This window comes from Shewanella oncorhynchi (assembly GCF_030848765.1).
GTDB classification, from domain to species: Bacteria; Pseudomonadota; Gammaproteobacteria; order Enterobacterales; family Shewanellaceae; genus Shewanella; species Shewanella oncorhynchi.
The window spans coordinates 461,371-576,713 of sequence record NZ_CP132914.1 but is presented as its reverse complement, the minus strand read 5'-3'; the positions used below and the strand labels follow the sequence as shown (position 1 = coordinate 576,713).

Below are 115,343 nucleotides of genomic sequence, written 5' to 3'. Positions count from 1 at the left end.
CGCAGACGTAACTGCCTCGCTATCGCTTGGGTCGCTTCGAGGTTGGTATTAAAAATGGTTTCTTCAAGATTCCTGTGCCCCACAAAGGCACCGGTATTGATATCCACAGTCGTCATGGCTTCGGTTTGATCTATGATCAAATAGCCACCAGACTTGAGCTCGACTTTACGGCCGAGTGCACGTTGAATTTCGTTCTCCACATCGTAGAGATCAAAAATAGGCGCAGGTCCTGAATAGTGCTCAATCTTATCGGCAATCTCTGGCATAAACTCCTGCGCAAAAGACTGCAACTCGGCAAAAGTGCGGCGAGAATCCACTTGAATACGGTCCAGCTCAGTACCGACAAAATCACGCACAATACGCACAGGTAAAGCTAAATCTTGATACAGGAGCGACACACCACTGCGTTTACGTCGCTCACTCACCTTTGACCAAACTCGGCGTAAAAATGCCGCATCTTGGGATAACTCATCTTCCCCTACGCCTTCGGCGGCGGTGCGGATAATAAAACCACCGTCATCATCAACATAGGGCAAAGTAATTTGTTTGAGACGACTGCGTTCTTCTTCAAGTTCAATACGCTGGGAAACACCAACATGGCTAGAACCTGGCATAAAGACTAAATAACGGGAAGGCAGCGTGATATCGGTCGTTAGGCGTGCGCCCTTAGTGCCCAGCGGATCTTTAACCACTTGCACCATAATGTCTTGCCCTTGACGGACTAACTCGGCGATATCACGAACAACGAAATGACCTTTCTCAACATCGGCAACACACTCAGTGTGCGGTACTATGTCGGACGCATGTAAAAAAGCCGCTTTATCTAAGCCAATATCGACAAAGGCGGCTTGCATACCGGGTAACACACGGCTGATTTTACCTTTGTAAATATTACCCACTAAACCCCGTTTCATACGGCGTTCAATATGGACTTCTTGCAGCACACCATGCTCAACTAAAGCAACGCGCGCCTCAGATGGAGTTACGTTGATCAGTAATTCTGAACCCATCTTGCGCTGTATTTTATTTGGATTTAAGCGACTGGTATTCACGACTCACCCCATTCGGGAAACTAGATTAATTAATCGAAGTTACAAACTCTCTAAGCATGAAAACCGAATAAAGGAACAAGGTCAACGTCATTGGAGTACTCGATTCAGAGCCCTAAACGCCAATAAGGTTCATTCTAACCTCAAGCCAAAATCGCAATATAAGCAACCAGCAGCAGTTAAATAAAGCCAACTTCGGCTAACAACTCACGCGTTTCAACCAGAGGTAAACCTACAACGCCAGAATAACTGCCTTCAATTGCAGCCACAAAGCAACCGCCGAGCCCTTGAATGCCATAACTGCCCGCCTTATCCATGGGCTCTTTTGAAGCCACATAAGCCTCAATGTCAGCTGTCGATAAAGCGCAAAAACGCACTTGTGTTTCGACTAAGCGCACTGAAGTTTTTAAGGTTGAGTCAGACTCGCCTGCTTTGTAGGTCAGTGCCACAGCCGTCATCACAGTATGCGTTCGGCCAGACAGTTCACTGAGCGTTTGCTTAGCATCGGCCACATCCTGCGGTTTGCCTAATATTTGATTTTCAAGCACCACGATAGTATCAGAACCTAATACAGCAGGCTGTGACATATCTGCGCATAATGCCAGTCCAGCTTGGGCTTTTTCAGCTGCTAAACGTCGAACATAATCCCTTGGCTCTTCGCCCTGTTGCACAGTTTCATCAATATCCGGTGCCACTTGCGTGAAACTAAACTCAGGACGACCGAATCCAATCTGTGCCAATAATTCTTTGCGACGTGGCGAAGTTGAAGCTAAAACTAAATCCACAGTTAACGAACCTTATAATGACGTCGAACCCGACGTAAAATCCAAAATATCCAAGGCCAGATCACTAATCCTGAAATCGCAGGTAAAAATAGATCTGTTTTGAAAACAGCCTCTTGCATCACAAATTCCACCCAGTAAATCACTAAGTGATAAATACAAATCAGTAGCATGATCACTAACGACTGCTGCCATTGAGGGAAGTTTCGCAAACGCTGGCAATGCAAGATAGCAATATAAATAACCAAAGACATGGCTAAAGAGCGCACACCTAAGGTGGCTCCCAATAAAATATCTAATACTAGGCCTAAAACCCATGCGGTTAAGATGTTGTATCTGTGGGGTAATGCGATAGACCAATAGAGAACAATCATTAATAGCCAGTCTGGACGCCAAGCATCAACAGCACTTGGTAAAGGCATGATCTGGCTGATCACGCCGATAAATAATGTCACCCAAACAATAAAGCGCCCATTGGCGGCCTGAAAACTCATTAATGCACCTCAGCCACAGGAGGAGTGGTTTCCGTTGACGGTTTGGTCGCAGGCGCGGTCACAGGTTTAGAAGCCTCTGCTGGCGTGACACTTCCGCCAGCAGGAACAGCGCTATCTGCTTTTGATACATTATCGCTCGATGAATGATCCGCAGCAGGCACGGTAGGCTGACTCGGTAAAGTCACACCAGAATCGGGAGATGGCCAAATCAACAATAAATAACGAATACGATCTAAAGCCGCTAAAGGCTGGGCGGTGACTCGAGCGTAACTTTGACCATCTTCAGTCAACACTTCCATTACCCGCGCGACCGGATAACCTTCCGGGAAACGATTCCCTAAACCTGAGGTGACCAGCAAATCGCCGACACGAATGTCAGTACTCTTGGCCACATGGCGCAGTTCTATTTCATCTAGCTCACCCGTACCATTGGCAACAAGGCGCACATCATTACGGGTGATACGCACAGGTAATCCGTGTGATACATCGGAGAGCAATAGCACCCTACTGGTCATTTCACTGACTTGTACCACTTGGCCAACAACCCCTTGGGCGTCGACCACAGGCTGCCCAACAAATACACCACTGCGTGAACCATGGTTTAGTACCGCATAGTGATGGAAAGGATCGCTAGCAACCTCCAATACTTCAGCCACCATTTTGCGCGAATCAAGGTAGGCTGGTGAGCCCAACAGTGCGCGTAAACGTTCATTTTCTTGGCGTAAGTGTTCGAAACGCTGTAAGCGTTCACTCATCAGCAGTTGCTGCCTGAGCAGCTCTTTATTCTGCAACGCTAACATATTGCGGGTGGCAAAACTTTCAGACGACCAGTCAAGTGCAACACCGGGCACGCTCGCTAAATACTGCAATGGACTAAAAAAAGAGGATAACGATTGCCGTACAGGATCGAGGCGATGATTAGCAACGAGCAAAGCCACCGACAAAATAATTGCCAGTGTCAGACGGAATTGGTTTGAAATACCACGAACAAAAATTGGCTTCATAGGAAAGCTAAGGCGGTGATTAACCGCCCCATACCGAAGTTAAATTAGGTTTCTTCGGAGAACAGATCGCCGCCGTGCATATCAATCATTTCGAGGGCTTTACCACCGCCACGTGCTACGCAGGTCAATGGATCGTCCGCCACCATTACAGGAATTCCGGTTTCTTGCATTAATAAACGGTCTAAATCACGCAATAAAGCGCCGCCGCCAGTTAACACCATACCGCGCTCAGAAATATCTGAAGCTAATTCTGGTGGAGATTGTTCTAACGCCACCATCACAGCACTTACGATGCCAGATAATGGCTCTTGTAAGGCTTCTAAAATTTCATTGCTGTTCAGTGTAAAGCTACGAGGTACACCTTCTGCCAAATTTCGGCCGCGGACTTCGATCTCGAGCACTTCATCGCCAGGATAAGCAGTGCCGATAGTGTGCTTGATACGCTCAGCCGTAGCTTCACCAATCAAGCTCCCGTAATTACGGCGGACATAGTTGATGATCGCATCATCAAACTTATCACCGCCGATACGTACAGAAGACGAATACACTACACCATTAAGTGAAATAATCGCGACTTCAGTGGTACCACCACCGATATCCACCACCATAGAGCCGGTCGCTTCAGATACGGGTAAACCCGCACCAATCGCAGCTGCCATTGGCTCTTCAATTAAATACACTTCGCGAGCACCAGCGCCCATGGCTGATTCACGAATAGCACGGCGTTCTACTTGAGTAGCACCAACGGGCACACACACAAGCACGCGTGGACTTGGACGAAAAAAGCTATTGTTATGCACTTGTTTAATAAAGTGCTGCAACATTTTCTCCGTCACATAAAAATCTGCAATGACACCGTCCTTCATTGGGCGGATAGCTTGGATATTGCCTGGCGTTCTGCCTAGCATTTGTTTAGCTTCTGTGCCGACCGCGGCAACAGATTTCTGACCGGAGCCACTACGCTCACCACGTATAGCAACAACAGAAGGCTCATTGAGGACTATGCCTTCGCCACGAACATAAATTAATGTGTTAGCTGTACCCAAATCGATCGATAGATCATTAGAAAAAATGCCGCGTAGCTTCTTAAACATGTAACTAGCCTGTATTCTGTGGAGTCAGAAGAAAAGAAAAATCAGCTAACTTTATCAATGCCACCCTGATTCCACAAGACCGAGGAGGTTAACAATCGCTAATGAAGTGATTTTTTTTCAAATCGCCACGTAAAAAACAGTATTTAAGCGGAAAATACTGTTTATTGACGAAAATATCAGCAACAAAAAACGAGTAAACATACAATTCAGCAACAAATATCAAACTAAGGCATTGCATTTAGAATCTGTTACAAGCGTTTTCGTCGACTTCTAATAAGTAAAATGGCAGCCCATTTCAAGGGAAAGCCTGAGTTCAATTTAATGAGAGAAATAACTCAGATTAGTTTACCTCACGCCAATAGATTATTTTGTCATGCCCTCGATAACGACCAAAATACGCACTTGCCCGCGGTTCAGTGACCGCTGTTGGCGATACGCCATTCCAATTCCAGTACCATTCTAGCCATGTCGGCACATCCAAGGGCGCCGTCACTTGGCCGCGGTATGGCAACCCACTTGTTGTAACGGCTTGCCAGAGCAACTCAAATTGGCCAGCTTGGAATGTTGCAGTCCCGCCAGAACGCACAACACTTTGTCCCGCCACTAAGTCGGGATCAAAATTGTAACCCAGAGCGGAATTATCAACCTGCGAACCCAAAGCATACACTGCCGTTGTGCAGTTATCGGCAGTATTTAAGGCCCAGCTGCTGCCATTCCAATATTCGGATCGAGTCGGCATACGCAGTATTTCTGTCTCAGGACCATAGGTGTTATCCATCACCACACGGCCATGACGAAGGGTTTGAGTGCTGATTTTCTTAGCATTACAGTTAGTGCAAGTGCCTGTAGATGCCGCATCCATGTCTGGTGAGGCCACATAGCTGTAAAGCCCATTCGGCCGAGGATCGTTATCCATCAATTGCACGCCAATATCGAGCAGCTCGAAGGGACCATCCTGATACAGATTCGTCGCCACATTTGGGGTCACCCGACTAAAGTTAGCTTGGTAAGAAGCATCGACTGTCGCCACACCTTGATTCCAACTATCAGCCTTTATAGGTAAGGCACTTAAGCGACTCTGTAAATCGACACCATTATTGTTGTTTTCTCCCACTAATTTGGCAGTGGCGAGTGAAAATGGCGGGAAATAGTTTTTCGTTATATCCCCCGCGATATTTAAAGCGCTGAGCTCCATCGACATAGGAAACAGCTGATCCATATAGCTAAAGCCGCCACAGGCAGGTATGACCGATACGTTACTGACTAAAAATCTATCGGGCACAAAACGGCCAATATTAGCTGAATATCCAATTGGAATATTTAAGCTGCTTGCCGTCCCTAAATAATTTGGGCTCGCCTGCGCTGCAATTTGGAATACTCCAACTTCGCTGATGGTCTGATTACTGATGGTATTGAGATTATTGGCCTGCGCCGAGTGGCTATAGGATGCCACGCCTAACGTCCCATCAAGTCCGCCGTTGGCAATGCTTGGCGCAACGACTTTGCTGGCAAGCTTCATCTGCGCATCACTAAAGTTAGGCGTGGATAAGTTGACCGAACAAAAGTCCAGATCGCCATCTTTTTCCCATGCCATAGCTTGCACCGTCATGCCAAAGGTTTGACCCGCTTTACGATAAACATTACACGTCATATTCGCACTTTGGCAACTGGCACTGACGTCCACAGGCTTAACACACAATCCCGCGGGTATGCTGACAAATTGGTCTGAACCGGCCATGACTAAGCCCTGTTCATCACCAGTACCTGTATATTTTGCATCTAATTGTAATTTACCTGCATCAGGGTAATTGACTGAAATGCTTGCTTGTCCGTTGGTATCAAACAGCAGGTTCACCGCCGTAGGCAAGGCACTCGAGGTGCCAATTGCCGTATTGTTGATGGTGACGGCTTTAGGCGAGATAGGCGCGCTTGGCGTTTGGTAACTGCTCCAGAAATTCAGCGTTTTGGTCTGGCTTTGGAAGCTTGGGACACACTGCTTCGTCACATCGGATTTTTTCACCGCTTTGACTAACACTTGCTCGGGGCGATTCGCACGCTTATCGGGTACATCGAATACAAAACCACTGTCGGCAAAGGTGAGTGAACAATTGTTCTCACTCAAGCCACCATTACCAATACGGCAAAGGGTTTTGCTTAAGGGTTTAGTGGTGGGATTAGAGCCCTTCACCCCTAAAGTCACTACACCGGGAGTATTTCGCCTCAGTTGCAGTTGCGCTGTGCCACCGCTAAAACTCACTTGATTACCGCCAACCCATACGCCATCTGCCGCAGAATCAGGTAATAAGGTTGCGCTAAGAGGTGCAGTAAAGGGTTGACTACAACTCGCATTTGCACAGGCTCTAATCGTTACCGTCTCAGCATTACAGGTCAGACCTTGACCCGTATGATCAAACTCAAAATGATCGATCTGAGCACCAATAGGATTCGATTTTAACGCACAAATTTGCACGTTATCGATTTCGTGGTTGTTATTTGAGCCCCCCGTTGAGCCCGTTAAAGACAATAAAAAATCACTTGGAATGGCAGCCTGACCAATTTGTGCAGCGACGTTAAATGCGGGAACTAAAGTCACAAAACCCGAACCGGTATTACGCTCAATTTTCACAATAGATTGATTCGCGGCTTGCGAATCAATTGTAATTTTATACCTGTGCGCAGGCGACACATTATTGCCGTCTACCGCAGGCGATAAGCAACTACCGTTCGTATTAGTAGTGCCATTACTACAAGCGCCGCGTAAATAATTATACCCTGACGTGCCGACACCCGAACCGCGAACCGCAACGGACTGGCGTCGTTGGCCGACATTAGAACTACCGCCTTCACCAGAGAAGTTACCGAACTCATCAATACCAAACCCAAGCCAACCACCCGCGAACCCATTAATACCAGGTTTATAACCGTAACCCAATGGACCGCCAAAGGCGCCAGGCTGCGGCGTTATAGAAGCATCAGATAACACTACCGCAATGCCGTCGGCACCATTGCCACCATAGGCATAGTGATCAAACTGGATCTCCACTAAGTTAGCTTTTCCAGGAAAGAGTCTTTGATAGGTAGATGCCGTAGATTGGTCAGATTTAGCTTCGGTTAAGCGTAATCGACCTCCTTGGATAGAAGGAGTAAATCCTCCACTACTTTTAGAAACAACCCAGTCATTACTCAAAGTGCTTTGGGAAAAATTATCATTGAAACATTGCAATACTGGAACAGGGCTACAATCTGGCACTACATTTATATTGGAAGCATTACTATCAAACCTAACACTACTGCCACCATTTAAACTGATGTTTTTAGCTGTGATAGCGCCATCTAAATAAGAACTCCCCTCAAGAACTACATCTTTTTCTGAAACCACATAAGACTTTAATGATGCTCCACCATTAAGAGTAAAACTAGAGTAACTATAAATAAGGAAATTTTCAGCTTGACCTACGGTATTTAAATCATAATGCCTGTAATCATTCTTAATAAAAAATGAAACGGTTCCAGTAGATGGGAAAACTAATGTTACTCCATTATTTATAGCTAAAGTTTCAATCCAATACTGTCCAGCCGAAAGCACGATCTGTCCTGAGGTTGCATTAAGTGACTTAATTTTATATACGCCACCAGAACTAGTAAATCGAATCGTTTTATCCGAGCCTCCTTCTAACAAAATGTTATTGTACTCTCCAGCTTCAATGTCTATTTGTTTATTGTTGTATGTTGGTGGCCCTACATTAACGGTGCTCGATGATTCACATTGAGCAAAATCTAAACGACCAGATGGTAAATCAGCAATATAATTCCCTGTACGGCACATCCGAGTCGAACCATTAGAGCGAACACATAACTTATCTGCACCATTACCAAGTTGGTTATAACTATACGTTGGTAAAGAGCCGCTATTCGGAGCGTTATACAGGTACGAAGTATTAAATGTAATAGTGCCATTAGCACTGTAATTATTAACACCTTGAGGAAAAGTATCACTCCAATCCGCTTTTACTGTATGAGTTAACATAGAAAAAACGATAAATAAAATGGGGGCTAGCCACTTAACTAAGATTTTATTATAACTCATCATCAAATGCTTAGTCTCCACGGGCTTCTACCTCAACTTGTCGGCTAACACGGGTCTCGCCGCTTTCGCATACCGCTGTACTTTTGATTAGATATTGAGTGACGGCGCCTACCTTATAGACGTTGCAAGACACAGTCACCGCGCAAGCATGAAAGCCGACGACATCGGGCGGCGTCCAAGAGCTTGAAACACTTGTGCATGTCGCCGTAGCGTTCGCAGCTGCATTTAGCGGGAATAATTGTGCCAATGCGGCGTCGGCGCCACTGTTAGCGGCGGCAAAGGCACGAGTCCCCCACACCTCCTGGGTTAATCCAGTATCCCCATCCTGCACAATATTGATCAGGACTGACGCCAGTAGAAACATCACGGTAATCACAAACACGCCAATAATCAATGCACTGCCGCGTTGACGCGCAGGTAAAGCAGTTCGTTGCAACCTTGCTAGTGATGTTCTGGGTAAGATTCGCATTACCGAGTGATGACCTGTCGATTGACGATATAAATTAAGGGACATTGATCACCTGCACTTGATGTCGATATTGGAACGTCTCACCATTAACATTAAACCGCGGTTGTAAATGCACCATGGCATTATTCACTAGGCTAGATGGCGTTAAAATCAGCGGTAAATCAGCACCATTATTTAAAACATTTGCCACACTTTGCGCCATTAGCACGCCCGTGCCCATAGTGGCAGGCATAGCGGCAGGATTTGGCTGAATGGCATTAAAGCTATAACCAGCATAACGCAATAATTGTAATTCATTGCCGCTTGGCCCCTTTTCAAAGCAATAGCTCACTGGACTCGAACCAAAATAGATCCTTTGTCGTGGTGATGCTTCTGCAAAACGTGTTGGCGCAGTAAAAGTCAGCGTCACTTGATGATCCAAAGGGGAAGGCGCAGTAGCAATCGTTTTAACCTGTGCCCGCTTTTGTCTCGCGCTGCTATACACATCGGCATCAATCAAGGGATAGATCCAAGCGAATTGATTCACACGAATCGCACTCACCGTATTATCTAGAATAACTATCCCAGTGCTCGCGGCAGCAGCAGGCACAATTGGCATGGTTAGATAAGTCGTGCTGGCTTCGATAGGCACAAATTCAATACATTGATAGGTTAGCGAATCAGTATTAACTCGCAGGCTATTAGGCAAGGCACTACGCAACTCACGGGTCATTCGCTCAACAGCAAAACGGCTCTGACTGAGCACTTGATCGACTGAACTCGACTCAACAAAAATCCGCGTACCAAAAATAATAAAACTACTCACCCCGACCACGAGAATCCCCAGAATCAAGATAACAGTGACCATCTCGACCAAGGTAAAACCTAGTGTGGATTTTTTATTAACCGCAGATAAAGGTGAGGCCATCAGTAATTACTCCTCACCATATTGTAAGTAATCACTTCGTTGTCGGGCGTAGTCACATTAATCGTCACTAGCTTAGTATTGGACACTGCGCCATAAGCAACGGTGACGCTTAAGCGATAGTTAGGATAAGCATTTGCATAGGTTTGGGTCGAATTGAGCATAGTCGCGGTTTCATTTAAGCCGTTGTAATCATCCACATCGTTAAAGTTGTTACGACTCTCACCGAACTCAGGGCCTAATAACGTTGAACAATTACTCCCTAGCGGACTACCACAGGCCGGCGTTCCACCATTGGCATTAGTGTTTTGATCATAACGCTTGCCCCAGATTTCATTCATCACCGAATGGGCAAGCTCAGCACTGCGTACTCTATGTAAGGTACTGGCCGCACGATCAGCTTGTGGGAATAACATGCTGGTTAGCATCACTATTGCAATGGCTATCACCAGCATGCCAATCACTAATTCGATAAGGGTAAAACCCAACAGGCGGGCTTGAATATGGCCTTTAGAGAGAGCATTACTTCGCATAAATATAGCCCTCGGAGGATATATTAATCATCACAGTGTCATTTGCGGTCACGCGAATACAATCACCATTACAGCTTGGAAAAAGTCGGCCATTGATATCGAAATCAAGGGTAAAGTTGCTGCTGTTAGAGCTCACTAGCACTAATTGAGCACCACCTTGAAAAACTTGGGTATAAAGCGGGTTTGGCGATAATGCAGTACCAGAACAAACCGCCCCATTTCGGGCAGAGAATTGACTCACTTGATAGCCAGTGCCAGAAACAGTTACACGAAAACATCTGTCGGTATTATTGAGCGCTTTTTGCTGTACTTGACGCAGCTCGCTAATGAACTCGTTACGTAAACTATAGGCACTGTAGGAAGACTGAGTAAACAGGCGTGGCAGTACAACCACAGCAAGAATTGAAATCAAGATGATGGTCGTTACTAATTCTACTAAAGTAAATCCGGCCTGTTTTGACATAGAGAATTTAAGCATCACTCGCGTTAATTGCTGATTTCATGTACTAGGTTCAGTTTCTGCCAACGATATGATTAACGCAAATAAATGTCGGAAAACTCTTGGCGGACTCATTTATTTAAAATCATGTAAGAACCGTATTTTATCTAAAAAAAAGGCCTGCTAGGCAGGCCTTTAAGCATTTATAGACTTAACAGCCTGTTACTACTGAAGTCACTGTAATTGGACCGTATGCAGTCAAACCATTTACGTATTGAACATAACACTGTCCTGCAGGCGTAGCTTTAGGGCTGACTTGTCCTTGAGGATAGAAATAAATGCTCTTACTTGCACTATCTTCCAGATAGATCCACTCACTTGATGTTCCGCTAGCAGCTGTTGCGGCCTTAATATCCAAAGCATTTTCCAAGGAATCTGTCCATACAGGTGTTGCATGTCCATAGTTAATCAAAACTGTTTTACCTGTAGATACACTAACAGATGGCGGGGTTGTGGCTGTTGAAGCAACTGTATTATTACCCGCAATTAATGACTTTGAGTTGATAAGCGTATCCGCACCTTTAATTGCTGCTTCTAGACCTTTAACAGTTGAAGCTCGAGCATCTGATTGTAGATTGATAAATTTAGGCGCCGCAGTCACAGCTAAAATGCCTAAAATAATAATAACAACCACTAATTCAATTAATGTAAAACCACTTTGCTTTTTCATTGACAATCCTTACTTAACAACCAGATGACTCAACATGATATTTAGGAAGATTACTAGAATCAGCCTGTTTATATTCAACCCAACATTTAACCGTATCTGAAGGCGTCAACTTTTTAGGATGAATTATTGCTGGAGTTGTAAGCGTCGTTGTGACCGCTGGCGCATCATCAATAGTCCACTCATTTGTGGTATCTAGATCAAGTACAACAGCCATATCTACTGCAGTTTGTTTAAGATATCCATAAACACCGTTAACTTTAACATCGTTAGTTGCATCAGAATCACCTTTATCATCGATGATAATAATAGATGTCGCCTTGCTCTCCACTCCCTGAATAGCCGCCTTAGAATAAACGAGCGAATTAGCACCTTGTAAAGAGGCTTTAACACCATTCAAAGTGGATGCGTATGCATCAGATTGAAGATTGATAAACTTAGGTGCCGCTGTGACAGCAAGAATACCTAAGATGATGATCACTACTACTAATTCTATTAAGGTAAAACCTTGTTGTCTTTTCATTCGAAACTACCTATTCAATAAAAATTATTAACCTAAGCTAACTTGAAACCTTAGTATCTAAGGGTATGGTGATTGTGGGGTAAAGCTTAACACTCTGCCCGTGCCTGGGTTATACACTATTCCCTTAGCACCTACCGTTGTTAAATCAGGGGCAGGAGTGGGTACACCATTCGTTTGATTTAGCACCAGTGAAGCCACTTGGTGATAAACACATAAATCTAAACCTGCGACGACTGCGCCAGTAATTGAGTTAGCACTGCCGCCTGCGGCGTTAATAACACGAGCGGTATAACGTTGATTACGTGCATCTTGGTTAAATAATACGTTACGTGGAGCACTCTGCAACACAGTGTTAAACACTTCTTGGCAACTGGCATTTGTCATAGCTGTCGCACTGGTTACTGAAGTTCCCGTTGGATAGCCAAAACGTGTATCGACATTTACTGTGTTACCATCGAGGATAACGCTGCTATTTTGACGCCCATCAACTTCCCACTGAGAACGCACAAAGCTAACTGCAGTCGATAAACCACCCGCAACACCGTCAACACTGGCATCTTCAGCATCATCGGTGACATTTAAGAATCGTGGGATCGCAGTTGCGGCGAGTAAACCCAAAATCACAATCACAATCACAAGTTCGATTAATGAGAACCCTGTTTGCTTAGTTTTCATATATATGTCCCCAGACCTCAGAAATTTTATTCTAACAGTTAAATCAATTTTAAAAAGCCATTGAGTTAACAATATTTTACGGAGCAGTCAAAAAAATGACCCTGCCAGAGTTCAGTTGATAGCCTAAACTATCGCCATTTTTAGACCGATAGTGGCAGCTATTATCCTTAGCCAAATAATCCGCCTCTAGACCTAAATTATCAGTTTCAGCGCCCATTAACTGTTGCCACAAATCTTGGCAGCCTTGAGCATTTAAGTGCTTAGGTTGTGGCCATCCTAAATCATTGATATCGACAACACTCGACTCAGTTTCTGGGGAGGGATTATCAAATACCTCCCAGTTCAACTGCAATTGCGCCGGCTTACCCAAAGACAACCACTGGGAACGCACCATCACCAGCACATTTAAAAAACGGGCGTGTTCCACTTCCAATCCACGAGCCGCTATTTGCGGTAGCGTAAAAAAGTACTTAGCTCCGATCACCGCCATGATAACCAATACAATTCCAATGGCGATCATACGTCCATAGATACGTAATAGATCGCTTTCAGCCTTTTGCTGAGTCTGCATTTAACCTCAGTCCCACGTATAAGATAGGAAATAAATATTATCCATATCGCTTACTTACCGCCTTTGACCACATTGAGCATATCCCACATTGGCAGATATATCCCCAAGGCCAACACTAAGACAATCACGGCCACAAAACCGATCAAAATTGGCTCCAATTTCGCGGTGAGGTTCTTTAAATCATAGTCTACTTCGCCCTCATAGAAATCTGCCGCATCATTGAGTAATTGATCGATTTGCCCCGTTTCTTCGCCCACAGCCACCATTTGCAGCACTAGTGGCGTAAATAACTTGCTCTGATTCGATACCCTCAGCATAGAGTCGCCAGACTCTATGCCACGGCGCATACCGACTATCTTGTCGTGCATATAGGCATTATCTACCGCGTCGGCCACTAAACTTAAGGCCTGCGTCATCGGTACGCCCGCACTGAGCATCATAGAGAAACTGCGACAATAACGGGCTAACGTCGAACGCTCAATAATCGACCCTACGGCGGGAATATGTAACTTCCACTTATCCCACTGCTTCTCACCTTTTTCCGTATGGTGCCAGTAACGAATGCCAATAATAGTGCCAATCAGCGCCACCAACATCAGCGCCCAATAATTCACGAATAGATTTGATGTACCAATCAACACTTTTGTCGCCCACGGCAAGTCGGCGCCAAAGCGAGAAAACATCTCGGCAAACTTAGGGATCACCATGATATTGAGGATCACCATAGCGAGCGCAATCGCAATCAATACAAACATGGGATAACGCATGGCCGATTTAATTCGTCGCCGCGTCTCTTGCTCACGCTCGATATAACCTGAAAGTTGAATGAAGGCATCTTCTAACTTACCCGTGTTCTCCCCCACGTGCACCATAGAAACAAACAAAGAATCAAACACATCGGGATGTTGATTCATGGATGATGACAAGGGTCGCCCTGCGGTGAGCTGCTCAGAAATATCATTAAGCGCATCTTTCATTCGCTGGGAATGCGCCGTTTCAGATAAGCCTGCAATCGCCCGCAAAATAGGAATGCCAGAACGGGTCAAGGAGTACATTTGTCGAGTAAAAATCTGTAATTCTTCTAACGCGACTTTGCCACCAAATAACTTAGTCAGTGAGAACGACTTAGCCACTTTGGCGACTTTGACTTCAAGGGGGATAATGCCACGCGCCAATAGCATGTCAGCAGCGGCACTTTCCGACGCGGCATCCAATTGTCCCGTAACGGATTGACCTTGACCACTGCGTCCACGGTATTGATAAATTGGCATAATTACGCCTCAACGCCTTGTTGGCTGATAATATCCTTCGACAAAGGTATCTGAGATTCACTCACGTCTTCCACCAACTTAGCGACCTCTTCAATCGTCGTCATGCCTTCGCTCAGATATTGCAAAGCAGACTCAGCGAGCGGGGTGAAGTTAGGACTCTGCAACGCGGCTCTGGCAAAATCCTGCGGATTACCAGTACGCATAGCATCGATCATCTTTTCGTCTAGCTCGAGGATTTCAAAAATACCAATACGGCCACGATAACCACTGCCATTACAACTCTGGCAACCCGTGCCAATTCTAAAATTCGCATGGGTAAAATCTTTGCGGCTCACACTACTCAGCCAGGCTTTTTCCTGCGGTGTCGGTTGATACTCTACCCCACAGTTATGGCAGACACGGCGCACTAAACGCTGGGCAATAATCACCCTTAAGGCACTAGCAACTAAATAACTCGCAGCGCCCATATCGAGTAAACGCAGCGCACTGGTGACCGCATCGTTGGTATGCAAGGTCGATAGCACAAAGTGACCCGTTAATGCGCCCCTAAGACCAATCTCCACGGTTTCTTGGTCACGCATTTCCCCCACCATGATGATATCGGGGTCTTGACGTAAGGTGGTGCGTAATACATTTGAAAAGTTTAAGCCAATCTTATGGTTAACTTGTACTTGGTTGATCCGCGGCAATTGATATTCAACTGGATCTTCGACCGTGATGATCTTACGGTCGGCGGTATTGAGCTCGCTCAAAATACCGTACAAGGTGGTCGTTTTGCCGCTACCCGTTGGACCTGTGACCAGTAGCATGCCGTGGGGACGTTTAATCTGTTTACGAATACGCGCCAAAATAGCAGGCGGCATACCGGTTTCGTTTAAGGTCAATAAACCCGCTGATTGATCGAGTAAACGCATCACCACAGATTCGCCGTGGTAAATCGGCATAGTCGACATACGTACATCGATATGATGACCTTTGATTTCCATATGGAAACGACCATCCTGCGGCAAACGTTTCTCGGAAATATCGAGACCCGCCATCAACTTAAGTCGCAATACTAAAGCCGCGGCAATATTAACTTCATTCAGAATCGTTTCATGTAGCTGACCATCGATACGCTGGCGAATACGTAAGGCTTTATCACCGGGTTCGATATGGATATCCGAGGCGCGCATTTGCACCGCATCTTCAAAAATCGACTGCAGCAACTTAACCACTGTGGTTTCATTGTCACTGTCGCCCGACGTGAGGCTGGCTAAATCGAACATCTCGTCGGCAGCGTATTCTTCTTCGAGTTTACCGGCAATCTGAGCAATTTGGTCTGTACGGCGATATAAGTTATCAAACGCTTGCAGCAGTTGCTGCTCGGGCGCTACCGCTAACTTCAAACGCTTAGGTGCGATAAGCATTTCGAGGTGATCGAGCGCCTGCAAATCCGCGGGGTCGCTCATTGCAACCAATACGCTATCGCCCCGGTCTTCAACCGCTAAAGCGCGGAAACGTCGTGCTTGCACCTCAGGAATAAGATGCACCACTTCCGCAGGGATAGGCATTTTACTGATATCCAGCAAAGGCACATTCAATTGTTGCGACAAGAACTGCAATAACTGATGTTCGGTAATCGATTGCAGATCAATGAGGGTTCGGCCCAGTTTTTTGCCCGTATTGCGCTGCTCTGCCAACGCCTGTTGCAACTGCGCTTCAGTAATAATGGTTTCCTGAACTAACAGATCGCCCAAACGCATTTTTAATCTGGGTTTCATTGGCTATCTCCTAGCTGAGTCAAACGTTGTTCGATAAAGGCACTCGCCTGCGCCGATAAGCCTCTATGGCCTAAAGCCGTCCGATAGGCTTGGCGTGCTTGGGGAAATTGTTGCTGCGAATCGAGCGCATAGGCCAGCCCCATCCACCATTTAGCCTGTTGAGGTTCTTGTTGTAATAATTGTCTATAGGCTTGTTCTGACAACGAAAACTGTCCTAACTTTTGCGCTAAATCCGATTGTGCCATCCACTTTTGTCTCGCCAGCGGATGCGTGTCAGGTATGTTGGCTAACGTCACTAATGCGAGATCAGCCTGACCAGAGGCTTGCTGAACCCGAGCAAGCAATAAGGCAAAGTCTAACTGCTGTGGGAATAACAGCATGCCTTGCTGTAACACTTCACTGGCTTTGGCTAATTGACCTTGCCCATAATGCAGCGCAGCTAACTGCTTGCGCGCTTCATGCATACTGGGATCAAAGCCTAATGTTTGCTCATAATAACTAATGGCATCTTTGAGTTTGCCATCCCTTTCCGCCTCGCTCGCTAAGGTAAACCGCTTCTGTGCCAGCTGCTTTGGGGTCAACTTCACCTCAGTAATCGCCATTTGCCCTTGCTGTTGGGGCGTGAGTCGATTAGTGCCAGCATCTGCTTTAACTTCTTGTACTTTAAGCTCATTGCTCGCGTTAAGTTCATTATCGGCGGCAACACTGGCACGTTCTGACATCATTAATGCAGAGGGTGTGGCAGCAGTGACCTCGGCGCTTCGCACACTCGATGTCACACGATTTGACTGTGAATGGCTTGGCTCGCTTGACGTATCGACTAGGTCATCTGCGAGTGCTGAGCTCTCATCTTGTTGCCGTTGTGACTCTTGTTCAACATCATGTTCTGATTCAAATTCTTGCGGCTGATTAAGTACAACGTCGTCGACACTGGGTTCAAGCTCTTCACTCTTAGTCGTAAACTCCTGCGTCGTCGCAACTTTAAGCGGTTCTTCGACGACAACGACGCTTGCTGGAGGCTGCCTCGAAGTAATCTTGTCTACCTGCACAGGCTCGATTTGAGTCTGAGTAGATTCATTTTGCCCATTTGTTTGAGCCGAAATAGTCGCTTCAGCAGGCTTTGCCATGAAAAGTTGCCAGCCATAAACCAGAGCGCCACCGAATAGCAATGACACACCACAGAGCAGCAGCCCGTTAAACGGAGCCCGCCTGCGAGCTAAATATTGCACCTGTGGCTGAGCCACGTTGCTGAGCTCATGCCCCTGCTGACGCTTATCGAGATCCTGCAGCATCTTGTTGATCACGCTCATGCAACACCCCTGAAAAAGTGTTGTAATCCCAAACCGAAAGCCACTGTCATCAAAGTGAAAAAAGGCAACCATTTCCACGATAATAATCGGCGAACACTTGCATCTTCGGTGTCCTGAATTGCGGCTTTAACGTGGGAGGTTTGCACACGAGTAGCACCTTCGCCGAAACTCAATAACAAGGCTTTATGAGCAAGAATATTGATCAATCTGGGGATCCCTCGGGACGCATAGGCTATCTGACGTGTTTCCCGTGATGTAAAGAGTGGTTCGCCCGCACGCCCTGCTATGGCTAATCGGTGGCGAAGATAAGCGTCGGTTTCATCCCATGTCAGTGGGCGAAGGTTGTAGCTAAAAGTAATACGCTGTCTTAATTGCCTAAATTCTTGGCGTTTAAGCCTGTCATCGAGCTCGGGTTGCCCAAATAACACTACCTGTAATAATTTGCGTGTCTCAGTTTCCAGATTAGTGAATAACCGCAGCGCCTCAAGACTGTCGTCCGGCAATGCCTGCGCTTCATCGAGTACCAATACGATGGCGTGCCCGTGGGCGCTCAAGGCTAAAAGCTGCTGTTGAATAAGTCCAGTGAGTTGCTGCTGGTCGATATTGCTGGTGTATTTAAGGCCCAGCTCACTCGCTACCGCCCAGCGTAATTCAGTAGGAGTGAGATAAGGATTAGGCAAATATGCGCAATGAAACTGACTCGGCAATTCGTTGATAAGCTTGCGGCAAATCAACGTTTTGCCAGTCCCCACTTCCCCTGTCACCTTGATAAAGCCTTCGCCCGTTTGTAGCGCAGTTTGCAACACTTGCAAGGCTTCCACGTGTGGCGACAGGCCGAAAAAAAATCCGGTATTGGGTGTCAGTGAAAATGGAGGTTGGCTTAGGCCAAAATGCTTCTGATACATAGAAGCTTACTTTGTCTCCGGATACCAACGATCTAATAAGGTCTTAGAACGTTGCAGCTCCGTTTTCCAAGTATCGACACCGACTATCGTAGGTTTTAACAGAATAATAAGCTCGGTTTTCTTCTTCTGCTTACTACGGTTTTTAAACAATTCACCTAGGAAGGGAATATCACCCAACAAAGGCACTTGTGATACCACTTCGATGTTTTCACTCTTCATCAAACCACCAATCACCACCACATCACCGGAAGCCGCGCGGATGACAGTATCAGACTCACGAATTTCACTCTGAGCTAAGGGTAATTCCAGCAATTCATTACTCACTTTGATATTTTTTCTCTGCTCCTTTACATCGATAACAGATGGATGCACATGCAGTAACACATTGCCGTCACTATCAATTTGCGGCGTAACGTCTAAGGCTATGCCCGAGAAAAACGGCGTAAGCTCGACTTGCGGAGTCGTCACAGGTGTTGTACCCGCAACTGTGGTCGAAGAAACGTCGGTGACAAAGTACTCATCGGAACCCACTTTAATTACGGCTTTTTGGTTATTCGATGCAGTGACCCTTGGGCTAGACAGTACATCTACATCACCTTGGGTATCTAATAGGTTGATCATAGTCGTAAAGTCAGAACCTTTAATGCTCAACGAGGTGACACCACCCATAGCCGAGGTGATTTTATCACTTAAACCTGGGCCCGCTGATGTACCAAAATTCACATTAGTATTGCCAACATGTCCCAGCACATTATCCCACTGGATACCTTGCTGATAACCATCGGATAATGTGACTTCGAGGATCTTCGCTTCTAAAATCACTTGGCGTTGCAAATGACTTTCTGCGGAATTTAAGAAAGTACGCACTTGGCGTAATTCACTAGGAAAAGCACGAATGGTCACTAAACCCGCCTGCGGCGTAACAACAACCTGACGACCGCCACCCGTTTCGCCGATTATCGAGGATAATGTCTCTTTCAACTCTCCCCAAAAATCTGTCTTAGTACGCGAACGGATAAAAGTACCGTTGCTACTATCGCTACCGCCATTACTACTCGAGTTATTGCCATTACTGCTGTTCGAGTTATTGTTATTATTCGAGCCGCTATTGTTTGAATTGTTATTGTTCGAATTACTATTGGAATTATTGCTATCCGAAATCCGTCCTGAACTCACTGACGTCACAGATAAGCCATCGCGTTCCATATAGAGATAGTTCAGCGGAAACGTCTCGGTACGCATCCCAGCAGGAAACACTCTTAGGATGCGCCCTTCGCGACTCACTTCGTAGCCGTAGATATCTTCAACCACTTGAATTGCTTCAGTTAACGTCACACCTTTAAGGGATAATGAAATCGTACCTTGCACGTCAGGATGTACGGCGACACTCAGTGGTGTACCTTGGACTAAGCTTGGAAAAAATACTTTAGCATCAACATCGTGGGCTGATACATCGAAACGACGCTCAGTTTCCAACGTGGGGGTCAAACCTGATAGCAATGCGCCTGAATTCAATTCCCGCTGAACCGCATCCGGCATAGTCGCAGGCGGTGGCGTCGTTGATGCCGTTGCCGTCGCCATTGAGGCCGCTAATTCCGCCTTACTCGCCTCCGGCTGTGGCCTATTTGTGGTCTGACACGCCACAAGGCAAAGTGAGAGCAGAGGTGTAAAGTATTTAATCGCTTTCATCTGAGGTGTATTCCCTATCTCTCTGTTATTGCTTGAAACAATGTCAATTTCCGTCCATCGGACAGCGATACATAAGTGGGGGTAATTTTAACGATACTCAGCCCCTGAACGCTGTCGCCAACAGACAATATCTTGTTATTTATCACAGCATAAGCCGTGTTTCCTGAGCTTACTATGCTGTTAAGTACAAGCGCCTGATCCTGCGTTTGACTCGCATGACCCTGCACAGCAAAGCCTTTACCGGGCAAAGTCGGGTCGCGCAGCGATTCAGCAGATACCATAGGGCTACTAACCAATAACAACACACTGATAATATAAGACTTATTTAGAAACACTGATAAAGTCCTTATTAATACTCAAGGTATAAAGTTCAATCTCAACGGTCGCTTTTGGATATTCCGCGACTTTATAGTCGAGACGCTTCCAATAAAGTTTATCTGGCATGGCCTCAACGGCTTCAACAAAGCGCAACACAGAAAAATAATCGCCCTCAAGACTCAAGCGAATACCATGGCTATAAAGATTGAGTTTTTTCTCTTCACCCACGGGTAATAAAGGGATGGGCGCTATCGACATAAACTTAATTAATTTAATCCCTTGCACTTGTCCTAGTAAATTACCCAGCAACTGCGGCATATAGTCAGCCGGCACCATATCCATCATCTGCTCATCGAGCTGGGCATCTAGGGCTTGATTCTGTTGTTGCAACAGCACTAAACGCTGTTGGTAATCTTGATTGGGATCTAACGCTAAACGTTGCTGATACAAGTCAATCTGCTGAGCCGAAATCGCGTTTTCCTGCTCTAAAGCTTTTAGCTGTTGTGAAACAGCCACATGGGTTTTCCACAGGGACTCTAAGGGTAAATAACTCAGCATGCCGACTACGGCCAGAATGGCGACTGAGATCAACACTCGCTCACGGCGACTTAGCGCATCAAACTGTTGTCCTAATTGGGCTAACTTTTGCTTCATTGCGCGGCTTCCTCCTTGTTATCGCTTTTCAAGGTAAAGGCCAAAGGTTTATCTTCACCGCGATCCATGCTCATCGACGAGAAAGCTTGCCCCTTTAAAGTCTGCGTAGTTTTAAGTTTGCTAATCCACTGCGGAATGCTTTGAGGATGGTCGGCAAAACCTTCGAACATAAAATCTTGCTCATTAATGACGATATGACTAAGCCAAACACTCGCATCCGACACGACGGCTAAATCTTTAAGAACTGGCGCAAAACCACGGCTGGTTAAGGAAGTCCTAAGACTCAATTCTCCCATGAGTAATTGCTTAAGCTCTAACTGTTGTTCCGCTAAATCGACTCGCGCAACAAGATCGGCATCGGGTTTACGCGCAGCAATTTGTGCTTCTAATGCCTGTTTTTGGGTATCGAATTGCTGCTTTTGTTGGGCAGCCAACTGCTGGGCCTGTTGTAACTCACTGACTTGCCAGTAGCTATAACCACCTAAAACCGCAAATAAGATCGCAAAAACCAAGGCGTAAGCACTTAAACGCGCAAAGGTTAATCTTTGCTTCGGGGGCAATAATGAAGGAGTGTAAAGATTAACTCGGTATTTAATCACTCAGTACCTCGATAAAATTCAGCAAAGGCTAATCCCGCCATTCGCGCGCCAACACAGCTTTTATCAATGACATTCACAGCTTGATTGAAGTTTGCCGAGACTAACTTAGCTAAAGTATCCACGGCACCATCGGCGAGGAGTTCGATAGAAGATACCGGAGCCTGTCTCAATTGACTTTCAAAATAATCCATAGAGCGCTGAATTTCTAAGCTTAAATTGTCTGCCATGCCATAACTTAACTCATCCGCTTGAGTCTTATCCAATTGAGTAAATCCGCGTACGCGACGCTGCATATACAGCTGACCTTGCTTAACCACAGTCAGTAGCAATTCTTGACCGGGATTATGGCTTACCACCAGACGCGCTTGGTTGTCATCATTAAATAGGTTAGTCACGGCTAACTCTTCGATACTAATACCGAAAAGTTGTAAATCTTGTTCATGAATGGCCTGCACCATACTCACTAGCTTAGCTTTATCCACCACCACAACATTGATTTTATTACTCGGAATGGGTGACTCAAAGTAATCCAAATGGATTTGCGGTACAGGTAGCGTGACCATGTCTTTAATTGACCACAGCAAAGCTTGGGATAACTCGACAGTATCGACATTCGGTTTATCGGTCAGCAGTAATTGATAAAGGCCTGAAGCCAAAATCAGCTGTAACTGTGCATTAGGAAAGGATTTAGCCACAGCAGCAAACGCCAATGACCAGTGCTCATCTTTCAGCTCAAAGGGTAACCACTGCTCAGCATTCTCTTTTTGGGCAGGTGCGTACACCCATAATTTATCGGCGCAGACATAGACACCAAGGCTAGTCGGTTCTGTTCTCTTCTGCCAAAAGGCTAATCGACCTATAAGACTTTTTTCCATAAAGATGCCTATAACCAACTGAATTTAAAAGCTTGAGTAGTCTCTTTCGCACAAACTTCCTGTCACTCCACTCTCCAGTGCTCCTTGACCTATGACCTGCTCGATACAGAATAAAAACCGCAAACGTCATATTTTTGGCACTGGCTAGTTTAGCCGCAAATGCTCGTATTTTATAGATAAATACGTGAATAATAGGATCTATTTGTCTCTAAGACGATATTAATCACCCAAACACTGAACTTCCCTTACTTAGCCTCTATGGGTTCACTGAAATACATTCCCTGCGCTGCGCCAACACCGAGGATTTGCAGTGTCTGCCACTCTTCAAAGACTTCTACCCCTTCGGCGCAGACTTGTACTTCCGTTCGATATAAACCGCCAATCAAACTGCGAATAAATAATTGGTTTTCTGGTCGTAAATGAATATGACGCACGATGGATCTGTGTAACTTAATTAAATCAAAATGGCATTCGCGAATGTAATAAGTACCGACAACCTGCTGACCCACATGATCGACACATAATCTCGCGCCCATTTTACGGATCATATCTAATTTAGGCTGCAACTTTTCTTGATGTTGAATAACGATATCTTCAGACACTTCGAAAATCAGTCGCGTGGTTAGATGGCGATATTCTAATAGCGTCGTTTTTAGCCATTGAGTGAAGGCTCGGCTCATTAGCGAATCCAAACTCAGATTAATACTGTATATCTGCGGCGCTGATTTCTTAATTGTTTGAGCATTCGATACGCCGTCTGCTAATTCATTCGACAATAATAACAATACCCGCTCAATAATTTGCCGTTCAACCTGTGGCATTAAGCCACATTTATTAGCCATTGGAATAAACAGTGTGGCACGGATTAACGCCCCCTGATTATCCCGAGCCCGCGTAAATATCTCTTTATGGTGTTCATTACCATCTGAATCAATTATCGGCTGGCTAAAGGGGAAAAATCGCCTTTGCACTAATGCGTTTTCTAAAAAGCTTCGCCAACGCACTGAGCCTTTGGCAAATTCTTCATCAATCGCGCCTTTGTCATACATAAACCAATTACTATTCCCCTGTAATTGTGCCGCCCTCAAAGCCATATCGGCTTCTTCAATTAACTGAGCCGCATTATCGCCTGCGGTAAAATAAGCGCATCCGAGGTGGAAAAAGTTATCGCTATTCTCAACATCAGGCAAAGGCTGGCTTAGACATATCTTGAGTAATTTGCTGGCAAATTGATCCGCTTCAATTAAGGAGATTTGCGGCACGACTATGGCAAATTGATTATGGGAGCGACGGGCAAAAATACTATTAGCTTGAGTTTGCAGTAATTGACTTATCGCATTAACAGTCGAGTTTAATAGCTCTTTCGTCACAGCTTCACCTTGGGATTGCTGCAATAAATCCAGATCATCCATTTCTAATAAATAGATCACCCCGTGGGCAAGCATAGCCTGATTATGACTAAGGGCGTCGAGACGATTATTCAAAAAGAGTCGGTTACCAATGCGCGTTTCCGCATCAAGAAAGGTATTAGAACGGATGAATTTGTCGAAACGCCCCCGCTCCTTTTGTGCGTCCTGTAACTCTTCTAACAACTTAGTCAAAGCACGGTTAATCAGCCTTGGTTTACCATTTCCGGGGGTAGCGAGTGCTTGCTCATGCTTACCTTGCAAAATCAATCGACTGCGTAAGGCTAATTCTTCAATGCCATCGAGCTGCTGTGAAAACCATAAATAACCAAAACGCACTAAGGCAGCCACGGCTAAGATACCGACCAACAAAATCAGAATTTCATACCAACTGAAAGTGTAATGCTCGAAGGGCTGAGTCAAGGTTAACTGCATACGCAAGCCTGATGTCGGCTCTAGCATATGGTCATACACCATCGCATTTTGCGTAGAAAGGTTGCCTTCATAGGCAAATAATACTTCATCTTTCAAGGTCAACCGAAAATTAACGGCATTGTAAGCAAGCAGCATGGGCGGTAGCCAAGCCTCTAGCTCCCAATCAGGTTGGTGTTGAAACTGATCGACTAACATAGTTTCGAGTTCAGCGACTTTTTGCTGCTGAAATTTATAGGTCAGCTGCACGAAACTCATCATAGCGCTCAGCAAAAATACGAAGGCGATAGCGGCTAATGACATTAACCAAAAGCTGGTTAATTTTGTAGTTAACATTCGGGTGAATTTCATCTATCCGCTATCCTGCAGGATTATTATAATTATTTGTGCGATTTTAACAGAAGTTCAACAAAAGTTGTCCGTTGATTATTCAGTAGCATAACCTAAAAGGCAACTAAGACGCTGTGACTTTAATGTCCACTTAAAAACAAAAAAGAGGCTAATTAGCCTCTTTTTAATGTTTTTACCACTTTTAGCCTAGTCGGCGTATTTAGGTAAAGTGGTGATCGCAGCCACACCAGAGTCGATAGCCGCTTGTGCAACCGCACGGGCAACATTAGGCAATAAACGTGGGTCCATAGGTTTTGGCAGCACATATTCAGGGCCAAAACTCAGCGACGTCACATTAGGGTAAGCCTTCAATACACTCGCAGGCACTAACTCTTTTGCCAGTGATGCAATTGCATGAACTGCCGCAATTTTCATCTCATCATTAATGCAAGACGCACGCACATCCAATGCACCACGGAAAATAAATGGGAAACACAATACATTATTGACTTGGTTTGGATAGTCGCTACGACCCGTACCCATGATCAAATCACTACGCGTTGCATGAGCAAGTGCAGGTTTGATTTCAGGATCTGGGTTAGAACACGCAAAAATCACTGGCTTATCGGCCATCAGCGCGACTTCTTCTGCACCAATGACGTCAGGACCTGATAGACCTAAAAATACGTCTGCGCCTTTAATAACATCAAGAAGCGTGCGTTTCTCGGTATCATTCGCAAATAGTGCTTTATATTCATTAAGATCTGTACGGCCAGAATGAATAACACCTTTAGTATCTAGCATGTAAATGTTGGCGCGATTCGCACCGCATTTTACCAGCATAGTCATACAAGCGATGGCAGCTGCACCCGCGCCCATACACACAAAAGTCGCGTCGCTGATCAACTTGCCTTGAATTTCCAGCGCATTGATCATACCCGCCGCAGTCACGATTGCGGTGCCGTGTTGATCATCATGGAATACAGGTACTTTACAACGAGCAATCAATTCACGTTCGATAACAAAGCATTCGGGCGCTTTAATATCTTCAAGATTGATACCACCAAAGGTGTCAGCAATCGCAGCAACAGTATTAATAAATTCCTCAGGCGTATTATGCGTAATCTCAATATCTGTCGAATCGATATTCGCAAAATGCTTGAACAATAATGCTTTACCTTCCATTACAGGTTTAGAAGCCAAAGGGCCCAAATTCCCTAAACCTAAGATAGCCGTACCATTGGTAATCACGGCAACCGTATTACCTTTATTGGTATAACGATACGCATTGTCAGGATCTGCAGCGATTTCGCGTACTGGCTCAGCCACACCGGGGCTATAAGCTAGGGCGAGATCGTGACTCGTTTCGGCGGGTTTGGTAAGGCAAACTGCGGTTTTGCCTGGTATGGGAAATTCATGATAATCGAGTGCTTGTTGACGAATATCTGACATTTTAAAATCCTGAAATGCGACATTTATAATTTATGAGAGTAAGACCTACCAACACACATCTAGTCTCACCAAAGGGTGATGTTAATAGTCTGGCTGGTCGGGGTAAGATACGCCAATAAGGGGAATTTATAAATAAGAGATTCATAAATTTCACTTTAGCCGCCAAATAGACACTCTAAGCTTAGTTTTATAAACTTATCTCCTATAATAAAGCTGCATTTCTTAATATGTTTTGTAGGAAACAAACATATATTTTGTAGTTACTGCGCTAGTTGTAGCGACCTAATCTCAAAAATGTTGGTTAAATTACAATATATGGCGACTAGCATATTTATCTTATAGTTAATTGCTATAAATAAGTCGAATTATACACTTGAACTCTCAATACTGAATAAGTTGACTATTTATTGAGTGAAGTCGTACCAGCTAGATATGTAGAATAAGCGGAATAAAGAAAATCGACGAATAACAAAAAGCAAAAAGGCGCCATAGGCGCCTTTTCTAGAAACAATGCAATTGCAATTATTTCTTTGCAAGCACTGCAAAGCGCTTGTTGAATTTGTCGATACGACCGCCGGTATCAACAACTTTTTGTGTACCAGTGTAGAATGGGTGACAAGCACCACATACGTCTAAATGCAGATCTTTACCAGCAGTAGAGTTTACTTTGATAACGTTACCACAAGTACAGTTTGCAGTGATGATAGCGTATGTTGGGTGGATACCTGGTTTCATTGGGGTTACCTCAAAAGTGTAAGGCCATGTCGCTCTTCCAACCCGTAGTCGGACACCACATGCATGTTAATAACAATATGTTTAGGGCGCAGAATGGTACAGCATACCTACAAGGGATACAAGTAGATTATCTGAGCGTTTGCCGGTTAATCTGTGTCTATTTTGACTTTAGTTAAGCGGCTTATTTTCCCGCTTCTTTAGCCTCAAATACCGCCCGCGCCTCTTTAGCATCAGAATGCTGATCCAAAATCATTTTCGAAGGACAAGATAGCACCGCATTGCTCTTGAGTGCATTGATTCTATTCTTCGAGAAAGCCACAGGATTTGCCTCGTAAATCGCCAACATAGCGCCATATACACTCACATCCCAATCCTTGGCATATCGATTGGCGATACGCCACAACGTCTCGCCAGCAAGATACGTTAACTGGCAATGTTCGGGCGTCTGTGAGGCCGTTTCAGCAATATTCTGTTTTTGCTCATTATTTGCCGTTTTCACTATTTCTGGAACCACAGTTTCAGTTGCAGCGTTTTCAACAGCCCCTTTTTCAACAGCAATCGTCTCAGAGGTTTTAGCAGAGAAGTTTATCTCAGTAGCCGACGTATTTTGTTTATTCGCGGCTTCAGGAAATCTAAAGCCAGTCACCACTTCTACCGTTGGCACTTTGGATTGGGTATTTGCAGCAGTAGCAACAGTCACTGCGGGCGTTACCTCTACAAGTGGCTTTGATTCTGCCACCACTTTTACAGGCTTAATGCCCACTTTATCCGCACTTTTGGGGGCGCCCGCTGTGGTGGTATTTTTAGTGTCCGAAACCGCTTTTGTCGTTAACGCGGCAGAGGCCGGTTTAGCCGCACCGAATAAATTGATACTTTTGACGTCATACCATCGGTCAAGGCGATACTCTCTCACTAAGAGTTTAGCGCTGCTATCCTTCACATCTTCAACGCCAGTGAGTAAAACTAAAAAGCGATTAATCTCCTCAACCATTAACCTTTCTTCGCCGCTAGCTTGCTGCACAACAAACTCTAAGCGCGACATATCTTGATTGTCTGCGATCACATTCACCCTGAGTTTAGGGTAAGCGCCTAATTCAAACATCCGGCTATTAATACTCACATGGGAGACTTGTGCCATGCTAGGTGCGCTGCACACCAAAGCAAGTAGACCTAATGATTTCACTATATTAGCCATTTATTTACTCTCAACTATCCTTGGTAAACCATCATTAGGGCTAGCCCTAGCCAGCCGCGCTGAGTACACTAAACCACATTCTTGTCTAAGACTTGCCTGCATATGTCATTGTTTGTCGAAGTTGCGTTACCAGTGCCTATGCGGCAAACCTTTAGCTACCGCGTACCCGAATCCTATCCTAGTACACCGCAAATAGGTGTGCGCGTTAAAGTTCCCTTCGGTCGTCAACAATTGATCGGGTTAGTCACTGGTATCACTGAGTCTTGCAGCTTAGCCCCAAAGCAAATTAAGTCTGTGCTCGAGTTTATCGACGATAAACCTTTACTGCCTGAATCACTTTATAAATTAACTCTTTGGGCTGCGAGATACTATTTTTGCAGCCAAGGGCAGATGCTAACCCAAGCCTTACCTGTGGCCCTGCGTAAAGGGCTAGATGCCGCGCCACAAAAGATCCAATTCTGGCAATTAACTGAAATAGGCCAAAATATTGCGCCCGAAGCGGTTAAACGCGCACCCGCACAGAAAAAACTACTCGAGTTACTCAAAACCGCCAGCTTAACCCAAGAAGAGGTTATCAGCTTAGACATCAGTAAAGCGGCGCTTAAAGCCCTAGAAGATAAAGGCTGGGTGGCACGCCATGAAAAAATTGCCGAGCTTAACCTCGACTGGCGCACCACACTCGAAATGGACGAAACGCCACATAAACTCAATAAAGAACAAGCCGTCGCTGTTGCCACTTTAAATCTGCAACAAGGATATCACTGTACTTTATTAGAAGGCATTACCGGTTCGGGTAAAACGGAAGTCTATCTTGCTGTACTCGAAGAAATCCTCAAGCAAGGCAAACAAGCGTTAATTTTAGTGCCTGAAATCGGCTTAACACCCCAGACAATCAATCGCTTTAAGCGCCGCTTCAAAGTCAATGTTGCCATTTTACATTCAGGGTTAACCGACAATCAGAGACTCGAAGCATGGCGCCAAGCCCGCTGTGGTCAGGCTGCAATCATTATCGGCACCCGCTCAGCCTTGTTCACACCTATGGCGTATCCCGGCATCATCATACTCGATGAAGAACACGACAGTAGCTTCAAACAACAGGAAGGCGTTGGTTATCATGCCCGCGACTTGGCAGTCATGCGTGGCCATTTAGAAGCGATTCCGGTGATTTTGGGCACAGCGACGCCCTCACTCGAAAGTCTACAAAATGCCTTAAGCGGCCGTTACCATCATTTACAATTGGGTGAGCGCGCAGGTGCGGCTAAAAAAGTGCGCCAAGGCATTATCGACATTAAAAATATGCCGCTGAAAGCCGGTATGTCAGTGCCGCTACTGAACGAAATCCGCCTGCATTTAGACGCTGGCAACCAAGTCTTGTTGTTTCTCAATCGCCGCGGCTTCGCACCAGCCCTGCTTTGCCACGAGTGTGGGCACTTACACGAATGCGACCGCTGCGACGCGTTTTTCACTGTACATCAATCCCTTGGCGAAATTTGCTGTCACCATTGTGGCAATCAATACGCCATCCCCAAGCAGTGTCACAAATGTGGCAGCACTATGTTGATGGGTCAAGGCATAGGCACAGAACAGCTCGCCGAAGCGCTGCAACAAGAGTTTCCTAAACATCCAGTAGTGCGCATCGACCGTGATACGACCCGCCTTAAAGGTTCATTAGAAACCCACTTAAATGCGATTCATAAGGGGGAATATAAAATCCTCGTCGGCACGCAAATGCTAGCTAAGGGCCATCACTTCCCTGATGTGACGCTTGTTGGGTTACTCGATGTCGATGGCGCCTTATTTAGCGCCGACTTCCGCGCGCCCGAACGTTTTGGACAACTCTATACCCAAGTTGCAGGTCGTGCAGGGCGCGCCAGTAAACCCGGCACGGTATTATTGCAAACTCACCAGAGCGACAATCCTATTTTGCGGGATTTGCTGCACCGCGGTTATGGCGAGTTTGCTCGCAGCCAGCTCAAAGAACGTCAACAAGCACTGCTGCCGCCAGCATGGCACATGGTGTTGGTGCGCGCCGAAGCGCATTTAGCCAGTGATGCCGATAACTTTCTCAACGCCTTTGCCGCGCTTTTGCCGCAAGATAAAGAATTTGAGGTGATTGGTCCTATGCCAGCGCCCTTAGATAAAAAAGCCGGCAAGTTCCGCCGCCAACTCTTATTCCAAGCTAAAAACCGCAATCGCTTGCAACAAGAGTTTGAACGTATTCATCCGCTTGTAGAACAACTTATCGAAGCTAAACGCTGCCGATGGAGCTTAGACAGAGATCCGCAGGATCTCCTCTGAGTCGAGTATTTGATAAGTATTTAAGCGCCATTTGATAAAAAATCATCGGGAAGATAGCAATTGTTAACCACAAACGGCTAAAATATGCGGTTATTCCCTGTATTCACTCTTAAAGTTAGTGCCGATTAGAACCCATGAAATCACATATCCAATCATTACTTGAACAAACTCTAGAATCCTTTAAACAACAAGGTATTGTGCCTGCTGACTTTGAAGCACGCATTCAGGTAGATCGAACCAAGGATAAGAGTCATGGCGACTTGGCAACCAACTTAGCCATGATGCTGACCAAGGTCGCAGGCAAGAATCCACGCGAATTAGCCCAACTGATCATAGATACCTTACCGGCTTCGGCTTTTGTGGCTAAGGTTGAAATCGCAGGACCAGGCTTTATCAACTTTTTCATCAACGACAGCGCCTTAGCAGATCAACTGCAAAATGCCGTCAACGATGAGCATTTAGGCATTAAATTACCGACCCCACAAACCGTTGTTGTCGATTACTCTTCACCCAACCTCGCCAAAGAAATGCATGTAGGCCATCTGCGTTCAACCATCATTGGTGACAGTGTTGTGCGTGCATTGGAGTTTTTAGGCCACAAGGTTATCCGTCAAAACCATGTGGGCGACTGGGGCACACAATTTGGTATGTTGCTGGCCTATATGGAAGAGCTGCGCGCCAAAAATGGTGAAGAAGCTCAACTTGAACTGTCTGATTTAGAAAACTTTTATCGTGCCGCTAAACTGCGTTTCGACGAATCAGCAGAATTCGCAACCCGCGCTCGTCAGTTAGTGGTTGAACTGCAATCTGGCGACGAGTATTGCAACAAACTGTGGCGCGAATTTAACGACATTTCGTTAAGCCACTGCCATGAAGTCTACGCCCGTTTAGGTGTGAGCCTGACCCGCGCCGATGTACACGGCGAAAGTGCTTATAACGCCGATCTCGAGCAAGTGGTTAAAGATTTAGATGCCCAAGGTTTATTAACCGAAAGTAACGGCGCTAAAGTCGTATTCCAAGAAGCCTTCCGCAACAAAGAAGGTGAGCCACTGCCTGTTATCATCCAAAAGGCCGATGGAGGCTATTTGTATGCCACCTCAGATCTTGCGGCAATGCGCTACCGCTCGAACGTGTTAAAGGCCGATCGCGTCCTGTATTTTGTTGACCTACGTCAGGCACTGCATTTCCAACAAGTCTTTAGCCTAGCGAAACTGGCTAAGTTTGTCCGTGAAGATATGTCATTAGAACACTTAGGTTTTGGCACTATGAACGGCGAAGATGGCCGTCCATTCAAAACCCGTAGCGGCGGTGTCGTTAAGTTAGTTGACCTGTTAGAAGAAGCCAATGTGCGCGCGCTAGAACTCGTTCGTAGCAAAAATCCTGATATGGATGAGGCCACGCTGACTGAAATCGCCCGTGTCGTTGGGATCAGCGCCGTTAAATATGCTGACTTGTCGAAAAACCGTACCAGTGATTACATTTTCAGCTTTGAACAAATGCTCAGCTTCGAAGGCAATACCGCACCTTACCTGCTGTACGCTTACACCCGTGTTGCGGGCATATTCAAGCGAGTAACCGATCTGGATCTCAGCCAAGCTAAAATCGTGCTTGAGCATGAAAAAGAGAAAGATCTCGGTAATAAGTTGGCGCAGTTCGGTGAGATCCTCAATCGTGTTGTCGATAAAGGTCAGCCGCATGTACTGTGTGCTTATTTATATGAATTAGCAGGTGCTTTCTCTAGCTTCTACGAAGCTTGTCCAGTGCTTGCCGCCGATAATGACGCGCAAAAGAACAGCCGTTTATTACTTGCGCAACTGACGGCTCGTACGTTACAAAAAGGCCTAAATCTACTCGGTATTGAAACCTTAGAGCGGATGTAAGCCATGAGTAATCGCGATTATGCCAATAGAAGGCCGCAGTCGGGCGCTAAACCGCGCCCAATCCGCGCGACTCGCCCAACTCGAGCAAAGCCTTCACAATCTAAATCGGCGCCGCGTAAGAAGCTGCCGCTGACCTTGATAGGCTTTGTCATACTCGCAGTGGGTTGTTTCGTCTATTTCCTGTCAAGCATTAAAGATAATGCTAAGCAAGAAGTGAAGCCGATACCCGCTCCAACCAAGAAAACGGAAGTACAAGTTAAGCCTCAAGAGACAGCAGTGCTCACGCCTAAGGTCAAAGAACCTGAACGCCAAGCGGTCGTTATCCCAGTAGAGACAACTGAAACTGCTGAGCTTATTGTTCCGCCAAAGAAGGATCCTAATGCTCTGCCACCACAACCAAAGGAAGAATGGACCTATCTCAACGAGCTTGAAAATAAGCATGTTGAGGTCGATATTCCCGATATTGTTGCGAGCAGAACACCGATGCAATATCAGTTGCAGTGTGCTTCTTTCCGCCAAGAATCACAGGCGAACGAGATGAAAGCCGTCATCGCTTTCCAAGGTTTAGAGGCGCAAGTGAGACAAGTCGAAGGTACGACTGGCGTATGGTACAAGGTTGCTTTAGGCCCCTTCGAGCGTAAACGTGATGCAGAGCGTAAACGTCATACACTGCAAAAAGCGGGAATTAATGGTTGCCAGATTCTGGCGATTCCTAAATAAGGCTTTAGCCTACTTCTGATAGACTATTAAGAATAAATAGCGGCCAGCGTTTTATCGCTCGTCGCTATTTTTTTGTCCGTATAACATGACTCACGCATTGACTCTGCCCGCCCATAAAAACTCAGTTTTAAACAACAACTCATTTCAAATTTGCTGATCTACTAAATTTATAACCCATTATTTGTAAACAACAAAATCCTTTATTAAGAAAGATTAATATGCAGTTTAATTGACCTAGATCAAACTTAGGCGTATCTCTTAATTAACAGCAAGACCGCTGTATCTGTGTCAAATCCAACCTCAGGGTGAAGTATTATGAATGCATTAATCGAGATAGAAGCCACCGAATTCAGCCAACTGTTCAAGAGTGGCGACATGCTGGGAATTAGGATGTTTATGGAACATGTGCGCATGCCGCTGGATGTTCAAGACAAGATTTATGACGAAATTTCTGCGCTTCAGCAATTAGAACAAAACCAAATTGCCAAGCTCATTGAAACCCACGCCCATTCCCAAATTCATGAACGCCTAGCTTATTAGCCTTCCATTCAATGAAAAATTTATCTATGCCCAACTGCAGCTTCTGGCGGTTCATTCAACAGAAGCTGTCTAACCCCCACCCACTCTCCATCACACAGAATCAAATTTCAGCCAAAAAATAAGGCCAAATACCTGGGTATTTGACCTTAATAATCTAGCTAGTTTCAAATTTTAACCATAGCCTTAGCTCGGTTTTTCTTCCGTTAAGCCTATGCTATTCATCCAATAATCAAAATCCACCATATTACCCGGTAACACCACTCGACTATTCTTCTGGCTTAAGCCATCAAGCTGTTTAAAGTATTGCTCACCGAGTTGCATCCGCAGGGCATTGTGACCACCCGGCGCGGCAATAACAGAGGCGAGACGTTCAATCGATTCTGCCGTTGCGCGGGAAATGGTTAAAATTTCCTCAGCCTTACCTTCGGCTTCGTTAATCCGGCGCTGCATCTCACCTTCAGAACGGTTTACCGTTTCAGCTTTAACCCCTTCAGAACGGTTAATTTTACTCTGTTTGTCGCCTTCACTCTTAGCCAATAATGCACGGCGCTCCCGCTCGGCATTTACTTGCATTTCCATGGCATTTTTAACGGTTTCAGGTGGTGTGATATTTTTTATTTCATAACGATGCACACGTATTCCCCACATGGCACCCGCTTGATCTAAGACTTGCACTACCTTGGCTGAGATCACATCACGCTCTTCAAACGTACGATCAAGATCAAGTGTCCCTATGACAGAGCGCGTCGTCGTTTGCGCCAACTGAATTGCTGCATAACGATAATCAGTAATACCATAGCTGGCCTTCACTGGGTCAGTCACAGAGATATAAATCACCCCATCCACTTCAACGTTTACTTCGTCGCTCGAGAAACATTCCTGCGGTGGTACGTCAATGGTTTCTTCTTTCAAATCATGAATAAAAGCCACTTTATCCACAAAGGGGATCAAGGTATGGAACCCTGCATCTAACGTACTGTGATACTTACCTAAACGCTCAACAATAAAAGCCGATTTAGTGGGTACTAGGCGGATCGATTGAAATAGTTTAATCACAAAAATGGCAAATATCAGGCCCCAAATCGCCATCACAATCAAATCTGTATCTACTGGAATATTCATTATCGCGCTCCTTTGCCAAGATTATTCTGGCCACTCATAGTCTGAGTGACTTGCTCCATGCCTTCGAAGAAACCTTCAAGTTTTGCCATTTCAGCGGGAACAACAGAGACTTGTGCATCATTGAGGATCTTGCCAACTTGAGCAATAAACTGTTCTTTTAATAGCATATTCATCGCATCTGTACCGCCATTGACGGCTAATGCTTGCGAGATCATTGCCATACCTTCGGATTTTGCTTTGGCTATGATAGCGATCTCCTGACCTGTACCTTTAGCTTCATTAATCCGTTTCTGTTTTTGACCTTCTGACAGGTTAATGGCCTCTTGGCGCTCACCTTCAGACATATTGATCATCGCGGCTTTTTCGGCATTCGCTAAGGTAATTTCGGCACGTTTACGACGCTCAGCTTCCATCTGCTTCTCAAGAGTGTGGATCACATGGCGTGAAGGCGTGATATTACGAATTTCATAGCGCAATACCTTGATTCCCCATGGCTCGGAAGCCTTATCTATTTCCCGCACGATTGATTCATTTAAGCTATCACGCTCAGAGAAAGTCTCACTCAAACTCAGCTTACCGATTTCAGATCGCATAGTGGTCTGGGCTAAATTCACCGCTGCTTTACGGTAGTTTTCAATACCATAACTCGCCAATTTGCCATCCATCACTTTTAGGTAGACCAAGCCGTCCACTTCAAGTTGAGTGTTATCTTTGGAGATACAACTCTGTGGCGGCACATCTAATACTTGCTCACGGGTATCGTGACGGTAGGAGACGCGATCGAAAAAAGGGATCAAAAAATGAAATCCAGGGCTTAATACTGCGCGGAATTTGCCAAGACGCTCAATGACATGCACTTCACGCATCGGCACAATTAACATCAACTTATAAAGAATAAAAAAGATAAATAAAATGACTAAGGTAAATACAAACATAGATTCCATCCTTTAGTTTTTGGAAGCTTCTATTGAAATAGGCTCAACGACTAGAGCGATATTTTCACGACAAATAATTCTGACTTCGGTACCCGCCTCGATAATGCTGCCATCGCCAAGCGCTGGCCATTCACTACCTTGAAACTCCACCCGCCCAGGTGTTTGCCCAGGACCTATGGTCTGCTTTACGCGAACAATTTGATTGTATAGTTCGATTGCTTCATCCGTGTTATCCACATGGGAATCACCACCAACGAGCCTCTGAGTGACTTGTCTGAAAGCCAATAACAACACAATGGCAGAGATAAACCACAGGGTCATGCTCTGCACGACACCTTCGACCAGTCCTATGCCTAACGCACCTGCCACGACTAAACAAGCCGCACCCAGCAACACTATTATGCCACCTGGAACCACTATTTCGGCGAGCATTAACACTAAACCAATCACTGCCCACACTAAAATCGGATTTGAAAACTCCATATTTCCCCCTGAAATGAGAGTGTCCTTTACTGCACTATAACAGCAGAGTTTCGGATAATCGACATAATATGTCAAAATTTACCCTATCAAAACGCACACTCAATCACCTATGACTTAATCCTCATTCTCCCATATCCGCCCACGAAAGCCGTTAGGTTGTTTTAAAATTAAGCATAATCAATTCAAAAAGATAGCAAGCCCCAAATCCACAAGCGGCGCAATAACAATAAAAAACATTAAAAATCAATTATCTAAAAATAAAATCCTTCACTAATGATTATGTGATTTTGACAACAACATTCGATAAAAACTTTGAATAAATGTAAATTTTTGCATATATTGCCCCCACTTTTGAGCAAGTCCTTTGACGTACACTCGCGCTAGGTTTGAACTTACCCATCAAACCATGCCATAGGTCAGAGAGCGGATTGAGTAAGACACGAATTAACTTCGACCTATACAACAGGAAATAACAATGAAAAAAACATGCCTATGCCTAGCACTAATGCTTTCTCCTCAAGCATTTGCGGGTGACTTAGTACAGTGGTGGGATTTCAGTGCAACAGCCCTCTATGGCGAAGACTACGATTTAGCGCCATCAGATAAACAAGCCACTATTACCTTAGAAACGGCTGGCGGCTGGAAATACGGTGATTGGTTTGCCTTCCAAGATTTTATCTATTTCAAAGGTAACGATACAGGCATGGAAAGCACTACCTATGGTGAAATTTCGCCACGTTTTAGTGCCAGTAAAATTCTTGGCGAAAAAATAGCCTTTGGCCCAGTAACAGACTTGTCTCTAGCGTTAACCTATGAAGAAGGTGAAGGCCCAGTCCACAGCCTACTTTACGGTTTAGGGGTTGACGTAGCAGTACCATACTTCACTTATCTTAACTTTAATACCTATCGCCGCGATGGTATGAGCACTGGTAACAATAGTGACGGCTGGCAGTTCACTCCTGTATTTCGTATCGATATCCCTGTTGGATCTGCCAACATAGTACTCGATGGCTTTATCGACTGGGTATTTGCCACCGACGATAACGGCTACGAGGAAAACTTCCATTTCAACCCACAGCTAAAATACGATCTCGGTAAGAGCCTGTTCGGTGATCATCAAGCCAATAAATTATTGGTGGGTATCGAATACGATCTGTGGACCAATAAATACGGTGTAAAAGGCGTCGATCAAGACACTTACTCTGTGATTGCTCAATACCATTTCTAATCGGTATCGGCATAGTTTTAAAGCAACAAAAAAGGTGCCATTGGCACCTTTTCTATTCTGAGCACTCACTTTGCAGGGGAGTGTTGCTTAGCTTACTAAAAATTAAGCTAACAATTTTTTCGCTGCTGCAACCACGATAGAAACCGCACTCACTTCAGTTTTCTTCATTGTGGCTTCATTAGGAATTTCTTGTTGGGTGCGGTTTACAATCACACCAGCAACGCAGGCTGCACGCCAACCTTGAGTGGCACACATAGTGAACAAAGTGGAAGACTCCATCTCATAGTTCAGTACGCCCATATCTTGCCATTCTTTCATTGAACCCGCGAAACGACGCGTTACACGGCCTGTGACAGTGTCATAACGCTCTTGGCCTGGGTAGAAAGTATCAGAAGAAGCTGTTACGCCAATATGTGGCTCAACGCCAGCATCACGACACGCCGCAACCATAGCAGTGGTACATTCAAAGTTTGCAACCGCTGGATATTCCATAGGTGCAAAATGTAAGCTTGCGCCATCTAAACGCACAGAAGCTTGAGTCACAATCACATCACCCACATTAACATGAGGTTGGATTGCGCCTGTAGTCCCTACACGCAGGAAGGTATTCACACCTAATTGTGCAAGTTCTTCTACTGCGATAGAAGTCGATGGACCACCGATACCGGTTGAACACACTACTACTGGCTTGCCATCGGCATACGCTAAATAACTTGTATACTCGCGGTGGCTAGCAAGAAACGTCGCATTGTCCATTAGTTCGGCAATACGTTTTACACGCTCTGGATCACCAGGAACGATTGCTAAGGTTGCACCATCGAGCATCGCTTTGGTCAAACCTAAATGAAATACATCAGCCATTGTGAAAACCCCTTTCATTTTTGATAATTAAATTCTTATAAAATCGACTTTAACCTAGTATCGAAGCGGTGAAGGTTAACTTGATCACAGAATTATCGGCAAGAAGTAATTGTTTAGTCGTAATGAAATTACCAACTACACCAGCATCTGCTCACAAGATAGCAAATTTGCCCATATTTCGAATGTCAGTCTGATTTATACCAAACAAAGTGTGAACCAGATCCAGAACTCATGCCAGAGGCTGTGGCAACAAATACCTAAGATACTGATTTAAAATAGATTAAAATAAATCATCCATTAGTATTAATCTAAGTGACCGCTAAAAGTGATCTAAGTCACGTTTAACGACTTGGTATAAGGTTAGGGTTAAGGCGTAACCTGAAGTGTAGTAAATGACGACAAGGAGAATGCCGATGTTTCCAGAGTACAGAGAATTAATTTCCACCCTGAAAACCCAAGATGCTCATTTTCAACGTAAGTTTAATGAGCATAATCAGTTAGACGAGGAAATCAAACAACTGGAAAAACGTGTCGCCAGTGATTTCAACCCCACTGTGAAAGAACTCAAAAGCAGAAAGTTACACTTAAAAGAGGAAATTTATCAGATCCTCAAATCCCACGAGTAATCCCGCTATTACTCTAAAGACAAATAAGGGCGCCTAAGCGCCCTTATTAATGTCACCACAATCGCTTACAGATAGTAATCCTTCAGCGGTGGGAAACCGTTAAAGCATACTGCTGAATACGTCGTCGTATAAGCCCCTGCGGTTAACCAATACATACGGTCGCCAATGGCTAAGTCATTTGGTAAGCCATAGCTATAGTGCTCATACATGATATCTGCACTGTCACAGGTTGGGCCGGCAATCACGCATTTATCCAGCTCGCCTTGACGCTCAGTATAAATCGGGAACTTAATCGCCTCGTCCATCGTTTCAATCAAGCCAGAGAATTTACCCACATCGGTAAACACCCAACGCTCTAACGCTGTGTAAGATTTTTTGCTGATCAGTACCACTTCAGACACTAAAATCCCCGCGTTAGAGATCAACGAACGACCTGGTTCCAAAATAATTTGTGGTAAATCATCACCAAAATCTTCCTTCAAGAAGTGGGTGATTTGCTCGGCATACACACCCAATTGATTGGTTTTATCAATATAGTTAGCAGGGAAACCGCCACCCATGTTGATCATCTTCAAGGTGATATTGTGCTCATCACGCAAACGGTCAAAAATACTTTTCACTTTACCAATAGCGGAATCCCAAGCACCTATGTCACGTTGCTGAGAACCCACATGGAAAGAAATACCAAAAGGCTCTAAGCCTAATTCCTGTGCCAATACTAATAGCTCATAGGCCATTTCGTTTTGGCAGCCGAATTTACGGGATAACGGCCAATCAGCGGTATCTGTACCTTCGGTCAGAATGCGCACATAAATACGTGAACCCGGTGCTTCTTCAGCGATCATTCGCAAATCAGCTTCTGAGTCAGATGCATACATACGCACGCCACGCTCATAAAATGCACGCACATCTTGGCGCTTTTTAATGGTATTACCATAGCTGACTCGATCGGTTGTCACACCGACATTCATGACCATATCTAGCTCATAAATCGAGGCAATATCAAAGTTTGACCCTTTATCTTTTAGTAAAGATAAGATCTCGGCCGCGGGGTTTGCCTTAACTGCATAATAAACGTTGGCGTAAGGAAAACTATTAACCATGTCATCGTATTGTTTCGCTATGATACTGGTATCGATCACGACGAACGGGGTTGCTTTGTCTTTGGCAAACGCTTCAATACGCTTGAATGTGTCCATATCATAATAGTCAGCAACATCAATAGATTGAAATTGGCTCATTGGGCCAGAGTCTCCTTTGGGTCAGATAGATAACAGTAAGTGTGATGTATTAAAAACGTGCGCAGTAAACGATATTTTTTCGCTTTACGCAACGAATTTTTATGCTGAATTAATAACTTTTTATTCCACAACTCTTTAAGGAACTGAACCATCAAAAAAAGGCGCTATAAAACAAATAATTATGCACACAAACCCTAAGGTAAATTTGTGCTCATTATCAGAATAAAAAGTGAATTTTTTACGACGTTATCGGAAGGGAGATGGATAGACTGGCTGGGGCCAAAATATCCATCTAAAAACAGTTATCTTGAAGTAACAATCACACAGCGAAAAGAAGACTAATGGATGCCTTAAAATACGTCCGTTAAATCGAGTCGTTACTGCGGCTGATTGAGTTTTGCGAGAGCTTGGTTCAAGGCTTCACTGGAATCAAAATAGGCAATGTCCAAAATGTTACGCTGCTTGAGCAATATCATAGTGGCCATATCTTTGTTATCAGGTAATAAACGACTGATCTCACCATCCCTATCTAACCCAATCGCAAAAGGTAAATCTTGCATCTGTGGCACAGCCACAAATTTAGCGATCAAAGAAGGCATACCACTGATATCGGCAACATAAACTAAACCCGTTGGCATTTGAGTCGCGCTCAAGGGCGTAAGTGCATCCTTAATCACATCACCGCCTTTCATGCTGCGACTAAAGAGCAGCACTTGAGTCTCATCAGTCACATTAATGGTTTTATCATTTTGGTCGAGAAGTGAAATGGGATTAATCGCATCTCCGGCAACATAACTCGCAGCATACGCCCAGATTGGGGTTAACAGACAAGACAAACATAACAACAGCGTTTTCATAAACACTCGACTCCATTATTGGATAGGCGAACAGCATACCTGACTCCCCCTATCGACTCATTAAACCAACCACGATTACATGATACGCTTCACACATGAAGGGCGAAAAGTATTTGGTGAAATTTCTACGCTATAATCGCACAGTTAATTTTATTACAAGGATATCATAATGATAACACCTGGACTCGATCAAGAATTGCAACAACTACAAGGCGTTTATCAACTCATCACCGAATTTTTAGTCACCTACAGCTTTCAACTCGTAGGTGCTTTGCTGATCTTTTTGTTAGGTTTATGGGTAGCCAGTAAAGTATCACGCTTAGTCGCTAAGCAATTCGACAAACACAATATCGATATCACCCTAAGCAATTTTGTCAGCAATCTTATCCGCATTCTGATCATAGTCATGGTCGGGATTATCGCCCTCGGCAAAATCGGCATCAGTATTACCCCTATGGTTGCGGCAATTGGTGCCGCCTCACTCGGTGCAGGTTTAGCCTTACAAGGTATGCTAGCGAACTATGCCGCAGGCGTGACTATTATCGTCACCCGCCCTTTTGTGGTAGGCAATACTATTGAAATTAAAGGGGAAAGCGGCGTTGTTAAACGTATCCACTTAGGCATGACCATACTGACCAATGAGGAAGGTGAGCAAATCAGCATTCCTAATAAGCATATCGTCGGCGAAATTCTGCACAACTCCTTCAGCAATAAGCTAGTCGAAACCCAGTTCAATCTCAGTTACAACACAGATCCCGAACGAGCCATTAGTGTGATTACTGAGTTATTGAGCAATAATCCCTATATTTATCAAGAGACCACACCTAATATCGGCATCAATGGTTTTAATGCTAATGGAATTGAAATAGGGGTTCGTTACTGGGTGCCCACACAAAGCTATTTTCAGCATAAATATAAGGTGAACCTCGCTCTTTATAACGCCCTTAAGCAGGCAGGAATCGAGATTGCCTGCCCCATTAGAGAGATCCATCTGCAAGATAAATAACGCTAATGCCCATGGGATTGATCGGCTTAGTCGATCAGCCTAGCCCAAATTGTAAACTTGCATTCTTGTAAAAATTTACGTTTACTATACTCCCAAATATCGATAGTGATGGACTACTATGTTGTTGATACTCATAATTATTGCTTTTATTGTACTGTTTATTTTTTTCGCTAAATATCAAAAAAAACAAGTGCAAGCTAAAGCACTTGCCGCAGGTGATCCTACTGCGCTACTCAATCATGGTTTAACACTGATTAATCAAGGTGAAGTCAACTCTGGCCTAGATTATATTCAGCAGGCAGTCGATAAAGGCTTAGCCGTTGCCGCCATTGCTATGGCCGAACTTTATTCCGGTCGATTCCCACAAGTTCCCGCCGATCCCAAGGCATCTAACGATTGGTATAAAAAAGCTGCCGAAATAGAGCCTCAATATTTACCCATGCTCACCCTACCTAATTTGCTCTCTTCTGAGTCGCAAACACTCGATGAGTTAATCGCACAGGTAGAACAGCTCAAACCTAATGCCGAAGCGGGGCAAGCCGAGTTTCAATATGAGCTTGCTTACTTGTATCTAAGCCAGCCCTTTCTCGATCCCGATGCTAGCCAAGCAATTTACTGGTTCGAAAAAGCCGCCGCACAAGAAAACCAAAGAGCCTATTACCATTTAGCCACACTCTACTGGCATGATGAGCGCGTCACTTCGGACTATATCAAAGCACGTGAATACTTTGAGAAATCCGCAGCCGCTGATTATGAATTAGCAAAAGATGATCTAGGGCATATGCTTGCTGCAGGCCAAGGTGGACCTAAAGATTTAGCGCGTGCAGAGGCATTACTTAGCGAGCGCGCCGCAGACGATGATTTCCGCCAGTATTATCTTGGTAAACGTTTCCTCTACGGTGAAGATTTTGCTGTCGACTATGACAAGGCGCGCCATTGGTTAAGCCAATCTGTCGCTAGAGGTAATGACTTCGCTAAGATTGAATTTGCTCATCTTTTACTGAAAGCGCCACAAAATGAAAGTGATTACCAACAGGCTAAAATTGACTTTGAAGAATTCGCACTTAAGTGGAATGAAGACGCACTGCTAGGCTTAGGCAAGATTTATGAGCAAGGTTTAGGCGTGAGTCGCCAACCGATTAAAGCGTTAATGTATTACCAGCTCGCGGCCATGAGCAATAGAACCGATCATCTAAAAGAATTAGCCAGATTCAGTCAGCAACTAGGTACCTTAGAGATAAGAGAGGCTGAGCGTCTACGTGACAGTTTCTTGCATCAGCATCCAATCCCCGCTGAGCAACAACAATATTTTTATATCTATAAGGCTGCATCATTTTTAAGTGGTGAAAAAACCACTCAAGAGGCTCTACAAGCGGCAGAAGCTTGGTACGTCAAATCGGCAGAGCTAGGTCATGAAATTGCTATGCGGGAACTGGTCAATATTTACGGCGCAGAACAATTAAATAAACCTATACAAATGTTTATTTGGTCTAGTTTATTGCTACGTCATTTTGGTAAATACGGGATGAATAGCGCTCAACGACTCCATCAAAACACCGCAAAATCATGTTTAACCGAATCCGAACTTGCCTACGCCGAAACTCAAATTGAGGCCATTGAAACCCAATTAACGCCCTATCTTGAGTCGGATAGGTAAGTTTCCTAGCAGCGAATGAGTCCCAGAAAAGGTTTGGTCAGATTTAACAGACCAAACCGTTTAGTTACAAAATTGAGTGAATTTATAATTACTTAAAAAGCACAGTGGATGTATAAGCACTACAATCAATTATTGACCAAACCTGCGCAGCTAAACGACTCAAAAATAAAAAATAGTCAGGTTAACTGCCCAGCCCTAAATTAAAACTGACCATTTTAATAGGCAAGATGTATGAGGCTGATACTGATCATTGTCATTTCATGCTTATTTCTGCCCCAAGCAAGGGCAGAAACCTCTGCTGTTGTCTGGCAAGCACACTGCCGCGATAGGCATCCTGTTATTTATGTCGAAAATGGTGAGTGCAAAGGCCCAGGTGCAGCTGTCATCAATGAAGTCATCGCCCGCCTAGGTCACAAGATAAATTGGAGTAATGTGCCTTGGGCACGCACAATTAAAGTGGCAGAAATGGGACAAGTCGACCTAATCCCTGTCCATTCGATGACACCAGAGCGCAACGATTTTCTAGACCCTATGCTACTGGGATACGACAAGCGCTACGTCTATTACTTTGCCCTTGCGAATAGACAACTTGAAGTCAAACATTTCGATGAACTAAAACCTCATATCATTGGCGCACTTAGAGGCGCTTTTTACTGTCCGCAGTTTAATGACAATCAAAACCAACTAAAAGTGTCTTTTGTTAATGATAACGGTCAGTTAATCAATATGTTGAAGGCTGAGCGTATCGATTTAGCCATCACCTCCGAACAGCATGAAATGCAATTTTTTGCCAAAGATCCCCAACTCAAACAGATGGCATACGTAGATATCAGCAAAAATGGCCGCTATTTTAGTATTCCGCTCATGTCGCCGCAGCATCAATATGCCAAGCAAGTTCACCAGATAGTCGACGACATGCGTACCTCAGGTGAAATTACTCAACTATTTAAATCCTACGGCGTCGAGCCTCCACTTAATCTCACTGAATCGCCCTTAGCGACTCACTAATCTGAATGCTGATAACCCAAAACTAACTTGGAATTAATTCGGTCGAGCGGCTAAATGCCGTAACAAGGTCGCCAATGTTGGCGCAACTGCCTGATGGGAGGGATAACACAAACCAATACGACGGAACATTCTCGGACCATCAAATTTCACTTGCTTGAGCCTAGGCTCATCTTCAATCAAACCATCGGGTAAAAAACTCACGCCAAATCCGGCTAACACTAGCGACATCACTAGAGATTTTGACTCAGCCTTAGCGACCAAATTAAGCGACATATTGCTGCACGCCAATAAACCTATCGTTTGCTGATGGGCTTCACAGGGTGGGCACTCAATAAAGTCAAAGCCATTGAGCTGCTCGGGGCGTAGGCTATCTACTTGGGCGAGGGTATGATCCTTGGGGACGCAGAGCACATAATCTTCTTCCCATAGCGGGAAAAACACTTCATCTTCATGGCGTAAACTGTCGATAGTTAAACGACAATCTGCGGGGCTTTGGTAATCCACCAGCTCCAGATCTAGCTTATCAATGGCTTGATTCACCTGTTGTAAAAATCCTGCCAAACGCCGCTGGCTTAAGTCTGGCATCACAGCCAAACGTAGCTTTTGCCGACTTGCCTTCGCCATAAACAAGCCTGGTAACTTACTCGCCTCCTCGACTAATTTAACCGCCAAAGGGTATAGATAGTGCGCGCTGTCCAAAGGTTTAACGCCTTTTTTGCTGCGCTCAAATAACTGACCACCAAGCTCTTCTTCGAGTTGCTTTAACCCAGCAGACAGTGAAGGCTGGCTCACAAAGCAACGGTTAGCCGCCGAGGTAATATTGTTCTCTTCAAAAATTGCGATAAAGAAACGCAGCAAACGCAAATCGACCATTTAATCTTCTCCGACAACCGACGAGTTCAGCACAAAATTTCAACAATAGTGCCATAGGCTGAGCCTATCATATCCAGCTGGAATAAGTATTTTTCGACTGAAAATCCCCAGTCTATACTGGTTAACAAGTTCAAGACGCCGAACAACAGTTTGTTTACGGCTTACATTGGCTCCAATTAATAGGAAATACTAATGAATCAAGTTACTAAATCACTGGTTGTCATCACGGGCGCTTCATCGGGTATTGGCGCCGCTATGGCCAAAAGCTTTAGCGCTGCAGGCCACCCGCTGCTATTACTGGCACGCCGAGTTGAAGCAATGCAAGCGCTTGAATTACCAAACAGCCTTTCTATCAGCGTCGATGTCACCGACGGCGCAGCTATTAAAACAGCCATAGCCCAAGCAGAAGCACAATTTGGCCCGGTCGGCTGTCTTATCAATAACGCGGGAATCATGCTACTAGGCCAAATCGATGTGCAAGATCCCAAGGAATGGAGCCGCATGCTCAATATCAATGTGATGGGCGTGCTTAATGGTATTCATGCGGTATTAGCCGACATGAAAGCTCGCAAAACTGGCACTATCATTAATGTCAGCTCAGTGGCGGGGCGTAAAACCTTTCCAAACCACGCCGCTTACTGCGCTACTAAATTTGCCGTGCACGCCTTAACAGAAAACATTCGTGAAGAAGTCGCCATGGATGACGTACGCCTTATCACTATCGCCCCAGGCGCGGTAGAAACCGAGTTATTGAGCCATACCACCAGCGATGACATTAAAGCGGGTTACCATGACTGGAAAGAAGAAATGGGCGGCGTTATCGCCCCTGAAAACGTCGCCGCTGCTGCACTGTTTGCATGGCAACAACCGCAAAATGTGTGCGTACGCGAAATCGTTCTAGCACCAACGCGCCAGCAACCTTAACAAGCAACATTACACAATAAAGAATATCAACCACGGCACTGACCGCCAGTGTTGCGGTTGAATCATGACTCACAAATGAGCTTGAGTTAACAATTAACCCAATGCAGCCGCAATAGACACAGGTGCAGACAATTAGACTCAGCCATTCTTCGGCCTTGCCCCAGTTTGTCTCATTGAGTGACTCAATTCGGTAGTTTGACTCTGTTTACCCCCCAAATCATCTGATTTTTATGGCATTTATTTTGCGTAGTCATAGCGTGTTCAATTACGGCAATCAGTATGACCTCGGGCAAAATTTCCCAAACAGTATCCAATCCTTCGTTCAACCGTTTACTCGGTGAAACCAGTGGCGCTTTTGCCGACTTAGGCACTTTTTTACCTTTAGTGCTAGGGCTAATTGCCCTCAATCAATTTTCACCCCAAGGGATATTTTTGGGGTTTGGTCTATTCGCTATTCTCAGCGCGCTGTTTTACCGTCGCCCGATTCCGGTACAACCGATGAAAGTCATCGCTGCACTGGTGATCGCTCAGGGCTTAACCCCAGGCATGTTGCAGGCAAGCGCCATGTTGATGGGCATAATCCTGTTAATTCTCGCCTTTAGCGGCGCCATCACTTGGTTAGCCAAACAGTTATCCCAAGCTGTGAGTGTTGGCATTCAACTCGCCATCGGTCTGCAACTGATGTGGATGGGCACTAAGATGATGAGTGAGTTTTGGCTGATTGGCGTGGGGGCATTTGTACTGTTATTTATCAGTAAATTTTTGCCGCTGCGCTACCTTGCCATGCCCTTAGTCATAGCGGCGGGGATGATTTGGCAAGCAAGTACACAAACTAATTTAGCCACTAACTTTGATATTCAAGCAATGACAGCGCCATTTCAATTAGCGTGGCCGACATCTATTGAGTGGACCTCTGCCGCCATTTTGTTGGTTTTGCCACAACTGGCATTAACTTTAACCAATGCGGTCATTGCCACGTCTGTAATGGCACAGGAGAAATTCCCTGAAGATGCCGCCAAACTCACGCCCAAAAACTTCGCCATAAGCTCTGGTCTTGCCAACTTATTACTCGCGCCCTTTGGTGCCTCGGCAATGTGCCACGGTGCGGGCGGACTTGCGGTGCAATACCATTTTGGTGCTCGCACTTATCTGGCGCCGTTAATTTTTGGCAGTACGTGCTTAATGATAGCCCTGTGCTGGGGTAGTCATATCGCTTGGCTATTAAGCCTTATTCCTATGGCAATCCTCGGCAGTTTACTGACCACTGCGGGGCTGCAACTGGCGTGGTCGAAACGCTTAATCGATGGTAAGCCCTTCTGTATCTTTGTGATTTTATCAACCGCGGTGACTTGCCTCGCCATCAACGCCGCTGCGGGACTTGCCGTGGGGATAATTCTGGAGCAAGGTCGCCGCACTTGGGCCATGTTGGCCATGCGTTAATCACTTTCGACTCGTAGTAATAAGGGTTCCCAAAAACAAAAAGCGCGTTAAACAACGCGCTTTTTGTTAACCATTAAAACCTCTTCCAACAAAGCTACAGCAGGCTAAAATGTTCTTGCAGGATTGGTCGGTGTGTCCTTTTGCGCCAGCGCCCATTTAGCAATGGCATCTTTACGCATAAAGCCTACGTTAGTGTGACCTTTAGCGTACTGAATAAACTTATCTAAAGCGGTCACAAGTCCAGGAGCGCCACCAATACGGTCGTGCACACTGATCGACATCATCCGTCGCTGCGTCGAACCTTCTTGATAGAGCATATCGAACTCATCCTTTAGTTCCTGCAAAAAGGCCGCGGCCGTCATGGCAGTGTTGCCACCAAAACGTCCGATATCATTGTTACGTAAAGTGTAAGGCACAACCGCAAAGGGCTTATTTCCTACAGGGATAATTGAAGGCTCGTCACGCGATAGGTCATCAATGTGATAAATAAAACCTAAGTCCTGCAAAATATTGAGGGTTTGAGTGCTGTGGCGCATCCAAAAGGCATTAAAACCTAAGGGGCGCTGACCTGTGATCCTTTGTAGTGTCTCAATGCTCGCCACATAGGAGGCGCGTTCCTCTGCTGGCGACATGCTGTATTGTGGCGTCCACGTTTGTCCGTGACCCGAAATCTCATGCCCCTCATCTGCAACTTGTTTGGCAAGTTGAGGATGTAACTCGGCGGCGCGCCCAACCATGTGAGAAGTCACCTTGATATTGTGCTTACGCCACAAGCGCAGCAGCCTTGGAATGCCTTCGTTCATACCGTAATCGTACCAAGTCGGGGTGATGGTATCTGGGTAGCCCTTTTCCATCGGCGGAAACGGCCCTTCGGCATTTTTATCTTGAGCACCTGCTTCAAACTGCATTGAGATTGAAATCACTAACTGCTCACCACTTGGCCAAAATATTTTGTTCATACCATTGCCACCTGAACTTTTGGAGTCATTTTCTAAGGTATCTAATGATGGTAAACCAATAGCAAGCGCCGTTTGGCTTAGGCCGAACCCAGCAGCGATGGCGCCACCTGCCATTAAAAATCGTCGACGTTGATTCATGATTGAGTCCCTGCAGCTAATTGAGAAAATAGCGTTTGATAATCTTCGAGGTGCCAGTTATCTGTGATGAAACCATCCCGTACTCGATACATGTCAACAGCACGAAAATCGATTTTCTGCCCTTGGCCTTTTTGCTCACCAAAGACACCAGTGAAGCGGCCATAAAAACGCAGACGTACCACTGCACGATCGCCAACGACTAGCAAATGCTCAACTGAAACAGAGAGATCGGGGACCGCTGCCCTAAATGTCTTTGAGGCTTCGAGTGGACCCGTGATTCCCTGTGCGCGGCCAGCGGGCAGAGTACGGTCGATAAACCCAGTCGCCAATGCGCCGTGGGCAAAACTTGCATCGCCCGTGTGCCAAAAACTGGCATATAACAAAGCGGCGCGGGCGATAGCTTGTGCCTGCGGTGATTCATCAGAAATCGTTTCCATTGCCGCCACTTTTGGCACTAACGCCGCTCGCACTTTAGCACTATCCTGTGTTGTTGCCCCTTGAGCGGCTAACGCATCCATGCTCAGACTTACTAAGCTAAAACCCACAATAGCAATACCTATAAAGCCTGAAAACCATAGACTTAAGCTGAGCCAAGCGGGTAAGCGCTGAGCATACAAAGTGTTAACCCGATCCATTATGCCACCTCATCGTCAGCGGATCGGATGACGGCTCTCAATGCTTCGTTGTGTGTAGGATAATCGGTATAACCCGCCGCACAACCGCCAAACAAGGGCCCTTTATCGAATGCAGATAAAGGCAATTGATGCATTAAACGGTAAGGCAAATCAGGATTCGCAATAAAAGGTCGACCGAAGGCAACTAAGTCAGCATAACCGTTATCAATCACTTCATTGGCACGCGCCACATCATAGCGACCCGCAACAATAATGCTGCCCTTAAAGACTCTGCGCAGCTCGACTCTAAAGGACTCTGGCACCTGTGGCGCATCATCCCAATCCGCCTCTGAAAGATGTAAATATGCCACGCCCAATGCCGATAAATGCTTAGCCGCTAACAGAATAGTGTCTACAATTTCAGGACATGCCATATCTTTAAACGTCACGTAAGGGGCGAGGCGAACCCCGACTTTATTGGCACCAATTTTCGCACTCACGGCTTGGACAATTTCGAGTAAAAAACGAATGCGATTTTCCTGAGAACCGCCGTAGGCATCAGTTCTGTGGTTTGAATTGGTGCGTAAAAACTGGTCAATCAGATAACCATTGCCGCCGTGAATTTCGATGCCATCAAAACCCGCCGCAACCGCATTCACTCCCGCCTGTGCAAAATCGGCCACAACGCGGTCGATATCCGCTTGCACCATAGCCTTAGGTTCTGGGCAATCCACCATTTGCCCTTCAGGATGCGCTTCATCCACAATCCATACTTTAGTGCCAACGGGCGCAATAGCTGATGGCGCAATCGGGGCATTACCCTGCTGAAAAATCGGGTGCGATACACGGCCAACATGCCAAATTTGATTGAAGATTTTACCACCAGCCTGATGCACTGCCGCTGTGACTTTTTTCCAGCCCTCAATTTGCTCAGCGGTATACACGCCCGGCGTAAATGAATAACCTTGGCTGTCATCGGAGATTTGTGTCGCTTCTGTGATGATTAACCCCGCCGAGGCGCGCTGGGCATAATATTGCGCCATCAGATCATTAGGAATATTGCCTGGCTGCGTAGTACGCGCCCGAGTCATAGGGGCCATCACAATGCGATTGTTTAATGCCAGTGACGCTAATTTGTAAGACATGAATAGACTCATACACACTCCGAACCAGAAATTAAGATGAAACATCAGTGGTGCAATTGTGCATTAGTTAATCTATATTGATAATCAGGCTATTATTAAAATCATTTTCAAAAATAATTTGATATGTATCATTTAAACGATCTGCAATTAGCGCTGCGTATCGCAGCCTTAGAGAGTCTCTCGGCAGCCAGTAAAGAAATAGGCATGACGCCGGCAGCGGCAAGTGCCGCGCTGCAAAGATTAGAGAAAAAGCTAGGATGTCAGCTATTTGCTCGCTCGACGCGGCGCTTACAGCTCACAGAAGAAGGGCGGATCTTTCTCGATTCTGCGAAACCCGCACTGGCGATTCTCGAAACCGCCAGCGCCAATTTAGCCGAACACAGGGGTGAGCTTAAGGGCGAAGTACGCCTCGCGTTACCTTCGGATATTGGTCGCAGCCAGATCCGTGCTTGGCTCGATGAATTGATGGACAGCGCCCCAGAACTGACAGTGCAGCTGTATTTTGGCGATCATATGACAGACTTAATCGACCAAAATATCCATTTGGCTTTGCGCTATGGTCAACTTGACGACTCAAACCTTAAAAGGCGTCAGCTCGCCATGACCCCAAGGGTACTGGTCGCCTCACCCGCTTATCTGGCACAACACGGCACACCAAGCACGCTAAATGAACTTAGCCAACACGCAGTACTGATCTTAAATCGCGGCGGTGAGCCATGGCAAAAATGGAAGTTAAGTCATAACGGCGCACCCGTTGAAATCGAAGTCAGGGGCCAACGTTTCTGTAACGATGGCGCAGTGATCCGCGACTGGGCACTATCTGGTCGTGGGATTGCCTATAAGAGCTGGCTCGATGTGGCGCAAGATGTAACCGAAGGCAGACTCCACTTAGTGCTAGCCGATAAAATAGCCCCACCGATCCCACTGCAATTGGTATACCTACAAACCGATTATCCCAGCCATAAGATCCGTCGCACCATAGAGTTTTTAGTAGAAAAGCTCAGCCAGTTCTCCCAAAACTATCCACTGCCCTAATGGTAATTTATTCCTTGGGAAGCACGACTGTCACCACACAGCCCTGTTGCCAAGGGAGTAACGCTTGCGTGGATTGCTGACAGTTTTCGATTTGAATGCTGCCGTGATGACGGGTGACCACATCCTTACAGATGGCTAAGCCAAGCCCTAATCCCGCATCTTTGGTTGAGGCAAAAGATGCCATCAACTCACTCGCCTGCCCCTGTAGCCCTTCGCCATTATCAATAACTAACACTTTGATTTCATTTGGATGATAATAGATATCGATCCATAATTGGCGCACACGATTATCGCCGCAGGTTTCTAACGCATCTAAGCTATTTTTTACTAAATTGACCCACATTTGGCTTAAACCAACGCTATCGCCCATCAGTTCAAAGGGCTCACCCTGCACTCGCACATTCACTTGTACATTCGCGCGGTCTAGCTCGCGCCGCAACAGAGCTAAAGCTTCTTTCACCACTGGCACTATATCTAAAGGTTCGGTCTTGGCCTGACGCCGCTTGAGTAAACCGCGAATACGATGCACAACCGCTCCAGCGCGAATCGACTGCGCATTAATTTTACCGAGTACATCATAGAGTTCAGGATTATCTTGCCCAAGCCTTTCCAGTTGCAACATGGCGCCTTCGCTGTATTGGGTAATGGCGGCTATGGGTTGATTGAGTTCATGGGCAAGTCCTGCACCTATTTCCCCAAGAATCGCCGCACTTTGCAGTCGCTCAAGCTGCAGTGCCTTGTCCTTTAATTGGCGCTCAGTGCTAACTAAAAACTCACTTTTCTGGCGAAACTTATATTCAAGCCACAGGTGATAAATGGTGGAAATAATGAAAATTAACAACAGTGCACCACCCCATTCTTTATTTTTTGCCATCCATTTGTATACGGTTTGATAAAGTGGTGGTGATGCTCCCTGTAGTTGTAATTCTTTAAATAACTCAATCACTTTTAACTGGCTCACGGGCGCAGTCCAGCCCAAAGTATCGGCGGTAATTGCTGCAATATGATCGGCGGGTAAATCGAATAAGGCGCGGGTAATCGCCATCGTTAGCTTAGGAGAAACCGTATCCGCCGCAGCGAATGACCAGTTTGGGTATAACTGAGTGCTCACCTCGCAATCATATCCTGCAGGCGTTGCAGGATGGATAACCCGATAATCGACCTGATTAACAAGACCCGTTGCGATCATTTCCTCTAAGGTACAAAAAGGCGCTATTGCGGCGTCGGCACTGCCATCTCTGACTTGATAGATAAGCGGTTCTAACGGGAACCCGAGGAAGCGCACTTGCCCAAAAAATTGTTCGGGTAAAAAACCCATTTTATGCAGTAACCCCATTGCCGCTTGATACCCCCCCAAGGCCTGCGGATCACTGGCGACCACATTGCGCCCGCGCAAATCCTGCAAGGTACGGATAGTGCTGTCGGCGCGAACAATAATGGTCGCGCCTATGGTAAAAGTGCTACCTTGATGCTTACGGCTCTTCATTGTCGCAAGCCAAGACAGCGGGAAGTTGTTACTTAGATGCAGATATTGCCCAGGGTTAGTGACGATAAACTGCAAATCATGCTCAAGTAACTGACTGCGCATGCCATTAAAATCCACAGGCACAACTTCAAAATGACTATTAGGCACTTGCTCGCTGAGGTAATCCATCATAGGTTGCCAACGCTGCTTAGCCTGTAACACGCCATGGTTTGCCAGCACTCCGACTCTAAAATGGTTCACTTCTGTCGCTTCGTTGGCATAGGACGGATTAAGCCCAATGATACTCAACAAGCATCCCATCAATATCGCTTTACACCAAGAGTCAATCGTCATCGTCTCTATTACCCACTCTTATATGCCATTGTCATGGAACGACTTTAGCTCGCAGATAAAAATCAAGCTGTGAAATGTCGCCAAACTCTGATTTATGCCCAGAGGGAATTGGCTAATTTAGTGATGTATCTCCCAAGACCTAGGCTTAAAATTGAGCCCACTCTGCACCCAGCTTAAGCTGATAGCATGCTTACCGCCCCACAAGGAACACCATGTCGATAAAATTGCCACTCTATCTAGTCGATGACGATGAAGCGATTCTGGATTCACTGGGCTTTATGCTCGGACAATTTGGCTATCAAGTGCAAACCTTCAACAGCGGCCGCGACTTCCTTGAGCACTGTGCATTATCACAGGCGGGCTGCGTGATTTTAGATAGTCGAATGCCAGAAATCACCGGCCAAGAAGTGCAGCAAAAATTACTGGAAACCCACAGCCCGCTAGGCGTGATATTTCTCACTGGCCATGGTGATTTACCTATGGCGTTAAGCGCCTTTCGTAAGGGGGCCTGCGATTTTTTTCAAAAACCCGTATCGGGTAAGGCATTAGTACAAGCGATTGAAAAGGCACAGCGTGAAAGCCAAACGGCCTTCGAGCAGCAAAGTCTGCAGCATAAGTTTGACCAACTGACCGAGCGCGAACAGCAAGTGTTAGCCCATGTGATCCAAGGCATGACTAACAAGCAAATATCGGAGGCGATGTTTTTATCCCTGCGCACGATTGAAGTACACCGCGCAAAAATCATGAAAAAACTCGAAGTGAACAATATGGCAGAGCTAGTGCAACACTTAGGCAATCTACATTCTGTCTTATAAGTCAATCACCCGTGGTCACTAAACAATCGTTAAGCCTTCTCGCCACGCATAAGGATTTAACCGTTAAACCCTTTTTACCCCGCCCATTCAAGATACCGTAACTACACAGTTTTCATCCTACCTGCGACAAGCTGTCGCAGTTTGCGCATTTGGCTTTGTGAAATATCGTATCAGCCCGCACAATCACACCATAGGTTCCTTCCTTTGTGCCCCGCAGGCGCTCAAGAAATCCACTGCTTTTTGAACCTCCACCCGAGGGTAACTATACCCTCGGGGATTTTTTTGCTTCCATCCGCGAATGCCTTCCTCCAAAATAACAACTAAAGTAGAAATAGAACGATCCAGTTCAAGTTCCGTCTGCAAAGCAGTTATATACTTTCCAACCGCCTCAAATAATATGAATCATGGAAGAGCGAATGTTCAAACCTTTAATATTACTCAGCTTTAGCACCTTAGTCTTAACCTGTATGAGTGGCTGCGTTGGGCCACTTAATTCAAAATGTGATACAAATTCCCCCTACAGCAAACAAGAATGCAATGCAGCCGATGCCGCTGTTTATGTTGCAGCAGCCATATTGGAAGGCCCAGATAAAGGTCAAACGTGTAACGATATGTCGGGCAAAGCAAAACAAGACTGCCTCGCTCAACAACAAGCACTGAAAGAATCATTAGAGAAACACGCTCGAAAATAGCATTAAGGAAGATGAATGAAAGCCTCCGTTTTTATTGCCGCGACCCTCGACGGTTATATCGCAACGCCCGATGGGGATATCGACTTTTTAAATCAGCACCCCAGTACTAATCCTGATGAAGACTTTGGTTATCATGCCTTTATCGACACTATTGATGCGATTGTAATGGGACGAAAAAGCTTTGAAAAAGTCCTCTCCTTCGATTGTGATTGGCCCTATATGAATATCCCAGTGTTTGTATTAAGTCGCAGCGGTGTAACAGTACCGGCGGCGTTAAGTGAGCACGTGCAAGTGCTTAATGGCGATGCGGTAAATATCAGCAAACAACTCAGAGAGCGTGGCTTCAAACATCTCTATATCGATGGCGGCCAAACAATCCAAGGCTTTTTAGCGGCGGGGCTAATTCAGGAACTCACGCTCACTCGTATCCCCACTTTACTGGGTAAAGGTATTCCCCTCTTTGGCGACTTAGCTCAAGCGATTCAATTAATGCCAATTCACACGCAGCAGTACGACAATGGCTACGTACAAACCCGCTATCGTGTTATAGACAAAATGGCTTTATAAGCCGTTTACATTCGGCTGATTGCATTGAAGGGTGAAGTGATGGCTTACCATCTTGCTGCATAACCATGTAACAGCAATGTTAAACAACTAAATATTATCAATAGCTTACTGATTGCAAATCAAAGTTCCGTTAGAATATTGTCCTCTAACAAATAGGTGAGCAATATGAGTCGTTTGCAGTCATCGAAGGGTTTTACATTAATTGAGCTGGTTGTGGTCATTATCATCCTTGGGATCTTGGCCGTCGTCGCAGCACCACGGTTTTTAAACCTAGGCCAAGATGCCCACGATGCCAGAGCCCAAACCGCATTTGCGACCTTTACCTCTGGTGTTAAGCTTTATCACAGTTGCTGGCTTGCGGGCGGTCACTCTGGTTATACCCAAGATCTCGCCTGTTATGGTGACGGAAAACTCGACTCGACCACCACAGGATTTCCACTGGGAATAGAGACTGCAACCGCTGATGCCGGTGCTAAATTGCAGGGCGATTATTGTGGTCAGTTATGGCAAGGTCTTTTGGCTAATAATGAATTTGTCATTGCCGATCAATACTCTTGGCGCACAGTTCCCAATGTCGACATTGTTTACTGGTATGGTGCCGTCGACATTACCGATCCCAATGCTTACTGCATTTTCAACTATGTCTCTGACGATCGCAGCTTCGGCAGTGAAAACTGGGATCTTAAATACTATCCCTTCGATGGCCGCACTATTGTAGGTCGATCCACCCTTTCCCAATAAGCGCTTATTTTTATTGCTAAAGGAGCGCGAAAGATCGCAAACTCCTTTGGCATTTGCCGCGATTACTTGAATTATTGTCATCCATCCCCATATATATCCCATCATCCACCGCAACTTTTGCTGCGGGCCAGAAGAGGATTCATTGTGACCACTATCGTATCAGTACGCCGTAATAATCAAGTTGTCATCGCCGGCGATGGCCAAGTCTCCCTAGGCAATACCGTCATGAAAGGTAACGCCAAAAAAGTGCGTCGCTTATATCACAACAAGGTACTGGCAGGTTTTGCAGGCGGCACCGCCGATGCTTTCACCCTATTCGAGCGTTTCGAAGCCAAACTCGAAATGCACCAAGGCCATTTATTGCGCTCGGCCGTTGAGCTCGCCAAAGATTGGCGTACCGACCGTATGCTGCGTAAACTCGAAGCCCTGTTAGTCGTGGCCGATGCGGAAACCTCGCTGATCATCACAGGTAATGGTGATGTCGTTCAGCCAGAACACGACTTAGTCGCCATTGGTTCGGGCGGCAACTATGCCCAAGCGGCGGCCCTTGCGCTATTGCAAAACACTGAACTGTCAGCCTTAGAAATCGCCGAAAAATCCCTGACTATTGCTGCGGATATCTGCGTATTCACCAATCAATTCAAAACGATTGAAGAACTCAATTACTAAACAGCCCGTGAGGAATATTATGTCTGAAATGACCCCCCGTGAGATTGTCCACGAGCTGGATGCACACATTATTGGCCAACAAAAGGCCAAACGTTCTGTTGCTGTCGCCCTGCGTAACCGCTGGCGCCGGATGCAACTTGACGCGGATTTCCGTCAAGAAGTCACCCCAAAAAATATTCTGATGATTGGCCCAACGGGCGTTGGTAAAACTGAAATTGCCCGCCGTTTAGCCAAACTGGCGAACGCGCCTTTTATCAAGGTCGAAGCGACTAAATACACAGAAGTGGGTTATGTCGGTAAGGAAGTCGAGCAAATCATCCGCGACTTGACCGATATCGCCATCAAGCTGACCCGTGAACAGCAAATGGGCAAATGTCGCCAACGCGCCGAAGAAAATGCCGAAGAGCGCATTCTCGATGCCCTGTTGCCTAAGCCGAAAAACGACTGGGAAAGCACTGAAACCGATTCCAACTCAAATACCCGTCAAGTCTTCCGCAAAAAGCTACGCGAAGGCCAATTAGACGATAAAGAAATCGATATCGATGTAGCCCAACCGCAAATTGGTGTTGAAATCATGTCGCCTCCAGGCATGGAAGAAATGACCAACCAGCTGCAAAGTCTGTTTAAAAACATGGGCCAAGCACCAGCAAAACGTCGCAAGATGAAGATCAAAGAAGCCTTTAAGCTATTGATCGAAGAAGAAGCGGCAAAACTGGTCAATCAAGAAGATTTAAAAGAACAAGCCATTGAAATGGTTGAGCAACACGGCATAGTGTTCCTCGACGAAATCGACAAAATCTGTAAGCGCGGCGAAACCTCAGGCCCAGACGTTTCTCGTGAAGGCGTACAACGTGACTTACTGCCGCTGATCGAAGGCTGCACAGTCACCACAAAACACGGCATGGTAAAAACCGACCACATACTGTTTATCGCCTCTGGCGCATTCCAGATGTCTAAACCGTCGGATTTAATTCCTGAATTACAGGGTCGTTTACCGATCCGTGTCGAGCTAGATGCGCTATCAGCCAATGATTTTAAACGCATTCTAACCGAGCCACACGCCTCGCTCACCGAGCAATATATCGCGCTGATGGGCACAGAAGGCGTGAAAGTTGAATTCAGCGAATCGGGTATCGACAGCATTGCGAAAGCCGCATGGCAAGTGAACGAGCGCACCGAAAACATCGGCGCCCGTCGTTTACACACAGTGATGGAAAGGCTGATGGAAGATATCTCCTACGAGGCATCGGAAAAATCGGGCTCCGCCTTTGTTATCGACGCCGACTATGTCAGCGCCCACTTAGACAACTTAGTCCAAGACGAAGATCTCAGCCGCTTTATCCTCTAGTACTAAACCGTTCACCGCCAAGCTCAAACGACTTGGCGGTAAACGACTCAAATGCAAAAGTGTGACTTAAACGAAAAAGCCTGACCAAGGCTCTCGCTTACCCTTTGTATCCTTGGCCGCGAGTGGTTACATTAGTCAGGTGTTATTTTAATGAGTCGTTATCCTATCCTTAGCATTTTCTTGGTAGCCAACCTATGACCACAGCAACGCCCAATGTCACCGATCTTAAACTGAAACGTAAATCGCGCATTCTAGAAATCAGTTTCGATAATGGTGAGCAATATCAGCTCAGCTGCGAGATGCTCAGAGTCTACTCGCCCTCGGCCGAAGTGCATGGTCACGGTAATCCAAAGCTGGTCACCCACAAGAAAAACGTCAACATCAGTGCCATAGAACCCGTCGGCAACTACGCAGTAAAAATTGTCTTCGATGACGGCCACGACACAGGCCTATTCTCGTGGAAAGTACTCTACGATCTCGCCACCCACCAAGTGGATCTATGGGAAAAATACCTCGCCCGCCTACGCGCCGAAAAAGCCTCACGCGAACCGCTGATCGCGATGAATATAAAGTACAACTAGTACGTTAGGTGCATAGACGCTTAATTGTGCGATGTAAACTCTAGAAACAGAGAATTTAACAATGGGTAGCTTGTGAAGCTGTGAGTTCTCTTACTGACTTGAGTATCAAAGGAAAGACCATGTCGGAAAAAATCCCCTGCCAAGAATGTAACACCTTAATCCTTCCGAGTACCGCCGAAAAAAATGAGGGTTTATGCATGCCCTGCAAAAATGGCATACGTGCAAACCTCGAGCGTGCGAAGGAATACTACCAACAAGAGCGTGAACTCGATAAAACCTGTCCCTTTCGAGCCTTTTGGCGAGATCTTGTTGTAAAGGTACATAACAAAGATCAAGGTTTTTATACGCTTAGACCAGAGGAACAAAACTACTATGCGGTGAACTGCTTATCTGGCGAGGTCTATAATGGTGGATTTATTCAGTATTTCGACAACTCTTCAGGTGAGCATTACGCCTTCGCTGAGCGTGGACTTATCCAAATGGGAGCAAGCCACTCGTTAAACTTATTGCACCAAGCAAAACAGGCCGTGTTTGGCGAAAAGCCAGTACCAATAGACAGAGATCGTCGTTTAGCCGCAACCGATAACCAAGACCTGTACAGCGTACTCGATAAGCTCGATGACGAGTTTTATAAAGATCTAGATGATCTCGATGCCAAGCTTAAAAGCTACGCCCTTGATTACGGACTGGTAAATAACACTTAACTGGCGATTGTCGGTAATCACTTAAAGATAAAGGCTATCCTTGGCAGAAATAAGCATAATTGAGCCTATCTTGCTGACCCCATACCGCAGTCCAGCCATTCACATCACTCATGTAAGCGAAATAAATGGATTGCGTTTTAAGACAAACATCTTGAAATGGCGCTTTATTCTGATTAATAAAATGCGCCGACCTAACCAACACATCGGTACAAACGTCTTCATCCTCCACTAACCAAATAAAATCATCACGCCATTCATCCAACGCTATCGCCGCCTCTGGGGAATAGAGTCTCAACTTATCTTGCGCGAGTTCCATTTGCTCGGGAGTCACAGAACATGAAACCGCCAACTTATCGAATACACCTGAACCGCCAGCCCAAAAAGACAAATCAAATTCCAACCTATCCTCTAGCGGCGTAAAACCCAATAAATTTTCGATAATCATTAAACTTTTAGCTAAATCGGCATCTGGCCTTTGGTAACGCTTTTCAATCCCATCATATTCCCGCATACAAACTAAGCTCCTGCTGCGTTAAGTGACGCATTAAAATTGAGTAACATACTATAAAATAATAACTTTTTGATCAATATACCCAACGATTAAGACTATTACGCCAGTGACTCGCCAACTTTGATTTTAAAATGAGTTATCCCTAAGCGCTCGATGGCGCCATTTGCAGCATAAGGAAGCGCGAACACCGCGATCACATGGTCAAGGATAATGGAATGAAAATTATCAGGCCTACCATTTTAAATCAGCAACTTCATCAAGTAAGGCCTGTGATTTAAACCGTCCCTGCTAAAAGCGGCCTGTACAGTTATCTTCTTGATTTGCTTGTCTTGCTATTGATTCATTCAAACATCGTGCTCTTTTGAAAACTTAGGCATGATATATCGCATAATCGCCTGCGGTAAATTGCGATTGAATGCTTTAATCGGTTGACCTCATACGCCTCAACTAGCTCTCCTTAAACAGATTTTTGCGTTAACTCATCGCCTTTAAACAACTTATGTCACTGCTCAAGTACTTCGCGGTCAGTCCAACGATTGGCACTGTCGATATCGGCTGGCAACACCACATGCAGATAATTCGACATCACCGCAAAGGCTGCAACATCGATAGCAAAAATGGCTTCAAGTTCAAACAGTAGTGACTCAACCCAACTACGGCGATGGTCATAATTTTTCCCAGAATAGGCATCATCGCCACATAAAAAAGCACGCCGCACAACGCGGCTATAGCAATGGTAATAGGGAATGTCTTCAAGGCTTATTAAGTTCTGAGAGGACGCGGCATATAAACCTCCTTGTTTAATGCTTAATCAAAACATAGTCGGAGGTTAACTACCACACCATTTAAGCTGGGTGCCTTGAAAACAGCTTCTTTGTAGGCAACCTGAAAGTGCATTATATTGTTGCTCTAAAATGGATGGCCAGATTTATTATTAGCCCTGCATATGTGATAAAACAGTTAAACCTTCGCTGGAAACAAATCTTAGAAATGGAGTATTGTCAGTGACAACGAGAACGGAATTACTCAATAAATTAAGCGCCTTATCGACCGCCGATCCAGAGCACTGTCCGGTAGTGACATTAAATGAGTACTTTTTAGAAAACGAAGATGAAGAGTCTATCGCACCCAATAATTGGGGTTATGGTCGACCATCCATCAAAGAAATCTATCGTTGCTTGAAAGAAATCGAACATAGGTCAGATGTGCAAGGTGTTTATGTTGGGATGCACGATGAATGGTCCGAAGCACTTGAGGATGATGAGCTATGGCCTGCAGCTGAGAACATTCATATTCTTACCTGTGCGCCTCTGGCGGAAGTGGAAGAATGGATTGAAGGAATCGCAGCAGATGGAATGGGGACAGGCTGGCCCTATGGCGAACATCAACTATCCCCTAAGCCGTATGCTGGCTATCATGTCTATACAGTATATTGGGATTAGTGGTTAGCTATCTCACTGTTTATGTGAATGTTATTGCATCAGACAACCCCAAAACATCGGTCTAGGCCGATGTTTTTATATCTAAGGATACCCAATCTCATTTTTGTAATATAAAACGTGCTCCACCAGCCTTATTATATGAATTAGCTCTTGTTATTTAGACTCCCATTGTTAAATTTTAAAAATGGAGTGTTAGTACTCTTTTTAAATACTAACAAACAACCGTAAAACTTCAGAAGTTTACCTTCCCCTGCGAAGTTGCCGAAGGGCGTTGAAGAAAATCGCGTGAGCGAGGCATGGATGCCAAGTTAGCTTTCGGATTCTTTATTTAATTAATAGGGATGTACCACCGTAAGCGTTAGCGATTTTGAATAAGCACGAAGCCCTGCTTATAAATAAAGAGTTAATGCATGGAACTTCGCTAGGGTGAGTGCTGCGAAAACAGCGGTACGAACGAGAGCCAAGGATGGCGAACTGGCAGTCAGACATCGACGTTGTTCGGCAAGGACTCTTGATTGAAAATCAAGGGGTGAAGCCGCCGACTTTGACTTTGCTTTAAAAGCTATCAAACCAAGTTTAGATAAACCTCCTTGTCGAAATCACGACAAATACCCAGCCTTGTGATCCTCACAGCAACCCAATTCGTAATGTCCTGCAATATCCCATCGCGAAATGTTTAACCGCGAAAGTCATTCACCAGAGTCCACTTAATGCAATTACAGCAATTCCATACAGTCAGGTTAATTTTAGGCGATCAACTCAATGCCCAGCATTCTTGGTTTAACCATGTTGATGAGCAAGTGCTGTATGTGATTGCAGAGTTGCACCAAGAAAACACTTATGTAACGCATCATGTGCAAAAAATATGTGCCTTCTTTGCGGCAATGGCGCAATTTGCCCAAGAGCTGCGTACGCAAGGGCATCAAGTGCTCTATCTCACCCTTGATGACACCTTCAATAACACCCAAGGCTTTAGCGATCTACTGACGCTGATTCAACATCAGGTAACACAGGTTGGCGCGATCAAGTTTGAATACCAAAGGCCAGATGAATACCGCCTGCTTGAGCAATTGAGCCAACTTAAGCTCAACACAGCCATGGTGAACTGTGTCGATACAGAGCACTTTATCTTGCCCTTTGACGAAATCGATACGCAGTTCCCCGTCGGCAAACACATTATGATGGAGCACTTTTATCGCCGCATGCGTAAGCGTTACAGCATCTTGATGCATGATGGGAAACCACTCGGCGGGCAGTGGAACTTTGATGCCAGCAACCGTCAAAAACTTAAAACTCAGGATATAAAAGACTTGCCAGCGCCATTGATGTTTAGCTTCGATGTGACGGAAATTCTCGCACGTCTTGAACGTCATCAAATTCCGACCATGGGTCGTATTGATGCGCCATTGCTGTGGCCGATAAACCGTGCGCAAAGCCTCACACTATTAACGTATTTTTGTCAGGTTTGCTTGCCTTCCTTTGGCCGTTTTCAAGATGCCATGACAGCGCAACATCCCGCCAAGTGGAGCTTGTACCATAGTCGACTATCATTCAGCCTTAACAGTAAATTAATCAGCCCGTTAGAAGTCATCAATGCGGCCATCGACAGTTATCAAACGAATGCTGAGATTGATATCGCCCAAGTTGAAGGGTTTGTACGACAGATATTAGGTTGGCGAGAATACGTTCGCGGCATTTACTGGGCGAATATGCCGCAGTACGCCAGTACTAATGCGCTCGATGCCCATGGAACACTGCCCGATTATTTTTGGCATGGCGACACTAAGATGAGCTGCATGCGACAAGCCTTATCCCAATCATTAGATTTTGCCTACGCCCATCATATTCAGCGCTTAATGGTGATCGGCAATTTCTGTTTATTAACCGAAATCGAGCCAAATCAAGTCGATGAGTGGTATTTAGGCGTATATGTAGATGCCATCGAATGGGTTGAAATGCCCAACACCCGCGGCATGGCATTGTTTGCCGACGGCGGCATTGTCGGCACTAAACCCTACGCCGCCAGCGGCTCTTACATTAATAAAATGAGTGACTACTGCAGCGGCTGTCATTACAAGATAAAAGAGCGCAGCGGCACACTCGCCTGCCCGTTCAATAGCTTTTATTGGCGCTTTATGGACAAACACCGCGCGCGATTATCGCAAAATCCTAGGATCGGCATGCTATACCAGACTTGGGACAAGATGGACGAGCCCGTAAGGCACGCCATATTAGCCACGGCCGAGCACAACCTCGTTCATCTAAACCGTTTGTAGCGGAGTAATGTTAAGCGTGACTCATTGATATAAAGAGTTTGATATAAAGATTTTGATATAGATATTTGGATAGGGAGAGTTTGCTATGAAAGTACTTATCGTCGGCGGGAGTGGGGGTATTGGCAAAGCCATGGTTAAGCAAATTCAAGAAAGCTATCCCGACGCCACAGTGCACGCCACCTACTGGCATCATCTTCCCCAAGACAGGCAGGAGAAAATACAATGGCATGCATTAGATGTGACCAATGAAGCTGAGATTAGACAGCTAAGTGAACAACTCACTGAATTAGATTGGATTATTAACTGTGTCGGGATTTTACACAACCAAGATAAAGGGCCAGAAAAAAGCCTACAGTCACTGGATATCGACTTTTTCCAGCACAATTTAACGCTCAATACCCTGCCCAGTGTCATGCTGGCTAAACACTTCTGCCATGCCTTAAAACAAAGTAGCTCGGCAAGATTTGCCGTGATATCGGCGAGAGTCGGCAGCATTACCGATAATAGATTGGGTGGCTGGTACAGCTATCGCGCCTCAAAAGCTGCGCTGAATATGTTTCTCAAAACACTGTCGATTGAGTGGCAACGCACCATGAAACACGGCGTGGTGTTGTCTCTGCATCCGGGCACGACAGACACGCCATTATCTCAGCCATTTCAACAGAGTGTCCCCAAAGGCAAATTGTTTACACCTGAGTATGTCGCAAACTGCTTACTGCCCATCATTGCCAATGCTACACCCGCACAAACAGGGCGTTTTTTTGCCTACGATGGCACAGAGTTACCTTGGTGAAATAAGCTGAAGAGCAAGTCAAGCAGCGGCAACTCCGATGGAGTCTTTCTAAATTAATAAATCAAAGCCGAGGGTTTTAACCCCTTGATAGGATGATGCCCCCAACGCACACCCCATCCTTAATCAAGCCTTTTCAAGAACACTGAAAAATAAACAATTGAAATAAATCATTAAATTATTTTAAAACACTCAAGTGCATCACCATTCCGCTTGGCTAAATCGCTATTACCCAAAAGTCCTAATTCAGATTTAAAAGCGTCTAAATGAACGTTGAAGATAGTTCCTTTGTACGATTGTTAACACTTTTACATTTAAATAACATCTAGAGTCATGCGGTTATTCACGCTTTGCACAGAATAAAAATCTGAGAATTCCCGCCTGAGCAACAGCTCATTCTATGCGGCCATGGCAGTAGGATGCCGACGACCCTGTAGAAATCACAATAAAAAACGCTCGCCCGAGCCAGTTAAGCTGTATGGCATTCCAACGTTATTTACAAAACGGAAAAAGGATTTCAAGCATGATGCTAAACAAAAAACTGTCGCTACTCTTCATTGCTGTGTCGGCCACTTTAGGCACATCCGCATTTGCTGCCGATGTTGTCGATGTCGGTACTCTTAGAAGCGCGTCTTCAAGCAATAACTTAGTGTCTCAGTTCAGCTTAGACGCAGGTAGCCAACTCAAAGTAGAGAAAAAACTCAACCTAAGTCAAGGCAAGCAAAAACAACGTTTACAACAATATTTCCATGGCGTACCTGTTTATGGTTTCTCTGTTGCGACGTCACAATCGAGCATGGGCTTTTACAGCGACATGTCTGGCCGCGTATTAAAAAATATTGAAAAGTCGGCTGATTTTGTCAAACCCACTCTAACGGCTAACAAAGCGTTAGATATTGCGATCCGTGGCAAGTCTGACAAAGCCGTTGCAGGCCTAAAAGCTGAAAACAAACAAGCAAAATTATGGCTTTACCTCGATGATGCCGCTAAAACTCGCCTCGTTTATGTGACTTCATTTGTAGTATATGGCGATGAGCCAAGCCGCCCATTCACTATGGTTGACGCGCACTCAGGTGAAGTGATTAAGCGTTGGGAAGGGATTAACCATGCTGCAACCGGCACAGGTCCAGGCGGTAACATTAAGACTGGCCAATACGAATACGGTACTGATTTTTCTAGCTTAGACGTTGAAGTGAGCGGTGACACTTGCACCATGAACTCACCTAACGTGAAAACCGTTAACCTAAACGGTGCCACATCAGGCGCCACACCCTTCTCTTATACTTGTCCGCGCAATACAGTCAAAGAGATCAACGGTGCTTACTCGCCATTAAACGATGCGCACTACTTCGGCAACGTGATCTACAAGATGTATAGCGAGTGGTACAACACTGCACCGTTAACCTTTCAGTTAACGATGCGAGTTCACTACAGCAACAACTACGAAAACGCTTTCTGGGACGGCAGTGCTATGACCTTCGGTGATGGCGCAACAACCTTCCACCCATTAGTGAGCTTAGATGTCTCGGCACACGAAGTGAGTCACGGTTTCACTGAACAAAACTCAGGGCTGGTTTACGCAGATCAATCTGGCGGCATGAACGAAGCCTTCTCAGATATGGCGGGTGAAGCCGCTGAATTTTACATGCACGGCACAAACGACTGGTTAGTCGGCGCCGATATCTTTAAAGGCAGTGGTGCACTGCGCTACATGGCAGATCCAACCTTAGACGGTATCTCAATCGGTCATATCGACGATTACTATGATGGCATCGACGTGCACCACAGTTCAGGTGTATTCAATAAAGCTTTCTACACTTTAGCTAACTTACCAGGTTGGGATACGCGCAAAGCATTCCAAACATTCGTAGTCGCTAACCAATTATATTGGACGGCGGACAGCTTATTCTGGCAAGGCGCTTGTGGTGTTAAATCGGCCGCAACTGACTTAGGCTTAAGTGCTGACGATGTGGTTACTGCGTTTGCCGCTGTGGGTATCACACCTTGTGAAACGCCACCACCACCGCCACCACCAGAAGCTACTGAACTCGCCAACGGTGTTGCTGTGACAGGTTTAGCGGGTGCATCAGGTAGCAAAAAATACTACAAACTCGATGTCGCTAGCGGTGCAACTAACCTGAGCTTCAATATGTCAGGCGGCACAGGTGATGCGGACATGTATGTTAAATTTGGTCAAGCGCCGACCTCTAGCAGCTATGACTGTCGTCCATACAAGTCAGGTAATGCCGAAAGCTGTGCTATTGATCCTGCTCAAACGGGAACTTATTGGGTGATGGTCAGCGGCTATAGCAGTTACACAGGTGTGAGCCTAGTGGGTGCTTATGATGGCGATGACACTCCAAACCAAGCTCCAACCGCAGGCTTTACTGCAAGCTTTGCTAACGGTAACGGCAGCTTCACAAGCACCAGTACTGACAGCGATGGCGACCTGACATCATGGAACTGGGATTTTGGTGATGGTACAAATGCCGCAGGTGCGAGTGTCAATCATCAGTATGCCCAGTCAGGCAGCTACACAGTCACACTGACTGTAACTGACAACGATGGCGCAACAGCAAGCACTTCGGCAGAATTTGCGGTTGAAGTCCCTGAAGTCGTATTAGAAATGGCAGTAAAAAATGCGAACAAATCTCGTCGCGGCAGCATTCGTGTTGCACTCGAATGGGAAGGTCACAACGCTGATGAATATACTATCTTCCGTAACGGTGTTGCGGTTGGTACTTCAAGCAGTTCATCATTTATTGACCGCTTCACTGACCTAGCTGGCACTAGCTTCAGCTATAAAGTGTGTGAAACTAACGGCCCTTGCTCAAACGAAGAAACCGTTAATTTTTAATCGCATAATCTAATCGTGCAATGGCGCTAGCGTAAAATCCTAGCGCTAATTCATCGATTCACTTCTCGTTTTCTTGTTAATGCCACTCAGCCCTTTTGAGTGGCATTTTTTATAGTCAAACGGCTCAGCCTCAGCACCTCATAAGGTTTGCCTTAAGCTGTTGCCCCTTGCCCACATGTGGATGAATCGTTACTTCAAATGTCCACTTTCACCCACTGGTTTCTTCAGCAATTTACGTTGCAACGTCCGGCGATGCATTCCCAATTGGCGAGCCGTGGCGGACACATTGCCTTGGTTAGCATTGAGCACTTGCTGAATATGCTCCCACTCCAAACGCTTAGGATTAAGTGGCGAATCGTCGACTTCATCTTCTTGAAGAGTATGGGAATGCCCATCCATTTCCAGTGCGGCGAGCAAGGTTTGGGTATCCACAGGTTTAGCTAAATAATTATCGGCGCCGAGACGAATCGCTTCCACCGCAGTGGCGATACTCGCGTAACCTGTGAGTAACACCATAGTCACCTTGGGCAGCAGATGACGCAGCGGCACAATTAACCCTAGGCCATTGGCTTCGGCAAGCTTCATATCTAAAAGAATATGGCTAGGACGAAACTCCCGCGCCACCAGCAGCGCATCACTGGCATCATGGGTTAATCGGCATTCAAAGCCATGGCGTGTTAATCGGCGCCCTAAAATACTCGCAAGGGAAAGGTCATCCTCTACAATCAACAAACGTTTCATGAACTTACCTCGTCACTAACCTTAGTCTTGTGTGATACAGACGGCGCCGGCGCCCTTAATATAGTGAAACGAATTTGTGCCACAGTGCCACCTTGGGGATGATTAGCCAAAATCAACTCTGCACCCAAACGCTCTAAACTGGCATGACTGAGTAGCAAAGCGACACCTAAACCCTTGGGACTTTCTATGAGTAAGGTGCCCAACTGCGGCAATAAATCGGGCGCGATACCAGTGCCATAATCGCGGATCTGCAAGTAGATCTGCTCTTCGTTTGGCGCTATATCTACACTGATATCCACCTGCGGCGCACCTAGGGTTTCGGCGCTAGCGCGGGCAGCATTTTCAATCAAGGCCATGATGGCTGGCGTTAAACTCATATCAGTCAGAATACTTTGCTCTGCCAGTTGTTCAGGCATACAAGTGATCAACCAATTCAGTTCAGTTTGCGGCATTAACAACAAGGTTTTTTGCTTTAAACTGTCCACCAGCTCAATGATCTTTAGTGGGCGCTGGCGGCGATCGCGGATCGACTCCGTCGCTAATCTCAGCTCGGCAAGCGTATGTTCACAGCGACCTAACGCAGTTTCCATCTCGACAATCGTTATCGAGGTATCGCTCATGTCTTCTTTTACTTCATCGAGTAATAACCTCAGACTCGAGAGCGGCGTGGCCAATTGATGCGCCATCTGCGCCGATACTGTACCTAGGGCTAAGAGTTGCTCCTGACGCAATTGCCCTTCGCGCATATAGGCTAATTGCGCATCTTGGCGGCGCATACGCTTAGAGATCAACGCCACGCTGGTTGTCATCACCAAAGCTGAAATCACAAAGTTGAACCACATGCCTAAATAGTGGGAACTCATGTCCATACCGTGATGCTGCATGGGGGATTCGGGCACAGTAAAGATCATCAGGCTGTAGGCAAAGGTTGAAATAGCCGTCAGTGCCCAAGGCGCCCAGATTGGCAAAGTCACAGCCGCAAGTGCAATCGGCAACAGTAATAACGAGATAAACGCATTGGTCGCGCCGCCGGAAAAGTGCAACCAAGATATCCAAAATAATGTGTCTAAGCTGAGCGCAATAAAGAGGCCGCGCTCCTTAGCAAATAAGGGTTTACGTAGCGCCAATGTGAGCGAAAGGTATAACACCTCCAGCACTAACACATGCACTAACGGCTCCATTTGCAGGCTAAGACCAAAAGTATCGGCGGCAAACGTGGTTAAGCCTATTTGCAGCAGCAAACCTAAGGTTCGCAGTAATGCGACTTGGTCGGCAGCCTGTAGACTGGTCCCTAAGATCTTAGCCATGGCAATTCCTACAGAGTGAGTCCGAGAATGGCAAGTGCACCACTCGATTGTGTTAATGCTTGGCGCACGCCAGTGGCAAAATTAATTTCAGAACAAATCCCCAGCGCAGCTAAACGCGCACAGCTTAAGGTGCAATCCCTTGGCCGCTTGGCGTTATCTGTCGGCGTAGACTCAGGCGTTAAGTGCGCTGTACTGAGTTGTAAAATCTCTCCTAAGGTCAACAACATCTGATACTTAGTCATAGTCTCGGCGGCGCTAAAATGATAAATCCCCTGCACGGTAGAATGTTCAATATGCTGTGCAATCATCTTGTCTATGGCTTGGGCAATATCGGCGGTCGAGGTTGGACTGCGTATCGCCCAATGATCAACACCCTGAGCGCGACGCTCAATCAATTGGTTAACCAGCACTAGCACAGCAGATTCACTCAGCTTTTCTACTTGGCCGTAAAGGATTGGCAAGCGTAGCACGGCAAAATCAGCGCTAGTGTCTAGCACGATTTCTTCGCCCTTTAACTTAGATTCACCATAAAAATTAACCGGATGAGTTGCTGCATCTTCAGCGTACTTAGGTTGAGTGCCATCGAACACATAGTCAGTGGAAATATAGATAAGCCAAGCGTTATTGGCCTTAGCTGCCATAGCTAAGGCTTGGCTGGCGGTTAAGTTAAGTGCCAATGCCGCCTGCGGATTTTGCTCGGAGACATCGGGGCGACGCTCGGCGGCGCAGTGCACTATCACTTGCGGTTGCTCGCGGGCGATAAATACCTCGACATCCAAAGGGGCGGTAAGATCGAGTTTATGCACTCGTTCACTTGCGCGGCTAAAACCTGTGGCGATAACCTGATGTCCCGTTAATTCAAGCTGTTTTACAACTGCTCGGCCGAGTAGCCCTGTCGCGCCTGTTACCATAATCTTAGCCATATCGCCCCATTCAGTTTCAACGCATATTTATGGCTAACAATTCTAAAAGCTTTTCATATTCAACGCACTTGTTTACTCTTCTAAACCAAACTTACTTAGGGTTAACTCATGCAAGATTAACCCAAATACCCATAGGCAGAATTTGAGTACGACACTTCCTCTGATATTAGCTGGCCCCATGCTGCGCCACTGCGATGCCTCACACTTTACCCTGTGGTTTGTAAGTCGTGAGCCATTAACTGAACTTAAGCTGCGTCTTGGTGAGCAAGAGTACCTGTTGCAGGATGCCGATTTACACTATGTGCCACTTGGGCAACATGCCCATCAATATCTAATAATACTGTCGCGCCCAGAGTTGCTCGCACCCAATATCGTCACACCTTACCAAGTGTCTGCCGCTCAGCATGGTGATATTTTTGCCACGATAAGCCAGCTGAACTATGGCGATGCCTCAACGCCAAGTGTACGTTTTACCCCTGAATTAACCCAAGTATTCCACGGTTCCTGCCGCAATCCGCATCACCACAGTGACGATGCACTGGTCGCCGCAGATACCCATTTAGCCAAGATAATCAACAGGGGTGCGGAGGATGATCGCCCTGCACTTATCATAATGAGTGGTGATCAGGTCTATATTGATGATGTTGCAGGACCTATGTTAAGCGCCATAGGGCAAGTCATCGATTTGCTTAGTCTTAAACATGAGCAATTTGAAGGCGCGAGCATCACCACTAGTGAAGACATTCATTATCAGCCCGCATATTTGTATCAACGGCATAAAAACCTGTTGCCTCATACCCAATATCCGGCCAAAACCGCGCTGTGGCGTTGGTATCGCAATCACCCCATTTTTACCTCCTCCATCGCCGTAAATCATTTGGTCAGCCTAAATGAAATCATCGCCCTGTATTTACTCACTTGGTCACCTGAACTGTGGGAATTAGTGAACATCTCAAAGGATGTCGATGGCTTATCACCCGCCAATACCGCCCGCTGGCAAAATGAGTGGCAACACTTGCTTGGCTTTAAAGCTGGGCTGGGGCAAGTCAGGCGCTTTATGGCGCACATTCCCGTTTATATGATGTTTGATGACCACGACGTCACCGATGATTGGAATCTGACGGCTAAATGGGAACAAGCGGCCTACGAACACGCATTTTCGAAACGCATTATTGGCAATGCCTTAATCGGCTACACCTTATTCCAAGGACTTGGCAACGCGCCTGATAAATTTGCCGCCGATATCCGCCCGCTGCTCGATGCGTTTTTTGCGCGACAAGAAAGCGAAAGTCAGGATCTGCTCATCGACGAATTACTTAAATTTGAGCAGTGGCATTACACCTTAGAGTCCTCGCCCAAACTGGTCGTGCTCGACACGCGTACCCGCCGCTGGCGCAGTGAATCTAATCTTGCAAAACCTTCCGGCTTGATGGATTGGGAGGCGTTAATGGATTTGCAGCAAGAGCTACTCGGCCAGTCGAAGGTCATTATCGTCTCACCTGCGCCCATGTTTGGGGTCAAGTTGATTGAAGCAGTGCAGCGCACAGCCACTCTGATCGGCGGTTCCCTGTTAGTAGACGCCGAAAACTGGATGGCCCACCCGGGCGCCGCCAATGCACTGCTGAGTATTTTTATGCACCGTAAAACCCCAGAGGAGTTTGTGATCCTCTCCGGCGATGTGCATTACTCCTTTAGTTACGACATCAGTATTCGTTTTAGACGCAGTAGCCCTAACATCTACCAAATCACCTGCAGCGGTATAAAAAATCACTTCCCCGAGAAGCTGTTACCGATTTTCGATAAACTCAATGGCTGGTTTTATGGCCACTTTTCACCACTTAACTTGCTGACAAAACGTAAACGTATGTTGCTGCGCGGCAGGCGACCAAATGGTGAGCCGAGTAAACGTCTAGTGAATAAAAGCGGAATAGGTATGTTGGAATTAGCTGATGATGGTGCACCAACAAAAATTGCGGTTTTACATGGCGATATGAGCGAAACCCTGTTCGAACCACCCAAACAGGAATAACAGATTAAACGGGTTTATTATGTTTAACCGTTTCAGGCTGAGTGGCACCAGAGCCAGAATCCATCAAAGGCGTATTTTTGGATAACGCCTCATCGGTTTTGGCAGGTTTTGGCTGAGCCTGATTGAAAATCAGTGCTTCTGGCTGCGACTTATTCGACGGTTTTTCATGCGCCATTTGATCCCAAATGATCTTAGGGCTTTGATCCCGCTCGGCATCGGCTTCTGCTGTCGATGTGCCAGACGAACTTGGTTTCTTCGGTTCAATCACCGCACTCGCCTTACGGATCTCGGCGGCAATGTCATTCAGATAAGGCTGCTTAGTCCAGTCACCAAAATACATGGCCCCCACTAATACTGCAGCGCAAAGCAAGATAGAGAAGATCGCAGATTTGGTCATAATGGACTTCCTTTAAACAATCGTAATATGGCTCCCTATGGCAGAGACTCAGATACTGCAGATTGTATTCATACCATCACAGGGCCAAGCACACAATTGCACCCGATTATTTCCTTTAAACAGACTGGAAATAATGCTTTCCGCTGACTAAAACTCAAAACCTTGACATTGCATGTCGTGGTGCATCCCGCTCACTGGGTCAATAAAACGTAAACGCTGTGCCATCAATTTTAGGGGCGCCTCAAATTTATCCGGTCCTTTGGGTAATAAGCTTGGATAAAATCTATCGTTTAACAATGGCATACCTAAGCTTTGCATATGCACCCGCAACTGGTGGGTTTTGCCGGTAATCGGGCTCAGGTGGAACAAACCAAGATCGCCTTTTATGGCCACCAAACTGATTTCGGAATGGGTATTCGCCTCGCCTTCAACGATTTTCATGGTAAAACTCGGGTCGCTCGGCTGCATGCGGTTTTTTACCGTCCAGTGCAATGGCAAAGTTAAGCAGCCCTGTTGATATTGTTCAATAATCTCAGGAGTCAACTTGGCAATCGCTTGATAGTCTTTACGAATCGCATCGTCAATAAAGAGTTGATGATAGAGCGCGCGGGTTTCAGGCGCGACAGTCATCAGGATCACTCCAGCGGTTTCACGATCAAGCCTATGAGCGGGCGCGATAGTATCAATGCCAGTACGCAATCTTAGTCTATGCACCAAACATTCGTTCACATAGTTGCCACTTGGCGTCACAGGTAAAAAGTGTGGCTTATAGGCCAAAATGACATTGTCATCTTGGAATAGGATCTGTTCTTCAAAGGGAATTTTCGCTTCGACCAGCACTTCACGGTAGTAATACACCCGCGCCGCAGGGCGATATTCAGTGTCCAATGCGATCAAACAGCCATCCCGCCAATGCACTTTTCCATCGAGGATCCGCTGACGCCATACATCTTCACCTATACGGGCAAAATGTTGTGCAAGAAAGGCAAACACTGTGGGTTTATCTGTGACATTCACAGGAAGCACTATGTAAGAAGGTTGGGCGGCGCGGGCAGATGCAGTCATATCACAAAAAAAGCGGCTATAGAAAGCCGCTATTCTAGCCTTTTTGTGGTTTTTCAGTCCACATGGGACTTGATGAGTTGCAGCACGAAGTCCAAGGTTTTGTGGCAATCTGGCTGATTCACTAATACTAATTTATCTTTGTTATACATAGGCAAAACCTCGAGCCAGCGTTGGCTCACCCAAGCGGCGTCTTCCAAATGCACTTGAGAATAGAGCTCAAACAGATCGGGATTCACTTCATAAAATTGCTCTAATGCGGCGCTTATCAACTCAAATTCACCTTTAATCGGCTCTTCTTGCCAGTTACGGCAAGGTAAAGTACGCGCCATCCACAGCTTATCTTTGGCCTGCGCCGCTGAGAGGATGCTGACGCGTTGACGCCCTTCGAGCACTATGCTGAGTGAATCATCTTCTAGCTGATTAAAATCGATAATGTCACATTGGGTGGCAGTGGGATAACAGGGCGGACTACCACTGGGTCTAATGGTGGCAAAGGCGAGCACATACTTTCCCTTGAATACATCGGCCACCATGCGCAGATGACCGGGGTCAACCACACGAACCTCCACCCGTCCCTGTGGCAGTAACAAGGCATCGCGCATGAGTAACGCCATTTCTCGTGTTTGCATAGCAACCTCCTGCCCCAAATAGAAGGAAACGAACTCAATGCATTCGTATTTCCTATTATTGTAGAGTGTAGCAGGTGAAAGAATTTCCTTCCTGAAGCCGCTGAGCGCACAAAGAAATTTGCGACCCCGCTATTTTGAATCAGGGCATTTCAACCACGTCATGTCAAACCCAGTTTTCGAGACCAAATCACTTCAACCTAAAAGTGTTCTAGCCGATCCAGCACATTTCCCCTCGCAACAACCTCAGCAAACTCCTCGGCCAGACGTTCACTCAAAGCCACAGACGTACGCCAATATTGCATCCGCTGCGCCGTGTCCAGTTGCTTAAAATCTTCACGGTCGGGGATTTTGCCAAAGGGCAATGAAGCGACAAATTCGGCCGATGGCGCCAACACTAGCGCATTGTGATAATTAGCGCGACCTTGGCGCCACTTCAAGGATTTGTCGAACCATCCTGGACTGATGATCGGATAAAAATGCGGATACAACGTCAGCCCCTTGGCACGGGATAAAGGCAAATCAAAATGATAGTCGGTAATGCCGCCATCGTAATACTGCCCATCGGCAACGCCTTCAATTTGGGACACTGGGGCAAGCAACAAAGGAATAGACCCCGTTGCTAACATCACAGCATCGACATTAGCCTCAGTTAATTCGACCTGCTGACTGGGTAAATCGTTGAGTTGCAAAAAGGGAGATGCTGCAGCTTGTTGGCTAAAGACCACACGCTCAAAATGCCAACCTAAACTCCGACGGCTCACTAAGTTGGTCGCCGCCGTCATCGCCAGCCCCGCCGCAAGCGGAAGCTTTGCCGTTAAACGATTTAAATGTTTAGCACGGCACACGACGAAATGACTGTGAATATGAGCGTTATTAACGATTTCCCTGCCACCATTGCCCCCTAAAATGCCCTGCACTACGCCTTTAACTTGCGCACTGACTTCCTGCGGTGTTGGCATATTGTCGTAACGCTGACCAATATAAAAATCCTCTAAGCGGCCATAGGCTATGAGGGGATCTTGCTGCGCCAAACATGCTAAACGCCAAGCCCCAGAGGAAGCGCCTAATGTATATAAAGGCGTTTGCCTATCTTTGAAAAATTCAGCAAACAAATACTTATCTAGCCCTGCGATACCAAGCCACTTAGGTCCACCAGAGGCGGCAAGCAACTGGGTAAAATGCTCAGCTTTAAGGCCTTGTTCTGCCAAGGTGTTAAATGCAGTTGGTCCTGCAAGAAATCGTAACGCTGACAATTCTATGTACCTTAAAACCAATGCCATTAGAGCAAAATAAAATAGTAAACCACGAAGGTATACGTCAATAAACAATTCATATCATCGACTTAACTCAGTCGTATTGTGCATGCGGCAACTTGTCTTGTGCCGTATGAAGCCTCAAAAGCACGCAGACCGATAGTGAGGTTTTCATCAATATATTCAACTGCATTTTAAATATTATTTAGAACACTAGGCTCTGAGTTAGCACATTTACGTCTTAATGTAACAATTGTTACAGTGATAACCTTCTCGGCATCAGATTGTTATTTTATCTTGAATCTGCACACCTAAGTTCGAGTGTTGGGTTACAAACATCATTGAGAGGTTTTTATGCGTCTAGCCGTTATCGCATTGGCAGTGTCATCCACACTGGTTATTCCAGCAATCCAAGCCGAAGAGCAGCAAACCGGCTTCGAAAAAATCGAGATCATAGGCTCACGCATAGCACTACGCACGGCAACCGACAGTGTTGCCCCTGTCGATATCATCACAGCCGAACAACTCGAATCAACAGGTATGACGGAAACCGCGAAAGCGCTGCAATTTGCGGCGCCAAGCTATAGCTTTCCATTCTCCTCGGTGACTGACGGTTCAGATGCGGTGCGCCCCGCGAGCTTACGCGGCCTGTCGCCAGACCACACCTTAGTGCTCGTAAATGGCAAGCGTCGCCATGGTTCTGCCCTAGTACATTTAAGTGGCACCATGGGAAAAGGCTCGTCTAACGTCGATTTAAACGCGATTCCAATGACAGCGATAAAACGCATTGAAATTCTCCGAGATGGAGCCTCAGCGCAATACGGCTCGGATGCAATTGCGGGCGTGATTAACGTGGTACTCAAGGACAGCGATCAAGGAGGTAGCGTCTCGGCGCAAGCAGGACAAACCTACCAAGGTGACGGTGAGCAATGGCGTGTAGGTGTTAACCATGGTATCAGTTTAAGCAATGATGGCTTTGTGAATATCGCCCTCGAAGCGCATCACAAAGACAGCACAAACCGTGCAGGACTCGATCCACGGCAGCAATACCCTAAACTAGCAGATGGTTCTGACGATCCGCGCGAAGCGACATTTAACCGTAAGAGCCACCAGGTTGGTGATGCCGAATATGATAATGTCGGTTTATTTATCAATGCGGCTCAGCCTATCTCTACTGATGGAAAACTGTATGCCTTTGGCGGTATTAGTCAACGTGAGACTAAATCAGGAGCCTTTTACCGTTTAGCTCTCGATGCCCGTAACTTACCCGAAGTGTATCCTGACGGTTTTTTACCGCAAATTAACCCCAAAATTATCGATTCATCTCTTACCCTAGGCTATGAATTCAACCTGAGTGACTGGGATATTGATGCCTCAGTGGGATATGGCAAGAATTCATTTAACTATAATATCGTCAATACCTTAAATGCTTCCTTAGGCCCTGAAACTCCTACCGAGTTCGACGCAGGAACGCTATCGACCCGTGAAGCCAATATCAATTTGGATATTTCCCGTTATTTTGCCTTTATAAACGATTCTGAAATTCTGTTTGCGACCGGTGTTTCATGGCGCCAAAACGGCTATGAAATTGAAGCCGGAGAAGAAGATTCGTATATCAATGGTGGCTATAATGGCAAAGCAGCGGGTAGCCAAGGTTTCACCGGTTTTACCCCTGAGTCGCAAGTGGATGAAACCCGTGATAACACTGGCGTTTATATGGAACTCGAAAACCAGTTAACCAATGAGTTTTACTGGGCGGCGGCGCTGCGTTACGAAAACTATTCTGACTTTGGTGGCAACACCAGTTGGAAGTTAGCGGGCCGTTACGACTTCACCGATAACTTGGCCCTGCGCGGTACTATCAACACTGGCTTTAGAGCGCCGAGCGTACAACAACTGTACTTCAGCAATATCTCGACGCTGTTTAATCCCGATCCTGTGACTGGCCAGCTGGTGCCTATTGAGTCAGGCACTTTCAACACCCTATCGCCAGTGACCAAAGCACTGGGTATTAATGAGTTAGATCCCGAACTATCCCAATCATTTAGCTTAGGCTTGGTGTACACCAATGACACGGGCTTAGCACTGACATTAGATGCCTATCAAATCTCCATCGATGATCGCATTATTCTGTCGAGCTCAGTGACGCCTAATGATTCGCCCGCCGTAGCGGCCGCATTAGCGGGCACCAATGCAGAATCGGCGCGCTTCTTTATCAACGCTGTCGATACTCGCACCCGTGGTGTTGACCTTGTGGTGAGCCAAGATTTTGATATCGGCTCTTGGGGTGATTTACGGGCTAACTTAGCCTATGCCTACAATAAGACTGAAATCCAAGATATTCATTTCCCACAAATTTTAGATGGGTTAGGCAAAAAGCTATTCGATAGCATAGAACAAACTCGCATGACCTCGGCGACGCCGCATAACACAGGTAACTTGGGCTTGACCCATGAGCTAGGCGACTTTAAGACCAATATTCGCCTCAGCTACTTTGGTGATTACACTGTTGGCTATGCCACGGGTGATGTGAATTACAGCGATCAATGGGTGATGGATCTGTCGGTGAGATACGCAGCAACCGATGCGCTAAGTTTCACCGCTGGAGTACAAAACCTGTTTGATGTGTATCCCGAAAAAACACCCGCGATTAACAGCAACAACGGCATTTTCGTCTACCCATTAACCAACACCCCGTTTGGTTTTAATGGTGGCTATTACTTCTTAGAAGCTAAATACACTTACTAAGCGCGTCTTAGCGAACAAAGTGACACTTGATATAAAAACAGGCCATGCTACGGCCTGTTTTTTTATGTCTAAAGCTTATGTCCTAACGGCGACTATCTGATTATAATCTTTACAATTCACTCATTCACATCCGCCATGTCGAGTAACCGATGATCGTCGATACCTTAGCAAACCGCCATATTTATCAATCCCTAAGCCCTCGGCTTACCACAGCATTAGAACATCTTGCCACCACAGACTTTAGTCAGCTGCCCGTGGGCAATTATCCCCTCGATGGCGACAATATTTTTGTGATAGTCAACGACTACCACACTAAGCATAAATCGACAGAACCCTTTGAAGTACATCAAAAATATATCGATGTGCAATATGTTTTCAGCGGTGAAGAAGAGTTTGGTTACTTGCCACTAGCGGAGCAAACACCCTCGAAACCCTATTTTGAAAAACACGATTACGCCGAGTTTGATTACGAGGCAAACCAAGCCAATGCCTCTTATATCAAACTCAAAGCAGGCATGTTTGCGTTATTTTTCCCCGGTGACATGCATATGCCCGGCACAGGCGATATCGCCACGGCGGTGCGTAAAGTCGTGATAAAAGTGAAGATCTAAACCTTAAGCCATCTTTGCCGAACCTGAGCGTTCGATTTTTAGAGAAATAGCAACTGAAGAGCACAGTGATATGCGCTTTGGCTATTTCCGATTAAAGCCAAATATTGCTAAAATTGTCACAAATTTAAAGGAGAGTCCCTGAAATGCCCATTTACGTTGTCGGTCACAAGATCCCCGATTCAGATTCAATCTGCGGTGCTATCGCGTTAGCCTATTTAAAAAACCAAATCGGTGAAGAAGCCATTGCCGCACGTTTAGGTGAATTGTCACCCGAAACTGCTTTTATTTTGGAACGTTTCGGCTTCGAAGCACCGGAATACAAAACCAGCTACGCTGGCGAGCAAGTGTATATCGTTGACCATTCAGAACTGACTCAAGCACCGGATGATATCGCCCAAGCGACTATCGTCGGGATTGTCGATCACCACAAACTTGGCGATCTCACCACAGATACACCGCTAGAATGCTGGATCCGCCCAGTGGGTTGCAGCAACACAGTGATCAAGATGATGTTCGACTTTTACCAAGTCGCTATCCCTAGAAATATCGCTGGCATCATGATGTGCGCTATTTTGAGCGATACAGTGATTTTCAAATCACCGACTTGCACCACTGCAGACATTCGCTGCGTTGAAGCGTTAGCTGAGATCGCCGGCGTTGAAGATTTCAAAGAACTGGGCATGGAAATGTTCAAAGTGAAATCCGCCGTCCAAGGCACACCAGCACGTGACTTAGTAATGCGTGACTTTAAAGACTTCAACATGAACGGTAACTTGGTCGGTATCGGCCAGTTAGAAGTGATCGACCTGTCAGTATTTGACGATATCAAGGCCGAGCTAGAAGCCGATATCAAAGCGCTCAAAGTGGAAGGTAACCGCCACAGCGTTTTATTGCTGCTGACTGACATCATGAAAGAAGGTTCAGAGTTGTTGATTGTGTCTGACGATGCGGAGCTGACCCAACGTGCCTACGGTAAAGATACCGTCGATGGCAAAGTGTGGTTAGACGGCGTATTAAGCCGTAAGAAACAAGTAGTACCACAGCTACAAGCAGCATTCGCCTAGTCGCTTTATCGTCACGACTGTAGTACAGGTATTAAGGCCGAACTGAGTTCGGCCTTTTTTATATTTCAGGTAAAAACTGCCCCCCCTGCGTTACGCCTATTCACCGCCACTAACTAAAACTGGCATGAAACTTTGCTCATAAATCTATCCAGCCAGAGAAATTGGCGAGTATGATGGCCCAATCATCCCATTGATTTAAGCACTTTCATCTATGCCAGAAGCGCTACAACATATCATCACCGAACTCACGCCTTGGCTGCAGCAATATGGTTATGTTCTGCTATTTTTCGCGATTGCTGTCGAGGGTTTTGGCATTCCGGCGCCAGGACAATCCTTATTAATTGTCGCCAGTTTATTAGCCGCTACAGGGCAAATGTCACTGCCACTAGTGTTAATCGTCGCTGCTTGCGCTGCACTATGCGGTAACAGTTTGGGATATTTCATCGGTTGGCGCTTTGGTGATGTGTTGCTTAAGAAGGGCTGGATAAAACCGCAATTGGAAGACAAAATCCATGGCGTTATTGGTCAATATGGCATCGCCGCTTTAGTGCTGAGTCGTTTTGTTGAGGGATTAAAACAATTTATGTTTATCGGCTGCGGTCTAGCTAAAATGCCACTAAAACAATTTGTGATTGGCAATGCTCTCGCCACCAGCATTTGGGTGGCACTCTTTGGATTAGGCCCAGTGTTAATCCGCGATGAAATAGCTCCCATGCTGGCGTTTTACCACCAGCATAAATACCCCACATGGGCTATGGTCAGCCTGATACTCGCCGTGCTAATCACTTTTACTTGGCGCAGGTGGCAAACCAAAAATCCGCAGTAACAGCTTTGGAGTCTATTCTTCCGATTCCTTTTGGATCATCTCTATCACTTTATGAGCCTTAACAAAATGGTCTAAGCGATGAGTTTGAATCCACCAAGTCGCCGCTTCCATAAGCAACTCTGGATCATCATTTTTGTTCGCAAAGAAGGCGTAAAATGAGAGGCCGACATTATCGCCTTTAGTCTCAATTTTTTTATGACAAACAGTGATGATTTTTGCTCTTAACTCAGCTCTCATATTGACTCATAAAGTTTATTCACCAGCTTATTATCTATTTTCAATGACATACAAAACTAGATATATCATCTATAGCTTACTCCATACAGCTACCGATCACTTTATGCCTTCAGTTTCAATCTTAGGCTGAGGCTCTGCGCCGTCGTTTGGCTTTGATTCAGGCGCTTTAATTGGCGCGGGTGGCGCCTCAGTCGCAGCAGGCTTATCTTGTTCCTGTGATACGTTTGGCTCCTGCAATGATGTATTAACCTTAAGTGTCGGTGAATTCTGCTCTTCAGGTAAAGGCTCGACAATAATCACTGGCTCTTGTGGCACAGGCGTTTCACCTTCGGTAGATGTTGCAGCTTCTGACTCTGGCGCTAAGGTGCCGAGATCTTGGTTCGCAGGGCTTTCCACCGCATGTTTAGGTAATTGATTTCGATATAAATCAATCATACGCATCACCTCAGACAAGGCTTTACCATGCTCTGGAGTGAGAATGCCATTGTGCCCAGAGACGATTTCGTCAGACACGGCCAGTACCCATACGGCTTGCATATTGGCATCGGGGCAGGTTTGCACGGTACGACGAGCCTGCAGGCGAGCACGAATTTTCCAGCCTGATTGAGGCAGTGTCATCATACAGCCAGGGATTTGATCGTGCGCCATCAAGGCCGAAGGCATCTTCATTGGCGTGGTGCAATTGCCACCAGAGCATTTGTCAATATCGTGAGTAATAGCCCAAGAGTTCCCGACAGCGCGCTCGCCGTCCTTGATGTAATTGAAGGCTTCTTTTACTGCAAAATCCCCCTTCGATTGCAACACCACCATACTCGGTTTTTGTCTATCTAAGCTCACCAACGTATCTAATGGCTGATACTCTTTAGCAGGTACGGCGGGATTTAACAGTAAGAATAAATTAGGATTATCCTGCTGATTATCAATGGCGGCTTTGATGCGATCTTTACTCGCATGCAAAACAACAGCACCGCCAAGACTATGGCCAATCACAGTGTACCGCAGCAGTTTATGCTGTGTTACTAAGCTATCAAGCTTATCCAGCAGCTGTGATAGACCTAACTGCCCGATACGTTTAGCAACCCGTTTACGCTGTAAAATAGTGGGAAAATCTAAGGGTTCAATCCAACTTTTTGCATCATCTGAGCCATCGATCCAAAAAGGATCGTATTTATCGCCCCGCCAGCCAATATACAAACCCAACAAGTTGCGCTGGGTATCGGACGCGGCCATTTGCTGATAAAACTGCTCAAAGGCAATAAAGTTTTCATCCTTAGGCTCAGCGCTATGATGCCAGCCATGGACAAAAATCAATAATTCAGGGATCTGTGCAGGCTCTGGATGTAAAATTCGCGTCTCTAAACCTTGCCATTGCCTTTCGTCGTGGGGCTGACCTTTATCATTAAACTCAATCACATGAAAATTTTGCTTAGCGATATCAGGGCCGGGGATGTGGTAAGCCTGATCTGGAATAAAAGGAAGTAGGATACAAAGTAATAACAACATTAAAAACAGTAACTTGTACTGAGTAAACTTTTTCAGGCTCATTTATAACAACATAATTAACGGCCAGGCTAGGCCAAAATAGACGTGCTGAAAGGGACTAACAGCAAAATTGACGAAATTATACGCTAACGCCATTAACCCAGCTAGTGCCTAAGTTGCTTTTCATCTGAACAGCAATGCTGTTTAACGCCAAGTATCGGGAAGCGTGACTTGGCTCCATAACTCTTGGCACAACGGCTGACTATTGTGCCAGTCGCCGCCGTTAATCCATTTAACCAGCGTATCCCCCACCTTTGGATATGCAATTGGATTAGGTGATGCCGTTTTAAGCCAGCGCTTAACTATGTTCACATCGAGACTCATCATGCTATCTGCAGCCGCTAAAAGTTGTAACGCCGCCACATTCGATAACTGCTCAAACTGGCCAATCAGTGGTTTGACTAAGAGTTTTTTACCTAAGGTTAATGCTTCGCTGGCAAGCTCAAAGCCCGCATTGCCTATCACACCACCGCAGCTGGCAAGATGTTGCTTAAACCCCTCACGATTAAAACCGTGCCATTTAATGTGCTCAGCAACTTGGCCTTTAGGTTGTTGGCTGTGATATACCAAAAACTGATAATCACTAAAATGAGACAGAAAATGAGCAATCATATCCGCATCTTCAAAAGGCAAATAAACTAAAATCTGATGCGTGTGTTCGAATGGGCTGGCATCCACTTCGACAAAAGGCGGCAAAATAGGGAAGCCAAAATGATGCCAATGACACCCCAGCGCCACATCCACTGGAGCAAAATAATTGAGCAGCATCTCATTAAACCAAGTGCTACCGAGTTTTGGCACCGGATGAGTTAACGCCGCCTGATGGCTAATCCCAATGGATGGCACGCCTTGGCGCCGCGCAGCCCAAGCCGACACAGGTTCAAAGTCGTTGAGTACTAAATCGTAGCAACTAAGATCTAATGCTTTAATATCTTTAAATAACGACAAGGACAAATTTTGCCGGACAGTTTGTGGCACATTCACGCGCCCGGAGTGCGTCGCAAACGTCATTCCCGCTTGAACGCGATAATCGCCAAAGCACTCCATATCGAAAAACTGATCAGGCTTACGCCCCGAAAATAGAAAGTCCACTTCAATATCTTGTTTCATCAATGCTTTAGCCATGACGCGTGCACGACTTAAGTGGCCATTCCCTGTGCCTTGAACTCCGTAGAGTATTCGCATTACGTATCCTTAAACTGATGAGTGAAGGAGAATTCCCACTAATGAAATGATTAACAGGCGCATATTTGAATTAAATCACTGGATGAACCAGCAATACCGACCCAATCCCCAATGAGGCTCCCGCCAGAATATCTAAGGGATAATGCACGCCAAGTGCAATACGTGAGCCCCCTATGCTAAAAGCCCATAAATACGCCACAGGAGCCGCCGCTGGATAGATTTGCGCCACGCTCGTTGCCATCACAAAGGCCGCGGCTGTATGACCAGACGGTAAGCTGAAGCGATCCGATGGTTCAAAACCACTCTCAAATCCCACTAATGCATGGCATGGCCGTGTGCGACGAATACTATTTTTCAATAGTAAATACAGAGGTAACTCAACCAAAAAACTCGCTAACATCAAATTAAATAGAGCCTGTCCTTGAGCGTGCGTCAGCATCAAACCCACAGACAAATATAAATACACATGCCCATCGCCACTCGCTGATACCCGCTTTGCATGGGCATATAAACCATGGTGCTGGGTGAAGCTCACGATATGGCAAAACATTCGCTTATCTAAGTCTGCAACGTAACTCAACATAAAACAGGCTCCTTGCTGGCATACCAGCGAGTTTTACTGCGATGTTAATCTGTGCATTCTCTCGACGACGCTTAGAGTGCTTAGTCTGCAACCAACCGACTCACCAAAGCTCTATTCACGATTGAATTCGTTATTGACTGCTCACGACTAATTTACTGTTTGCTAATAGTTAAACCTAAATCACATTAGCTAAAGCACTATTAGATAGCTTGAGACTAAGAAAGACCTGTGACGGCTAAGTGACATCTGCTCGAAGGTTTTATGACAAGAAGCATGGCTGAGGTTTTGATCTAGAAGGATTCTAGGGACGTTATGCTGGGGCTAAGGGATTTATTTAGGAATAGCGATAGGACTGAGACAGAATATTGTGTTGCTCTAAACGTTAATCTCAAGAGCAACACAATCCAATAAAACTTAGGCTGCGGCGGGAGTATTTGCCTTAGCACGGTAAATTTTTGTCAAATGGTAAATATTAATACAAGCAACAAACGCATTCATGCCGGCCACAGGCCAAGCAGAAATAAACACCCCATAAACCACAAACAGGGTGCATCCTACAAAATTCAACCATCGCAACCAAATGATATTCTTCATCATTAGAGAGATCGCCACCATTATAGAGGCAAAATAACCAATAATTTCAATCGTATTTACAGCTTCCATAGGCACCTCTCGAAGGCCCTCTACCGTCCATAAGCGTAACGGGGGGTCCATGCCCCTAAAGCAAATTAAGTTAAGTAAGTTAATTTAAACTTGGGATATAATACCAAAGTGCGCAACAGAGTTGTAATAAAAAACCGTTATTTAATGACCAATATCAAGTTTTACCGAATAAATTCTATAGTGTGACGAAAATTTACTACAGATGTGTTAACAGCCAAGTGGCAACAATACCGTGATTGATAACACTTTTCTTTTCAATAATCCCTTTTATACTGGCGTAAACTCGCTAAACTGTACGCAACGCGGATCAATAGGAGTGTAAATATGGAATACAACACCTCAGAACTATGTGACATGTACTTAGATGTCGTAGATGTAGTCGAGCCCATGTTCAGTAACTACGGTGGTTGTAGCTCTTTTGGCGGTTCTATTAGCACCATCAAGTGCTTTGAAGACAACGGCCTAATTACCGAAGTCCTACAAGAGGATGGCCAAGGTAAAGTCTTACTCATTGATGGCGGTGGCTCATTACGCCGTGCGCTGATCGATGGCGCTATCGCAGAACTTGCGGTTAGCAACAACTGGGAAGGCATTATCGTTTACGGTTCTGTACGCGATGTGGATGCATTGGAAGAATTAGACATTGGTATTCAAGCCCTTGCCTCAATTCCAGTGGGTGCTGATGGCAATTCAGTGGGCGAAGTGGAAATTCCAGTCAATTTTGGCGGTGTGACTTTCTTACCCGGCGATCACATTTATGCTGATAACACAGGTGTAATTTTATCACCTGAACCACTCGACATTGAGTAATCTCACTGTTCAGTCAAGAAAGCCAGCTAAGCTGGCTTTTTTATTCACTATTTTCAGCGCTTCCCCATTGAATCCTCGCCCTACTCTGGCCACAATAGCTCGACTCTGGCCGAATAAGAATATCAATCTATGCCTGAATTTATCCCCTTTACCCATACCGATATCGCCTCACTCGTCAGCCCAAGAACTGGCGAAACTAAGCTAGGCCAATGCGTCCATCTGGCCAATCACGAACACACGTTAGAGACCATACTTGCGACTGCAAAAGCCCACGGTGCATACTTTGCCATTATCGGCGTTGGCGAAGATATAGGCCCACGTGCCAATTTAGGCCGCGGCGGTGCAACCGATGCGTTCACAACCAGTATGCGTCAATGGCTCAATTTACAATCGAATCGTTTTCTTTCTGGCGCCGAATGCCTAGTGTTAGGCCAAGTGAACACCGCCGATCTGCAGCAACAAACTACGAGCAATACAACAGCTAACAGTGACGTCACCTTAGATGAATTACGCGATGCAGTGGAACAACTCGATGAGCGCGTTATCCGTATCGTCAGTGCTATTTTAAAAGCGGGTTTAGAACCCATACTCATCGGCGGCGGCCACAACAATGCCTATGGCTTGTTGATGGCAACCTACGGCCACTACCAACGCCAAGTCGCCGCGGTGAATCTCGATCCTCATTCGGATTTTCGCCTGCTCGAAGGTCGTCACAGCGGCAATGGTTTTAGCTATGCAGCCGATCGCGGCGCCTTAGGTTGCTACCATGTACTGGGTTTACACGAGTTAAAAAACAGCGAAGCAAACCTAAGCCAACTCAGTGAATTTGGGGGCACTTGGCATAGCTTACAACAAATTTGGGTTCGCCGTGAAATCAGCCTTAGCCAAGCTTTACTTGAAATCGCCGCCAAACTAAATGACACAGGTTTACCCGTAGGATTAGAACTTGACGTCGATGCTATCGCTAAAATGCCCAGTAGCGCTTCAACTGCTGCAGGTGTGCCATTGCTCGATGCGGCGCATTATGTCAGTTATATCGCTCGCCACTGTCCATGTGCTTATTTGCATTTAGCCGAGGCTGCACCAAGTTGCCACGAAGCTGGGATTGAAGCCGGATTTAGGGATGTTGGCCAAAGCCTAAGCGAGCTTATCTACGCTTATGTGCAGGCTCGCATGCAATTTTTGGCACAATGAATATCACCAGTTACACCCAACTGGGCGCTAAGCTATTCACCAAATCCTGATATTGTGGTCTAATGCCAGTCCATTTTACGTGGTCGCTAAGCACTTAATCCTACGACTGTTCAGGAGCGCCTCAAGCTAAGGCATTGCAGTTAGTTTACTAGCTCGATCACAGAGTGATAGATCAAAGATTCAGCAAATGCAGGCGATGGCTTACACTCGCAACTAATACATTGCAAAACAATAGGAACACATTGATGTCTGAGGGCGAATCTAAAAGTACCCACTTTGGTTACAAAACCGTAGAGGCCGATAAAAAGGCTGAACTCGTTGCCGGCGTGTTTCATTCTGTTGCCGCTAAGTACGACATAATGAACGATGTGATGTCCTTCGGCATTCACCGTTTTTGGAAACGTTACACCATTGAAGTCTCTGGCGCCCGCCCTGGCATGAAAGTGCTCGATTTGGCCGGCGGTACAGGTGACTTAACCGCAAAATTCTCTCACTTAGTGGGCGATAAAGGTGAAGTGGTTTTAGCTGACATTAACGATTCCATGTTAAAAGTCGGGCGCACTAAGTTGCGCGACAAGGGCATAGTCAACAATGTCAGTTATGTGCAAGCCAACGCCGAAGCATTGCCGTTTCCCGATAACCACTTCGACATCATTACCATCGCCTTTGGTCTGCGTAACGTGACCGATAAAGATGCGGCGCTGCGTTCAATGAATCGCGTGCTTAAGCCTGGTGGCAAGTTATTAGTGCTAGAGTTCTCTAAGCCTCAGCATGAAATCATGCGTAAAGTGTATGATTTATATAGCTTCAAAGTCTTACCTAAGATGGGCGAGCTCATCACTAAAGATGCCGACAGCTACGAGTATCTGGCTGAATCGATCCGCATGCACCCAGATCAAGACACATTAAAACAAATGATGGTTGATGCAGGCTTTGAACAAGTCGACTACACCAACATGACCGACGGCATTGTCGCATTGCACCGTGGTTATAAATTCTAATGATGCCGCAAGAAGTTGTGCTGCTTGCCTGCGCCGCAATTGAAACGGGTCTGAAAAAACTTCAGGCCCAAGCGGGCGACGATTATTCGCGCCAGCGCCAGTTGCATGGCAAAGTGTTTCGTATCCAATTATCGCAGCTCAGCTGGCCATTCTATTTAGTGTTTGCCAAAGAGATCCAAGTACTGAGCCGCTATGAAGGCGATGTTGATGTCAGTCTACATGCCGATGCGACGACGCTTTACCGCGTGTCCGAAGGCGCCAACCTAACTGAACTAATCAAGCAAGATAAACTCAAGCTTGAGGGCGATCTCAATTTATTACAAAGCTTTAGCCAATATCTACGCGGTATCGAGTTTGACTTTGCCGAGCCAGTTTCCCGTTATTTAGGTGATGGTCCCACTCACAAACTCATCTGTTCTAGCCATCTGGTAAAAGACTTTGCACTCGAAGTGTTGCGTAAAACCCGCTCCCACTTAGGGCAACTCGCAGTTGAAGAGTATCGCCTCGCACCGCACCCAATTGAGTTAATGCACTTTCGCGATCAAATGGATGATTTAGTTGCCGACACTCGCGCGATTGAACAACGGATTGCCCAATTAAGAGACCAAATTAAGCCATGACCTTTGCCAGTATCCGCCGCGGTTACCACGTCATCAAGACCTTACTTCAGTACGGGTTAGATGACGTATTGCCGCCAAAGATGACACCTTGGTACTTTAAGCTCGCCCGTAACAGCCTATTCTGGATCCGCAATAAGCATAAAAATAAGCCCGGTGGCGAACGCTTAAAACTGGCGATGCAGGAACTCGGCCCCGTTTATATCAAGCTTGGGCAAATGCTCTCAACCCGCCGCGATTTACTCAGCGATGAATGGGCCAGTGAATTGGCCATGCTACAGGACAAGGTGCCGCCCTTTGATGGTGCACTTGCCCGCCAAGCGATTGAAGCTGAGCTAAAAGCGCCGATTGAATCGCTATTCGATGACTTTAATGAAACGCCACTGGCCTCAGCCTCTATTTCTCAGGTGCATACCGCGACCCTCAAATCTAACGGCAAAGACGTCGTACTTAAGGTGCTACGCCCGAATGTAGAAGCCAAGATTCAAGCCGATCTGCAGTTGATGTCGCAAACGGCCAAACTGATTGAATACCTCCTCGGTGAAGGTAACCGACTGCGCCCTGCTGAAGTGATCGAAGATTACCGCGTGACCATTTTAGGCGAGTTAAACCTTAAGCTCGAAGCCTTAAACGCAGTCAAGCTACGCAACAACTTCCTCAACTCAGATGCGCTCTATGTGCCTTATGTGTATGAAGAGTTTTGCTATCCACGCCTGATGGTGATGGAACGTATTTACGGTATTTCTGTCTCGGATATTGCCGCCCTTAAAGCGCAAGGTACCAACTTTAAGTTATTGGCCGAGCGAGGTGTTGAACTATTTTTTACCCAAGTATTCCGCGATAACTTTTTCCACGCCGACATGCATCCGGGCAATATCTTTATTTCCCGCGATCATCCTGAGAACCCATACTACATTGGGCTCGACTGCGGCATCATGGGCACACTCAGCGAAGTCGATAAGCGCTATCTCGCCGAAAATTTCCTCGCCTTCTTTAATCGCGATTATCACAGAATCGCCCAGCTCTATATTGAGTCTGGCTGGGTATCGGAAAAAACCGATCTACAAGCTTTCGAACAGGCCATCAAAGTGGTGTGTGAACCTATGTTCAACAAGCCGCTCGACGAGATCTCCTTTGGTCATGTGTTGCTGGAATTATTCCGCACTGCGCGCCACTTCGATATCGTGGTGCAACCGCAATTGGTATTGTTGGAAAAAACCTTACTCTACATCGAAGGCTTAGGCCGTCAGCTGTATCCGCAGTTGGATTTATGGCAAACTGCCAAACCCTTTTTAGAGCAGTGGATGGCTGACCAAGTCGGTCCTAAAGCTATGTTTAAAAAGGTATCCACAAAACTGCCATATTGGGCTGATAAACTACCTGAATTCCCTGAACTAATTTACGATAATCTTAAGTTAGGCAGGAAATTGCTGAGTTCTCAGCAACAAATGCTAGATAAGTATTTGAAATACCAGCAGCAGGCACACAAGAGTAACTACTTGCTTATCACTTCTGCCGTTTTATTGATCTGTGGCACGTTATTGATTAATAGAGACGCTACACTATGGACCCCTTATGTTTGTCTAATTTCAGGCATGATATTGTGGTTTGTAGGATGGCGATCTAGGCCAAAGAATCGCAAATTTTAGCTAGCACTAATTAATCAGAGGTTCATAATAGAACCGATATCAATTAAGAGGATACCTTCATGGGTGGTATTAGTATTTGGCAACTGCTTATCGTTGCGTTAATCGTTGTCTTGTTGTTTGGAACTAAGAAATTACGCTCTTTGGGTGGTGATTTAGGTGGTGCGGTTAAAGGCTTCAAAAACGCCATGTCTTCAGAAGAAGACAAGAAGGCATTAGAAGACACCGAAGCGGCTAAAACAGCGCAAACAACTCAACAGGCGACTGAAAAGAAACCTGAGTCTAACAAAGAACAGGCGTAACTCTTTATGTTTGACGGTATCGGCTTTATGGAGCTGCTGCTGATCGGTGTTTTGGGGCTAGTGGTTCTTGGCCCCGAACGTCTACCGGTTGCGGTGCGTTCGGTAACGAGTTGGATCCGTGCGATGAAACGCATGGCGAACTCGGTAAAAGAAGAACTTGAGCAGGAGCTGAAGATCGAGCAGTTACATGCCGATCTTAAAAAAGCCGAGAGCAAAGGTTTATCTAACCTCTCACCTGAACTCAAAGAGTCTATTGAGCAACTAAAGCAAGCGGCACAGTCAGTGAACCGCCCTTATCAGGTTCAGGATCCGTCAAAAGACACCCCTGCGCCTGAGAATCAAATTCACACACCTGCTCAAGTGAATCTAGTTCAAGCTAGCCAAACTAATCCAACAGCCACTGTAGAGGCGAGTCCAACATCGGCCTCTCCCGCTGCTTCAAGTGAGCCATCTCAGGGCGTGGATACCAGTTCTAACCCGAAAGCCAACGGATAATTCATGTCGCAACAGCAGCCACTTATCAGCCATTTGCTTGAACTTAGGTCCAAGCTGCTAAAATCCATTGCCAGTGTGTTATTAGTGTTCATTTGTAGTGTGTACTGGGCAAATGATATCTACCACTACATGGCAATACCTTTAATGCAGTCTTTACCTCTTGGTGGCAGCATGATTGCGACGGATGTCGCTGCACCATTTTTTGCACCTTTCAAACTAACCCTCGTTTTATCATTTTTTGTGGCAGTGCCCTACGTGTTATTTCAAATTTGGTCCTTCGTGGCACCGGGTTTATATAAACATGAAAAACGCTTAGTGATGCCACTGCTATTCAGCAGTACCTTATTGTTTTATCTCGGCATTGCATTTGCTTATTATCTTGTATTCCCTGTTGTTTTTGGTTTTTTTGCTAACAATGCGCCAGAGGGAGTTCAAGTTGCGACAGATATTACCAGTTACCTTAACTTTATTCTGAAGCTGTTCTTTGCCTTTGGTCTATCCTTTGAAATCCCCATTGCCGTTGTTTTACTCTGCTGGTCAGGTGTCACTACACCTGAAGATCTCAAGCAAAAACGTCCTTATATCATAGTGGGCGCCTTTGTCGTCGGCATGCTATTAACCCCACCAGATGTGATTTCCCAGACTATGCTTGCTGTACCAATGCTGTTATTGTTCGAAGGCGGTTTATTAGCGGCTCGTTTCTACAGCAAACCAGATGACGAGTCAGACGAAGATACTGAACAAACAAACGACTAACGTCCTCGAAGGCGTTAGGGGAATAATATAATAAGGAACATTCTCATGCGCTTCACCCTTATCACGGCAGCGATCATGCTTGTATCTGTCCAAGCAAATGCCAGCATTGAACAACAGTTAACCCAATGTGCAGCAACCGCCGATAAACTCGACCGCTTGATTTGCTATGACAAGCTAGCAGAAAGCCTAAAAGGCATGACACCTAACACCATTAGCACTCAAGCGATACCGGCTACAGTAGCAACAGTTGCAGTCCCTACGACTGCAGCAGCGATAGTGGCAACCGCCCCCCAAGCACCAGCGGCAAAAATTGCCGATGACTTTGGGATGGAAGCCAAGCGTGTTCAAGAAAATACTGTCGATAAGATTTATTTAGAGATTCAATCTATAGCTGAAGATGCCTACGGAGACATTAAAGTGACTTTCACTAACGGTCAGGTATGGAAACAAACTGATGGCCGTAAGTACAATGTTAAGCAAGGTGAAACTGTCTATATTGAAAAAGCCGCTTTAGGTTCTTTTTTAATGGGTACCGATGATCGCAATGCCAAGGTTCGGGTAAAACGCCTAAAATAATGCCCTCATACATAGATATCGCTGTCAATTTACTTGGCAGCGCACTCGAACAAGATACTGTATCGATAATACAAGCGGCGGCGGACCAAGGGGTTTCGCCGTTAATTGTTATTGGCAGCGATTTAACTGAAAGTGCGGCAGCCATTGCTGTATGCGAGCAATATCCTAATCAACTTTACTGCACTGCTGGTGTGCATCCCCATCATGCCAGTGGTTGGCATGATGGCTCAAACGCTCGACAAGCTGAACTCTGTCACGCACCGCAAGTGGTTGCCGTTGGCGAATGTGGTTTAGACTACAATCGTGATTTCTCCCCGAGACCTATCCAGCGCCAAGCTTTTATTGCGCAACTGGAATTGGCGATTGAACTTCAAATGCCCGTACTGATGCACGAACGCGATGCCCACGAAGACTTTATCGCAATCCTGCGTGAATATCGCCCCCAGCTTAATGGTGCGCTTTTACATTGTTTCACAGGCACTCACGCACAGATGGAAGCCTATATTGACCTAGATTTACACTTAGGCATAACAGGTTGGGTCTGTGATGAAAGACGCGGCCAAGAACTAGCGCAACTCGTTCCCTTTATTCCGCAGAATCGCATTTTAATTGAGACAGATAGCCCTTACCTACTTCCCCGTAGTATGCGGCCCAAGCCTAAATCGAGCAAAAACAAGCCCGAATACCTTCCTTATATCGCAAATTATATTGCAAACCTACGCGGAGAAAATGCGGATGAGTTTGCAAAACGTTGCTACCAAAATAGCTTAGCGTTTTTTAATTTGGATCGAGTCCATGCTTAACAAAAACATGCCACTCATACTCTTGCTGTGGCTATGGATATGCCCAACACAGGCCTTGGCAACCCTATTGAGTATTGACGAGTCAACCACGACGCCTTTAAACCTTACGCCTTGGTTAATGGTCAGCCACCCTACACCAGCAAAAGAACTGGCCGAAATACAAGCTTTGCCAAAAAATGATTGGCATAACTTTACCAATAAAGACATTCAAAAACTCAGCGGCCATGATTTTTGGCTCAGTTTCAGCTTAACCAGCCCTGACGAAACACTTTCGCGCATTTTAGCGCTAGATAACCCTTTGTTAGACAAGGTAACTATCTACCATTTAGTCAATAATAAACTCATGAATACTGTGCTGATGGGTGATATATTCCCCTATGAGGATCGACCATTCTTGAGCAATATTTTCCTATATCCTTTCAAGATCAACACAGATGACTCCCATACTTTCTATCTGCATATTCAAACGGAAGGTAGTGCTGCAGTACCATTAAACCTATGGTCTTCTAATGACTTAGCTCAAATTGCCGAATCTACCGCCGTTGAGCATGGATTCCAACTTGGTGTACTTGCCGCAATTGGCATTTTTAGCCTTTTTATCGCCATAGCATCGGGCTCATTCAGCTACAGCTATTACTCTGGCTATGTCCTTAGCATGACCTTACTCGTTGCCACGATTAACGGTTTTGCCTTCCGATTCCTCTGGCCAGACTGGCCGCTATTGCAGCAAGTTATGGTGCCGTTTTTACTGCCAATCGTTATGGCATTTGCGTTAATGTTTACTGAAAAAATATTACAGCTCAAATATTTAAACCGCCGTATGTTACTCACTTGTCGCTATAGTGCTGTGTATATTCTATGTGTGGGACTTACCACACCTTTCATCCAATATGGTACAGCGTTATATATTGAGATCATTTCAGTTGCAGTGCTCAGCCTAGTCCTGATGGTCTTTGCCATTACTCAGGCTATCAATGGCCATAAACTGGCACGTATGTACACTATTGGCTGGGTGAGTATGCTGACAGGCGCTTGCATCAGTAGCTTGCTATATCTCAGCGTGATTGACCTCAATTTAAAACCGCAAACCCCTGTGATGCTTGGGCTGACATTTGAAATCATCTTTATGTCTTTGGTACTTGCCATTCGTTATAACGATGAGCGCAAAGCTAAACTGCGTATCCAGCAAGAAGCCTTGAAACAAGCACAGAAAATTCGTAGTGCGCGGGAAGAAGCCCTAAAAGCGGAAGCCGAGAGCAATGAGAAACTCGAACAAATGGTGCAAGAGCGGACTTTAGAACTGGAAATCACCCTCAGAGAATTGCATGAGGTGAATCAAAAGCTCACAGAACAAAGCACTATCGACAGTTTAACCGGGGTCAAAAACCGCAGTGCCTTTGATAAACGTTTGATCGCTGAAAGCCGGATCAGTCGCAGACAAGAAACACCCATAGCACTGTTAATGCTTGATATTGATCGCTTCAAGCTGATCAACGACAGATTCGGTCATCTTGCAGGCGATCAAGCATTACGTACAATAGCTCAAACATTACAGCACCATTTAAAACGGCCAACGGATCTAGTGTCACGTTTTGGGGGGGAGGAATTTGCTATCATCCTTCCTAATACAACTGCAGAAGGTGCTCTCCAAGTTGCTGAAACAATAAGAGACGCTGTTGCCTCTATTCATTTTGAATGGGAAGGTGAAGCGATACCTTTGACTATCAGTATCGGAGTCAGTGCCGATATAGTGACCCACGATCAACACAGTACTAAATTACTAGAACAAGCAGATAAAGCCCTCTACCAAGCAAAAAACGGTGGACGTAATCAAGTCAGCTTGTATTTGTCGGATCAAGCAAGACCAGTACCTAATTAGGAGTCAAATGTGAATATCATTACCAGTGCCTTCCCTCAGCGTAGAATGCGCCGCATGCGTAAACATGATTTTAGCCGTCGCCTCATGGCCGAAAATCATCTAACGGTCAATGACTTGATTTACCCAATGTTTGTTCTAGAAGGCACTAATCGCAGTGAAAAAATAGCCTCTATGCCCGGTGTTGAGCGCTACTCGATAGACTTACTACTGAAAGAAGCTGAAGAACTGGTTGAGTTAGGTATCCCATTGATCGCACTTTTCCCTGTGACACCTGCAGAGAAAAAAACATTAATGGCAGAAGAAGCCTATAACGCAGATGCCCTAGTGCAACGTGCAGTGCGCGAGCTCAAAAAAGCCTTTCCACAGCTAGGCATCATGACTGACGTGGCACTAGATCCTTTCACCACTCACGGTCAAGACGGCATCATAGACGAAACGGGTTATATCCTTAACGATATCACCACCGAGATTTTAGTGAAGCAAGCACTGTCACACGCCGATGCTGGAGCAGACATCATTGCACCATCGGACATGATGGATGGCCGTATTGGCGCGATTCGCCAAGCATTAGAAGCAGCAGGCCACGTCAACACCCAAATCATGGCTTACTCGGCAAAATACTCTTCAAACTACTACGGTCCATTCCGTGATGCCGTAGGCTCAGCGGGTAACCTCAAAGGTGGCAATAAGCATAGCTATCAAATGGATCCAGCGAACAGTGACGAAGCTTTGCATGAGGTCGCACTCGATATCCAAGAAGGAGCCGATATGGTGATGGTTAAGCCAGGTATGCCGTATTTAGATATAGTGCATCGCGTTAAAACTGAACTTGCAGTGCCAACATTCGCCTATCAAGTCAGTGGTGAATACGCCATGCATATGGCAGCAATCCAAAATGGATGGTTAGCCGAAAAGGCCATCGTCATGGAGTCCCTACTCTGCTTTAAACGCGCAGGCGCAGACGGTATTTTAACTTACTTCGCTAAACGTGCTGCCCAGTGGCTTAAAAAAGAAGCTTAAGCAACCTAATGCGAAACTAATGCAAAAGTACCACCTCAAAGCAGCCTTCTGGCTGCTTTTTTTATCGATTAATAGTGAAAAATCTGGAAGTAAAGCTTGTGTATTAAGGGGAAGAAAATACTCGCCAGCAAAGCTAATAGCAATACTTACAGTCGGCAGCATTACTATTAGTGCAAAGAATGTTCAGATTACAGACGCAAAAAAGCCAGCTTATTCAGCTGGCTTCGTTGCATCTCAATGAGATAATTAGGCGCTTGGCGATGACCTACTCTCACATGGGGAGACCCCACACTACCATTGGCGCGTTTGCGTTTCACTTCTGAGTTCGGGATGGGATCAGGTGGTTCCACAAGGCTATTGTCACCAAGCAAATTCTTTATTCTAGGATTAAACACTAGATTGTAATGGTGCTGATACCCAGAATCGAACTGGGGACCTCATCCTTACCAAGGATGCGCTCTACCGACTGAGCCATATCAGCAATTCTATACTAATCAATTAAGATTATTTAAATTAGGCGCTTGGCGATGACCTACTCTCACATGGGGAGACCCCACACTACCATCGGCGCGTTTGCGTTTCACTTCTGAGTTCGGGATGGGATCAGGTGGTTCCACAAGGCTATTGTCACCAAGCAAATTCTGTTTATTACCGTGTCCATCTCTGGCTCACGTTAATAATAATTCGGAAAGCTGATTTGCTTTGTTTGAGTTCAAACTTTATCAAGTGTCGATATTCTGTCTAAGTTCGCTTAGCAAAACCCATCTGGGTTGTATGGTTAAGCCTCTCGAGTCATTAGTACATGTTAGCTCAACGCCTCACAACGCTTACACACCATGCCTATCAACGTCCTAGTCTCGAACGGCTCTTTAGAGGAATTAAATTCCTAGGGATGACTCATCTTAGGGCTCGCTTCCCGCTTAGATGCTTTCAGCGGTTATCGATTCCGAACGTAGCTACCGGGCAATGCCATTGGCATGACAACCCGAACACCAGCGGTTCGTCCACTCCGGTCCTCTCGTACTAGGAGCAGCTCCCTTCAATCATCCAACGCCCACGGCAGATAGGGACCGAACTGTCTCACGACGTTCTGAACCCAGCTCGCGTACCACTTTAAATGGCGAACAGCCATACCCTTGGGACCGACTTCAGCCCCAGGATGTGATGAGCCGACATCGAGGTGCCAAACACCGCCGTCGATATGAACTCTTGGGCGGTATCAGCCTGTTATCCCCGGAGTACCTTTTATCCGTTGAGCGATGGCCCTTCCATTCAGAACCACCGGATCACTATGACCTACTTTCGTACCTGCTCGACGTGTATGTCTCGCAGTTAAGCTGGCTTATGCCATTGCACTAACCGTACGATGTCCGACCGTACTTAGCCAACCTTCGTGCTCCTCCGTTACTCTTTGGGAGGAGACCGCCCCAGTCAAACTACCCACCAGGCACTGTCCCTAATCCCGATAAGGGACCTAGGTTAGAACATCAAAACTACAAGGGTGGTATTTCAAGGACGACTCCATCATGACTAGCGTCACAACTTCATAGTCTCCCACCTATCCTACACATGTAGGTTCAATGTTCAGTGCCAAGCTATAGTAAAGGTTCACGGGGTCTTTCCGTCTAGCCGCGGGTATACGGCATCTTCACCGCAATTTCAACTTCACTGAGTCTCGGCTGGAGACAGCGTGGCCATCATTACGCCATTCGTGCAGGTCGGAACTTACCCGACAAGGAATTTCGCTACCTTAGGACCGTTATAGTTACGGCCGCCGTTTACCGGGGCTTCGATCATGAGCTTCTCTTGCGATAACCCAATCAATTAACCTTCCTTCCGGCACCGGGCAGGCGTCACACCGTATACTTCCTCTTGCGAGTTTGCACAGTGCTGTGTTTTTGATAAACAGTTGCAGCCACCTGGTATCTGCGACTCCCGTCAGCTTAGAGAGCAAGTCTCATCACCAACAGGAGCGTACCTTCTCCCGAAGTTACGGTACCATTTTGCCTAGTTCCTTCAGCCGAGTTCTCTCAAGCGCCTTGGTATTCTCTACCCGACCACCTGTGTCGGTTTGGGGTACGATTCCCGCTAACCTGAAGCTTAGAAGATTTTCCTGGAAGCATGGCATCAACTACTTCAGTCCCTTAGGACCTCGTCATCAGCTCTCAGTGTGTACATTAAAGTACGTGTCCCCGGATTTGCCTAAGAACACCACCTACCACCTTAAACGCGGACTACCAACGCCGCGCTAGCCTAGCCTTCTCCGTCTCTCCATCGCAGTTAGCGGAAGTACAGAAATATTAATCTGTTTCCCATCGATTACGCCTTTCGGCCTCACCTTAGGGGTCGACTCACCCTGCCCCGATTAACGTTGGACAGGAACCCTTGGTCTTTCGGCGAGGGGGTTTTTCACCCCCTTTATCGTTACTCATGTCAGCATTCGCACTTCTGATACCTCCAGCGTGGGTTACCCCTTCACCTTCAACGGCTTACAGAACGCTCCTCTACCGCGCACAGTAAACTGTGCACCCGTAGCTTCGGTGACTAGCTTAGCCCCGTTACATCTTCCGCGCAGGCCGACTCGACTAGTGAGCTATTACGCTTTCTTTAAATGATGGCTGCTTCTAAGCCAACATCCTAGCTGTCTAAGCCTTCCCACATCGTTTCCCACTTAGCTAGTACTTTGGGACCTTAGCTGACGGTCTGGGTTGTTTCCCTTTTGACGACGGACGTTAGCACCCGCCGTCTGTCTCCCGAGTAGTACTCATTGGTATTCGGAGTTTGCAAAGGGTTGGTAAGTCGGGATGACCCCCTAGCCTTAACAGTGCTCTACCCCCAATGGTATTCGCTCGAGGCGCTACCTAAATAGCTTTCGAGGAGAACCAGATATCTCCCGGTTTGATTGGCCTTTCACCCCCAGCCACAAGTCATCCGCTAATTTTTCAACATTAGTCGGTTCGGTCCTCCAGTTGATGTTACTCAACCTTCAACCTGCCCATGGCTAGATCACCGGGTTTCGGGTCTACACCTTGCAACTAAACGCGCAGTTAACACTCGGTTTCCCTACGGCTCCGCTATTCGCTTAACCTCGCTACAAAATGTAAGTCGCTGACCCATTATACAAAAGGTACGCAGTCACGGTCTCAAGAACCGCTCCCACTGCTTGTACGTATACGGTTTCAGGTTCTATTTCACTCCCCTCACAGGGGTTCTTTTCGCCTTTCCCTCACGGTACTGGTTCACTATCGGTCAGTCAGGAGTATTTAGCCTTGGAGGATGGTCCCCCCATATTCAAACAGGATGTCACGTGTCCCGCCTTACTCGTTTTCATCAATGGTTAGTTTTCATGTACGGGGCTATCACCCTGTGCCGCTGTGCTTTCCAACACATTCCACTAACACCCCACTGACTTAAGGGCTAATCCCCGTTCGCTCGCCGCTACTAGGGGAATCTCGGTTGATTTCTTTTCCTAAGGGTACTTAGATGTTTCAGTTCCCCTCGTTCGCCTCGCAACACTATGTATTCATGTTGCGATAACAGCTTATGCTGCTGGGTTCCCCCATTCGGACATCGTTAGCTCAAATGCTTGTTACTAGCTCGCCAACGCTTTTCGCAAGTTACTACGTCCTTCATCGCCTCTGACTGCCAAGGCATCCACCGTATACGCTTAGTCGCTTAACCATACAACCCAAATGAGTTTCACTCATCTGCGCCGCATTGCGACCAGCTTGGTTTTACTTGTCTCACTTCTGACCAAAGAAGTGGACGCGCCTTAGACGTAAACTATGCAACTAAGCATAATTTACTATTGAATATTCAAGACACTTAATAAAGTGTTTGAACTCATGTTCAATGCTTTCGCATTAAACGTTTTGTAATTAATCACATGACAGACTCATGCAATTAAATACTATCAGCTTTCCAAATTGTTAAAGAGCGGGCTTAAAAAAGCCAAAGATAATTTTTAAGTTTATCTTTGGCATCTCTATCCATAGTGCATATGCCTTATTACTTTGCAATAAAGTCAGAATAAGGTGTAAATGGTGGAGCTATGCGGGATCGAACCGCAGACCTCCTGCGTGCAAGGCAGGCGCTCTCCCAGCTGAGCTATAGCCCCATTTACATGCAGTGCGAGTAAGTAAGATGTTCCAAACCTCTAAAAGGATTGGTTTGCCAATCATTTCTTATCAAGGCGGACAGTGGCGACGTTTAGTTCACTAAACGAGTCACTTTCCAACGCTGAGAAGGAAGGATTGGTGGGTCAGAGTGGACTTGAACCACCGACCTCACCCTTATCAGGGGTGCGCTCTAACCAGCTGAGCTACAGACCCATCTTTTACTCTTTCTTCTATCAAGCAAATCTGTGTGAACACTCAACAAACATTAAGTTAGTCGTATAGGTAAGGAGGTGATCCAGCCCCAGGTTCCCCTAGGGCTACCTTGTTACGACTTCACCCCAGTCATGAACCACAAAGTGGTGAGCGCCCCCCCGAAGGTTAAGCTACCCACTTCTTTTGCAGCCCACTCCCATGGTGTGACGGGCGGTGTGTACAAGGCCCGGGAACGTATTCACCGTGGCATTCTGATCCACGATTACTAGCGATTCCGACTTCATGGAGTCGAGTTGCAGACTCCAATCCGGACTACGACGAGCTTTGTGAGATTAGCTCCACCTCGCGGCTTTGCAACCCTCTGTACTCGCCATTGTAGCACGTGTGTAGCCCTACTCGTAAGGGCCATGATGACTTGACGTCGTCCCCACCTTCCTCCGGTTTATCACCGGCAGTCTCCCTAGAGTTCCCACCATTACGTGCTGGCAAATAAGGATAGGGGTTGCGCTCGTTGCGGGACTTAACCCAACATTTCACAACACGAGCTGACGACAGCCATGCAGCACCTGTCTCACGGTTCCCGAAGGCACTAAGCTATCTCTAGCGAATTCCGTGGATGTCAAGAGTAGGTAAGGTTCTTCGCGTTGCATCGAATTAAACCACATGCTCCACCGCTTGTGCGGGCCCCCGTCAATTCATTTGAGTTTTAACCTTGCGGCCGTACTCCCCAGGCGGTCTACTTAATGCGTTAGCTTGAGAGCCCAGTGTTCAAGACACCAAACTCCGAGTAGACATCGTTTACGGCGTGGACTACCAGGGTATCTAATCCTGTTTGCTCCCCACGCTTTCGTGCATGAGCGTCAGTCTTTGTCCAGGGGGCCGCCTTCGCCACCGGTATTCCTCCAGATCTCTACGCATTTCACCGCTACACCTGGAATTCTACCCCCCTCTACAAGACTCTAGTTCGCCAGTTCGAAATGCTATTCCTAGGTTGAGCCCAGGGCTTTCACATCTCGCTTAACAAACCGCCTGCGCACGCTTTACGCCCAGTAATTCCGATTAACGCTCGGACCCTCCGTATTACCGCGGCTGCTGGCACGGAGTTAGCCGGTCCTTCTTCTGTAGGTAACGTCACAGATATAGCGTATTAAACTACACCCTTTCCTCCCTACTGAAAGTGCTTTACAACCCGAAGGCCTTCTTCACACACGCGGCATGGCTGCATCAGGGTTTCCCCCATTGTGCAATATTCCCCACTGCTGCCTCCCGTAGGAGTCTGGGCCGTGTCTCAGTCCCAGTGTGGCTGATCATCCTCTCAGAACAGCTAGGGATCGTCGCCTTGGTGAGCCATTACCTCACCAACTAGCTAATCCCACCTAGGTTCATCCAATCGCGGAAGGCCCGAAGGTCCCCTCCTTTCCCCCGTAGGGCGTATGCGGTATTAGCAGTCGTTTCCAACTGTTATCCCCCTCGACTGGGCAGATCCCTAGGCATTACTCACCCGTCCGCCGCTCGCCACCTCAGGAGTAAACTCCCTTGTGCTGCCGCTCGACTTGCATGTGTTAGGCCTGCCGCCAGCGTTCAATCTGAGCCATGATCAAACTCTTCAATTAAAGTTTTGTTGCTTCCGTCTTGCGACTTCAGCGGCTCAATGAATTCTGATTTTTTGTTTCCACTTAAAAGCAGAAACAAACTGTACATATTACTATGAACACTCATTGTTACATTGATTTAAATTTTTGACTGCCAACCCGAAGGTTAAGCAGTTTCGATTAACTCAACACCTGTGAGTGTCCACACAGATTTGCTTGATAAATTGTTAAAGAGCGTTGACCACACACTGAGTTTTCAGCGGGTCAGGGCTGCGTATTCTACGCATTCCCGTTAGTGCGTCAAGTAGTTTTTTCAACTTTCTCAACACTCATCGTTTAGCTTGCTAACCGATGAACTACATGGCTTTCTTTGCTTAACTTGCGTTACGCTGTCTGGCTTAACTTGCGTTACGCTGTCTGCCGTGTCAGTGGATGCGCATTATAGGGAGATTGAGAAAGTCCGCAAGGGCTTTTTTGAGAAAAATGGATCTTTTTTTAATACTTTCAGTTAGTCACACAATACCCCCACTTTATCCTCAGACTTATCCACAAAATGAGTTTTAACGGTTAAATTTGCTACAGCGATGGCTTTGCTTTAATGGCTATCGATAAGAATGAAATGATGTTCAATGGGGAATAACGACGATTAGCTATATAAAGAAGAGTAAGAATGTAATCCGGATGACATGGGAGTAAACGTGAGGCTTAATTCTAAATTAATGAAGAAATAAAAAGGCAACTTAGATAAGTTGCCTTTAGTGTACGTTTTATTCTACTTATTCAGTAGGCTTAATCTGTCAGCAGATTAACTTAACTTGCCGTGACATTGTTTGTACTTACGACCAGAGCCACAAGGACAAGGATCGTTGCGACCCACTTTGTCACCATCACGGATCATCGGTGCTTGCGCAGTGACAGCTTCATGCTCATCACCACCGCCAACAAGCGACTCTGCCGCTGCGTGTTGATAGTCGCGCTGGATCTTGGCATCTTCTTCACGACGACGCGCTTCCATTTCTTCCACATCTGACTGAGCTTGCACTTGTACTTTCGACAGCACACTGATGACGTCGTGTTTCAAGGTGTTCAATAGTTGTTGGAATAACTCAAACGACTCACGCTTATATTCTTGCTTTGGATTCTTCTGCGCGTAACCACGTAAGTGGATACCTTGACGCAGATGGTCCATCGCCGCTAAGTGTTCTTTCCACAGGCCATCGAGCGTTTGTAGCATAACGGCTTTTTCAAACTGGCGTAGCACTTGTGCGCCAACCATTTCTTCTTTTGCCTTATACGCATCGCCCCAAGCAGTAATAATACGCTCACGTAGACTCTCTTCATGCAGATCGTCTTCTTTATCTAACCATTCCTGGATAGGTAATTTGAGCATAAATTCTTGGTGTAGACGTTGCTCTAAACCTGGGATATCCCACAGCTCTTCTACTGATTGCGGTGGAATATACTGATCAATTACTGCGCCAATCACATCGTCTTGGATGTTTTGGATAGTATCTTCAATACTTTCCGCATCCATCAACTCATTGCGCTGGGCGTAAACCACTTGGCGTTGATCGTTAGCGACGTCATCAAATTCGAGTAATTGCTTACGGATATCGAAGTTACGGGCTTCAACTTTACGTTGAGCGTTTTCGATTGCGCGTGACACCCATGGATGCTCGATCGCTTCGCCTTCTTCCATACCCAGCTTTTTCATCATGCCAGAGACACGATCCGAGGCGAAGATACGCATTAAGCTATCTTCCATCGACAAGTAGAAGCGTGATGAGCCCGCGTCACCTTGACGACCCGCACGACCACGTAACTGGTTATCGATACGGCGTGATTCGTGACGTTCTGTGCCTAGGATATGTAAACCACCCGCAGCAACGACTTCATCATGACGAATTTGCCAATCAGCTTTGATCTTAGCTTTTTGCTCTGCTGTTGGATTATCGAGTTCATCGATTTCCATGTTCCAGTTGCCGCCAAGCACGATATCAGTACCACGACCTGCCATGTTCGTCGCAATAGTCACAGAACCAGTACGGCCAGCTTGCGCGACGATTTCAGCTTCTCGTTCGTGGAATTTAGCATTTAAAACTTCGTGCGGGATCTTTTCCTGCACCATTAAGCGCGCTAACAGTTCAGACTGTTCGATTGATACTGTACCCACCAATACTGGCTGACCACGTTCACGGCAATCTTTAATGTCTTTAATGATCGCTTGATATTTTTCATCGGCGGTCAAATAAACTAAATCCGCCATATCCTTACGCACCATTGGACGGTTAGTCGGCACAACGACTGTGTCTAATCCATAGATGTGTTGGAATTCAAACGCTTCAGTGTCAGCTGTACCTGTCATACCTGCCAGCTTCTCGTATTGACGGAAGTAGTTCTGGAAAGTGATCGAAGCCAATGTTTGGTTTTCGTTTTGAATGTGCACGCCTTCTTTGGCTTCGACAGCTTGATGTAAGCCTTCTGACCAACGACGACCCGGCATAGTACGACCCGTGTGTTCATCGACTATGATGACTTCGTTGTCTTGTACTATGTAATCCACATCACGTTCAAACAGCGTGTGCGCACGAAGCGCCGCGTTGACGTGGTGTAATAGGGAAATATTTGCAGCAGAATAGAGTGAGTCGCCTTCGGCTAACATGCCGCGCTCGATCAGCAGGTTTTCTACTTTTTCTTGGCCACGCTCGGTGAAATGCACTTGTTTGGCTTTTTCATCGATGCTGTAGTCGCCCTCACCCACAAACTCTTCCGTATCTTCTTTATCTTGACGGATAAGATTAGGGATCAAGGTGTTGATCTTGATGTATAGCTCAGAGCTATCTTCGGCGGCGCCAGAGATGATAAGCGGCGTACGCGCCTCGTCGATTAAGATTGAATCCACTTCATCGATTAGGGCGTAATGCAACGGACGTTGAACCCGTTCTTGCGGTGAAAACGCCATGTTATCGCGCAGATAATCGAAACCAAACTCGTTGTTGGTCCCGTAAGTGATATCGGCGTTATAGGCAGATTTCTTCTCATGTTGGCCAATGCCTGCGACGTTGATTCCTACGGTTAAACCAAGGAACTCAAACAGTGGGCGGTTATTCTCGGCATCACGACGTGCCAAGTAATCGTTCACTGTAATCACGTGGACGCCTTTGCCTGTCAATGCGTTTAAGTAGGCGGGTAAGGTTGCCGTTAAGGTTTTACCTTCACCCGTACGCATTTCAGCAATACGGTTGCTGTCGAGTACCATACCGCCGAGTAACTGTACGTCGAAATGACGCATATCAAATACACGCTTAGACGCTTCGCGTACTGTCGCAAAGGCTTCAGCCATGATGCTATCTAATGAAGCTCCAGCAGCTAAACGCTCACGAAACTCTGCGGTTTTCGCCTTTAATGCTTCATCGGTTAATTTTTCATAATCAGCTTCTAATGCGTTAATGCTAATAACGATCTTTTGAAGCCCTTTAAGGGTGCGGTCGTTGCGACTACCAAATACTTTTGTCAGTAATTTACCAAACATCTGAATCACTTATTCTCTGTAGGCCAAGTCCATGATGGAAACTAGAAGCCAATGTTTCAATTAACTTGCTTTGCGGTAGACAAACTTTTGTGGATCTATCTGCTGTCCGCCGCGCAACACTTCATAATGCACATGAGCCCCAGTTGAGCGCCCAGTGCTTCCCATACTGGCGATAGCATCGCCTTTTGCGACCACATCACCTACAGTCACTGACAAAGCTTTATTATGGCCATAACGCGTATGCAAACCGTTACCATGGTCGATTTCAACCAATTCGCCATAACCGAACATATTTCCAGCAAAAGTCACCACGCCTGCAGCAGTCGCAACAACTTTAGCTCCTTCTCGACCGGTAAAATCAATCCCCTTATGCACAGACCTGCGACCGTTGAAAGGGTCATTACGTAATCCGTAGGGCGACGACAACCAACCTTTATCGAGCGGGATACCTGATATATAACGTTCATCATCTATATGGTGGTTAGATGACACTGTTTCAAGTAGTGAAAGCTGAACATTATTATTGTCAATTCGAGATGCCAACTTATCCATATCGTCGATAAGCTGTCCGAGCTCGATGTTAGTGCCTAGTTCGCTCAAACCACCCACACCAACCTCGGATGAAAAATCAAAATCTTCATCCAACTTATTCTGCTGAGCGACCTGTTGACCTAAAGCTTCGAGACGGGTGATCTTGGCTTGCATACGTGCAACATGAGTCACAAGCATAGCCAGTTGAGACTCAGTAGCACTTTTAAGCTCTAAGACTTGTTTCTTTTGCTGTTCGCGCACGAGACGATCGTTATCGACACTGGCTTGCTGATCTTGAAATCGAGCGGAGTTGTGTTGATAAATACCGGACCCAGTGGCCAACAATAGTATTGGAAGTAGCAACCAGCGTTTACTGGGCTGCCAGCGTGTGACGCCATTCCGACCTTGAATAAATACTGTTACACTCATAGCCTAATTCAGCCATCTTATTATCATATGAAAAAGCCCCCTCAAGATCTCAGCCAATTACTGCATCAATCGGGAAAATTACCCGACCTTGCTGAGAAAGCGGAACTACTTATGTATCTGGATCAGCATGTGAAGCAGATTATTGCAGGTCCTGTTGCGGAGCAACTAAAAGTCGCTAATTTCCGCCAGGGTGTTCTTGTGGTTGAAACCACTTCGGCAGCCTGGGCTGCGCGAATTAATTTCCAAAAGCCGAAGCTATTAACCCAGCTTCAAGCAGAAACGCTCCCAATCCTTACCGCAATTGAAGTTAAAGTCAACCCGAGATTAGCAATGTATGACGCAAAGCCTAAACAGGGACATAAAGAATTAAGCCCAGCAGCAGCGGAGCACATTGCAGCATTAGCGGAAAATATTGGCGGTTCACTGGGTGAAAAACTAAAACGGCTGGCCTCATTGGCCAGCCGTAATAAATAATCTTACCGCTTTTTAAGCAAATACAGCGCCACCTGGTACGGTAAAGCTGACGGGGACATCGGCTTCTTTTTCGAAGCTGACCAACTCCCACGCATCTTGTTGCGCGAGTAAAGCACGCACCAATTGGTTGTTCAACGCATGACCGGTTTTATACGCAGTGAACTCACCTAAAATAGCGTGCCCAGCTACATATAAATCACCAAACGCATCTAGAATTTTGTGCTTAACAAATTCGTCCTCATAACGCAGGCCGTCGGGATTAAGGACGCGATATTCATCAAGTACAACAGCGTTTTCCATGCTGCCGCCCAACGCTAGGTTGTTGGCTCGCAAATATTCGATATCACGCATAAACCCAAAAGTACGGGCACGGCTGATATCTTTCACGAAAGCAGAAGTTGAAAAGTCCATCACCACATGCTGTTGGCTACGAGCGATTTCTGGGTGCGCAAAATCAATTTTAAAATTGACTCTAAAACCTTTAAACGGTTTTAACTCGGCCCATTTATCGCCATCTTCAACGCGCACAGTGCGCTTAATCTTTAAATACTTCTTAGGCGCGGCCTGCTCTTTAATACCCGCAGACTGCAACAAGAAGACGAATGGGCTTGCACTGCCATCCATAATAGGAATTTCAGGCGCGTCCACTTCGATTACTGCGTTATCTATGCCTAAACCCGCAAGAGCTGCAAATAAATGCTCAATGGTCGAGATACGAATACCTTCGTCATTGACAAGTGCCGTACACATAGTGGTTTCACGAACTTGCTCCGCCTTCGCTGGAATGGCGACGGCAGGACTCAAATCGGTGCGCACGAGTACGATCCCTGAATTAACGGGCGCGGGCATAATGCTCAAAGTGACCTTGTTGCCAGAATGCAATCCGACACCAGTTGTTTTCACCATTTTCTGAACAGTTCGTTGAAATATCATTCAGTTACCCGTTTATATGCCAATTATAAAGCCTAATATTTGTACACTCAGCGTCGGCAAATCGAGCCGCACTGGTTCAACATAATAACATAACTTTATTATGTCACACAAATGCAGCTATGTTGTGGTATTGCCCAAAACGAACAACACCTCACATATTACGCTGGACTCAAACGCTCTCGCTAGTCGGCTTGTTTACGCAAAAATGCTGGAATATCAAGATAATCCAATTCATGCTTTGTCGATGGTGCAGGCGTAGGAGCTGGCTGCGGAGCCGCTGGCAACACGTTGCCTTTTGGCGCTGCATAGTTCACATGTGCAGCTTCTTCGACATAGGCTTCGACTTTTGGTTCAACAACTACAGGCTCTGGACGAGGTGCAGGTTTAGAAACCAATTGGATATCTGGACGCTTTTCAGCACCAATACCAGTCGCAACAACCGTTACACGCAACTCATCACTCATTTCTGGGTCGATGACAGCACCAACAACCACAGTCGCGTTGTCAGAGGCATAAGCCTTAACATGATTACCGACAGTTTCGAATTCTTCGATACTCATATCCATACCCGCAGTAATGTTAACTAACACACCACGCGCACCAGCTAAGTCGATGTCTTCTAATAATGGGCTGGCAACAGCAGCTTCGGCCGCTTCTTCAGCACGGTCTTCACCGCGAGCGACGCCTGTACCCATCATGGCATTACCCATTTCAGACATCACAGTCTTCACGTCGGCGAAGTCGACGTTAATCAGACCAGGACGAGTGATAAGCTCGGCAATACCTTGTACCGCACCAAGTAACACGTTATTCGCTGCGGCGAACGCATCGAGTAAAGAAGTACCACGGCCCAATACTTTTAATAATTTTTCGTTCGGGATCGTGATTAACGAATCCACGTGCTTAGCCAGCTCAGCAATACCTTGCTCAGCGTAAGCCATACGTTTTTTCCCTTCGAATGGGAAAGGCTTAGTCACAACCGCAACGGTCAGAATACCTTCTTCACGTGCGATTTGAGCCACAACAGGTGCAGCACCTGTACCTGTACCACCGCCCATACCGGCAGCGATAAAGATCATGTCAGAACCTTTGATTGCCGCGCGAATGTTTTCGCGGTCTTCTTCAGCTGCAGCACGACCCACATCTGGGTTTGCCCCTGCTCCAAGACCTTTAGTGACATCGCGTCCTAATTGAATTGTTGAGCCAGCGCCTGATTTTCTCAGGGCCTGAGCGTCTGTATTGGTAACGATAAACTCAACACCTTCAATGTTGTGTTTGACCATATGTTCGACAGCGTTACCGCCGCCGCCGCCAACGCCGATGACTTTAATCACCGCGTCGTCTGAGTGAGTATCCATGATCTCAAACATTGTCTGATCTCCGTGTTGCCTGCGTTATGAAAATTAAAATTCGCCCTTAAACCAGCTTTGGACCCGATTCCAAGCGCTAGTTACCCCTTGGCGCTCAGGACGTTCGAACTGACGTTCGATCACCCGTCGTGCGCCGTAATGAAGCAGTCCGACTCCAGTGGAGTAAATAGACTGGTCCACGTATTCATATAAACCTTTGATCGGTAGCGGTGACGCTACGCGAACTGGCATGCCAAAAGTCGCTTCCGCAATATCGACCACACCTTGAATCGACGCTGTGCCACCTGTGAGCACAATACCTGCGGCGATTTGATCTTCTAAACCACTGTCTTTCAACTCTTTGAGCACAAGCTCAAACAGCTCTTGGTATCTTGGTTCAACCACTTCGGCGAGCGTGTGACGTGACATGCTACGCGATGGACGACCACCTACCGATGGCACTTCAATACTGTCTTCGCGGCTCACCATAGAACTGCGCGCACAGGCGAACTGCACTTTAATTTGTTCAGCATGTGACGACGGCGTGCGGAAAATCTTCGCAATGTCGTTCGTCACTTGGTTACCAGCAACCGGTACAACCGCACAATGACGCAAGGCGCCATTGGTATATACCGCGATATCCGTAGTGCCACCGCCGATATCGACGATACACACACCTAAATCTTTCTCATCGAAGGTCAACACAGCATCGGCTGAAGCAATCCCAGAGAACACTAAGTCGTCGACCTTAAGGCCACAACGCTCAACGCTCTTAGTAATATTCTTCGCCATATCATTGGCGCAGGTCACTATGTGTACCTTGGCCTCCATACGCATACCGGACATACCGATTGGGCTGCGAATACCGTCTTGAACGTCGATTGCATATTCCTGCGGCAGCACGTGTAAAATGCGACGTTCGGTCGGGATCTTCACCGAGCGAGCCGTATGGATCACGTTATCAACATCTTCCTGTGTCACTTCTTCATCGTTGATCGATACCATGCCGTTTTCATTTTGGCAGGCGATGTGTTTACCCGAAATACTCAAGTAAACCGATGACACTTGGCAATCCGCCATTAATTCCGCTTGATCGAGCGCACGTTGCACACTGCGAACTATCGAATCTAAATCGTTCACGCCACCTTTATCCATTCCCCTTGAGGGATGGTTACCAAGGCCGACTATGCTAATTTCGCCATCGGGCAGAACTTCGCCTATGATCACTGCGACCTTAGAGGTTCCTATGTCCAATCCGACGATAAGGTTTCTATCTTGGTTTTTGATCATTAATTATCGGCTCTCTTGTTTGTGCATCGCCCCAGCCTACGGCCAACCCTGTGTCGTAGCGTAAATCTACTCTGGCAACGGATTTCTCTTGTTTCGCCAAAACCGGATAAACAGTAATAAATCGTTGTATCCGTGCAATTTTATCTTCTCGACCCAAATCTAAAACGATACCGTTTCCAAGGGTCGCGTGCCACGCATGTCGTGGCGTTAAATTCAAACTGGCTAAGGTAAAGCCGTTAATCTTTAGTAGGGAGTTGATCTGTGCATAGACAGTCAACACCTCAAGGCCCATATCATTTGGTCCAGATAACTGCGGTAAATGCTCAAGCTCTGGGTGCGATGGCGCTTCGAATACTTCTCCATGCACGTTCAACCACAAGTCACCATTCCAATGGGCTGCGGGTTGTTGCTCTTGCAAATACACCCTGAGTTTCGCTGGCCACTCACGCCTTACCGATGCGCGATACACCCAAGGTAAAGCTTCTAACGCCTGCTGCACTAAGGTAATGTCAGCACTAAAAAAACTGCGCTGCATTAAATGCTGTAGTGCTACTTGTATATCTTTATCTGTGGTGTAAACCCGCTCACCTTTGATGGCAACGGCCTCAATCGGCAAGTTGCTGGCATCATTCAAAAATTTATGTAACTGATAGCCACCAAATACAAAACTGGCTACGATGAAAAATAAAAAGCCAGCCCCGCTCCATTGATACCAATTAAACCGTGACATTCTTGCCCGCCAGTGCCGCCTCTTATCACTCCAAGACACGCTTCATCCCACCTTTAACGACACCCATTAAAAACCACAGAAAACCGGCCATTATATAGACCAAAATCCTTTGGTCAAAATTTCCTTTTTCTCGCAGATCAAGCGCTAAAGATCAGCTTGCTTGCGCAGGTAATTCCACCACAGCAAACCCTAATCCAGACGACGCTAACTGTCGTGACAGGGCGCCAATATTACCCGCACCTTGGGTGAGTAATAAATCCCCGTCCTGCAATACATCGGGCAACACTTCTGCAAGCAGATCTGGGCTTGCGATAAAGATCGGATCTAGCTGACCACGCAAGCGAATTGAACGACATAATGCGCGACCATCCGCACCTGTGATCGGCGCTTCACCCGCACTATAAATATCGAGTAACAATAAGCAATCCACTTGTGATAACACTTCCACAAAATCCTCATACAAATCACGGGTACGAGTGTATCTGTGCGGCTGATACGCCATGACCAAACGTCTATCAGGCCATCCTGCGCGCGCAGCTTTAATGGTCGCCGCAACTTCGCTGGGATGATGACCATAATCATCCACTAACATGACTTCGCCCTTCGGCGTGGCAAATTTGCCTAAATGCTGGAAACGACGCCCTATACCTTGGAACTCCACTAAAGCCTGAGTAATAGCGTTATCGTCGATTTCATCTTCAGTCGCCACCGCAATGGCAGCTAACGCATTGAGCACATTATGTTGGCCCGGTAAATTCAACACCAGATCGAGATCTTCTTTAGCTTTACGTCTAACAGTAAAACGGCACTGATGACCTTGCTGGCTAAAATTAAGTGCTTGCACGTCCGCATCGTCACTGAAACCATAGGTCACGTGTTTACGGCCAATACGCGGCAGAATCTCACGCACGACGGCATCATCGATACACACCACAGCCACACCGTAGAACGGCAAGTTGTGCAGAAAATCCACAAAAGTCGATTTCAGTTTTTCAAAATCACCGCCATAAGTATCCATATGATCAGCTTCGATGTTGGTCACCACACTGACCATAGGCTGCAAATGCAAGAAGCTCGCATCACTCTCATCGGCTTCGGCAATCAAATAACGGCTGGTGCCTAATCTGGCATTGGTACCGGCACTGTTGAGCAAGCCACCAATCACAAAGGTTGGGTCCCGCCCAGCTTGACCATAAACGCTGGCGATAAGGCTCGTTGTCGTGGTTTTACCATGGGTGCCCGCAATCGCCACACCATGTCGATAACGCATCAACTCGGCTAACATCTCAGCACGACGCACAATAGGAATACGTAATTCTTTAGCGGCAAGGATTTCTGGATTTTCCAGATTAATCGCGGTTGATATGACGACCACATCCACTTGCTGCACGTTTTCAGCGGCATGACCAATTTGGATCTTGGCTCCGAGTAAACACAATCTGTCAGTCACGGCATTTTGCGCAATATCCGAACCACTCACCTGATAGCCTTCGTTCACTAACACTTCGGCGATCCCGCCCATGCCCGCGCCGCCAATGCCGACGAAGTGAATACGCTTAATACGGCGCATTTCTGGGATCATGCTTCTCAGTTGTGCGTATCTTTCTGTCTTAGTCATGCTTATCCTTTCTCAGCAAGGCTGATGCACACTGCGGCAACTTGTTCAGTCGCATCCAGTACCGCAACGTCTCTCGCTCTTTGGCCCATACGGGCTAATTCTGTTCTGTCATTGGCGAGCAACTGTAATTTGTTCGCCAGTTTATTCACGTCCAAGATGGCCTGTGGCAATAGGAAAGCTGCGCCAGCCTCAACCAATACTTGAGCGTTACGGGTTTGATGATCATCCACTGCATGGGGATAAGGTACCAGAATACTCGGTAGCCCCACCGCCGCTAACTCAGACACAGTCAAGGCGCCAGCTCGGCACAATACCACATCAGCCCAGCGATAGGCGGCTTCCATATCGTCGATAAACTCAGCGATATTCACGCCACCATCTTGTCCTTGTTGCTGATATGCCGCCTTCACGCCCGTAAGATTATCTTTACCCACTTGATGCCAAACCGTCACTGACTGCTGCTGACTCAGTATCGCGACAGCTTCTGGCATAAGATCGTTAAATACTTTGGCGCCAAGGCTGCCACCGACCACGAGCACTTTTAAGGCTTCATCAGCCTCATGCTTAGGTTCTGCACCTAAGGCAATCAGTTCTTGGCGAATCGGATTACCAACGACCTTGGCCTTCACTGTGGTAAAGGTATTTTTAAAAGCGCATAACACTTGCGTCGCAATCCGCGACAACAACTTGTTTGTCATCCCTGGGATAGCATTTTGTTCATGCAGCACCAGTGGAATACCGGCTAATCTTGCCGCAACACCACCTGGGCCACTGGCGAATCCGCCCATGCCAAGGACCACATCGGGTTTAAACTCAGCAATCACGGCCTTAGCCTGCAATATTGAACGCACCACTTTAAAGGGCGCCGCGAGTTTTCTGATCAAACCATTACCGCGCACACCTTTGATATCAATGAAATCAATATCAAATCCATACTGGGGCACTAAACGCGCCTCCATACGATCTGCCGTGCCTAACCAACGCACTTGCCAACCCTGTTGAGCTAAATACTTAGCCACCGCCAGTGCCGGGAACACATGTCCTCCCGTACCACCCGCCATGACTAAAATACGTTTTCCTATTGGAGTCATCACTTCAATCTCCCTTGCACGGCCTGAACTAATGTCATGCGCCGCTCGTAATCAATGCGCAACAACATCATAGCTGCCGCAGTCATGACCCATAAACTACTACCACCGTAACTGATAAAAGGTAATGTCAGCCCTTTGGTTGGCAACATGCCGATACTCGCGCCGACATTCACCACAGTCTGGAAACAAATCCAAATTCCGATGGCATAACCTAAATAACCTTCAAATGGCTTATCCATGGCTAAACACAAATTACCTAAACGAATCGATCTCAGCGCCACAAATAGCAGCACAGATAACACAGCGATAATGCCGATAAAGCCCAATTCTTCCCCGATCACGGCAAAGATAAAGTCAGTGTGCGCTTCGGGTAAATATTCTAATTTTTGAATACTATTTCCGAGCCCTTGGCCAAACCAATCACCTCGACCATAGGCCATTAAAGATTGAGTCAACTGGTAACCGCTACCGAAGGGATCTTGCCAAGGATCCATAAAGGAGGTCACTCGGCGGATACGATACGGTTCCAATAGCACTAGGGCCACAAACGCCAATACGCCCGCAAAAATCAAGGCAAAGAAATCGAGTAAACGCGCACCGGCTAAAAACAATAGACCAACCGTTCCCACAAATAGCACCACCACAGTACCTAAGTCGGGCTGCATCAAAATCAGCACAGCGTAAATCGCAAATACTGCAATCGGCTTATAGAAGCCTTTAGCATTCTCGCGCACTTCCTGATGACGCCTCACTAAGTAACCCGCCATATAGATGGCGAAGGCAAATTTAGCGACTTCCGCCACCTGGATGCGAATAGGGCCTATGGATAACCAACGCGTTGCACCGTTTACCGT

Annotated in this window: 103 protein-coding genes, 3 tRNA genes, 4 rRNA genes and 1 pseudogene (2 of these 111 only partly in view); 43 read left to right on the top strand and 68 right to left on the bottom strand. The window is 46.2% G+C overall.

From position 1 onward, the window contains the following. The 27 genes from rng to RA178_RS02595 all read right to left on the bottom strand — a co-directional run. A protein-coding gene (gene rng / locus RA178_RS02725) for a ribonuclease G (RefSeq protein WP_168825804.1) crosses the window boundary here: on the bottom strand, nucleotides 1-1,010 show its 5' portion. Its footprint begins 457 nt before the window's first position; the window shows 1,010 of its 1,467 coding nt (coding positions 1-1,010); its start codon is at nucleotides 1,008-1,010; its stop codon lies off the left edge, out of view. 218 nt (nucleotides 1,011-1,228) lie between these two features. Next, nucleotides 1,229-1,834, bottom strand: a complete 606-nt coding sequence (locus tag RA178_RS02720; protein ID WP_306684420.1) for a Maf family protein — start codon at nucleotides 1,832-1,834, stop codon at nucleotides 1,229-1,231. A 2-nt stretch (nucleotides 1,835-1,836) separates the two neighbouring features. Continuing rightward, a complete protein-coding gene (gene mreD / locus RA178_RS02715; protein ID WP_105251286.1) occupies nucleotides 1,837-2,325 on the bottom strand; it encodes a rod shape-determining protein MreD in 489 nt (162 codons plus the stop codon). After that, nucleotides 2,325-3,329, bottom strand: coding sequence for a rod shape-determining protein MreC (gene mreC, locus RA178_RS02710; protein ID WP_263148058.1), 1,005 nt, complete (start codon nucleotides 3,327-3,329; stop codon nucleotides 2,325-2,327). Before mreC ends, mreD begins: the two co-directional genes overlap by 1 nt. Before the next feature lie 44 nt (nucleotides 3,330-3,373). Continuing rightward, on the bottom strand, nucleotides 3,374-4,423 hold the full coding sequence (locus tag RA178_RS02705; protein ID WP_105251284.1) for a rod shape-determining protein: 1,050 nt from the start codon (nucleotides 4,421-4,423) through the stop codon (nucleotides 3,374-3,376). Nucleotides 4,424-4,763: 340 nt separating this feature from the next. Continuing rightward, the gene (locus RA178_RS02700) at nucleotides 4,764-8,510 is read right to left on the bottom strand and encodes a DUF6701 domain-containing protein (protein ID WP_306684416.1); all 3,747 of its coding nucleotides are present in this window, start codon (nucleotides 8,508-8,510) and stop codon (nucleotides 4,764-4,766) included. Nucleotides 8,511-8,520: 10 nt separating this feature from the next. Continuing rightward, a complete protein-coding gene (locus tag RA178_RS02695; RefSeq protein ID WP_306684414.1) occupies nucleotides 8,521-9,024 on the bottom strand; it encodes an MSHA biogenesis protein MshP in 504 nt (167 codons plus the stop codon). Next, nucleotides 9,014-9,886 carry a PilW family protein gene (locus tag RA178_RS02690; protein WP_306684412.1) on the bottom strand — a complete coding sequence of 291 codons (873 nt, stop codon included), beginning with the start codon at nucleotides 9,884-9,886 and terminating at the stop codon, nucleotides 9,014-9,016. The genes RA178_RS02695 and RA178_RS02690 overlap by 11 nt, the downstream gene beginning before the upstream one ends. Further along, nucleotides 9,886-10,416, bottom strand: a complete 531-nt coding sequence (locus RA178_RS02685; RefSeq protein WP_306684410.1) for a type II secretion system protein — start codon at nucleotides 10,414-10,416, stop codon at nucleotides 9,886-9,888. Before RA178_RS02685 ends, RA178_RS02690 begins: the two co-directional genes overlap by 1 nt. Then, nucleotides 10,406-10,894: a type II secretion system protein gene (locus RA178_RS02680; RefSeq protein WP_263200734.1), complete on the bottom strand. Its 489-nt coding sequence runs from the start codon at nucleotides 10,892-10,894 to the stop codon at nucleotides 10,406-10,408. The genes RA178_RS02685 and RA178_RS02680 overlap by 11 nt, the downstream gene beginning before the upstream one ends. 172 nt (nucleotides 10,895-11,066) lie before the next feature. Beyond that, complete coding sequence (locus tag RA178_RS02675; protein ID WP_306684408.1) at nucleotides 11,067-11,585, bottom strand: type II secretion system protein; 519 nt, start codon at nucleotides 11,583-11,585, stop codon at nucleotides 11,067-11,069. 13 nt (nucleotides 11,586-11,598) lie between these two features. After that, a complete protein-coding gene (locus RA178_RS02670; protein WP_306684406.1) occupies nucleotides 11,599-12,105 on the bottom strand; it encodes a type II secretion system protein in 507 nt (168 codons plus the stop codon). A 57-nt stretch (nucleotides 12,106-12,162) separates the two neighbouring features. Beyond that, nucleotides 12,163-12,780 (bottom strand): pilin, encoded by a 618-nt coding sequence (locus RA178_RS02665; RefSeq protein ID WP_306684404.1) that lies wholly within the window; start codon nucleotides 12,778-12,780, stop codon nucleotides 12,163-12,165. A gap of 76 nt (nucleotides 12,781-12,856) precedes the next feature. Next, the gene (locus tag RA178_RS02660; protein ID WP_286992647.1) at nucleotides 12,857-13,351 is read right to left on the bottom strand and encodes an MSHA biogenesis protein MshF; all 495 of its coding nucleotides are present in this window, start codon (nucleotides 13,349-13,351) and stop codon (nucleotides 12,857-12,859) included. A 50-nt stretch (nucleotides 13,352-13,401) separates the two neighbouring features. Continuing rightward, a complete protein-coding gene (locus RA178_RS02655; protein ID WP_126491075.1) occupies nucleotides 13,402-14,622 on the bottom strand; it encodes a type II secretion system F family protein in 1,221 nt (406 codons plus the stop codon). Nucleotides 14,623-14,624: 2 nt separating this feature from the next. Continuing rightward, the gene (locus RA178_RS02650) at nucleotides 14,625-16,385 is read right to left on the bottom strand and encodes a GspE/PulE family protein (RefSeq protein ID WP_173247182.1); all 1,761 of its coding nucleotides are present in this window, start codon (nucleotides 16,383-16,385) and stop codon (nucleotides 14,625-14,627) included. Next, entirely contained in the window at nucleotides 16,382-17,695 is a 1,314-nt protein-coding gene (locus RA178_RS02645; protein WP_306684400.1) for a tetratricopeptide repeat protein, read from the bottom strand. The genes RA178_RS02650 and RA178_RS02645 overlap by 4 nt, the downstream gene beginning before the upstream one ends. Beyond that, entirely contained in the window at nucleotides 17,692-18,600 is a 909-nt protein-coding gene (locus tag RA178_RS02640; RefSeq protein ID WP_306684398.1) for an ExeA family protein, read from the bottom strand. Before RA178_RS02640 ends, RA178_RS02645 begins: the two co-directional genes overlap by 4 nt. A gap of 6 nt (nucleotides 18,601-18,606) precedes the next feature. Further along, on the bottom strand, nucleotides 18,607-20,289 hold the full coding sequence (gene mshL / locus RA178_RS02635; RefSeq protein WP_105251272.1) for a pilus (MSHA type) biogenesis protein MshL: 1,683 nt from the start codon (nucleotides 20,287-20,289) through the stop codon (nucleotides 18,607-18,609). Between the two features lie 14 nt (nucleotides 20,290-20,303). Continuing rightward, nucleotides 20,304-20,624: an MSHA biogenesis protein MshK gene (locus RA178_RS02630; RefSeq protein WP_105251271.1), complete on the bottom strand. Its 321-nt coding sequence runs from the start codon at nucleotides 20,622-20,624 to the stop codon at nucleotides 20,304-20,306. Then, complete coding sequence (locus RA178_RS02625; protein ID WP_306684396.1) at nucleotides 20,611-21,261, bottom strand: MSHA biogenesis protein MshJ; 651 nt, start codon at nucleotides 21,259-21,261, stop codon at nucleotides 20,611-20,613. The genes RA178_RS02630 and RA178_RS02625 overlap by 14 nt, the downstream gene beginning before the upstream one ends. Next, nucleotides 21,258-21,860, bottom strand: a complete 603-nt coding sequence (locus RA178_RS02620; RefSeq protein WP_306684394.1) for a PilN domain-containing protein — start codon at nucleotides 21,858-21,860, stop codon at nucleotides 21,258-21,260. Before RA178_RS02620 ends, RA178_RS02625 begins: the two co-directional genes overlap by 4 nt. After that, nucleotides 21,857-22,735 (bottom strand): MSHA biogenesis protein MshI, encoded by an 879-nt coding sequence (locus RA178_RS02615; protein ID WP_105251268.1) that lies wholly within the window; start codon nucleotides 22,733-22,735, stop codon nucleotides 21,857-21,859. The genes RA178_RS02620 and RA178_RS02615 overlap by 4 nt, the downstream gene beginning before the upstream one ends. Before the next feature lie 245 nt (nucleotides 22,736-22,980). Continuing rightward, nucleotides 22,981-24,924, bottom strand: coding sequence for an RNase E specificity factor CsrD (gene csrD / locus RA178_RS02610; protein ID WP_306684392.1), 1,944 nt, complete (start codon nucleotides 24,922-24,924; stop codon nucleotides 22,981-22,983). Between the two features lie 186 nt (nucleotides 24,925-25,110). Beyond that, nucleotides 25,111-26,355 carry a malic enzyme-like NAD(P)-binding protein gene (locus RA178_RS02605; RefSeq protein ID WP_263167665.1) on the bottom strand — a complete coding sequence of 415 codons (1,245 nt, stop codon included), beginning with the start codon at nucleotides 26,353-26,355 and terminating at the stop codon, nucleotides 25,111-25,113. A 522-nt stretch (nucleotides 26,356-26,877) separates the two neighbouring features. Further along, nucleotides 26,878-27,090, bottom strand: a complete 213-nt coding sequence (rpmE, locus tag RA178_RS02600; protein ID WP_063883331.1) for a 50S ribosomal protein L31 — start codon at nucleotides 27,088-27,090, stop codon at nucleotides 26,878-26,880. A 181-nt stretch (nucleotides 27,091-27,271) separates the two neighbouring features. After that, nucleotides 27,272-28,285 carry a FimV/HubP family polar landmark protein gene (locus RA178_RS02595; protein WP_306684388.1) on the bottom strand — a complete coding sequence of 338 codons (1,014 nt, stop codon included), beginning with the start codon at nucleotides 28,283-28,285 and terminating at the stop codon, nucleotides 27,272-27,274. Between the two features lie 102 nt (nucleotides 28,286-28,387). Here RA178_RS02595 and priA point away from each other — a divergent pair, with 102 nt between their 5' ends. From priA to RA178_RS02575, 4 genes are all read left to right on the top strand, one after another. Continuing rightward, nucleotides 28,388-30,583 carry a primosomal protein N' gene (gene priA, locus RA178_RS02590; RefSeq protein ID WP_113940093.1) on the top strand — a complete coding sequence of 732 codons (2,196 nt, stop codon included), beginning with the start codon at nucleotides 28,388-28,390 and terminating at the stop codon, nucleotides 30,581-30,583. Between the two features lie 134 nt (nucleotides 30,584-30,717). Beyond that, complete coding sequence (argS, locus tag RA178_RS02585; RefSeq protein ID WP_105251263.1) at nucleotides 30,718-32,463, top strand: arginine--tRNA ligase; 1,746 nt, start codon at nucleotides 30,718-30,720, stop codon at nucleotides 32,461-32,463. Between the two features lie 3 nt (nucleotides 32,464-32,466). Continuing rightward, nucleotides 32,467-33,183 carry an SPOR domain-containing protein gene (locus RA178_RS02580; protein ID WP_105251262.1) on the top strand — a complete coding sequence of 239 codons (717 nt, stop codon included), beginning with the start codon at nucleotides 32,467-32,469 and terminating at the stop codon, nucleotides 33,181-33,183. 315 nt (nucleotides 33,184-33,498) lie between these two features. Then, nucleotides 33,499-33,723, top strand: a complete 225-nt coding sequence (locus RA178_RS02575) for a hypothetical protein (protein ID WP_006083282.1) — start codon at nucleotides 33,499-33,501, stop codon at nucleotides 33,721-33,723. 183 nt (nucleotides 33,724-33,906) lie between these two features. On the opposite strand, the gene RA178_RS02570 is transcribed toward RA178_RS02575, so the two are convergent. Genes RA178_RS02570 through RA178_RS02560 form a run of 3 tightly spaced genes read right to left on the bottom strand, consistent with a single transcriptional unit; the run spans nucleotide 33,907 to nucleotide 36,263 of the window. After that, nucleotides 33,907-34,845, bottom strand: coding sequence for an SPFH domain-containing protein (locus tag RA178_RS02570; RefSeq protein WP_181800857.1), 939 nt, complete (start codon nucleotides 34,843-34,845; stop codon nucleotides 33,907-33,909). Further along, a complete protein-coding gene (locus RA178_RS02565) occupies nucleotides 34,845-35,780 on the bottom strand; it encodes an SPFH domain-containing protein (RefSeq protein WP_105251260.1) in 936 nt (311 codons plus the stop codon). Before RA178_RS02565 ends, RA178_RS02570 begins: the two co-directional genes overlap by 1 nt. A 12-nt stretch (nucleotides 35,781-35,792) precedes the next feature. Continuing rightward, nucleotides 35,793-36,263 (bottom strand): NfeD family protein, encoded by a 471-nt coding sequence (locus tag RA178_RS02560; RefSeq protein WP_113940097.1) that lies wholly within the window; start codon nucleotides 36,261-36,263, stop codon nucleotides 35,793-35,795. A gap of 475 nt (nucleotides 36,264-36,738) precedes the next feature. Here RA178_RS02560 and RA178_RS02555 point away from each other — a divergent pair, with 475 nt between their 5' ends. Next, the gene (locus RA178_RS02555) at nucleotides 36,739-37,491 is read left to right on the top strand and encodes an outer membrane protein OmpK (RefSeq protein WP_263148021.1); all 753 of its coding nucleotides are present in this window, start codon (nucleotides 36,739-36,741) and stop codon (nucleotides 37,489-37,491) included. A gap of 102 nt (nucleotides 37,492-37,593) precedes the next feature. On the opposite strand, the gene udp is transcribed toward RA178_RS02555, so the two are convergent. Continuing rightward, a complete protein-coding gene (gene udp / locus RA178_RS02550; protein ID WP_105251257.1) occupies nucleotides 37,594-38,352 on the bottom strand; it encodes a uridine phosphorylase in 759 nt (252 codons plus the stop codon). A 413-nt stretch (nucleotides 38,353-38,765) separates the two neighbouring features. Here udp and RA178_RS02545 point away from each other — a divergent pair, with 413 nt between their 5' ends. Continuing rightward, a complete protein-coding gene (locus RA178_RS02545; RefSeq protein ID WP_006083288.1) occupies nucleotides 38,766-38,978 on the top strand; it encodes an HP1242/YdcH family protein in 213 nt (70 codons plus the stop codon). 65 nt (nucleotides 38,979-39,043) lie between these two features. Here RA178_RS02545 and RA178_RS02540 read toward each other — a convergent pair whose 3' ends face one another. Next, a complete protein-coding gene (locus RA178_RS02540; protein ID WP_105251256.1) occupies nucleotides 39,044-40,219 on the bottom strand; it encodes a type III PLP-dependent enzyme in 1,176 nt (391 codons plus the stop codon). A 377-nt stretch (nucleotides 40,220-40,596) separates the two neighbouring features. Beyond that, nucleotides 40,597-41,076 (bottom strand): hypothetical protein, encoded by a 480-nt coding sequence (locus tag RA178_RS02535; protein ID WP_105251255.1) that lies wholly within the window; start codon nucleotides 41,074-41,076, stop codon nucleotides 40,597-40,599. Nucleotides 41,077-41,245: 169 nt separating this feature from the next. On the opposite strand from RA178_RS02535, the gene RA178_RS02530 reads away from it, so the two are divergent. The 3 genes from RA178_RS02530 (at nucleotide 41,246) to RA178_RS02520 (ending at nucleotide 44,747) form a co-directional block, all read left to right on the top strand. Next, on the top strand, nucleotides 41,246-42,082 hold the full coding sequence (locus tag RA178_RS02530; RefSeq protein WP_306684379.1) for a mechanosensitive ion channel family protein: 837 nt from the start codon (nucleotides 41,246-41,248) through the stop codon (nucleotides 42,080-42,082). 118 nt (nucleotides 42,083-42,200) lie between these two features. Continuing rightward, on the top strand, nucleotides 42,201-43,739 hold the full coding sequence (locus tag RA178_RS02525; protein ID WP_306684377.1) for a tetratricopeptide repeat protein: 1,539 nt from the start codon (nucleotides 42,201-42,203) through the stop codon (nucleotides 43,737-43,739). 231 nt (nucleotides 43,740-43,970) lie between these two features. Next, a complete protein-coding gene (locus tag RA178_RS02520; protein WP_173247210.1) occupies nucleotides 43,971-44,747 on the top strand; it encodes a substrate-binding periplasmic protein in 777 nt (258 codons plus the stop codon). A gap of 33 nt (nucleotides 44,748-44,780) precedes the next feature. Here the strand turns inward: RA178_RS02520 and RA178_RS02515 are convergent, their stop codons facing one another. After that, the gene (locus RA178_RS02515) at nucleotides 44,781-45,620 is read right to left on the bottom strand and encodes a LysR family transcriptional regulator (protein ID WP_131523460.1); all 840 of its coding nucleotides are present in this window, start codon (nucleotides 45,618-45,620) and stop codon (nucleotides 44,781-44,783) included. 192 nt (nucleotides 45,621-45,812) lie between these two features. On the opposite strand from RA178_RS02515, the gene RA178_RS02510 reads away from it, so the two are divergent. Both RA178_RS02510 and RA178_RS02505 read left to right on the top strand, forming a co-directional pair. Continuing rightward, nucleotides 45,813-46,544, top strand: coding sequence for an SDR family oxidoreductase (locus RA178_RS02510; protein ID WP_306684375.1), 732 nt, complete (start codon nucleotides 45,813-45,815; stop codon nucleotides 46,542-46,544). A 279-nt stretch (nucleotides 46,545-46,823) separates the two neighbouring features. Continuing rightward, on the top strand, nucleotides 46,824-47,984 hold the full coding sequence (locus RA178_RS02505) for a putative sulfate/molybdate transporter (protein WP_306684373.1): 1,161 nt from the start codon (nucleotides 46,824-46,826) through the stop codon (nucleotides 47,982-47,984). A gap of 104 nt (nucleotides 47,985-48,088) precedes the next feature. Here RA178_RS02505 and RA178_RS02500 read toward each other — a convergent pair whose 3' ends face one another. The 3 genes from RA178_RS02500 to RA178_RS02490 are packed head-to-tail and all read right to left on the bottom strand — an operon-like array spanning nucleotide 48,089 to nucleotide 50,852. Continuing rightward, nucleotides 48,089-49,081: a polysaccharide deacetylase family protein gene (locus RA178_RS02500; RefSeq protein ID WP_168825717.1), complete on the bottom strand. Its 993-nt coding sequence runs from the start codon at nucleotides 49,079-49,081 to the stop codon at nucleotides 48,089-48,091. After that, nucleotides 49,078-49,716 (bottom strand): ester cyclase, encoded by a 639-nt coding sequence (locus RA178_RS02495; RefSeq protein WP_168825719.1) that lies wholly within the window; start codon nucleotides 49,714-49,716, stop codon nucleotides 49,078-49,080. Before RA178_RS02495 ends, RA178_RS02500 begins: the two co-directional genes overlap by 4 nt. Further along, nucleotides 49,716-50,852 carry an alkene reductase gene (locus RA178_RS02490; RefSeq protein ID WP_306684371.1) on the bottom strand — a complete coding sequence of 379 codons (1,137 nt, stop codon included), beginning with the start codon at nucleotides 50,850-50,852 and terminating at the stop codon, nucleotides 49,716-49,718. Before RA178_RS02490 ends, RA178_RS02495 begins: the two co-directional genes overlap by 1 nt. A gap of 111 nt (nucleotides 50,853-50,963) precedes the next feature. Between RA178_RS02490 and RA178_RS02485 the strand changes: the two genes are divergently transcribed. Beyond that, nucleotides 50,964-51,875, top strand: a complete 912-nt coding sequence (locus RA178_RS02485) for a LysR family transcriptional regulator (RefSeq protein ID WP_071938732.1) — start codon at nucleotides 50,964-50,966, stop codon at nucleotides 51,873-51,875. 7 nt (nucleotides 51,876-51,882) lie between these two features. On the opposite strand, the gene RA178_RS02480 is transcribed toward RA178_RS02485, so the two are convergent. Continuing rightward, a complete protein-coding gene (locus RA178_RS02480; protein ID WP_306684369.1) occupies nucleotides 51,883-53,694 on the bottom strand; it encodes a sensor histidine kinase in 1,812 nt (603 codons plus the stop codon). Nucleotides 53,695-53,906: 212 nt separating this feature from the next. Here RA178_RS02480 and RA178_RS02475 point away from each other — a divergent pair, with 212 nt between their 5' ends. The 8 genes from RA178_RS02475 to RA178_RS02440 all read left to right on the top strand — a co-directional run bounded on the left by RA178_RS02475 (nucleotide 53,907) and on the right by RA178_RS02440 (nucleotide 59,811). Further along, nucleotides 53,907-54,509 (top strand): response regulator transcription factor, encoded by a 603-nt coding sequence (locus tag RA178_RS02475; RefSeq protein WP_306684367.1) that lies wholly within the window; start codon nucleotides 53,907-53,909, stop codon nucleotides 54,507-54,509. A 416-nt stretch (nucleotides 54,510-54,925) separates the two neighbouring features. After that, complete coding sequence (locus RA178_RS02470) at nucleotides 54,926-55,201, top strand: hypothetical protein (RefSeq protein WP_173247249.1); 276 nt, start codon at nucleotides 54,926-54,928, stop codon at nucleotides 55,199-55,201. A 15-nt stretch (nucleotides 55,202-55,216) separates the two neighbouring features. Next, nucleotides 55,217-55,768, top strand: a complete 552-nt coding sequence (locus RA178_RS02465; RefSeq protein WP_306684365.1) for a dihydrofolate reductase family protein — start codon at nucleotides 55,217-55,219, stop codon at nucleotides 55,766-55,768. A gap of 165 nt (nucleotides 55,769-55,933) precedes the next feature. Then, nucleotides 55,934-56,509, top strand: a complete 576-nt coding sequence (locus RA178_RS02460) for a type II secretion system protein (RefSeq protein ID WP_306684363.1) — start codon at nucleotides 55,934-55,936, stop codon at nucleotides 56,507-56,509. 144 nt (nucleotides 56,510-56,653) lie between these two features. Beyond that, complete coding sequence (hslV, locus tag RA178_RS02455) at nucleotides 56,654-57,178, top strand: ATP-dependent protease subunit HslV (RefSeq protein ID WP_006083300.1); 525 nt, start codon at nucleotides 56,654-56,656, stop codon at nucleotides 57,176-57,178. Between the two features lie 19 nt (nucleotides 57,179-57,197). After that, the gene (gene hslU / locus RA178_RS02450; protein ID WP_105251238.1) at nucleotides 57,198-58,526 is read left to right on the top strand and encodes an ATP-dependent protease ATPase subunit HslU; all 1,329 of its coding nucleotides are present in this window, start codon (nucleotides 57,198-57,200) and stop codon (nucleotides 58,524-58,526) included. Nucleotides 58,527-58,720: 194 nt separating this feature from the next. Further along, the gene (locus RA178_RS02445; protein WP_063883307.1) at nucleotides 58,721-59,107 is read left to right on the top strand and encodes a gamma-butyrobetaine hydroxylase family protein; all 387 of its coding nucleotides are present in this window, start codon (nucleotides 58,721-58,723) and stop codon (nucleotides 59,105-59,107) included. 119 nt (nucleotides 59,108-59,226) lie between these two features. Further along, nucleotides 59,227-59,811 carry a DMP19 family protein gene (locus RA178_RS02440; RefSeq protein ID WP_306684360.1) on the top strand — a complete coding sequence of 195 codons (585 nt, stop codon included), beginning with the start codon at nucleotides 59,227-59,229 and terminating at the stop codon, nucleotides 59,809-59,811. A 34-nt stretch (nucleotides 59,812-59,845) separates the two neighbouring features. Here RA178_RS02440 and RA178_RS02435 read toward each other — a convergent pair whose 3' ends face one another. Continuing rightward, the gene (locus RA178_RS02435; protein WP_131523477.1) at nucleotides 59,846-60,322 is read right to left on the bottom strand and encodes a hypothetical protein; all 477 of its coding nucleotides are present in this window, start codon (nucleotides 60,320-60,322) and stop codon (nucleotides 59,846-59,848) included. A 291-nt stretch (nucleotides 60,323-60,613) separates the two neighbouring features. Continuing rightward, a pseudogene (locus RA178_RS02430) lies at nucleotides 60,614-61,108 on the bottom strand (transposase); the annotation flags it as partial. Between the two features lie 218 nt (nucleotides 61,109-61,326). Between RA178_RS02430 and RA178_RS02425 the strand changes: the two are divergent. From RA178_RS02425 to RA178_RS02410, 4 genes are all read left to right on the top strand, one after another. After that, on the top strand, nucleotides 61,327-61,764 hold the full coding sequence (locus RA178_RS02425) for a YfbO family protein (protein WP_113940113.1): 438 nt from the start codon (nucleotides 61,327-61,329) through the stop codon (nucleotides 61,762-61,764). 710 nt (nucleotides 61,765-62,474) lie between these two features. Continuing rightward, entirely contained in the window at nucleotides 62,475-64,040 is a 1,566-nt protein-coding gene (locus RA178_RS02420; protein WP_306684358.1) for a cryptochrome/photolyase family protein, read from the top strand. An 85-nt stretch (nucleotides 64,041-64,125) separates the two neighbouring features. Continuing rightward, nucleotides 64,126-64,833 (top strand): SDR family oxidoreductase, encoded by a 708-nt coding sequence (locus RA178_RS02415; protein WP_306684356.1) that lies wholly within the window; start codon nucleotides 64,126-64,128, stop codon nucleotides 64,831-64,833. A gap of 520 nt (nucleotides 64,834-65,353) precedes the next feature. Beyond that, nucleotides 65,354-67,687: a M4 family metallopeptidase gene (locus RA178_RS02410; protein WP_306684355.1), complete on the top strand. Its 2,334-nt coding sequence runs from the start codon at nucleotides 65,354-65,356 to the stop codon at nucleotides 67,685-67,687. Between the two features lie 189 nt (nucleotides 67,688-67,876). Here RA178_RS02410 and RA178_RS02405 read toward each other — a convergent pair whose 3' ends face one another. The 3 genes from RA178_RS02405 to RA178_RS02395 are packed head-to-tail and all read right to left on the bottom strand — an operon-like array spanning nucleotide 67,877 to nucleotide 70,658. Further along, nucleotides 67,877-68,428 carry a response regulator transcription factor gene (locus RA178_RS02405; protein WP_105251231.1) on the bottom strand — a complete coding sequence of 184 codons (552 nt, stop codon included), beginning with the start codon at nucleotides 68,426-68,428 and terminating at the stop codon, nucleotides 67,877-67,879. Beyond that, nucleotides 68,425-69,735, bottom strand: coding sequence for a sensor histidine kinase (locus tag RA178_RS02400; RefSeq protein WP_306684353.1), 1,311 nt, complete (start codon nucleotides 69,733-69,735; stop codon nucleotides 68,425-68,427). The genes RA178_RS02405 and RA178_RS02400 overlap by 4 nt, the downstream gene beginning before the upstream one ends. A gap of 8 nt (nucleotides 69,736-69,743) precedes the next feature. Next, nucleotides 69,744-70,658, bottom strand: a complete 915-nt coding sequence (locus RA178_RS02395) for a dTDP-4-dehydrorhamnose reductase family protein (protein ID WP_306684352.1) — start codon at nucleotides 70,656-70,658, stop codon at nucleotides 69,744-69,746. 178 nt (nucleotides 70,659-70,836) lie between these two features. Between RA178_RS02395 and RA178_RS02390 the strand changes: the two genes are divergently transcribed. Further along, nucleotides 70,837-72,687 carry a metallophosphoesterase family protein gene (locus RA178_RS02390; protein WP_306685386.1) on the top strand — a complete coding sequence of 617 codons (1,851 nt, stop codon included), beginning with the start codon at nucleotides 70,837-70,839 and terminating at the stop codon, nucleotides 72,685-72,687. Between the two features lie 4 nt (nucleotides 72,688-72,691). On the opposite strand, the gene RA178_RS02385 is transcribed toward RA178_RS02390, so the two are convergent. The 4 genes from RA178_RS02385 to RA178_RS02370 all read right to left on the bottom strand — a co-directional run bounded on the left by RA178_RS02385 (nucleotide 72,692) and on the right by RA178_RS02370 (nucleotide 76,031). Then, nucleotides 72,692-73,084, bottom strand: coding sequence for a hypothetical protein (locus tag RA178_RS02385; RefSeq protein ID WP_212600493.1), 393 nt, complete (start codon nucleotides 73,082-73,084; stop codon nucleotides 72,692-72,694). A gap of 147 nt (nucleotides 73,085-73,231) precedes the next feature. Then, nucleotides 73,232-74,149 (bottom strand): pseudouridine synthase, encoded by a 918-nt coding sequence (locus RA178_RS02380; protein ID WP_263172997.1) that lies wholly within the window; start codon nucleotides 74,147-74,149, stop codon nucleotides 73,232-73,234. 53 nt (nucleotides 74,150-74,202) lie between these two features. Continuing rightward, on the bottom strand, nucleotides 74,203-74,778 hold the full coding sequence (locus tag RA178_RS02375; RefSeq protein ID WP_105251225.1) for an LON peptidase substrate-binding domain-containing protein: 576 nt from the start codon (nucleotides 74,776-74,778) through the stop codon (nucleotides 74,203-74,205). A 197-nt stretch (nucleotides 74,779-74,975) separates the two neighbouring features. After that, nucleotides 74,976-76,031 (bottom strand): alpha/beta hydrolase, encoded by a 1,056-nt coding sequence (locus RA178_RS02370; RefSeq protein WP_306684351.1) that lies wholly within the window; start codon nucleotides 76,029-76,031, stop codon nucleotides 74,976-74,978. A gap of 354 nt (nucleotides 76,032-76,385) precedes the next feature. Here RA178_RS02370 and RA178_RS02365 point away from each other — a divergent pair, with 354 nt between their 5' ends. The 4 genes from RA178_RS02365 to RA178_RS02350 all read left to right on the top strand — a co-directional run bounded on the left by RA178_RS02365 (nucleotide 76,386) and on the right by RA178_RS02350 (nucleotide 81,280). Beyond that, nucleotides 76,386-78,779, top strand: coding sequence for a TonB-dependent receptor plug domain-containing protein (locus tag RA178_RS02365; RefSeq protein WP_306684349.1), 2,394 nt, complete (start codon nucleotides 76,386-76,388; stop codon nucleotides 78,777-78,779). 149 nt (nucleotides 78,780-78,928) lie between these two features. Then, entirely contained in the window at nucleotides 78,929-79,390 is a 462-nt protein-coding gene (locus RA178_RS02360) for a NanQ anomerase/TabA/YiaL family protein (RefSeq protein WP_306684347.1), read from the top strand. A gap of 143 nt (nucleotides 79,391-79,533) precedes the next feature. After that, nucleotides 79,534-80,454, top strand: coding sequence for a manganese-dependent inorganic pyrophosphatase (locus tag RA178_RS02355; RefSeq protein WP_306684346.1), 921 nt, complete (start codon nucleotides 79,534-79,536; stop codon nucleotides 80,452-80,454). A gap of 211 nt (nucleotides 80,455-80,665) precedes the next feature. Then, on the top strand, nucleotides 80,666-81,280 hold the full coding sequence (locus RA178_RS02350) for a DedA family protein (RefSeq protein ID WP_306684345.1): 615 nt from the start codon (nucleotides 80,666-80,668) through the stop codon (nucleotides 81,278-81,280). A gap of 12 nt (nucleotides 81,281-81,292) precedes the next feature. Here RA178_RS02350 and RA178_RS02345 read toward each other — a convergent pair whose 3' ends face one another. From RA178_RS02345 to RA178_RS02325, 5 genes are all read right to left on the bottom strand, one after another. Continuing rightward, nucleotides 81,293-81,517 (bottom strand): DUF6500 family protein, encoded by a 225-nt coding sequence (locus RA178_RS02345; protein ID WP_168825761.1) that lies wholly within the window; start codon nucleotides 81,515-81,517, stop codon nucleotides 81,293-81,295. Nucleotides 81,518-81,613: 96 nt separating this feature from the next. Then, complete coding sequence (locus RA178_RS02340; RefSeq protein ID WP_306684343.1) at nucleotides 81,614-83,062, bottom strand: alpha/beta hydrolase family protein; 1,449 nt, start codon at nucleotides 83,060-83,062, stop codon at nucleotides 81,614-81,616. Between the two features lie 141 nt (nucleotides 83,063-83,203). After that, the gene (locus RA178_RS02335; RefSeq protein ID WP_105251217.1) at nucleotides 83,204-84,244 is read right to left on the bottom strand and encodes an MJ1255/VC2487 family glycosyltransferase; all 1,041 of its coding nucleotides are present in this window, start codon (nucleotides 84,242-84,244) and stop codon (nucleotides 83,204-83,206) included. A 70-nt stretch (nucleotides 84,245-84,314) separates the two neighbouring features. After that, nucleotides 84,315-84,827 carry a phosphatase PAP2 family protein gene (locus RA178_RS02330; protein ID WP_105251216.1) on the bottom strand — a complete coding sequence of 171 codons (513 nt, stop codon included), beginning with the start codon at nucleotides 84,825-84,827 and terminating at the stop codon, nucleotides 84,315-84,317. A gap of 414 nt (nucleotides 84,828-85,241) precedes the next feature. Then, nucleotides 85,242-85,490, bottom strand: coding sequence for a YgjV family protein (locus RA178_RS02325; RefSeq protein WP_113940145.1), 249 nt, complete (start codon nucleotides 85,488-85,490; stop codon nucleotides 85,242-85,244). A gap of 324 nt (nucleotides 85,491-85,814) precedes the next feature. On the opposite strand from RA178_RS02325, the gene rraA reads away from it, so the two are divergent. The 13 genes from rraA to RA178_RS02260 all read left to right on the top strand — a co-directional run bounded on the left by rraA (nucleotide 85,815) and on the right by RA178_RS02260 (nucleotide 96,830). After that, nucleotides 85,815-86,300, top strand: coding sequence for a ribonuclease E activity regulator RraA (gene rraA, locus RA178_RS02320; protein ID WP_105251214.1), 486 nt, complete (start codon nucleotides 85,815-85,817; stop codon nucleotides 86,298-86,300). A 129-nt stretch (nucleotides 86,301-86,429) separates the two neighbouring features. Further along, nucleotides 86,430-87,494, top strand: coding sequence for a formimidoylglutamase (locus tag RA178_RS02315; protein ID WP_306684339.1), 1,065 nt, complete (start codon nucleotides 86,430-86,432; stop codon nucleotides 87,492-87,494). A 245-nt stretch (nucleotides 87,495-87,739) separates the two neighbouring features. Beyond that, complete coding sequence (ubiE, locus tag RA178_RS02310; RefSeq protein ID WP_006083326.1) at nucleotides 87,740-88,495, top strand: bifunctional demethylmenaquinone methyltransferase/2-methoxy-6-polyprenyl-1,4-benzoquinol methylase UbiE; 756 nt, start codon at nucleotides 87,740-87,742, stop codon at nucleotides 88,493-88,495. Then, on the top strand, nucleotides 88,495-89,115 hold the full coding sequence (locus tag RA178_RS02305) for a ubiquinone biosynthesis accessory factor UbiJ (RefSeq protein WP_306684337.1): 621 nt from the start codon (nucleotides 88,495-88,497) through the stop codon (nucleotides 89,113-89,115). Before ubiE ends, RA178_RS02305 begins: the two co-directional genes overlap by 1 nt. After that, a complete protein-coding gene (ubiB, locus tag RA178_RS02300; RefSeq protein ID WP_131523492.1) occupies nucleotides 89,112-90,761 on the top strand; it encodes a ubiquinone biosynthesis regulatory protein kinase UbiB in 1,650 nt (549 codons plus the stop codon). The genes RA178_RS02305 and ubiB overlap by 4 nt, the downstream gene beginning before the upstream one ends. 59 nt (nucleotides 90,762-90,820) lie before the next feature. Further along, complete coding sequence (gene tatA / locus RA178_RS02295; protein ID WP_006083329.1) at nucleotides 90,821-91,060, top strand: Sec-independent protein translocase subunit TatA; 240 nt, start codon at nucleotides 90,821-90,823, stop codon at nucleotides 91,058-91,060. A 6-nt stretch (nucleotides 91,061-91,066) separates the two neighbouring features. Next, on the top strand, nucleotides 91,067-91,555 hold the full coding sequence (gene tatB, locus RA178_RS02290) for a Sec-independent protein translocase protein TatB (RefSeq protein WP_263173020.1): 489 nt from the start codon (nucleotides 91,067-91,069) through the stop codon (nucleotides 91,553-91,555). A 3-nt stretch (nucleotides 91,556-91,558) separates the two neighbouring features. Continuing rightward, the gene (gene tatC / locus RA178_RS02285) at nucleotides 91,559-92,311 is read left to right on the top strand and encodes a twin-arginine translocase subunit TatC (protein WP_113940134.1); all 753 of its coding nucleotides are present in this window, start codon (nucleotides 91,559-91,561) and stop codon (nucleotides 92,309-92,311) included. Nucleotides 92,312-92,356: 45 nt separating this feature from the next. After that, a complete protein-coding gene (locus RA178_RS02280) occupies nucleotides 92,357-92,887 on the top strand; it encodes a hypothetical protein (RefSeq protein ID WP_306684331.1) in 531 nt (176 codons plus the stop codon). Continuing rightward, complete coding sequence (locus RA178_RS02275; protein WP_168825782.1) at nucleotides 92,887-93,690, top strand: TatD family hydrolase; 804 nt, start codon at nucleotides 92,887-92,889, stop codon at nucleotides 93,688-93,690. The genes RA178_RS02280 and RA178_RS02275 overlap by 1 nt, the downstream gene beginning before the upstream one ends. After that, entirely contained in the window at nucleotides 93,683-95,569 is a 1,887-nt protein-coding gene (locus RA178_RS02270; protein WP_306684329.1) for a sensor domain-containing diguanylate cyclase, read from the top strand. The genes RA178_RS02275 and RA178_RS02270 overlap by 8 nt, the downstream gene beginning before the upstream one ends. A gap of 9 nt (nucleotides 95,570-95,578) precedes the next feature. Next, the gene (gene hemB, locus RA178_RS02265; RefSeq protein ID WP_306684328.1) at nucleotides 95,579-96,589 is read left to right on the top strand and encodes a porphobilinogen synthase; all 1,011 of its coding nucleotides are present in this window, start codon (nucleotides 95,579-95,581) and stop codon (nucleotides 96,587-96,589) included. A 19-nt stretch (nucleotides 96,590-96,608) separates the two neighbouring features. Next, complete coding sequence (locus RA178_RS02260) at nucleotides 96,609-96,830, top strand: hypothetical protein (protein ID WP_306684326.1); 222 nt, start codon at nucleotides 96,609-96,611, stop codon at nucleotides 96,828-96,830. Nucleotides 96,831-96,841: 11 nt separating this feature from the next. On the opposite strand, the gene rrf (RA178_RS02255) is transcribed toward RA178_RS02260, so the two are convergent. The 9 genes from rrf (RA178_RS02255) to RA178_RS02215 form a co-directional block, all read right to left on the bottom strand. Further along, nucleotides 96,842-96,957, bottom strand: a 5S ribosomal RNA gene (gene rrf, locus RA178_RS02255). A 37-nt stretch (nucleotides 96,958-96,994) separates the two neighbouring features. After that, a tRNA-Thr gene (locus RA178_RS02250) sits at nucleotides 96,995-97,070 on the bottom strand. 38 nt (nucleotides 97,071-97,108) lie between these two features. Beyond that, nucleotides 97,109-97,224, bottom strand: a 5S ribosomal RNA gene (rrf, locus tag RA178_RS02245). 139 nt (nucleotides 97,225-97,363) lie between these two features. Continuing rightward, nucleotides 97,364-100,270: ribosomal RNA gene (locus RA178_RS02240) — 23S ribosomal RNA — on the bottom strand. Nucleotides 100,271-100,630: 360 nt separating this feature from the next. Then, nucleotides 100,631-100,706, bottom strand: a tRNA-Ala gene (locus RA178_RS02235). A gap of 137 nt (nucleotides 100,707-100,843) precedes the next feature. Further along, a tRNA-Ile gene (locus RA178_RS02230) sits at nucleotides 100,844-100,920 on the bottom strand. Nucleotides 100,921-100,990: 70 nt separating this feature from the next. Then, a 16S ribosomal RNA gene (locus tag RA178_RS02225) occupies nucleotides 100,991-102,533 on the bottom strand. The 16S, 23S and 5S rRNA genes sit together here with 3 tRNA genes alongside, the layout of an rRNA operon. 784 nt (nucleotides 102,534-103,317) lie before the next feature. Further along, on the bottom strand, nucleotides 103,318-106,044 hold the full coding sequence (secA, locus tag RA178_RS02220; protein ID WP_212601193.1) for a preprotein translocase subunit SecA: 2,727 nt from the start codon (nucleotides 106,042-106,044) through the stop codon (nucleotides 103,318-103,320). A 60-nt stretch (nucleotides 106,045-106,104) separates the two neighbouring features. Further along, a complete protein-coding gene (locus tag RA178_RS02215; protein WP_105251201.1) occupies nucleotides 106,105-107,004 on the bottom strand; it encodes a M23 family metallopeptidase in 900 nt (299 codons plus the stop codon). A gap of 27 nt (nucleotides 107,005-107,031) precedes the next feature. Between RA178_RS02215 and RA178_RS02210 the strand changes: the two genes are divergently transcribed. Beyond that, entirely contained in the window at nucleotides 107,032-107,478 is a 447-nt protein-coding gene (locus RA178_RS02210) for a DUF721 domain-containing protein (RefSeq protein WP_106648311.1), read from the top strand. 12 nt (nucleotides 107,479-107,490) lie between these two features. Here the strand turns inward: RA178_RS02210 and lpxC are convergent, their stop codons facing one another. From lpxC to ftsW, 7 genes are all read right to left on the bottom strand, one after another. Next, nucleotides 107,491-108,411: a UDP-3-O-acyl-N-acetylglucosamine deacetylase gene (lpxC, locus tag RA178_RS02205; RefSeq protein ID WP_198572582.1), complete on the bottom strand. Its 921-nt coding sequence runs from the start codon at nucleotides 108,409-108,411 to the stop codon at nucleotides 107,491-107,493. A gap of 182 nt (nucleotides 108,412-108,593) precedes the next feature. Continuing rightward, nucleotides 108,594-109,781, bottom strand: coding sequence for a cell division protein FtsZ (gene ftsZ / locus RA178_RS02200; protein ID WP_106648312.1), 1,188 nt, complete (start codon nucleotides 109,779-109,781; stop codon nucleotides 108,594-108,596). A 33-nt stretch (nucleotides 109,782-109,814) separates the two neighbouring features. Then, a complete protein-coding gene (gene ftsA, locus RA178_RS02195; RefSeq protein ID WP_006079897.1) occupies nucleotides 109,815-111,050 on the bottom strand; it encodes a cell division protein FtsA in 1,236 nt (411 codons plus the stop codon). After that, entirely contained in the window at nucleotides 111,031-111,780 is a 750-nt protein-coding gene (locus RA178_RS02190; protein WP_168826587.1) for a cell division protein FtsQ/DivIB, read from the bottom strand. Before RA178_RS02190 ends, ftsA begins: the two co-directional genes overlap by 20 nt. Before the next feature lie 151 nt (nucleotides 111,781-111,931). Beyond that, a complete protein-coding gene (gene murC, locus RA178_RS02185; protein WP_105251197.1) occupies nucleotides 111,932-113,398 on the bottom strand; it encodes a UDP-N-acetylmuramate--L-alanine ligase in 1,467 nt (488 codons plus the stop codon). A 2-nt stretch (nucleotides 113,399-113,400) separates the two neighbouring features. After that, on the bottom strand, nucleotides 113,401-114,489 hold the full coding sequence (gene murG / locus RA178_RS02180; RefSeq protein WP_113941075.1) for an undecaprenyldiphospho-muramoylpentapeptide beta-N-acetylglucosaminyltransferase: 1,089 nt from the start codon (nucleotides 114,487-114,489) through the stop codon (nucleotides 113,401-113,403). After that, nucleotides 114,489-115,343, bottom strand: partial view of a cell division protein FtsW gene (ftsW, locus tag RA178_RS02175; RefSeq protein WP_113941076.1) — the 3' portion only. The gene runs 357 nt beyond the window's last position; the window shows 855 of its 1,212 coding nt (coding positions 358-1,212); the start codon falls outside the window, past its right edge; its stop codon occupies nucleotides 114,489-114,491. The genes murG and ftsW overlap by 1 nt, the downstream gene beginning before the upstream one ends.

Excerpts from the sequence above, each read along its gene's own strand:
- RA178_RS02535 (WP_105251255.1), bottom strand. The coding sequence starts at position 41,076 with ATGAAAACGCTGTTGTTATGTTTGTCTTGTCTGTTAACCCCAATCTGG.
- RA178_RS02500 (WP_168825717.1), bottom strand. The coding sequence starts at position 49,081 with ATGAATCAACGTCGACGATTTTTAATGGCAGGTGGCGCCATCGCTGCT.
- RA178_RS02605 (WP_263167665.1), bottom strand. The coding sequence starts at position 26,355 with ATGTCAGATATTCGTCAACAAGCACTCGATTATCATGAATTTCCCATA.
- RA178_RS02215 (WP_105251201.1), bottom strand. The coding sequence starts at position 107,004 with ATGAGTGTAACAGTATTTATTCAAGGTCGGAATGGCGTCACACGCTGG.
- RA178_RS02260 (WP_306684326.1), top strand. The coding sequence starts at position 96,609 with ATGCAAAAGTACCACCTCAAAGCAGCCTTCTGGCTGCTTTTTTTATCG.
- RA178_RS02415 (WP_306684356.1), top strand. The coding sequence starts at position 64,126 with ATGAAAGTACTTATCGTCGGCGGGAGTGGGGGTATTGGCAAAGCCATG.
- murG (WP_113941075.1), bottom strand. The coding sequence starts at position 114,489 with ATGACTCCAATAGGAAAACGTATTTTAGTCATGGCGGGTGGTACGGGA.
- RA178_RS02480 (WP_306684369.1), bottom strand. The coding sequence starts at position 53,694 with ATGACGATTGACTCTTGGTGTAAAGCGATATTGATGGGATGCTTGTTG.
- RA178_RS02445 (WP_063883307.1), top strand. The coding sequence starts at position 58,721 with ATGACCACAGCAACGCCCAATGTCACCGATCTTAAACTGAAACGTAAA.
- RA178_RS02355 (WP_306684346.1), top strand. The coding sequence starts at position 79,534 with ATGCCCATTTACGTTGTCGGTCACAAGATCCCCGATTCAGATTCAATC.
- mshL (WP_105251272.1), bottom strand. The coding sequence starts at position 20,289 with ATGAAAGCGATTAAATACTTTACACCTCTGCTCTCACTTTGCCTTGTG.
- RA178_RS02645 (WP_306684400.1), bottom strand. The coding sequence starts at position 17,695 with ATGAGCGTGATCAACAAGATGCTGCAGGATCTCGATAAGCGTCAGCAG.
- RA178_RS02545 (WP_006083288.1), top strand. The coding sequence starts at position 38,766 with ATGTTTCCAGAGTACAGAGAATTAATTTCCACCCTGAAAACCCAAGAT.
- RA178_RS02305 (WP_306684337.1), top strand. The coding sequence starts at position 88,495 with ATGATGCCGCAAGAAGTTGTGCTGCTTGCCTGCGCCGCAATTGAAACG.
- RA178_RS02335 (WP_105251217.1), bottom strand. The coding sequence starts at position 84,244 with ATGCGAATACTCTACGGAGTTCAAGGCACAGGGAATGGCCACTTAAGT.
- RA178_RS02210 (WP_106648311.1), top strand. The coding sequence starts at position 107,032 with ATGAAAAAGCCCCCTCAAGATCTCAGCCAATTACTGCATCAATCGGGA.
- ubiB (WP_131523492.1), top strand. The coding sequence starts at position 89,112 with ATGACCTTTGCCAGTATCCGCCGCGGTTACCACGTCATCAAGACCTTA.
- RA178_RS02700 (WP_306684416.1), bottom strand. The coding sequence starts at position 8,510 with ATGAGTTATAATAAAATCTTAGTTAAGTGGCTAGCCCCCATTTTATTT.
- RA178_RS02570 (WP_181800857.1), bottom strand. The coding sequence starts at position 34,845 with ATGAATATTCCAGTAGATACAGATTTGATTGTGATGGCGATTTGGGGC.
- RA178_RS02580 (WP_105251262.1), top strand. The coding sequence starts at position 32,467 with ATGAGTAATCGCGATTATGCCAATAGAAGGCCGCAGTCGGGCGCTAAA.
- RA178_RS02495 (WP_168825719.1), bottom strand. The coding sequence starts at position 49,716 with ATGGATCGGGTTAACACTTTGTATGCTCAGCGCTTACCCGCTTGGCTC.
- udp (WP_105251257.1), bottom strand. The coding sequence starts at position 38,352 with ATGGCTGATGTATTTCATTTAGGTTTGACCAAAGCGATGCTCGATGGT.
- RA178_RS02440 (WP_306684360.1), top strand. The coding sequence starts at position 59,227 with ATGTCGGAAAAAATCCCCTGCCAAGAATGTAACACCTTAATCCTTCCG.
- RA178_RS02280 (WP_306684331.1), top strand. The coding sequence starts at position 92,357 with ATGCGCTTCACCCTTATCACGGCAGCGATCATGCTTGTATCTGTCCAA.
- RA178_RS02375 (WP_105251225.1), bottom strand. The coding sequence starts at position 74,778 with ATGCAAACACGAGAAATGGCGTTACTCATGCGCGATGCCTTGTTACTG.
- RA178_RS02515 (WP_131523460.1), bottom strand. The coding sequence starts at position 45,620 with ATGGTCGATTTGCGTTTGCTGCGTTTCTTTATCGCAATTTTTGAAGAG.
- RA178_RS02650 (WP_173247182.1), bottom strand. The coding sequence starts at position 16,385 with ATGAAACCCAGATTAAAAATGCGTTTGGGCGATCTGTTAGTTCAGGAA.
- lpxC (WP_198572582.1), bottom strand. The coding sequence starts at position 108,411 with ATGATATTTCAACGAACTGTTCAGAAAATGGTGAAAACAACTGGTGTC.
- RA178_RS02365 (WP_306684349.1), top strand. The coding sequence starts at position 76,386 with ATGCGTCTAGCCGTTATCGCATTGGCAGTGTCATCCACACTGGTTATT.
- RA178_RS02275 (WP_168825782.1), top strand. The coding sequence starts at position 92,887 with ATGCCCTCATACATAGATATCGCTGTCAATTTACTTGGCAGCGCACTC.
- RA178_RS02190 (WP_168826587.1), bottom strand. The coding sequence starts at position 111,780 with ATGTCACGGTTTAATTGGTATCAATGGAGCGGGGCTGGCTTTTTATTT.
- RA178_RS02595 (WP_306684388.1), bottom strand. The coding sequence starts at position 28,285 with ATGGCTAATATAGTGAAATCATTAGGTCTACTTGCTTTGGTGTGCAGC.
- csrD (WP_306684392.1), bottom strand. The coding sequence starts at position 24,924 with ATGAAATTCACCCGAATGTTAACTACAAAATTAACCAGCTTTTGGTTA.
- rraA (WP_105251214.1), top strand. The coding sequence starts at position 85,815 with ATGGAATACAACACCTCAGAACTATGTGACATGTACTTAGATGTCGTA.
- RA178_RS02475 (WP_306684367.1), top strand. The coding sequence starts at position 53,907 with ATGTCGATAAAATTGCCACTCTATCTAGTCGATGACGATGAAGCGATT.
- RA178_RS02660 (WP_286992647.1), bottom strand. The coding sequence starts at position 13,351 with ATGCAGACTCAGCAAAAGGCTGAAAGCGATCTATTACGTATCTATGGA.
- rpmE (WP_063883331.1), bottom strand. The coding sequence starts at position 27,090 with ATGAAACCAGGTATCCACCCAACATACGCTATCATCACTGCAAACTGT.
- mreC (WP_263148058.1), bottom strand. The coding sequence starts at position 3,329 with ATGAAGCCAATTTTTGTTCGTGGTATTTCAAACCAATTCCGTCTGACA.
- tatC (WP_113940134.1), top strand. The coding sequence starts at position 91,559 with ATGTCGCAACAGCAGCCACTTATCAGCCATTTGCTTGAACTTAGGTCC.
- RA178_RS02380 (WP_263172997.1), bottom strand. The coding sequence starts at position 74,149 with ATGACTGCATCTGCCCGCGCCGCCCAACCTTCTTACATAGTGCTTCCT.
- RA178_RS02675 (WP_306684408.1), bottom strand. The coding sequence starts at position 11,585 with ATGAAAAAGCAAAGTGGTTTTACATTAATTGAATTAGTGGTTGTTATT.
- RA178_RS02655 (WP_126491075.1), bottom strand. The coding sequence starts at position 14,622 with ATGCCAATTTATCAATACCGTGGACGCAGTGGTCAAGGTCAATCCGTT.
- RA178_RS02560 (WP_113940097.1), bottom strand. The coding sequence starts at position 36,263 with ATGGAGTTTTCAAATCCGATTTTAGTGTGGGCAGTGATTGGTTTAGTG.
- RA178_RS02525 (WP_306684377.1), top strand. The coding sequence starts at position 42,201 with ATGTTGTTGATACTCATAATTATTGCTTTTATTGTACTGTTTATTTTT.
- RA178_RS02665 (WP_306684404.1), bottom strand. The coding sequence starts at position 12,780 with ATGAAAACTAAGCAAACAGGGTTCTCATTAATCGAACTTGTGATTGTG.
- RA178_RS02640 (WP_306684398.1), bottom strand. The coding sequence starts at position 18,600 with ATGTATCAGAAGCATTTTGGCCTAAGCCAACCTCCATTTTCACTGACA.
- RA178_RS02390 (WP_306685386.1), top strand. The coding sequence starts at position 70,837 with ATGCTGCGCCACTGCGATGCCTCACACTTTACCCTGTGGTTTGTAAGT.
- RA178_RS02680 (WP_263200734.1), bottom strand. The coding sequence starts at position 10,894 with ATGCTTAAATTCTCTATGTCAAAACAGGCCGGATTTACTTTAGTAGAA.
- RA178_RS02330 (WP_105251216.1), bottom strand. The coding sequence starts at position 84,827 with ATGTTGAGTTACGTTGCAGACTTAGATAAGCGAATGTTTTGCCATATC.
- RA178_RS02670 (WP_306684406.1), bottom strand. The coding sequence starts at position 12,105 with ATGAAAAGACAACAAGGTTTTACCTTAATAGAATTAGTAGTAGTGATC.
- argS (WP_105251263.1), top strand. The coding sequence starts at position 30,718 with ATGAAATCACATATCCAATCATTACTTGAACAAACTCTAGAATCCTTT.
- RA178_RS02465 (WP_306684365.1), top strand. The coding sequence starts at position 55,217 with ATGAAAGCCTCCGTTTTTATTGCCGCGACCCTCGACGGTTATATCGCA.
- tatB (WP_263173020.1), top strand. The coding sequence starts at position 91,067 with ATGTTTGACGGTATCGGCTTTATGGAGCTGCTGCTGATCGGTGTTTTG.
- RA178_RS02615 (WP_105251268.1), bottom strand. The coding sequence starts at position 22,735 with ATGGAAAAAAGTCTTATAGGTCGATTAGCCTTTTGGCAGAAGAGAACA.
- RA178_RS02485 (WP_071938732.1), top strand. The coding sequence starts at position 50,964 with ATGTATCATTTAAACGATCTGCAATTAGCGCTGCGTATCGCAGCCTTA.
- RA178_RS02520 (WP_173247210.1), top strand. The coding sequence starts at position 43,971 with ATGAGGCTGATACTGATCATTGTCATTTCATGCTTATTTCTGCCCCAA.
- priA (WP_113940093.1), top strand. The coding sequence starts at position 28,388 with ATGTCATTGTTTGTCGAAGTTGCGTTACCAGTGCCTATGCGGCAAACC.
- RA178_RS02530 (WP_306684379.1), top strand. The coding sequence starts at position 41,246 with ATGATAACACCTGGACTCGATCAAGAATTGCAACAACTACAAGGCGTT.
- tatA (WP_006083329.1), top strand. The coding sequence starts at position 90,821 with ATGGGTGGTATTAGTATTTGGCAACTGCTTATCGTTGCGTTAATCGTT.
- ftsZ (WP_106648312.1), bottom strand. The coding sequence starts at position 109,781 with ATGTTTGAGATCATGGATACTCACTCAGACGACGCGGTGATTAAAGTC.
- RA178_RS02410 (WP_306684355.1), top strand. The coding sequence starts at position 65,354 with ATGATGCTAAACAAAAAACTGTCGCTACTCTTCATTGCTGTGTCGGCC.
- RA178_RS02350 (WP_306684345.1), top strand. The coding sequence starts at position 80,666 with ATGCCAGAAGCGCTACAACATATCATCACCGAACTCACGCCTTGGCTG.
- ftsA (WP_006079897.1), bottom strand. The coding sequence starts at position 111,050 with ATGATCAAAAACCAAGATAGAAACCTTATCGTCGGATTGGACATAGGA.
- RA178_RS02400 (WP_306684353.1), bottom strand. The coding sequence starts at position 69,735 with ATGGCTAAGATCTTAGGGACCAGTCTACAGGCTGCCGACCAAGTCGCA.
- RA178_RS02395 (WP_306684352.1), bottom strand. The coding sequence starts at position 70,658 with ATGGCTAAGATTATGGTAACAGGCGCGACAGGGCTACTCGGCCGAGCA.
- RA178_RS02340 (WP_306684343.1), bottom strand. The coding sequence starts at position 83,062 with ATGAGCCTGAAAAAGTTTACTCAGTACAAGTTACTGTTTTTAATGTTG.
- RA178_RS02405 (WP_105251231.1), bottom strand. The coding sequence starts at position 68,428 with ATGAAACGTTTGTTGATTGTAGAGGATGACCTTTCCCTTGCGAGTATT.
- RA178_RS02345 (WP_168825761.1), bottom strand. The coding sequence starts at position 81,517 with ATGAGAGCTGAGTTAAGAGCAAAAATCATCACTGTTTGTCATAAAAAA.
- RA178_RS02575 (WP_006083282.1), top strand. The coding sequence starts at position 33,499 with ATGAATGCATTAATCGAGATAGAAGCCACCGAATTCAGCCAACTGTTC.
- secA (WP_212601193.1), bottom strand. The coding sequence starts at position 106,044 with ATGTTTGGTAAATTACTGACAAAAGTATTTGGTAGTCGCAACGACCGC.
- mreD (WP_105251286.1), bottom strand. The coding sequence starts at position 2,325 with ATGAGTTTTCAGGCCGCCAATGGGCGCTTTATTGTTTGGGTGACATTA.
- RA178_RS02435 (WP_131523477.1), bottom strand. The coding sequence starts at position 60,322 with ATGCGGGAATATGATGGGATTGAAAAGCGTTACCAAAGGCCAGATGCC.
- RA178_RS02705 (WP_105251284.1), bottom strand. The coding sequence starts at position 4,423 with ATGTTTAAGAAGCTACGCGGCATTTTTTCTAATGATCTATCGATCGAT.
- RA178_RS02385 (WP_212600493.1), bottom strand. The coding sequence starts at position 73,084 with ATGACCAAATCTGCGATCTTCTCTATCTTGCTTTGCGCTGCAGTATTA.
- RA178_RS02540 (WP_105251256.1), bottom strand. The coding sequence starts at position 40,219 with ATGAGCCAATTTCAATCTATTGATGTTGCTGACTATTATGATATGGAC.
- RA178_RS02270 (WP_306684329.1), top strand. The coding sequence starts at position 93,683 with ATGCTTAACAAAAACATGCCACTCATACTCTTGCTGTGGCTATGGATA.
- RA178_RS02490 (WP_306684371.1), bottom strand. The coding sequence starts at position 50,852 with ATGAGTCTATTCATGTCTTACAAATTAGCGTCACTGGCATTAAACAAT.
- RA178_RS02325 (WP_113940145.1), bottom strand. The coding sequence starts at position 85,490 with ATGGAAGCTGTAAATACGATTGAAATTATTGGTTATTTTGCCTCTATA.
- RA178_RS02505 (WP_306684373.1), top strand. The coding sequence starts at position 46,824 with ATGACCTCGGGCAAAATTTCCCAAACAGTATCCAATCCTTCGTTCAAC.
- RA178_RS02695 (WP_306684414.1), bottom strand. The coding sequence starts at position 9,024 with ATGTCCCTTAATTTATATCGTCAATCGACAGGTCATCACTCGGTAATG.
- RA178_RS02625 (WP_306684396.1), bottom strand. The coding sequence starts at position 21,261 with ATGAAGCAAAAGTTAGCCCAATTAGGACAACAGTTTGATGCGCTAAGT.
- RA178_RS02470 (WP_173247249.1), top strand. The coding sequence starts at position 54,926 with ATGTTCAAACCTTTAATATTACTCAGCTTTAGCACCTTAGTCTTAACC.
- RA178_RS02565 (WP_105251260.1), bottom strand. The coding sequence starts at position 35,780 with ATGTTTGTATTTACCTTAGTCATTTTATTTATCTTTTTTATTCTTTAT.
- RA178_RS02555 (WP_263148021.1), top strand. The coding sequence starts at position 36,739 with ATGAAAAAAACATGCCTATGCCTAGCACTAATGCTTTCTCCTCAAGCA.
- RA178_RS02685 (WP_306684410.1), bottom strand. The coding sequence starts at position 10,416 with ATGCGAAGTAATGCTCTCTCTAAAGGCCATATTCAAGCCCGCCTGTTG.
- hslU (WP_105251238.1), top strand. The coding sequence starts at position 57,198 with ATGTCTGAAATGACCCCCCGTGAGATTGTCCACGAGCTGGATGCACAC.
- ubiE (WP_006083326.1), top strand. The coding sequence starts at position 87,740 with ATGTCTGAGGGCGAATCTAAAAGTACCCACTTTGGTTACAAAACCGTA.
- RA178_RS02510 (WP_306684375.1), top strand. The coding sequence starts at position 45,813 with ATGAATCAAGTTACTAAATCACTGGTTGTCATCACGGGCGCTTCATCG.
- RA178_RS02315 (WP_306684339.1), top strand. The coding sequence starts at position 86,430 with ATGCCTGAATTTATCCCCTTTACCCATACCGATATCGCCTCACTCGTC.
- RA178_RS02690 (WP_306684412.1), bottom strand. The coding sequence starts at position 9,886 with ATGGCCTCACCTTTATCTGCGGTTAATAAAAAATCCACACTAGGTTTT.
- RA178_RS02420 (WP_306684358.1), top strand. The coding sequence starts at position 62,475 with ATGCAATTACAGCAATTCCATACAGTCAGGTTAATTTTAGGCGATCAA.
- murC (WP_105251197.1), bottom strand. The coding sequence starts at position 113,398 with ATGACTAAGACAGAAAGATACGCACAACTGAGAAGCATGATCCCAGAA.
- RA178_RS02460 (WP_306684363.1), top strand. The coding sequence starts at position 55,934 with ATGAGTCGTTTGCAGTCATCGAAGGGTTTTACATTAATTGAGCTGGTT.
- RA178_RS02360 (WP_306684347.1), top strand. The coding sequence starts at position 78,929 with ATGATCGTCGATACCTTAGCAAACCGCCATATTTATCAATCCCTAAGC.